General features: G+C 71.5%; 99 protein-coding genes, 3 tRNA genes, 4 pseudogenes and 1 riboswitch (2 of these 107 only partly in view). Of the genes and pseudogenes, 48 read left to right on the forward strand and 58 right to left on the reverse strand.

Annotated elements, in window-relative coordinates:
- From ABZ716_RS11205 to ABZ716_RS11215, 3 genes are all read left to right on the forward strand, one after another.
- On the forward strand, nt 1–456 hold the 3' portion of the coding sequence (locus ABZ716_RS11205) for an RNA polymerase sigma factor SigF (protein ID WP_358958209.1). 444 nt of this gene lie to the left of the window's left edge; 456 of the gene's 900 nt are visible here — the last part of the coding sequence; the start codon falls outside the window, past its left edge; its stop codon occupies nt 454–456.
- A 233-nt stretch (nt 457–689) separates the two neighbouring features.
- A complete protein-coding gene (locus ABZ716_RS11210; protein ID WP_351877458.1) occupies nt 690–1,529 on the forward strand; it encodes an RNA polymerase sigma factor SigF in 840 nt (279 codons plus the stop codon).
- A 66-nt stretch (nt 1,530–1,595) separates the two neighbouring features.
- On the forward strand, nt 1,596–2,429 hold the full coding sequence (locus ABZ716_RS11215; RefSeq protein WP_358958212.1) for a hypothetical protein: 834 nt from the start codon (nt 1,596–1,598) through the stop codon (nt 2,427–2,429).
- Between the two features lie 40 nt (nt 2,430–2,469).
- Here ABZ716_RS11215 and ABZ716_RS11220 read toward each other — a convergent pair whose 3' ends face one another.
- Nucleotides 2,470–2,703, reverse strand: coding sequence for a hypothetical protein (locus tag ABZ716_RS11220; protein ID WP_358958214.1), 234 nt, complete (start codon nt 2,701–2,703; stop codon nt 2,470–2,472).
- 80 nt (nt 2,704–2,783) lie between these two features.
- On the opposite strand from ABZ716_RS11220, the gene ABZ716_RS11225 reads away from it, so the two are divergent.
- Both ABZ716_RS11225 and ABZ716_RS11230 read left to right on the forward strand, forming a co-directional pair.
- A complete protein-coding gene (locus ABZ716_RS11225) occupies nt 2,784–3,251 on the forward strand; it encodes a MarR family winged helix-turn-helix transcriptional regulator (protein ID WP_358958217.1) in 468 nt (155 codons plus the stop codon).
- 13 nt (nt 3,252–3,264) lie between these two features.
- A complete protein-coding gene (locus ABZ716_RS11230) occupies nt 3,265–4,908 on the forward strand; it encodes an MDR family MFS transporter (RefSeq protein ID WP_351877466.1) in 1,644 nt (547 codons plus the stop codon).
- A gap of 109 nt (nt 4,909–5,017) precedes the next feature.
- On the opposite strand, the gene ABZ716_RS11235 is transcribed toward ABZ716_RS11230, so the two are convergent.
- From ABZ716_RS11235 to ABZ716_RS11290, 12 genes and pseudogenes are all read right to left on the reverse strand, one after another.
- The gene (locus ABZ716_RS11235; protein WP_358958219.1) at nt 5,018–5,665 is read right to left on the reverse strand and encodes a TetR family transcriptional regulator; all 648 of its coding nucleotides are present in this window, start codon (nt 5,663–5,665) and stop codon (nt 5,018–5,020) included.
- A gap of 90 nt (nt 5,666–5,755) precedes the next feature.
- Entirely contained in the window at nt 5,756–7,837 is a 2,082-nt protein-coding gene (locus ABZ716_RS11240) for a glycosyltransferase family 39 protein (protein ID WP_358958221.1), read from the reverse strand.
- Nucleotides 7,838–7,875: 38 nt separating this feature from the next.
- A pseudogene (locus ABZ716_RS11245) lies at nt 7,876–8,850 on the reverse strand (dolichyl-phosphate beta-glucosyltransferase); the annotation flags it as partial.
- 25 nt (nt 8,851–8,875) lie between these two features.
- A complete protein-coding gene (locus ABZ716_RS11250) occupies nt 8,876–10,420 on the reverse strand; it encodes a HAMP domain-containing sensor histidine kinase (protein WP_358958223.1) in 1,545 nt (514 codons plus the stop codon).
- Nucleotides 10,420–11,187: a response regulator transcription factor gene (locus tag ABZ716_RS11255; RefSeq protein ID WP_355971493.1), complete on the reverse strand. Its 768-nt coding sequence runs from the start codon at nt 11,185–11,187 to the stop codon at nt 10,420–10,422. Before ABZ716_RS11255 ends, ABZ716_RS11250 begins: the two co-directional genes overlap by 1 nt.
- An 86-nt stretch (nt 11,188–11,273) precedes the next feature.
- Nucleotides 11,274–12,161, reverse strand: a complete 888-nt coding sequence (locus ABZ716_RS11260; protein ID WP_358809788.1) for an amidohydrolase family protein — start codon at nt 12,159–12,161, stop codon at nt 11,274–11,276.
- A complete protein-coding gene (locus ABZ716_RS11265) occupies nt 12,139–12,477 on the reverse strand; it encodes an antibiotic biosynthesis monooxygenase (RefSeq protein ID WP_358809787.1) in 339 nt (112 codons plus the stop codon). Before ABZ716_RS11265 ends, ABZ716_RS11260 begins: the two co-directional genes overlap by 23 nt.
- Before the next feature lie 112 nt (nt 12,478–12,589).
- Nucleotides 12,590–13,495: a DUF2797 domain-containing protein gene (locus ABZ716_RS11270; RefSeq protein ID WP_358958226.1), complete on the reverse strand. Its 906-nt coding sequence runs from the start codon at nt 13,493–13,495 to the stop codon at nt 12,590–12,592.
- The gene (locus tag ABZ716_RS11275) at nt 13,492–13,926 is read right to left on the reverse strand and encodes an Lrp/AsnC family transcriptional regulator (protein WP_355971488.1); all 435 of its coding nucleotides are present in this window, start codon (nt 13,924–13,926) and stop codon (nt 13,492–13,494) included. The genes ABZ716_RS11270 and ABZ716_RS11275 overlap by 4 nt, the downstream gene beginning before the upstream one ends.
- Nucleotides 13,927–14,202: 276 nt before the next feature.
- Nucleotides 14,203–14,568: a PH domain-containing protein gene (locus ABZ716_RS11280; protein WP_351877483.1), complete on the reverse strand. Its 366-nt coding sequence runs from the start codon at nt 14,566–14,568 to the stop codon at nt 14,203–14,205.
- A 207-nt stretch (nt 14,569–14,775) separates the two neighbouring features.
- Nucleotides 14,776–14,848 (reverse strand) — tRNA-Arg (locus ABZ716_RS11285).
- A 259-nt stretch (nt 14,849–15,107) separates the two neighbouring features.
- A tRNA-Ser gene (locus ABZ716_RS11290) sits at nt 15,108–15,198 on the reverse strand.
- 182 nt (nt 15,199–15,380) lie between these two features.
- On the opposite strand from ABZ716_RS11290, the gene ABZ716_RS11295 reads away from it, so the two are divergent.
- From ABZ716_RS11295 to ABZ716_RS11305, 3 genes are all read left to right on the forward strand, one after another.
- Nucleotides 15,381–15,800: an SSI family serine proteinase inhibitor gene (locus tag ABZ716_RS11295; RefSeq protein WP_358809785.1), complete on the forward strand. Its 420-nt coding sequence runs from the start codon at nt 15,381–15,383 to the stop codon at nt 15,798–15,800.
- Between the two features lie 119 nt (nt 15,801–15,919).
- Nucleotides 15,920–19,198: a PAS domain-containing protein gene (locus ABZ716_RS11300; RefSeq protein ID WP_358958228.1), complete on the forward strand. Its 3,279-nt coding sequence runs from the start codon at nt 15,920–15,922 to the stop codon at nt 19,196–19,198.
- Nucleotides 19,199–19,211: 13 nt separating this feature from the next.
- Entirely contained in the window at nt 19,212–19,787 is a 576-nt protein-coding gene (locus ABZ716_RS11305) for an antibiotic biosynthesis monooxygenase (protein WP_358958231.1), read from the forward strand.
- Between the two features lie 18 nt (nt 19,788–19,805).
- On the opposite strand, the gene ABZ716_RS11310 is transcribed toward ABZ716_RS11305, so the two are convergent.
- The 14 genes from ABZ716_RS11310 to ABZ716_RS11375 form a co-directional block, all read right to left on the reverse strand.
- Nucleotides 19,806–21,455, reverse strand: a complete 1,650-nt coding sequence (locus ABZ716_RS11310; protein ID WP_358958233.1) for a long-chain fatty acid--CoA ligase — start codon at nt 21,453–21,455, stop codon at nt 19,806–19,808.
- A 185-nt stretch (nt 21,456–21,640) separates the two neighbouring features.
- Nucleotides 21,641–22,174 (reverse strand): SigE family RNA polymerase sigma factor, encoded by a 534-nt coding sequence (locus tag ABZ716_RS11315; protein WP_358958236.1) that lies wholly within the window; start codon nt 22,172–22,174, stop codon nt 21,641–21,643.
- Between the two features lie 135 nt (nt 22,175–22,309).
- Nucleotides 22,310–23,476 carry a lipid-transfer protein gene (locus tag ABZ716_RS11320; protein WP_358958239.1) on the reverse strand — a complete coding sequence of 389 codons (1,167 nt, stop codon included), beginning with the start codon at nt 23,474–23,476 and terminating at the stop codon, nt 22,310–22,312.
- Nucleotides 23,473–23,862, reverse strand: coding sequence for a MaoC family dehydratase (locus ABZ716_RS11325; protein WP_358958242.1), 390 nt, complete (start codon nt 23,860–23,862; stop codon nt 23,473–23,475). Before ABZ716_RS11325 ends, ABZ716_RS11320 begins: the two co-directional genes overlap by 4 nt.
- A complete protein-coding gene (locus ABZ716_RS11330) occupies nt 23,859–24,959 on the reverse strand; it encodes an acyl-CoA dehydrogenase family protein (RefSeq protein WP_358958245.1) in 1,101 nt (366 codons plus the stop codon). The genes ABZ716_RS11325 and ABZ716_RS11330 overlap by 4 nt, the downstream gene beginning before the upstream one ends.
- Nucleotide 24,960: 1 nt before the next feature.
- Nucleotides 24,961–25,917: an OB-fold domain-containing protein gene (locus ABZ716_RS11335; RefSeq protein WP_358958249.1), complete on the reverse strand. Its 957-nt coding sequence runs from the start codon at nt 25,915–25,917 to the stop codon at nt 24,961–24,963.
- Entirely contained in the window at nt 25,914–27,068 is a 1,155-nt protein-coding gene (locus tag ABZ716_RS11340) for an acyl-CoA dehydrogenase family protein (RefSeq protein WP_358958252.1), read from the reverse strand. Before ABZ716_RS11340 ends, ABZ716_RS11335 begins: the two co-directional genes overlap by 4 nt.
- Nucleotides 27,069–27,321: 253 nt before the next feature.
- Nucleotides 27,322–27,645 carry a DUF6344 domain-containing protein gene (locus ABZ716_RS11345; protein WP_358809776.1) on the reverse strand — a complete coding sequence of 108 codons (324 nt, stop codon included), beginning with the start codon at nt 27,643–27,645 and terminating at the stop codon, nt 27,322–27,324.
- 212 nt (nt 27,646–27,857) lie between these two features.
- Nucleotides 27,858–27,945, reverse strand: a tRNA-Ser gene (locus ABZ716_RS11350).
- 60 nt (nt 27,946–28,005) lie between these two features.
- The gene (locus ABZ716_RS11355) at nt 28,006–28,944 is read right to left on the reverse strand and encodes a peptidase (RefSeq protein WP_358958254.1); all 939 of its coding nucleotides are present in this window, start codon (nt 28,942–28,944) and stop codon (nt 28,006–28,008) included.
- 187 nt (nt 28,945–29,131) lie between these two features.
- Nucleotides 29,132–30,178 carry a putative sulfate exporter family transporter gene (locus ABZ716_RS11360; protein WP_358958257.1) on the reverse strand — a complete coding sequence of 349 codons (1,047 nt, stop codon included), beginning with the start codon at nt 30,176–30,178 and terminating at the stop codon, nt 29,132–29,134.
- The gene (locus tag ABZ716_RS11365; RefSeq protein ID WP_358809773.1) at nt 30,178–30,726 is read right to left on the reverse strand and encodes a cysteine dioxygenase family protein; all 549 of its coding nucleotides are present in this window, start codon (nt 30,724–30,726) and stop codon (nt 30,178–30,180) included. Before ABZ716_RS11365 ends, ABZ716_RS11360 begins: the two co-directional genes overlap by 1 nt.
- Before the next feature lie 102 nt (nt 30,727–30,828).
- Nucleotides 30,829–31,734 (reverse strand): LysR substrate-binding domain-containing protein, encoded by a 906-nt coding sequence (locus tag ABZ716_RS11370; RefSeq protein WP_358958260.1) that lies wholly within the window; start codon nt 31,732–31,734, stop codon nt 30,829–30,831.
- Between the two features lie 82 nt (nt 31,735–31,816).
- Nucleotides 31,817–33,334: a trypsin-like peptidase domain-containing protein gene (locus ABZ716_RS11375; RefSeq protein WP_358958262.1), complete on the reverse strand. Its 1,518-nt coding sequence runs from the start codon at nt 33,332–33,334 to the stop codon at nt 31,817–31,819.
- Nucleotides 33,335–33,646: 312 nt separating this feature from the next.
- Here ABZ716_RS11375 and ABZ716_RS11380 point away from each other — a divergent pair, with 312 nt between their 5' ends.
- From ABZ716_RS11380 to ABZ716_RS11390, 3 genes and pseudogenes are all read left to right on the forward strand, one after another.
- Nucleotides 33,647–34,447: a glycerophosphodiester phosphodiesterase gene (locus ABZ716_RS11380; RefSeq protein ID WP_351877514.1), complete on the forward strand. Its 801-nt coding sequence runs from the start codon at nt 33,647–33,649 to the stop codon at nt 34,445–34,447.
- 85 nt (nt 34,448–34,532) lie between these two features.
- Nucleotides 34,533–35,134, forward strand: a pseudogene (locus ABZ716_RS11385) (ATP-binding protein).
- Between the two features lie 106 nt (nt 35,135–35,240).
- Nucleotides 35,241–36,215 (forward strand): DUF5926 family protein, encoded by a 975-nt coding sequence (locus ABZ716_RS11390; RefSeq protein WP_358958264.1) that lies wholly within the window; start codon nt 35,241–35,243, stop codon nt 36,213–36,215.
- 249 nt (nt 36,216–36,464) lie between these two features.
- On the opposite strand, the gene ABZ716_RS11395 is transcribed toward ABZ716_RS11390, so the two are convergent.
- Both ABZ716_RS11395 and ABZ716_RS11400 read right to left on the reverse strand, forming a co-directional pair.
- Nucleotides 36,465–37,025, reverse strand: coding sequence for a hypothetical protein (locus ABZ716_RS11395; protein ID WP_358809770.1), 561 nt, complete (start codon nt 37,023–37,025; stop codon nt 36,465–36,467).
- Between the two features lie 133 nt (nt 37,026–37,158).
- Nucleotides 37,159–37,887, reverse strand: coding sequence for a bifunctional DNA primase/polymerase (locus tag ABZ716_RS11400; RefSeq protein ID WP_358958266.1), 729 nt, complete (start codon nt 37,885–37,887; stop codon nt 37,159–37,161).
- A gap of 419 nt (nt 37,888–38,306) precedes the next feature.
- Between ABZ716_RS11400 and ABZ716_RS11405 the strand changes: the two genes are divergently transcribed.
- Complete coding sequence (locus ABZ716_RS11405; protein WP_358809768.1) at nt 38,307–39,893, forward strand: PP2C family protein-serine/threonine phosphatase; 1,587 nt, start codon at nt 38,307–38,309, stop codon at nt 39,891–39,893.
- A 133-nt stretch (nt 39,894–40,026) separates the two neighbouring features.
- Nucleotides 40,027–41,493: an aminopeptidase P family protein gene (locus ABZ716_RS11410; protein WP_358958269.1), complete on the forward strand. Its 1,467-nt coding sequence runs from the start codon at nt 40,027–40,029 to the stop codon at nt 41,491–41,493.
- Nucleotides 41,494–41,553: 60 nt separating this feature from the next.
- Here ABZ716_RS11410 and ABZ716_RS11415 read toward each other — a convergent pair whose 3' ends face one another.
- Nucleotides 41,554–42,054: an ATP-binding protein gene (locus tag ABZ716_RS11415; RefSeq protein WP_358958272.1), complete on the reverse strand. Its 501-nt coding sequence runs from the start codon at nt 42,052–42,054 to the stop codon at nt 41,554–41,556.
- A gap of 314 nt (nt 42,055–42,368) precedes the next feature.
- On the opposite strand from ABZ716_RS11415, the gene ABZ716_RS11420 reads away from it, so the two are divergent.
- The 9 genes from ABZ716_RS11420 to ABZ716_RS11460 all read left to right on the forward strand — a co-directional run bounded on the left by ABZ716_RS11420 (nt 42,369) and on the right by ABZ716_RS11460 (nt 52,171).
- Nucleotides 42,369–43,184 (forward strand): hypothetical protein, encoded by an 816-nt coding sequence (locus ABZ716_RS11420; protein WP_358809765.1) that lies wholly within the window; start codon nt 42,369–42,371, stop codon nt 43,182–43,184.
- A gap of 113 nt (nt 43,185–43,297) precedes the next feature.
- On the forward strand, nt 43,298–44,020 hold the full coding sequence (locus ABZ716_RS11425; protein WP_358958275.1) for a YcnI family protein: 723 nt from the start codon (nt 43,298–43,300) through the stop codon (nt 44,018–44,020).
- A 47-nt stretch (nt 44,021–44,067) separates the two neighbouring features.
- The gene (locus ABZ716_RS11430) at nt 44,068–44,721 is read left to right on the forward strand and encodes an SCO family protein (RefSeq protein WP_351877530.1); all 654 of its coding nucleotides are present in this window, start codon (nt 44,068–44,070) and stop codon (nt 44,719–44,721) included.
- Complete coding sequence (locus tag ABZ716_RS11435) at nt 44,718–45,248, forward strand: copper chaperone PCu(A)C (RefSeq protein ID WP_358809763.1); 531 nt, start codon at nt 44,718–44,720, stop codon at nt 45,246–45,248. Before ABZ716_RS11430 ends, ABZ716_RS11435 begins: the two co-directional genes overlap by 4 nt.
- A gap of 22 nt (nt 45,249–45,270) precedes the next feature.
- On the forward strand, nt 45,271–47,280 hold the full coding sequence (locus tag ABZ716_RS11440) for a copper resistance protein CopC (RefSeq protein ID WP_358958278.1): 2,010 nt from the start codon (nt 45,271–45,273) through the stop codon (nt 47,278–47,280).
- Nucleotides 47,281–47,285: 5 nt separating this feature from the next.
- On the forward strand, nt 47,286–48,572 hold the full coding sequence (gene efeB, locus ABZ716_RS11445; protein ID WP_358809761.1) for an iron uptake transporter deferrochelatase/peroxidase subunit: 1,287 nt from the start codon (nt 47,286–47,288) through the stop codon (nt 48,570–48,572).
- Between the two features lie 42 nt (nt 48,573–48,614).
- Nucleotides 48,615–49,550 (forward strand): prephenate dehydratase, encoded by a 936-nt coding sequence (gene pheA, locus ABZ716_RS11450; RefSeq protein ID WP_351877538.1) that lies wholly within the window; start codon nt 48,615–48,617, stop codon nt 49,548–49,550.
- 534 nt (nt 49,551–50,084) lie between these two features.
- Complete coding sequence (gene serS / locus ABZ716_RS11455; RefSeq protein WP_355971460.1) at nt 50,085–51,362, forward strand: serine--tRNA ligase; 1,278 nt, start codon at nt 50,085–50,087, stop codon at nt 51,360–51,362.
- Entirely contained in the window at nt 51,359–52,171 is an 813-nt protein-coding gene (locus ABZ716_RS11460; protein WP_358809760.1) for an HAD family hydrolase, read from the forward strand. The genes serS and ABZ716_RS11460 overlap by 4 nt, the downstream gene beginning before the upstream one ends.
- Before the next feature lie 114 nt (nt 52,172–52,285).
- Here ABZ716_RS11460 and ABZ716_RS11465 read toward each other — a convergent pair whose 3' ends face one another.
- From ABZ716_RS11465 to ABZ716_RS11485, 5 genes are all read right to left on the reverse strand, one after another.
- On the reverse strand, nt 52,286–52,939 hold the full coding sequence (locus ABZ716_RS11465; protein ID WP_358809759.1) for a rhomboid-like protein: 654 nt from the start codon (nt 52,937–52,939) through the stop codon (nt 52,286–52,288).
- Between the two features lie 82 nt (nt 52,940–53,021).
- Nucleotides 53,022–53,741 (reverse strand): ABC transporter permease subunit, encoded by a 720-nt coding sequence (locus ABZ716_RS11470; protein ID WP_351877546.1) that lies wholly within the window; start codon nt 53,739–53,741, stop codon nt 53,022–53,024.
- Nucleotides 53,742–53,756: 15 nt separating this feature from the next.
- Nucleotides 53,757–54,668 carry an ABC transporter ATP-binding protein gene (locus tag ABZ716_RS11475; RefSeq protein ID WP_358809758.1) on the reverse strand — a complete coding sequence of 304 codons (912 nt, stop codon included), beginning with the start codon at nt 54,666–54,668 and terminating at the stop codon, nt 53,757–53,759.
- Nucleotides 54,665–55,552, reverse strand: a complete 888-nt coding sequence (locus tag ABZ716_RS11480) for an ABC transporter permease subunit (RefSeq protein WP_355971457.1) — start codon at nt 55,550–55,552, stop codon at nt 54,665–54,667. The genes ABZ716_RS11475 and ABZ716_RS11480 overlap by 4 nt, the downstream gene beginning before the upstream one ends.
- Nucleotides 55,542–56,537 carry an ABC transporter ATP-binding protein gene (locus tag ABZ716_RS11485; protein ID WP_358958282.1) on the reverse strand — a complete coding sequence of 332 codons (996 nt, stop codon included), beginning with the start codon at nt 56,535–56,537 and terminating at the stop codon, nt 55,542–55,544. The genes ABZ716_RS11480 and ABZ716_RS11485 overlap by 11 nt, the downstream gene beginning before the upstream one ends.
- Before the next feature lie 225 nt (nt 56,538–56,762).
- On the opposite strand from ABZ716_RS11485, the gene ABZ716_RS11490 reads away from it, so the two are divergent.
- The 4 genes and pseudogenes from ABZ716_RS11490 to ABZ716_RS11505 all read left to right on the forward strand — a co-directional run bounded on the left by ABZ716_RS11490 (nt 56,763) and on the right by ABZ716_RS11505 (nt 60,556).
- Nucleotides 56,763–57,638 carry a M24 family metallopeptidase gene (locus ABZ716_RS11490; protein ID WP_358809755.1) on the forward strand — a complete coding sequence of 292 codons (876 nt, stop codon included), beginning with the start codon at nt 56,763–56,765 and terminating at the stop codon, nt 57,636–57,638.
- A 5-nt stretch (nt 57,639–57,643) separates the two neighbouring features.
- Entirely contained in the window at nt 57,644–59,419 is a 1,776-nt protein-coding gene (locus ABZ716_RS11495) for an SDR family oxidoreductase (RefSeq protein WP_358958436.1), read from the forward strand.
- A gap of 80 nt (nt 59,420–59,499) precedes the next feature.
- Nucleotides 59,500–59,631: pseudogene (locus ABZ716_RS11500) on the forward strand (metal-dependent hydrolase); the annotation flags it as partial.
- A gap of 10 nt (nt 59,632–59,641) precedes the next feature.
- A complete protein-coding gene (locus ABZ716_RS11505) occupies nt 59,642–60,556 on the forward strand; it encodes a MerR family transcriptional regulator (RefSeq protein ID WP_358809754.1) in 915 nt (304 codons plus the stop codon).
- A gap of 115 nt (nt 60,557–60,671) precedes the next feature.
- Here ABZ716_RS11505 and ABZ716_RS11510 read toward each other — a convergent pair whose 3' ends face one another.
- Nucleotides 60,672–61,457: an MIP/aquaporin family protein gene (locus ABZ716_RS11510; RefSeq protein ID WP_358809753.1), complete on the reverse strand. Its 786-nt coding sequence runs from the start codon at nt 61,455–61,457 to the stop codon at nt 60,672–60,674.
- 128 nt (nt 61,458–61,585) lie between these two features.
- Between ABZ716_RS11510 and ABZ716_RS11515 the strand changes: the two genes are divergently transcribed.
- On the forward strand, nt 61,586–62,125 hold the full coding sequence (locus ABZ716_RS11515) for an RNA 2'-phosphotransferase (protein ID WP_358809752.1): 540 nt from the start codon (nt 61,586–61,588) through the stop codon (nt 62,123–62,125).
- 37 nt (nt 62,126–62,162) lie between these two features.
- Here the strand turns inward: ABZ716_RS11515 and ABZ716_RS11520 are convergent, their stop codons facing one another.
- Nucleotides 62,163–63,065, reverse strand: a complete 903-nt coding sequence (locus ABZ716_RS11520) for an LLM class flavin-dependent oxidoreductase (protein ID WP_358958285.1) — start codon at nt 63,063–63,065, stop codon at nt 62,163–62,165.
- Between the two features lie 93 nt (nt 63,066–63,158).
- On the opposite strand from ABZ716_RS11520, the gene ABZ716_RS11525 reads away from it, so the two are divergent.
- Nucleotides 63,159–64,040, forward strand: a complete 882-nt coding sequence (locus ABZ716_RS11525) for a Cof-type HAD-IIB family hydrolase (protein ID WP_358809750.1) — start codon at nt 63,159–63,161, stop codon at nt 64,038–64,040.
- A gap of 76 nt (nt 64,041–64,116) precedes the next feature.
- Here ABZ716_RS11525 and ABZ716_RS11530 read toward each other — a convergent pair whose 3' ends face one another.
- The 4 genes from ABZ716_RS11530 to ABZ716_RS11545 are packed head-to-tail and all read right to left on the reverse strand — an operon-like array spanning nt 64,117 to nt 72,002.
- On the reverse strand, nt 64,117–65,853 hold the full coding sequence (locus ABZ716_RS11530) for a GAF domain-containing protein (RefSeq protein ID WP_358958288.1): 1,737 nt from the start codon (nt 65,851–65,853) through the stop codon (nt 64,117–64,119).
- 37 nt (nt 65,854–65,890) lie between these two features.
- Nucleotides 65,891–69,430: a thiol reductant ABC exporter subunit CydD gene (cydD, locus tag ABZ716_RS11535; RefSeq protein ID WP_358958290.1), complete on the reverse strand. Its 3,540-nt coding sequence runs from the start codon at nt 69,428–69,430 to the stop codon at nt 65,891–65,893.
- Nucleotides 69,431–69,476: 46 nt separating this feature from the next.
- On the reverse strand, nt 69,477–70,478 hold the full coding sequence (gene cydB / locus ABZ716_RS11540; protein ID WP_358809747.1) for a cytochrome d ubiquinol oxidase subunit II: 1,002 nt from the start codon (nt 70,476–70,478) through the stop codon (nt 69,477–69,479).
- An 18-nt stretch (nt 70,479–70,496) separates the two neighbouring features.
- Nucleotides 70,497–72,002 carry a cytochrome ubiquinol oxidase subunit I gene (locus tag ABZ716_RS11545; RefSeq protein ID WP_358809746.1) on the reverse strand — a complete coding sequence of 502 codons (1,506 nt, stop codon included), beginning with the start codon at nt 72,000–72,002 and terminating at the stop codon, nt 70,497–70,499.
- A 189-nt stretch (nt 72,003–72,191) separates the two neighbouring features.
- Here ABZ716_RS11545 and ABZ716_RS11550 point away from each other — a divergent pair, with 189 nt between their 5' ends.
- The gene (locus ABZ716_RS11550; RefSeq protein WP_358809745.1) at nt 72,192–72,560 is read left to right on the forward strand and encodes a cyclophilin-like fold protein; all 369 of its coding nucleotides are present in this window, start codon (nt 72,192–72,194) and stop codon (nt 72,558–72,560) included.
- 22 nt (nt 72,561–72,582) lie between these two features.
- Here the strand turns inward: ABZ716_RS11550 and hisC are convergent, their stop codons facing one another.
- Nucleotides 72,583–73,662, reverse strand: coding sequence for a histidinol-phosphate transaminase (hisC, locus tag ABZ716_RS11555; protein WP_358809744.1), 1,080 nt, complete (start codon nt 73,660–73,662; stop codon nt 72,583–72,585).
- Nucleotides 73,663–74,024: 362 nt separating this feature from the next.
- Between hisC and ABZ716_RS11560 the strand changes: the two genes are divergently transcribed.
- From ABZ716_RS11560 to ABZ716_RS11570, 3 genes are all read left to right on the forward strand, one after another.
- Complete coding sequence (locus ABZ716_RS11560) at nt 74,025–75,140, forward strand: LacI family DNA-binding transcriptional regulator (RefSeq protein ID WP_351877576.1); 1,116 nt, start codon at nt 74,025–74,027, stop codon at nt 75,138–75,140.
- A 216-nt stretch (nt 75,141–75,356) separates the two neighbouring features.
- Nucleotides 75,357–76,535 (forward strand): metallophosphoesterase, encoded by a 1,179-nt coding sequence (locus tag ABZ716_RS11565; RefSeq protein WP_358958439.1) that lies wholly within the window; start codon nt 75,357–75,359, stop codon nt 76,533–76,535.
- A 149-nt stretch (nt 76,536–76,684) separates the two neighbouring features.
- Complete coding sequence (locus ABZ716_RS11570) at nt 76,685–77,515, forward strand: hypothetical protein (protein ID WP_358958293.1); 831 nt, start codon at nt 76,685–76,687, stop codon at nt 77,513–77,515.
- Between the two features lie 112 nt (nt 77,516–77,627).
- Here the strand turns inward: ABZ716_RS11570 and thiC are convergent, their stop codons facing one another.
- The gene (thiC, locus tag ABZ716_RS11575) at nt 77,628–79,415 is read right to left on the reverse strand and encodes a phosphomethylpyrimidine synthase ThiC (RefSeq protein WP_351877583.1); all 1,788 of its coding nucleotides are present in this window, start codon (nt 79,413–79,415) and stop codon (nt 77,628–77,630) included.
- A riboswitch (TPP riboswitch) is annotated at nt 79,410–79,554 on the reverse strand. Its footprint overlaps the gene before it by 6 nt.
- A gap of 81 nt (nt 79,555–79,635) precedes the next feature.
- Between thiC and ABZ716_RS11580 the strand changes: the two genes are divergently transcribed.
- Nucleotides 79,636–80,994 carry a YibE/F family protein gene (locus tag ABZ716_RS11580; RefSeq protein WP_358958441.1) on the forward strand — a complete coding sequence of 453 codons (1,359 nt, stop codon included), beginning with the start codon at nt 79,636–79,638 and terminating at the stop codon, nt 80,992–80,994.
- A 34-nt stretch (nt 80,995–81,028) separates the two neighbouring features.
- Here ABZ716_RS11580 and ABZ716_RS11585 read toward each other — a convergent pair whose 3' ends face one another.
- The 4 genes from ABZ716_RS11585 to ABZ716_RS11600 form a co-directional block, all read right to left on the reverse strand.
- Nucleotides 81,029–81,481, reverse strand: coding sequence for an SsgA family sporulation/cell division regulator (locus tag ABZ716_RS11585; RefSeq protein ID WP_358958295.1), 453 nt, complete (start codon nt 81,479–81,481; stop codon nt 81,029–81,031).
- Nucleotides 81,482–81,578: 97 nt separating this feature from the next.
- Nucleotides 81,579–82,325 carry a helix-turn-helix domain-containing protein gene (locus ABZ716_RS11590; protein WP_358809740.1) on the reverse strand — a complete coding sequence of 249 codons (747 nt, stop codon included), beginning with the start codon at nt 82,323–82,325 and terminating at the stop codon, nt 81,579–81,581.
- Nucleotides 82,326–82,507: 182 nt separating this feature from the next.
- A complete protein-coding gene (locus tag ABZ716_RS11595; RefSeq protein WP_355972887.1) occupies nt 82,508–82,735 on the reverse strand; it encodes a DUF5326 family protein in 228 nt (75 codons plus the stop codon).
- A 141-nt stretch (nt 82,736–82,876) separates the two neighbouring features.
- Nucleotides 82,877–83,194, reverse strand: a complete 318-nt coding sequence (locus ABZ716_RS11600; protein ID WP_351877591.1) for a cupin domain-containing protein — start codon at nt 83,192–83,194, stop codon at nt 82,877–82,879.
- Between the two features lie 92 nt (nt 83,195–83,286).
- On the opposite strand from ABZ716_RS11600, the gene ABZ716_RS11605 reads away from it, so the two are divergent.
- From ABZ716_RS11605 to ABZ716_RS11620, 4 genes are all read left to right on the forward strand, one after another.
- Nucleotides 83,287–83,667 (forward strand): phage holin family protein, encoded by a 381-nt coding sequence (locus ABZ716_RS11605; protein WP_358958297.1) that lies wholly within the window; start codon nt 83,287–83,289, stop codon nt 83,665–83,667.
- A gap of 32 nt (nt 83,668–83,699) precedes the next feature.
- A complete protein-coding gene (locus tag ABZ716_RS11610) occupies nt 83,700–84,857 on the forward strand; it encodes a cystathionine gamma-lyase (RefSeq protein WP_358809737.1) in 1,158 nt (385 codons plus the stop codon).
- 176 nt (nt 84,858–85,033) lie between these two features.
- A complete protein-coding gene (locus ABZ716_RS11615) occupies nt 85,034–85,933 on the forward strand; it encodes a LysR family transcriptional regulator (protein WP_358809736.1) in 900 nt (299 codons plus the stop codon).
- 61 nt (nt 85,934–85,994) lie between these two features.
- Nucleotides 85,995–86,474 (forward strand): NUDIX hydrolase, encoded by a 480-nt coding sequence (locus tag ABZ716_RS11620; protein ID WP_351877599.1) that lies wholly within the window; start codon nt 85,995–85,997, stop codon nt 86,472–86,474.
- A gap of 34 nt (nt 86,475–86,508) precedes the next feature.
- Here the strand turns inward: ABZ716_RS11620 and ABZ716_RS11625 are convergent, their stop codons facing one another.
- Both ABZ716_RS11625 and ABZ716_RS11630 read right to left on the reverse strand, forming a co-directional pair.
- Nucleotides 86,509–87,714 carry a globin domain-containing protein gene (locus ABZ716_RS11625; protein ID WP_358809735.1) on the reverse strand — a complete coding sequence of 402 codons (1,206 nt, stop codon included), beginning with the start codon at nt 87,712–87,714 and terminating at the stop codon, nt 86,509–86,511.
- A gap of 173 nt (nt 87,715–87,887) precedes the next feature.
- Nucleotides 87,888–88,514: a haloacid dehalogenase-like hydrolase gene (locus ABZ716_RS11630; RefSeq protein WP_358809734.1), complete on the reverse strand. Its 627-nt coding sequence runs from the start codon at nt 88,512–88,514 to the stop codon at nt 87,888–87,890.
- A gap of 194 nt (nt 88,515–88,708) precedes the next feature.
- On the opposite strand from ABZ716_RS11630, the gene ABZ716_RS11635 reads away from it, so the two are divergent.
- Nucleotides 88,709–89,596: a GNAT family N-acetyltransferase gene (locus ABZ716_RS11635; RefSeq protein ID WP_358958301.1), complete on the forward strand. Its 888-nt coding sequence runs from the start codon at nt 88,709–88,711 to the stop codon at nt 89,594–89,596.
- Nucleotides 89,597–89,636: 40 nt separating this feature from the next.
- Nucleotides 89,637–89,735 (forward strand): annotated as a pseudogene (locus ABZ716_RS11640) (GNAT family N-acetyltransferase); the annotation flags it as partial.
- 25 nt (nt 89,736–89,760) lie between these two features.
- On the opposite strand, the gene ABZ716_RS11645 reads toward ABZ716_RS11640, so the two are convergent.
- Together ABZ716_RS11645 and dnaB are read right to left on the reverse strand one after the other, a co-directional pair.
- Nucleotides 89,761–91,146: a serine hydrolase domain-containing protein gene (locus tag ABZ716_RS11645; RefSeq protein ID WP_358958305.1), complete on the reverse strand. Its 1,386-nt coding sequence runs from the start codon at nt 91,144–91,146 to the stop codon at nt 89,761–89,763.
- Between the two features lie 81 nt (nt 91,147–91,227).
- Nucleotides 91,228–92,694 (reverse strand): replicative DNA helicase, encoded by a 1,467-nt coding sequence (gene dnaB, locus ABZ716_RS11650; RefSeq protein WP_351877944.1) that lies wholly within the window; start codon nt 92,692–92,694, stop codon nt 91,228–91,230.
- 452 nt (nt 92,695–93,146) lie between these two features.
- On the opposite strand from dnaB, the gene ABZ716_RS11655 reads away from it, so the two are divergent.
- Nucleotides 93,147–94,484 (forward strand): MATE family efflux transporter, encoded by a 1,338-nt coding sequence (locus ABZ716_RS11655; protein WP_358958307.1) that lies wholly within the window; start codon nt 93,147–93,149, stop codon nt 94,482–94,484.
- Between the two features lie 139 nt (nt 94,485–94,623).
- Here ABZ716_RS11655 and rplI read toward each other — a convergent pair whose 3' ends face one another.
- The 4 genes from rplI to rpsF all read right to left on the reverse strand — a co-directional run bounded on the left by rplI (nt 94,624) and on the right by rpsF (nt 96,313).
- Nucleotides 94,624–95,070: a 50S ribosomal protein L9 gene (gene rplI, locus ABZ716_RS11660; protein WP_351877611.1), complete on the reverse strand. Its 447-nt coding sequence runs from the start codon at nt 95,068–95,070 to the stop codon at nt 94,624–94,626.
- 18 nt (nt 95,071–95,088) lie between these two features.
- Nucleotides 95,089–95,325 carry a 30S ribosomal protein S18 gene (gene rpsR, locus ABZ716_RS11665; RefSeq protein ID WP_005315025.1) on the reverse strand — a complete coding sequence of 79 codons (237 nt, stop codon included), beginning with the start codon at nt 95,323–95,325 and terminating at the stop codon, nt 95,089–95,091.
- Nucleotides 95,326–95,368: 43 nt separating this feature from the next.
- A complete protein-coding gene (locus ABZ716_RS11670) occupies nt 95,369–95,950 on the reverse strand; it encodes a single-stranded DNA-binding protein (RefSeq protein WP_351877613.1) in 582 nt (193 codons plus the stop codon).
- 72 nt (nt 95,951–96,022) lie between these two features.
- The gene (gene rpsF / locus ABZ716_RS11675; protein WP_004950685.1) at nt 96,023–96,313 is read right to left on the reverse strand and encodes a 30S ribosomal protein S6; all 291 of its coding nucleotides are present in this window, start codon (nt 96,311–96,313) and stop codon (nt 96,023–96,025) included.
- A 251-nt stretch (nt 96,314–96,564) separates the two neighbouring features.
- Here rpsF and ABZ716_RS11680 point away from each other — a divergent pair, with 251 nt between their 5' ends.
- The 3 genes from ABZ716_RS11680 to ABZ716_RS11690 all read left to right on the forward strand — a co-directional run bounded on the left by ABZ716_RS11680 (nt 96,565) and on the right by ABZ716_RS11690 (nt 99,225).
- Nucleotides 96,565–96,876 carry a hypothetical protein gene (locus ABZ716_RS11680; RefSeq protein ID WP_358958310.1) on the forward strand — a complete coding sequence of 104 codons (312 nt, stop codon included), beginning with the start codon at nt 96,565–96,567 and terminating at the stop codon, nt 96,874–96,876.
- A 131-nt stretch (nt 96,877–97,007) separates the two neighbouring features.
- Entirely contained in the window at nt 97,008–98,126 is a 1,119-nt protein-coding gene (locus tag ABZ716_RS11685; RefSeq protein ID WP_358809729.1) for a peptidoglycan bridge formation glycyltransferase FemA/FemB family protein, read from the forward strand.
- A 67-nt stretch (nt 98,127–98,193) separates the two neighbouring features.
- Nucleotides 98,194–99,225 carry an alanine racemase gene (locus ABZ716_RS11690; protein WP_358958312.1) on the forward strand — a complete coding sequence of 344 codons (1,032 nt, stop codon included), beginning with the start codon at nt 98,194–98,196 and terminating at the stop codon, nt 99,223–99,225.
- A gap of 28 nt (nt 99,226–99,253) precedes the next feature.
- On the opposite strand, the gene ABZ716_RS11695 is transcribed toward ABZ716_RS11690, so the two are convergent.
- Together ABZ716_RS11695 and ABZ716_RS11700 are read right to left on the reverse strand one after the other, a co-directional pair.
- Nucleotides 99,254–100,741: a glycosyltransferase 87 family protein gene (locus ABZ716_RS11695; RefSeq protein ID WP_358958315.1), complete on the reverse strand. Its 1,488-nt coding sequence runs from the start codon at nt 100,739–100,741 to the stop codon at nt 99,254–99,256.
- 85 nt (nt 100,742–100,826) lie between these two features.
- The gene (locus ABZ716_RS11700) at nt 100,827–103,400 is read right to left on the reverse strand and encodes a transglycosylase domain-containing protein (RefSeq protein ID WP_358958318.1); all 2,574 of its coding nucleotides are present in this window, start codon (nt 103,398–103,400) and stop codon (nt 100,827–100,829) included.
- A gap of 272 nt (nt 103,401–103,672) precedes the next feature.
- Here ABZ716_RS11700 and ABZ716_RS11705 point away from each other — a divergent pair, with 272 nt between their 5' ends.
- The 3 genes from ABZ716_RS11705 to ABZ716_RS11715 all read left to right on the forward strand — a co-directional run bounded on the left by ABZ716_RS11705 (nt 103,673) and on the right by ABZ716_RS11715 (nt 106,808).
- Nucleotides 103,673–104,275 carry a helix-turn-helix transcriptional regulator gene (locus ABZ716_RS11705; protein ID WP_351877624.1) on the forward strand — a complete coding sequence of 201 codons (603 nt, stop codon included), beginning with the start codon at nt 103,673–103,675 and terminating at the stop codon, nt 104,273–104,275.
- 50 nt (nt 104,276–104,325) lie between these two features.
- Entirely contained in the window at nt 104,326–105,408 is a 1,083-nt protein-coding gene (locus ABZ716_RS11710) for an inositol-3-phosphate synthase (RefSeq protein ID WP_351877626.1), read from the forward strand.
- Between the two features lie 116 nt (nt 105,409–105,524).
- Nucleotides 105,525–106,808: an MFS transporter gene (locus tag ABZ716_RS11715; RefSeq protein WP_358958320.1), complete on the forward strand. Its 1,284-nt coding sequence runs from the start codon at nt 105,525–105,527 to the stop codon at nt 106,806–106,808.
- A gap of 67 nt (nt 106,809–106,875) precedes the next feature.
- On the opposite strand, the gene ABZ716_RS11720 is transcribed toward ABZ716_RS11715, so the two are convergent.
- Nucleotides 106,876–108,327, reverse strand: a complete 1,452-nt coding sequence (locus ABZ716_RS11720) for a CCA tRNA nucleotidyltransferase (protein WP_358958323.1) — start codon at nt 108,325–108,327, stop codon at nt 106,876–106,878.
- 209 nt (nt 108,328–108,536) lie between these two features.
- On the opposite strand from ABZ716_RS11720, the gene ABZ716_RS11725 reads away from it, so the two are divergent.
- Both ABZ716_RS11725 and murJ read left to right on the forward strand, forming a co-directional pair.
- Nucleotides 108,537–110,846 carry a DUF6049 family protein gene (locus ABZ716_RS11725; RefSeq protein WP_358809724.1) on the forward strand — a complete coding sequence of 770 codons (2,310 nt, stop codon included), beginning with the start codon at nt 108,537–108,539 and terminating at the stop codon, nt 110,844–110,846.
- A protein-coding gene (gene murJ, locus ABZ716_RS11730; protein WP_358958325.1) for a murein biosynthesis integral membrane protein MurJ crosses the window boundary here: on the forward strand, nt 110,843–112,865 show its 5' portion. Its footprint extends 152 nt past the window's final position; 2,023 of the gene's 2,175 nt are visible here — the first part of the coding sequence; its start codon is at nt 110,843–110,845; the stop codon falls past the right edge of the window. Before ABZ716_RS11725 ends, murJ begins: the two co-directional genes overlap by 4 nt.

A 112,865-nucleotide genomic window follows, 5' to 3' on the forward strand; every position in this document is an offset into this window, starting at 1 on the left:
ACCGTCCACGTCCCGCGCCGCCTCCACGAGCTGTGGGTGCAGGTCAACGCCGCCACCGAGGACCTCACCACCCTCCACGGCCGCACCCCCACCACGCCCGAGATCGCCGAGCGGCTGCGGATCAGCGAGGACGAGGTGCTCTCCTGCATCGAGGCCGGGCGCAGCTACCACGCGACCTCCCTCGAAGCCGCCCAGGAGGGCGACGGGATGCCCGGGCTGCTGGACCGGCTCGGTTACGAGGACCCCGAGCTGGCCGGCGTCGAGCACCGTGACCTCGTACGCCATCTGCTCGTACAGCTGCCCGAGCGGGAGCAGCGGATCCTGCTGCTGCGGTACTACAACAACCTGACGCAGTCGCAGATCAGCGCGGAGCTCGGGGTCTCCCAGATGCACGTCTCGCGACTGCTCGCGCGCAGCTTCGCCCGTCTGAGATCCGCAAACAGGATCGAGGCGTAACCGGATCGGGTGGAGGGCCGCCCTCGATTCCCTACAGAACCGGCTCATTCCGCTCGGTCGGCTCTCTGTCGCTGGAGATACTTGTCGACATGGCGCTACAGCGTGTTGCCGACATGTGACATTCTGCTGGAACCGCGTTTGCCGCAGCCCCGCCTCCGGTATTCAGGTGGAGGCTGCGTTCCTCCGACGGGACGCGCCAGATACGCGACCGTCCGCGACCTCAAGGGGGTGGCATGTCCGTAGACCAGGGCAGCTCCAAGGTGCTCACGCTCGTCGAGCGTGAGCTGCCGGCAGTGGCCGAACGCTCGGAAGCCATCGACACCCGCACCCTCTCCCGCTCCCTCTTCCAGCGACTCGCCTCCCTGGACCCGGACAGCCCCGAACGGGCGTACGTACGCGACACCCTGATCGAACTGAACCTGCCGCTGGTGCGCTACGCGGCGGCCCGGTTCCGCAGCCGCAACGAGCCGATGGAGGACATCGTCCAGGTCGGCACGATCGGCCTGATCAAGGCGATCGACCGCTTCGACTGCGAGCGCGGCGTCGAGTTCCCGACGTTCGCGATGCCGACCGTCGTGGGCGAGATCAAACGATTCTTTAGGGACACCTCCTGGTCCGTCCGCGTCCCGCGCCGGCTCCAGGAGCTGCGTCTGGCGCTGACCAAGGCCAGCGACGAGCTCGCCCAGCGCCTGGACCGGTCCCCGACCGTGCCGGAGCTGGCGGCGGTGCTCGGCGTCAGCGAGGAGGAGGTCGTCGACGGCCTCGCCGTCGGCAACGCCTACACCGCCTCCTCCCTCGACTCCCCCTCCCCGGAGGACGAGGGCGGCGAGGGCTCGCTCGCGGACCGGCTCGGGTACGAGGACACCGCACTGGAAGGCGTCGAGTACCGCGAGTCGCTCAAGCCGCTGCTGGCCAAACTCCCGCCCAGGGAGCGGCAGATCATCATGCTGCGGTTCTTCGCGAACATGACCCAGTCGCAGATCGGCGAGGAGGTCGGCATCTCCCAGATGCACGTCTCCCGGCTCCTGACGCGGACGCTGGCCCAGCTGCGCACCGGTCTGATCGGCGAGTAGCCCTCCGGCTCATCGGCAGGCGGGCGCGGGGTTCACATTTGACATGGCGTCAGGAACACTGGCGCGATGCGAACGGGATCCCGCGCGGCGCGCACCCCCGCCCTGGCCCTGGCCCTGTGCTGCACCGTCGCCCTCACCGGATGCGGCGGCCCGGCCCGCGACGGCTACGCCGCCGTGGGCGCAGCGGCTCCCGGGCCCGAGCGGGGCGCGGGGGAGAACGTACCGCCGCGCGGCCAGGTGGAGTACCAGCCGGCCGGGCCCTCAGCGAGCCCATCTGCCTTGACGACGCCCGGCGCGCCGGAACCCCGGCCCGGCGGGAGCTCCGCCCGGGGCGGAGCGACACCCACCACCCGGCCCGGCTCCGACCCCGCCCCCGGCACCCCGCCGACCCCGGGCCCACCCCCACCCGCCGCCGGCGCCGGGGGTGCGGGCAACGGCGACGGCAACGGCAACGGCAACGGCCAGGGCACTCCGGCACCGGGCTCGGGCGGCACGGGGGCCACGGGAAGCTCAGGCGGCACTGGCGGCGCGGGAGGCTCGGGCGGCGCAGGGACCCCAGGCGGCGCAGGCGGCACCCCGCCCCCGCCCGTCACCCCGGCCGCCCTCACCCTGAGCGCCCCGGCGCGCGCGGCGGCGTCCGACCGCTGGTGCGAGCACGTCACCGTGACCTTCACCAACACCGGGACCACCGCGGCCCGTTCCGGGACGGTCGGCTTCGCCACGCACATCATCGGCGCCCTCGGCATCGACTGGGCCACGATCACCACCGCCCAGCCCCTGCCCGCCCCCGTGGCCGGCCGGAGCTCGCGGACCCAGACCTACACCGTGTGCGTGGACGCCTGGCGCGTGCCGCTCGGCATGCACGTGGAGACCCGCAAGGTCACCGCCACCTGGAACTGAAGCGGCAGGAGGCGCCCGCGGGTCCCGCCCGGCGCCGCTCTCAGCCGAGCACCGCCCACAGGGCCGCCCCGAGCACCAGCACCAGCGCGAGGACCAGCGCGGCCCGTACGGCCGTCTGCGAACCGGCCTCCTTCGGCTTGCGGCGCGACCCCGGCACGGTCGGCGTGCGCGCCACCTGCTCGTCGCCCTCCGCCACGAACGCGCGGAACATCTGGGTGCTGCCGGCGGGGTCGTAGGCGCCCTCGGCCTCGGGTGAGTTGTCGTGTGCGGACATGGCTGGACCCTAGCGGGTTTTCCGATTCCTTTACCGCTCCACCCCCCAGATTCATTTGCCTGTAGCAACCATGCTCTTCTATGGTTGCCCTAAGCAACAAGATAGGGGGCGGTCCGGTGGCCACACAGACGGCGCAGCACACCCGCTACGAGGAGCTGGCCCGCCAGCTCACCGGCATCGGGGCGGTCAAGCGCGACCTGGCCCGGGTCCTGCCCCCGCACTGCCCGCCCGGCGCCGCCGCCGTCCTCACCGTCCTCGACCGGCACGGCGAGATGCGGCTCAGCCGGCTCACCGAGTTCATGGCCGTCGACATCTCCGTCAGCAGCCGGCACGTCGCCCATGTGGCACAGCGCGGATGGATCGACCGCGAGACCGACCCCGGTGACGGCCGCTGCCGGATCCTGCGCCTGACCGACGAGGGGCGCGCCGTGCTCACCGAGCTCGGCGCCCGCTACACGGACGCGCTGGAGAAGGCCCTGGCCAACTGGCCGGCCGAGGACATCGACGTACTCAACACCCTGCTGGCCCGACTCCGATCGAGCTTCTAGGAAAAGGAATCACATGGCTACGACCACACCCTCCGGTGTGCGGGGAGGCGGCCAGTCGGAGACCACGTCCGACGGCGCGCCCATGACCCACTCCCAGATCATGAAGGCGCTGTCCGGGCTCATGCTCGGCATGTTCGTGGCGATCCTGTCCTCCACGATCGTCTCCAACGCACTGCCCCAGATCATCAGCGACCTCGGCGGCACCCAGTCCTCCTACACCTGGGTCGTCACCGCCGCCCTGCTGTCGATGACGGCCGCGACCCCGCTGTGGGGCAAGCTGTCGGACCTCTTCAGCAAGAAGCTGCTCGTCCAGATATCCCTGGTGATCTACGTCCTCGGCTCCGTGGTCGCGGGCCTGTCCCAGAACACCGGCATGCTCATCGCCTGCCGCGTCGTCCAGGGCATCGGCGTCGGCGGTCTCTCCGCCCTCGCCCAGATCGTGATGGCCGCGATGATCTCCCCGCGCGAGCGCGGGCGCTACAGCGGCTACCTCGGCGCGGTCTTCGCCGTCGCCACCGTCGGCGGCCCGCTGCTCGGCGGCGTCATCACCGACACCTCCTGGCTCGGCTGGCGCTGGTGCTTCTACGTCGGCGTGCCCTTCGCGGTCATCGCCCTGATCGTCCTCCAGCGCACCCTGCACCTGCCGGTGGTCCGCCGGGACGTGAAGGTGGACTGGCTGGGCGCCTTCCTGATCAGCGGCGCCGTCTCGCTGCTGCTGATCTGGGTCACCCAGGCCGGTGACTCGTACGACTGGATCTCCTGGACCACCCTGGCCATGACCGGCGGCGCCGTCGTGCTCGGCCTGCTGTTCCTCCTCGTGGAGTCCCGCGCCAGCGACCCGATCATCCCGCTGCGCCTGTTCCGCAACAAGACCATCAGCCTGGCCTCGGGCGCCTCGCTGTTCGTCGGCATCGCGATGTTCTCCGGCACGGTCTTCTTCAGCCAGTACTTCCAGCTGGCCCGGGGCGAGTCCCCCACCATGTCGGGCATCCTGACCATCCCGATGATCGGCGGCCTCTTCGTCTCCTCGACGGTCTCCGGCCAGATCATCACCAAGACCGGCAAGTGGAAGGCGTTCCTGGTCTCCGGCGGCGTGCTGCTGACCGCCGGACTCGGACTGCTGGGCACCCTGCGCTACGACACCCCGTACTGGCGGATCGCCCTGTTCATGGCGCTGACCGGCCTCGGCCTCGGCATGATGATGCAGAACCTGGTCCTGGCGACCCAGAACCAGGTCGCCCCGCAGGACCTCGGCGCGGCCAGCTCCGTCGTCACCTTCTTCCGCTCCCTCGGCGGCGCCATGGGCGTCTCGGCGCTGGGCGCGGTCATGGCCAACCGGGTCACCCACTACGTCAAGGACGGGCTGGCCGCGCTCGGCCCGAAGGCGGCGGCCCTGGGGCACGGCGGCACCGGCGGCGGCATCCCCGACCTCGACAAGCTGCCCGCGCCGCTGCGGCAGGTCATGGAGTCCGCGTACGGGCACGGCGTCGGCGACGTCTTCCTCTACGCCGCGCCGAGCGCGCTGCTCGGTCTGGTGCTGGTGGTGTTCATCAAGGAGGTCGCGCTGAAGTCGAAGCCGGCCGCCCACGCCCCGAGCGCCGAGGGCACCACCGGGACCCCGGCGCAGGCGTCGGACACGGTTTCCTCCGCGTCCTGAGCCGTCCGTCCACCCGCGTCCGCCCGCCGGACCCGGGTCGCCGTCCCCGTCGGGCCGGGCCGCGCCGTCAGGCTGCGACCCGGCCCGACGGTCAGCTGTGGCCCGGCGGTCAGCTGCGGGGCCGGCGGGCTGTGGCGGCCTCGGCCTCGATGCCCGCGATCAGGACGTCGAGGGCCAGGGCGAAGTCCGCCTCGGGCGCCCGCCGGGCCGGGCTCCCGTAGCCGTGCAGGGCGCAGCCGTTGAGGAACTGGGACACGGCCAGGTGGGCGCCGGTCCGCCCGGTGCCCGCCAGGCCGGCGGCCTCCAGGAGCCGGTGCAGGGCGGCGTCGAAGGCCCGTGCGTGCGGGCCGATGTTCGGGTAGAAAGCGCTGAGCGGAGCCACCCACGGGCGCTCCGCCAGCAGCCTGCGGTAGCCGCAGGCCAACTCCCTCAGCCCCTTCGGCCAGGGCTCCTCCCGGGGCGGGGCGGCCGGTAGCCGCTGCCGGCCCAGGGCGCTGTCCAGGGCCAGTTCGAGCAGGTCGTGCTTGGTGTCCACGTACCAGTACAGGGACATCGCCGTGACGCCCAGCTCGGCCGCCAGCCTCCGCATGGAGAAGCGGCCGAGCCCTTCGGCGTCCAGCAGCCGCACGGTGGCGGCGGTGATCCGGTCCCGGTCCAGCCCCGAAGGAGCCTCGGCGCGGCGTCTGCCGGGGGCGGCGGGCCGCGCGGCCAGCCACACACTGGTCCTGGCCCCGCCCGGATCAGCCTCGGTCACCATCGAGGTGCCCTCCTCATCACAAGGGGATCAGCCCGGAATGCCCGGTCCGCCCTCTTGATGCTAGGGGGTGCCACAGGGATCGGGTCCGGTTCAGGACGTGCCGGTCCGAGGGGCCGTCAGGTCGTAGAAGGTGGTCCCGCCGAAGGTGACCTGCTGGAACGTGGCCTTCACCCAGGTCTCGACGGCCGTACTGGCCGACCCGCCGGGGCCTCCCGGGCCGCCCGGCCGGGCCCCCGTCCTGGACTCCCCTGCGCCTGTCCGCCCGGCCTGGGCGATGAACCAGTGGATCCTGCCCTCCTTCACGTACGCCTGGAACCGTTCCAGGGTCGGAGACGGGTCGCTGCCGTTGAAACCGCCCACCGGCATCACGGGCCGGCCGGAGGCCAGCTGGTAACCGGCCGCGTTCTGGGAACCGATGGCCGCCGCGGCCCAGGTGAAGCGACTGGAGCCGGCCCGCAGCGCGGACTTGGCCTCGGCGGAGACCCGGGCCCCGTCGAGCAGCCCGCCGCCACCGCCGGGCACGCCCCGGCCGCTGCCCCGGGCCGCCTGGGGCCACCCCGCCGGACGTCCCGCACCGCCCGGCGGAGTCCCCTGCGGCGGCCCTTGCGGTACTCCGCCTCCCGGGCCCGCGCCCGGCAGCCCCGGAAGGCCGCCCCGGAACCGCTCCCCGCCCGGCCCGCCGAACCCGCCCCGCCCGCCGGCCACCGCGGGACCGGCCGTCACGATCGACCCGGTGTGCCCGGTGCCGAGGGTGGTCAGGCAGTACGCGAACGGGCCCGCCAGCGCCGCGCCCAGCCCGAGCCCCGCCGCCCCGAGCAGCATCCGACGGCCCAGCCGGGCGGCGAACGGCAGCACGGCGGCGGCCGACAGCCCCACCGCCAGCACCCCCCACCGCAGCCACGGCAGATAGCCGGGGGAGCGGCCGAGCAGCACGTACGACCAGACGGCGGTCAGGGCCAGGGTCCCGGACAGGGTGAGCGCGGCGGCCCGGCCACCCCGCTCCTCCCACAGCACGGCCACCCCCATGCCCACCAGCGCGGCCACGGACGGCGCCAGCGCGACCGTGTAGTACTCGTGGAAGATGCCCTGCATCCAGCTGAACACCACCGCGGTGATCAGCAGGCAGCCGCCCCAGGCCAGGAACGCCGCACGGGCCATGCTCTGGAGGGAGTCGGCCGCCCGGCCGGCCCGCCAGGTCACCGCCAGCCCGGCCACCAGCAGCACCAGCGCCGCGGGCAGCAGCCAGGAGATCTGGCCTCCGACGGCGGCGGAGAACAGCCGCCCCACACCGGTCTCCCCCCAGCCGCCGGCCCGGCCGCCGCCCACGCTGCCCGTCTCGTCGCCGCTGAGCCGGCCGAGCCCGTTGTAGCCGAAGGTCAGCTCCAGGAAGGAGTTGTGCTGCGAACCGCCGATGTACGGGCGTGAGGACGCGGGCCACAGCTCCACGACCGCCACCCACCAGCCGCCGGCCACCACCATCGCCGCCCCGGCCAGCAGCAGCTGGCCCAGCCTCCTGCGCAGCCGGGCCGGCGCGCAGACGGCGTACAGCAGGGCCAGCGGCGGCAGGACGACGAACGCCTGGAGGGTCTTGGTCAGGAACCCCGCGCCGATCGCCACCCCGGCCGCCACCAGCCAGCCGGTCCGCGCCCCGTCGAGGGCGCGCAGGAGGCAGTACACCGCGACGGTCAGCAGCAGCGTGAGCAGCGCGTCGGGGTTGTTGAAGCGGAACATCAGCGCGGCGACGGGCGTGAGCGCGAACACGGCTCCGCTGAGCAGCGCGGCCGCCGGCCCGAACTGGCGGCGCACGGCCGCGTAGAGGACGGCCGTGGTGGCGACACCCATCAGGGCCTGCGGGACGAGGATCTGCCAGGAACCGAGCCCGAACGTCCGCACCGAGAGCATCATCGGCCACAGCGCGGCCGGGGGCTTGTCGACGGTGATGGAGTTCCCGGCGTCCGAGGAGCCGAAGAAGAACGCCTTCCAGCTCTGGGAGCCGGCCTGCACGGCAGCGGAGTAGAAGGAGTTGGCATAGCCAGAGGCGCTCAGATTCCACAGCAGGAGCACGGCGGCGGCGCACAGCAGCCCCACGTACGCGGGCCGCTCCCAGCGGGGACGGCCGGCGGCGGCCCGCTGGGGGAACGGGGAGTCGAAAGGCGGAGGGGCCGTGGTCATCGCGGGTCGTCCTTCACTGGAACAGGGGAGGTGCGGCGCAGCGGTGCGGCGGCTTGGGCGGCCTGCGGTCCGGCGCCGAGCCGGAAGAGGGAGTACCCGACGAGGGAGCGGAGGGTGGACAGCACACCGACCGCCCAGAAGCCGGGCAGCCGGCGGGCCGCCACATACGGCACGCCGGGCAGGGCGGTACGGTCGCGCGGGTCGTCACCGAAGGGGCGGGCGAGCCGGTCCAGGGGGAGCGCCCCGCGGGCCAGGGCCCGGCCGACCCGCCAGACGCCCTTGAGGTCCTCGGCGGCGGTCCTGACGAGATGGACCGTGGAGTCGGGGTCGTCGACCCAGTCCACCGGCACCTCGTGGATCCGCAGGCCGGCCCTCTCGGCCAGGACCAGCATCTCGGTGTCGAAGAACCAGCCGGTGTCCTCGACGAGCGGCAGCAGACGTTCGGCCACTTCCCTCCGGATGGCCTTGAAGCCGCATTGCGCGTCGCTGAACCGGGCGGCCAGCGCGGAGCGCAGCAGCAGGTTGTAGGCGCGGGAGACGAACTCCCTCTTCGCTCCCCGCACCACCCGCGAGGAGCGGGCCAGCCGGGTGCCGATGGCCAGGTCGGAGTGGCCCGAGATCAGCGGGGCGACCAGCGGCAGCAGCGCGTTCAGGTCGGTGGAGAGGTCCACGTCCATGTAGGCGAGGACGGGTGCCTCCGAGTGGATCCAGACGGTGCGCAGGGCCCGGCCCCGGCCCTTCTCCTCCAGCCGGATACCGCGTACACCGGGGACGGTGGCGGCGAGCTCGGCCGCCAGCAGGGGGGTGCGGTCGGTGCTGGCGTTGTCGGCGATGGTGATGCGGAAGGCGTACGGGAAGGTCCGGGTGAGGTGTGCGTGCAGTCCGCGCACGCAGGGGCCGAGGTCCTTCTCCTCGTTGTGGACCGGGATCACCACGTCGAGTACAGGCTCACCGGGCGCGGGCGCCACGGGAGTCCGGGCCGGGAGGGCGCCGGAAGAGGTGTCGGTGGGCATGCTCCGACTCTCGCCGGGCGCCCTGTCACCTCGGTGTGCTGAGCCTGTGGCCGCTCTGTGAGTCCGCCGGTGCCGGGGAACGGGGGCCCTCGGCGAGGGGGAGATGTACCTCGAACCGGGTGCGGCCGGGCTCGCTGCGTACGTCGACACGGCCGTCGTGCGCCGTGACCACGGCCTGGACGATGGCCAGGCCCAGGCCGGTGGAACCCGCCGCGCGGGAGCGTGAGGCGTCACCCCGGGCGAAGCGCTCGAACACGTGCGGCATCAGCTCGGCCGGGATGCCGGGCCCGTCGTCCTCGATCCGCAGCCGGACGGCGGATGTTTCACGTGAAACAGAGGCCGTGACGGTGGTGCCGGGCGGGGTGTGGGTGCGGGCGTTGGCGAGGAGGTTCACGAGGACCTGCTGGATCCGGGCGGGGTCGGCCAGGACGGGGGCGGGTTCCTCGGGCAGGGCCAGGTGCCAGTGGTGTGCGGGGCCGGCGGCGCGGGCATCGCTGACGGCGTCGACGACGAGCGGTGCCAGGTCGGTGTCCTCACGGGACAGCGGGCGGCCGGCGTCCAGCCGGGCCAGCAGCAGCAGGTCCTCGACGAGTCCGGTCATACGGGTGGCTTCGGCCTCGATCCGGGCCAGTGCGTGGCGGGTGTCGGGGCCGGGCTCCTCACGCCCCCGGCGGGTGAGTTCGGCATACCCGCGGATGGAGGCGAGCGGAGTGCGCAGTTCGTGGGAGGCGTCCGCGACGAACTGACGTACCTGTGTCTCGCTCTGCTGACGGGCCGTGAGAGCCGAGGAGACGTGCCCCAGCATCCGGTTGAGGGCCGCGCCGACCTGGCCCACCTCGGTACGGGGGTCGGCCTCGGCCTCGGGCACCCGCTCGTGCAGTGCCGGTTCACCGCTGTGCAGGGGCAGTTCGGAGACCCGGGTGGCGGTGGCGGCGACCCGCCGCAAGGGGCGCAGGGCAACCGCGACCAGCGCCTGTCCGGCGAGGGAGGCTGCGCTCAGCCCGGCCAGGGTGACGCAGACCTCCACGGCGATCAGGGTGTTCACGGTGGAGTCCACCCCCTTGACCGGGAAGGCCAGCACCAGCGCCCCGTCGGAGGCGGCCACCGCCCGGTAGGCGCCGAGCCCCGGCAGCTCCACGTCCACCGCCCGCGACCGGCCTGGACCGGCCGTCCGCACCACCCGCTCCAGTACCGCCGTCTGCGCCGCGGTGAGGGCCTCGCGGTGGTCGAGGCCCGGGCCCTCCACGGGGACGATCCGGGCGCCCCCGATCACCTTCCGGTCTGCGTCGAGCCGGATCCCGGCGGCGCCCATGGGAGAGCCGGGGGCGAAGAGGAAACCGAGGCTGCCCTCGCGGGCGGCCTTGCCCGCGCCCGGCCCCCGCAGGCCCCGGTCGGCCATCTCCGCGGAGTTGCTCAGCTGGTTGTCCAGCTCGCCCATCAGCCGGGAGCGCATGGCGAGCGTGGTGACGGTCCCGATGGCCGCGCCGACCACGGCGATCAGTACCACGGCCGACACCACCAGCCGGGTCCGCAACGACCACGGACGCCGCCGGGGCAGGCCGAGTGCCACTACTCGGCCGGCTTGATCAGGTAGCCGGCGCCGCGCCGGGTGTGGATCATCGGAGGCAGTCCGGTGCCACCCTCCAGCTTCCGCCGCAGGTAGGAGATGTAGAGCTCGACCACGTTGGCCTGGCCGCCGAAGTCGTACGACCAGACCCGGTCCAGGATCTGCGCCTTGCTCAGCACCCGGCGGGGATTGCGCATCAGGTAGCGCAGGAGCTCGAACTCGGTCGCGGTCAGGTGGACCTCCTGGCCGCCCCGGACCACCTCGTGGCTGTCCTCGTCGAGGCTCAGGTCGCCGACGGTGAGGACCGAGCCGCCGCGCGCGGCCTGGGTCGCGCCGGAGCGGCGGACGAGGCCGCGCAGCCGGGCCACGACCTCCTCCAGGCTGAACGGCTTGGTGACGTAGTCGTCGCCGCCCGCCGTCAGGCCCGCGATGCGGTCCTCGACGGAGTCCTTGGCGGTCAGGAACAGCACCGGGACCTGCGGGATCTCCCGGCGCAGCAGGCCCAGCACGGCCAGCCCGTCCATGTCCGGGAGCATCACGTCGAGGACGACCACGTCCGGCCGGAACTCCCGCGCCGCCCGTACGGCGCCGGCTCCGTCACCGGCGCTGCGGACCTCGCAGCCCTCGTAGCGCAGGGCCATGGACAGCAGCTCGGAAAGCGAAGCCTCGTCGTCGACGACGAGGACCCGGCAGGGTCCGCCGTCGGGGCGCAGCAGCGCCGCCGGGCCGGCGGTGGACGTGGACGCGTGGGAGGTGGTCGTCGCTGTCATGCCCCCACGCTGGCCCGCGCCTCTGAGAGCGTTCTTGCCCCAACCTGTGAATCTCCTGAGAAAGGGATCCCGGCGGTTCGGCCCCCTCAGCCGGGCAGGGAGAAGAGCCGGGCGCCGTTGTCGTGGCAGACCGCGCGCAGCCAGTCGTCCCCCAGTCCGAGCCGTTCGAGGGCCTCCAGCTGGTGCTCGTAGGGGTAGGGGATGTTCGGGAAGTCGGTGCCCAGCAGGATGCGGTCCCCGAGGCCGGCGAGCCTTCCGAGGTCCGGGGGCGGAAAGCCGCTGAACTGCTCGGAGAAGTCCGTGAAGGCCATGGTCGTATCGAGCCGCACCTCGGGGTACCGGTCGGCCAGGTCCAGGAACTCGGCGTACTCGGGCATCCCCATGTGGGCGACGATCAGCGGCAGCCGGGGGTGGCGGGCCAGCAGCCGGGAGACCGGCCCGGGCCCGGTGTGCCGACCTGCCACGGGCCCGGAGCCGCAGTGGACCACGACGGGGATGCCCGCCTCGGCCAGCAGCCCCCACACCGGGTCGAGCAGGGTGTCGTTCGGGTCGTACGCGCCGACCTGGAGGTGCGCCTTGAACACCCGGGCCCCCCGCTCCACGGCCCGCGCCGTGTAGGCGGCCGCGTCCTCTTCGGGGAAGAAGGTGGCGGTGTGCAGGCAGTCGGGGGTGCGGGCGGCGAAGTCCTCGGCCCAGGCGTTGAGCCAGGCGGCCATCGCGGGCTTGTGCGGGTAGAGCATCGAGGTGAACGCCCGGACGCCGAACTCCCGCAGCAGCGCCACCCGCTGCTCCTCCTCGTGGCGGTAGGTGATGGGCCAGGTGACGCCGGTCAGCGGGCCGGCGGCGTCGAAGTAGTCCCACACCTTCCGCATCACCCGGTCCGGCATGAAGTGCGTGTGCACGTCCACCAGACCGGGCAGGCCCAGCCGCTCGCGGAAGGCGCGGACGGTCTCAGCCGTTGCGGACAAAGCCATGGCTCCGCTCGACCGTCGCCACGTGCAGGGTGTAGCTCTCGTACCAGTGCTCACGACCGTGCTTCATGGCGGCCTGGTGCTCCATCTGCGTGCGCCACGCGCCCAGGGACTCGTGGTCGCGGAAGTAGGCGACGGTGATGCCGAGACCTCCGGGGGTGCGCGCGGACTCGTAGCCGAGGAAGCCGGGGTTCTCCCGGACGAGCTCGTTCATCCGGGCGCTGGTCTCGGGATATCCGCTGTCGTCGGGGGTGCGGACATTGCTGAATACGGCCATGACATAAGGCGGTTCGAACGCCTGCACGGGCTGAAGGCTCATGCCCTCACCCTCCGCGGCAGCCCCGTGGCATGTCCACCGGATTCCGCCACGGAAGCCCAAAGGGATCCAAGTTTTGACCTTCACACGGAGCGCGACCCCGCCCCCCTCCCTCTCAGAAAAGCCCTTCCTGTCCCTCCGGCCCGGCCGCCCCCACGGGCGGGGTGACGGCCGCGAGCGGGGCGTCGGTCACCGCGCCCGCGGGAGCGGCGGCCAGCTCCCAGCCGGCCAGCAGGCGGGTGTCCACCACCATCCCGTCCGCGAGGTGCAGATCCGGCCCCGCGGCCCCCGCCAGCACCCCCGCGACGGCCGCGCCGGGCAGCAGCTCCGCGACCACCCGGCCCGGGACGGGCAGTCCGGCCAGCCCGAACGCCCCCGCGTGGTCGGTGACCGCGCACCCCAGCCGCTCCAGCGACTCCGGCCACCCCTCCAGCCCCGCCGCCCGGGTGTGCAGCTCCGCCACCTCCCGCGCCCGCTCCGCCTCCGACGGCAGCCCGGCGCGTACCGCGCGCTTGCGGGCGTAGGCGATCCGGTCGGGCACCCCGAGGGCGGCGCGCAGCAGTTCCTCGGTCCGCCGCGCCGCCATCAGCGGCCCGCGCCCCAGCCAGGCCCAGGTCACCGCCCCCTGCTCCAGCAGCCGGGCGGTGCCGCGCTCCTCCGCGGTGATGCCCACTTTGACCATCCCGGGCCCGAACCACGCGAGGTACACCCGGTACGGCCGCGGGTCGGCGGCATGGGTGTCGGCGGCCACCGAGAAGGACCGGTCCAACCGGGCGCACTCGGGGCACTGCGCACTCCCGGCCCTCCCCGGCACGGTCCGGGCCGCCGGACACGGGGTCCGCTTGCCGGCCCGCCACACCCCCAGGCAATGCCGCCGGCCCACGGCGACGAAGGCCAGCCGCTGCCCGTAGGAGAGCGAGCTGGAGCGCTCCCCGCCCCCGGGCCGGTACCACCCGATGGCGGGCCGCCCCGCGCTCCACCGGATCCCGGTGCACTGCCAGCCCCCGGCGGAAGCGGTCACAGGGGCAGCGGCCGCTCGAAGAAGGTCTCCAGGACCACGGTCGCCTGCGTCCCACTGACCCCGTCGATGGCATAGAGGCGACGCAGCACGTCCTGGAGCTGCCCGGTGGTGGCCGTACGCACCTTCACCAGGACGGAAGCGCTGCCGGCGATGATGTGCGCCTCCTGGATCTCCGGGATGGCCGCGAAGTCCCCGGCCGACTCACCCATCCAGGCGTTGGAGTCGACCATCACATAGGCCAGGACCCCGTTGCCCACGGCCACCGGATCCACCTCGACCGTGGTCCGCCGGATCACCCCGCGTTCCCGCAGTTTGCGCACCCGCTCATGGGTCGCCCCGGCGGAGAGCCCCACGGCCGTACCCAGGGCCGCGTAGGACTGCCCCGCATCCTCTTGCAGCCGCAGGAGCAGCGCCCGGTCGATGTCGTCCACGCGATCTTCCTTCCAGGGGCCCGTCACCCTGGCGAAGACGGTACTCGATCCTGCAATCTCACCCTCTCACCGAACACCATTCGGTCCACTGCCCCCAAGGGGAATCATGTTGGCCGCCTGGCGCCAGTTGGTGTGGAGCGGCATGCCGGACGTCCAGGTCTCTCCCCCGACGAGAGCGAGCCGCACGCGGCCGGCACCCGCGCGGGACACGTCCACGCCTTCGAGGTCGGCGACGACGGCACCCTGAGTGAGGATCCCGTCGGCGCGGGACTGCGGCTAGCGCGCGACGAACTGCGTCAGGACCGCCTGCATCTCGTAGATGTCCACACCCTTGGTGAAGGTCTTCTCGATGGGCGCCGCGCTGCCGGAGATCCATATCTTGAGCTCGGCGTCGAGGTCGAAATGGCCGGCGGTCTCCACCGAGAAGTGAGTGATGCTCCGGTAGGGGATGGAGTGGTACTCCACCTTCTTGCCCGTCAGCCCCTGCTTGTCGACGAACACCAGCCGCCGGTCGGTGAACAGGATCGTGTCGCGCACCAGCAGGTACGCGGCGTACACCTGCTCCCCCTGCCCCAGCAGCCGCGCGTAGTCGCGCTGCGCCGACATCGGATCAACGGTGTGCGCGTTGCCGAACAGTCCCATGAGAGTCCCCCCGATCAAGCTTCGAACGATCTCCGAAAACCGTAACGGCCGAACTCCCTGGTCCACGTCCCCCGCAGGAGCCATCCCGCCCCTGAGCCCTCCCGGGGGACCCCCTCCCCCTGAGGTACTGGACGCCCGCGCCCCCGGCCACCCACCAGGGCATACGCAAGAGGCCCTCAGGATCTCTCCTGAGGGCCTCTCCGGCTGTGCACTCGGCAGGATTCGAACCTGCAACCTTCTGATCCGTAGTCAGATGCTCTATCCGTTAAGCTACGAGTGCTTGGGCTTCCCGGGGTTTTTCGCCCCGTTGGCCTTGCGAGAACAACAATACATGGACCTCGCCGGGACGCGAAATCCATTAGCCACACAGGCCCTGACCTGCGGAAACGTCCCAGATGAAGATCATCTGGCCCGAGCGGAACGCCTTGGCGGAGCCCCGCTGGGTACCCAGGAGGGGCCGTCCCAAACCCGCAGACCCGCTTTCGGGAGCTGAACGCACCGAAGCCCCGGTCCAGACGGACCGGGGCTTCGGTGAGGTGCGGAGGCGGAGGGATTTGAACCCTCGATGGGGTGTAAGCCCCAAACCGCATTAGCAGTGCGGCGCCATAGACCGGACTAGGCGACGCCTCCAGCACACCCTCGCGAGAGGGTGCGTGCAGATGATGACACAGCCGCAGGGCCGGTCACCAATCCGCTCCCACGGTACAAGGAGGCGGGCCCGCAGGGCAAAGCCTTAAGCCCGCTGCGTCGCAACGTCCGGGCGGCCGGATCGTTGGTGAGGCGTACGACGTACGGACGACCTGGAGTGCCCCATGCTGCGTCTCGCCGCCTTCGCCGTCACCTCCGCGCTGGCCGCAGCGGCCGCCGGACCCCTGCCGCCCCTGCCCCTGGGCCGGCTGCTGGCTCCCCCCGACCGGCTCACGATCGACATCTCCAAGGCGGGCAGCCTCGACGGCCGCTACCGCCTCGACTGCCGCCCCGTCGGCGGCGACCACCCCAAGGCCGAGGAGGCGTGCGCCCGCCTCGACACGCTCGCGAAGCAGGGGAAGGACCCCTTCGCCCCCGTGCCGAAGACCGCCATGTGCACCTTCCAGAGCGGGGGACCGGCCACCGCCCACGTCACGGGAACGTGGCACGGACTGAAGGTGGACAGCTGGTTCGGACGCGCGAACGGATGCGACATCGCCCGCTGGAACAACCTGGAACCTGTGCTTCCGACTGCGGGTGCCTGACCAGGGAGGATGCGGCGGATGCGCGGTTTCCCCCGTTCATCCACCCCCTCGCCCCGGGACGGTGCCCTTAGACTCCTCCCGTGACATGCCGGTAGTCGTGGTCAGGGAGGACGCTCGTCGTGAGCAGCAGGCCATCCCGAGGCGCTGCTCGCCTCGCAGCAATACTCGACGCGCTTCCGGACGCGCTGTTGCTCGTCAATGCCAACGGCACGGTCGTCAACGCGAATTCGATCGCCCTTGAGGTCATGGAGAGCCCCGGCACCGGTCTGGTCGGCCGTGGCGTGCTCGACCTGTTCCCGGAGTTCGACTCCAAACTGATCCCCGGTTCGATGCGCCGCCCCGGTGACGAGCTGACCGGCCGCTCCAAACCCCAGCGGATGACCGCGCGCCGCACGGACGGCAGCGAGTTCCCCGTCGAGGTCACCAGCGCCCATCTCGACGGCCGTGACGCCTACCGCGAGCCCCAGCCGTACACCGGCGACGAACTGCTGATGCTGGTCGTGCGGGACCTCACCGAGGCCGTGGACACCGAGGCCGAGCTGGCCCGTTCCCAGCGGCAGACCGAGATGATCCTGCGCGCCGCCGCCGAGGGTGTCGTGGGCACGGACACCGAGGGCCGGGTGGTCCTGGTCAACCCGGCCGCCGCCCAGATCCTCGGCTACCGCGCCACCGACCTCGGCAACCGCGAGCTGCACGGGCTGATCCAGCACTCGCGCGCCGACGGCTCCCCCTTCCCCTTCGACGAGTCCCCGCTGGCCGACACCCTGCGCAGCGGGCGCAAGCACCGGGTCCGCGGCCAGGTGCTGTGGAACAAGGCCGGCCAGCCCGTCGCCGTCGACCTGACCACCTCGCCCGTCCGGGACGGGGACGTGCTGGTCGGCGCCGTCATGACCTTCACCGACCGGCGCCCCTACGACGCGCTCGCCGCCCGCCACGCCCAGCTCGTGGCGGTGCTCGGGGACTCGCTGCGCGGGCCGCTGGAGGAGCTGCGCGGGGAGCTGGCCACGCTGGCCGCCGACGACGGCGGACAGCTGTGGCCCGAGGCCAACCAGCTGCTGCACCATCTGGCCGCCGGATACGCGCGGATGACCACTCTGGTGGACAACGTGCTCGGCTACCAGCGCCTGGACGCGGGCAGCGAGAAGCTCAAGAAGCAGAACGTCCTGATCAACGAGGTCGTCAAGGCGGGTATCGACGGCGCGGTCGAGCTGATCGGCCCCGGCCGGGTGCAGTTCGCCGTCCACGCCCCGACCATCGAGGCCGAGGTGGACGCCGAGCGCGTCGCGACCGCGCTGGCGCACCTGGTCGCGGACGTCGCCGGCGTCGACGCCACCGGCAAGACCCGCCAGGGCAGCGGCTACAGCGACTCCACCATCGTGGTGGCCGCGGCGCAGCGCGGCGAGGTCGTACGGATCGAGGTGCGCGGCCCCTACGAGGGCGGCCACCCCGTGCACGAGCCGATCGTGCGGGGCGTCGTCACCGCGCACGGCGGGCTCCTGCAGACGGTGGAGGTACCCGGGGCTCCGGGCGGCGCGTACGTGCTGGAACTGCCGCTGGGCGCGGGGGCCGGGACGGTGGAGCTGCCCGAGTCCGCACCGCAGGCGGCGGCCGAACCCGAGGCCGCCCCGGCCACCGTCTCCGGCGGCCGGCGGGGCCGGCGCGGAGTTGACGCCTTCCTGGAGGACGGCACCCGCGAGGCGCAGCCCGTGGGGGCGCGCGAGGGCGCAGGCGCGCTGGCGCTGCCGTCCGGGCGGAGTCCGGGCGACGGTGAGTTCCCCGGCCAGGACGGCCGGGCTGCCGGTTCGGGCCCGGCGGAACTCGCGCAGTCCCCGGTGAACCCGGCAGGGCTCGGCACCGGGCGCCGACGGGGCCGTGACGGCGACGGCGGCGCGGACTCCGGTCCGCCCGGTGCCGGCCGGCCCGTACCCCCGCAGGGCACCGCCATGCCCGCGCTCCCGTCCGTACCGGCCGTTCCTCCCGTGCCGGTGACCGAGCATCCGGCCGGGCGCCGTCGTGCGCTGGGTGCGGCGGCGGCGCCCGCGCAGCCCGGCGGCCCGGTGCCCGCGACCGGTCTCACGGCCCCCGCCGCCCCCCGGATCGCGCCCGAAGGCGGCTTCGCGCTGCCCGCCGGACCGGCCGCGAGCGCCGCCCCCGCCCAGGCGGCCACGGCCGCTTCCGCCGAGGCCGATGCCGAGGGGCCGGGCGGACGCCGTGCCCGCCGGGTGCTCGGCGCACCCGGCGCTCCCGAACCGCAGGCGCCCGCCGCGCCCGGCGGCGGCGCGGAGCCCTCGCTTCCCACCGGGCGGCGCCGTGCGCTGCCCGCGACCCCCGCCTGGCCCGTTCCGGCGGCCCGTACCGCGCCCGAGGACGCCGAGACGGCGGCGGCTGCCGTGCCCGGCGCCCGGCAGCCCGGGGACGCCACGGCGGGCGGCCAGCCGATCAGCGTGCGCGCGCTCGGCACCCTGGGCCAGGGCATCTCCGTGGACGCGTCCGGTCCCGGCGGGTCGGGGTCCGGGCGGCGCCGCCGGCTCTCCGAACCGGCGCCCCAGGGGCGGGCCTTCGCCATAGGCGCCCCCGAGGCGGGCGCCGCCGAGGGCCCGGAGCCGCTCGACGGGCCCGGAGGCGCGGTCGAGGTGGTCAACCGTCCCGTGCCGCGTCCCGTGGACGACGAGCTTCCGCCCGAGCCGCTGGACAACCCGCGCCGGCTGCTGGTGTGGCCCGCGCCGGACCCGCAGACGCAGCAGGCGCTCAGCGAGCGTGGCTACCGTCCGGTGGTCGTGCACTCCCGTGAGGAGGTGGACGCGCAGATCGCGGCCTTCCCCGCCGCCCTGTTCGTCGACCCGCTGACGGGGCCGATCACCCGGACCGCCCTGCAGTCCCTGCGGCAGGCCGCGGTGGCCGCCGAGGTGCCCGTACTGGTTACGGCCGGGCTGGGGCACGCCACACGCGAGGCGGCGTACGGTGCCGATCCGGCCGTCCTCCTCAAGGCGCTCGCGCCGCGCGACAGCGAGCAGCACCCCTCCCGCGTGCTGCTGATCGAGGAGCACGACGAGGTCGCCACCGCGCTGACGGCCGCGCTGGAGCGGCGCGGTCTCCAGGTCGCGCGGGCGGGCGCGGACACCGACGCCGTGGAACTGGCGACGCGGATACGGCCCAACCTGGTGGTCATGGACCTCATGCAGGTACGGCGCCGGCGGGCCGGGATCGTGGACTGGCTGCGCGCCAACGGGCAGCTGAACCGCACCCCGCTGGTCGTCTACACGGCCACCGGGATCGAACCGGGCGACCGGCCGCGGCTGGCCTCCGGGGAGAGCGTGCTGTTCCTCGCCGAGCGGTCCAACACCGCGGACGTGCAGGGCCGCATCGTGGACCTCCTGGCCAAGATCGGCACCAACTAGCCATCCTGGTCCGATGGCCATCACCGACACGACCGAGCACACCGTTCCCGCCGACAACGGGGAGGTGAGCCTGCTCATCGCACGTCAGGTGGAGCCTGGCTACGAGGAGGCGTTCGAGAGCTGGGCGCGCGGCATCCTGGAGACCGCCGCACGCTTCCCGGACCACCTCGGCTACGGACTGTTCCGGCCCGCGGCCGAGGGCGCTCCGTGGTTCCTCGTCCACCGCTTCCGCGACCAGGCGGCGTTCCAGCGGTGGCAGGACTCGCCCGAGCGGGCCGAGTGGTTCGCCAACTGCGAGGGCCACCACCACACCGAGATAGCCCGGCGCGAGCTGCACGGCATGGAGACCTGGTTCGCCAAACCGGGTACGACCCGGCCCGCGCCGCCGCGCTGGAAGATGGCGATCAGCTCCGGGCTGGCCATCTTCCCGATCTCGCTGCTCGGCAACGCATTGCTCGGGCCGTACCTGGTGAACGTGCACGTCGTGCTGCGGACGGCCGCCTTCGCGGCCGTCTTCAGCACCCTGATGACGTATGTGGCCATGCCCGCCGTCAGCCGGCTGCTGCGGTCCTGGCTGACACGCCGCTGAGGCGCGGGCCCCGAGGGCCTAGGCGAGGGTGGTGACGTCCAGCTCGCCGTCGGCGTACTGCTTGCGGATCACCTTCTTGTCGAACTTGCCGACGCTGGTCTTCGGTACGGCTTCGACGAAGGTCCAGCGCTCCGGCAGCTGCCACTTGGCGATGGAGCGGGCGAGGAAGGCCCGCAGTCCCGCGTAGTCGGCCGTGGCGCCCTCCTTGAGGACGACCGTGGCCAGGGGGCGTTCGCCCCACCTCTCGTCGGGGACGGCGACGACGGCGGCCTCCGCGACCTCAGGGTGTGCCATCAGCGCGTTCTCCAGCTCCACGCTGGAGATCCACTCCCCGCCGGACTTGATGACGTCCTTGGCCCGGTCGGTGAGGGTGAGGAAGCCGTCGGCGCTGATCACGCCGACGTCCCCGGTCTTGAGCCAGCCGTCGGCGCTGAACTTGTCCCCGGGCCGCAGCGGTTCGCCGGACGCACCGCCGTAGTAGGCACCGGCGATCCAGTTGCCGCGGACCTCCAGCTCGCCCGCGGACTCCCCGTCCCAGGGCAGGACGTCGCCGGCGGGCCCGATGAGACGGGCCTCGACGCCGGCGGGGAAGCGGCCCTGGGTGACGCGGTAGGGCCACTCCTCCTCCGCCGTGAGCCCGGCCGGCGGGTGCGCCATGGTGCCCAGCGGGGAGGTCTCCGTCATGCCCCAGGCGTGGCAGAGGCGGACGCCGAGCTTGTCGTACGCCTCCATCAGGGAGGGCGGACAGGCCGCGCCGCCGATGGTGACCTGCTTCATCGAGGTCAGGTCACGCGGGTGGGCGGTGACCTCGGCGAGCAGTCCCTGCCAGATGGTGGGGACGGCCGCGGCGTGGGTGGGCTTCTCCCGCTCGATCATCTCGGCGAGGGGGGCGGGCTGGAGGAAGCGGTCCGGCATCAGCATGTTGATGCCGGTCATGAAGGTGGCGTGGGGCAGGCCCCAGGCGTTCACGTGGAACTGCGGCACCACGATCAGGCTGGTGTCCCGGTCGGTGAGGCCCATCGACTCGGTCATGTTGACCTGCATGGAGTGCAGGTAGACCGAGCGGTGGGAGTAGACGACGCCCTTGGGCTCCCCAGTGGTGCCGGAGGTGTAGCACATGGCCGCCGCCTGGCGCTCGTCCAGCTCGGGCCAGTCGTAGTGCCCGGGACGGCCGTCGAGGAGCTCCTCGTACTCGTGCACCCGTACACCGAGCCCGTCGAGGGCGGAGCGGTCCCCGATGCCCACGACCACGACGTGCTCGACCGTCGGCAGGTGCGGCAGCAGCGGCGCCAGCAGCGGCAGCAGGGTGCCGTTGACCAGGACCACACGGTCGGCCGCGTGGTTGACGATGAAGACCAGCTGCTCCGGGGGCAGCCGCAGGTTGAGCGTGTGCAGGACCGCGCCCATCGAGGGGATCGCGAAGTACGCCTCGACGTGCTCGGAGTTGTTCCACATGAGCGTCGCGACCCGTTCGTCCTGCTGGACTCCGAGTTCGTCACGCAGGGCGTGGGCAAGCCGCGCGGCGCGGACACCGATCTCGGCGAAGCTGCGCCGGTGCGGCTCGGCCTCCCCGGTCCAGGTCGTGACCTGGGACGTTCCGTGAATGGTCGACCCGTGGGCCAGGATCCGCGAGATCAGCAGCGGTACATCCTGCATGGTGCTCAGCAAAGCGTCCTCCCGGTGAGCGCTGCGGCGCTGCGGCGGCTGTCGGATGCTGCCGATTCTGCGCACGTACCGGTCGGCATGTCACTACCCGGGAGTACAAACAGGCTGGTCCGTCACTGTCAGGAGTCGCTCTCTGGCCGATGTTTCACGTGAAACAGCGGGAAACGTGTTTCACGTGAAACAGGGGCTCAGCGCACCGGAGTGAGCTCCGGGTCCTCGCGGAGCTTGACCAGGGCCCGGGAGACGGCGCTCTTGACCGTGCCCACCGAGACCCCGAGCAGTTCGGCGGTCTGCGCCTCACTCAGGTCCTCGTAATAGCGCAGGACGACCATCGCCCGCTGGCGGTCCGGCAGCCGGGTCACCGCCCGCCACATCGCGTCACGCAGCACCTGCGCCTCAGCGGGGTCGCTGAAGGACTGTTCCTCGTTCTCCGGAACTTCCTCGCAGACCAACTCGTCGACCTTGCGTTTGCGCCACTGCGAGGTGCGCGTGTTGACCAGGGCCCGCCGGACGTAACCGTCCAGAGCACGGTGGTCCTCGATGCGGTCCCATGCGACGTAGGTCTTCGCGAGGGCCGTCTGGAGCAGGTCCTCGGCGTCGCAGGGGTTGGCCGTCAGGGAGCGGGCGGTGCGCATCAGGGCCGTGCCACGGGTCCGGACGTACGCCGAGAACGACGGGTACGGCGTCGGGTTCGAGGCGAGCGTGCACACAGGCGTGGTCATGGCTCCACGCTAGGAGCGCGAGCACGCTCCTGGGATCGGCCGCAGGTGCCGAAGCGGGATCCCCCTCAGGTTGTACGGCCAGGCCGCGCCCCACCTCCTGTAGGTGGAGGAGAGCAGGCGCGGCCAGGACCGGAGTCAGAGGCCGGCACCCAGGACCAGCCCGGAGGTCGGTACACCGGTGCCGGCCGTGACGAGGACGTGCCCGGCGCCGGGGAGCTGGTTGACGGAGGTGCCGCGCAGCTGGCGGACGGCTTCGGCGATGCCGTTCATCCCGTGCAGGTACGCCTCTCCGAGCTGCCCGCCGTGGGTGTTGAGCGGGAGCGCGCCGGCGGCCGTGAAGTCCGCGGCCTCACCGGGCCCGCAGAAGCCGAACTCCTCCAGCTGCATCAGGACGAAGGGCGTGAAGTGGTCGTAGAGGATGGCCACGTCGATGTCGGAGGGCCGCAGCCCGCTGGTCCGCCACAGCTGGCGGGCGACCACGCCCATCTCGGGGAGTCCGGTCAGGTCGTCGCGGTAGAAGGAGGTCATCCCCTCCTGGCGCCGGCCCGCGCCCTGGGCGGCCGCGGTGATCACGGCGGGCTTCTGGCGCAGGTCGCGGGCCCGCTCGGCGGTGGTGACGACGAGGGCCTGCCCGCCGTCGGTCTCCTGGCAGCAGTCCAGCAGCCGCAGCGGTTCGACGATCCAGCGGGACGCGGCGTGGTCGGCGAGGGTGATGGGCTTGCCGTGGAAGTACGCGGCGGGGTTGTTGGCGGCGTACCTGCGGCCGGTGACGGCGACGTGCCCGAAGACCTCGGGGGTGAGCTGGTAGGTGTGGAGGTAGCGCTGGGCGGTCATGGCCACCCAGGACGCGGGAGTGAGCAGCCCCCAGGGCAGGGACCAGCCGAGGGCCGCGCCCTCCGCCGAGGGCTCGCGCTGCTGGACGCCGGAACCGAAGCGGCGACCGGAGCGCTCGTTGAAGGCCCGGTAGCAGACGACGACCTCGGCGACCCCGGTGGCGACGGCGAGGGCGGCCTGCTGCACGGTGGCGCAGGCCGCGCCGCCCCCGTAGTGGATGCGGGAGAAGAAGGAGAGCTCGCCGATGCCGGCGGCCTGGGCCACGGTGATCTCGGGGCTGGTGTCCATCGTGAAGGTGACCATGCCGTCGACGTCGGCGGGGGTGAGCCCGGCGTCGTCGAGGGCCGCGTGCACCGCCTCGACGGCGAGTTTGAGCTCGCTGCGGCCGGAGTCCTTGGAGAACTCCGTCGCACCGATGCCGGCGATGGCGGCGCGGCCGCCCAGGTCGTCGCGGAGACGGACGCTCATGCGCCGGCCCCCAGGGTGACGGTCACGGTACCCGTGACGTGGTGGCCGAGGCGGTTGGCGCCGACGACCCGGATCTCGGCGGTGTCCCCCTCCCGGGCGGTGACGGTGCCGGTGAGGGTCATGGTGTCGCCCGGGTAGTTCGGGGCGCCGAGGCGGATGGCCACCTTGCGCAGGACGGCGTCCGGTCCGAGGTGGTCGGTGATGTAGCGGCCGACGAGACCGTTGGTGGTCAGGATGTTCATGAAGATGTCCGGGGAGCCCTTCTCGCGGGCGAGTTCCACGTCGTGGTGCACGTCCTGGTAGTCGCGGGAGGCGATGGCGGCCGCCACGATCAGGGTGCGGGTGACCGGGATCTCCAGCGGCGGCAGTGCGTCACCGACGTTCATGCGGCCTCCCCTTCCTGCTCTGCCCCGGGCATGAGGTCCCCCTCGGGCATGGGCTTCTCCTCGGATGTGGGCTCGCCCTCGGATATGAGCGCTCCGAGCGCGGACAGCAGCTCGCTGCCGCAGCCCAGGTAGGCGTCCAGCTGGCGCCCCCACAGGAAGTGGCGGTGGACGGGGTGGTCCAGGTCGGCGCCCATGCCGCCGTGCAGGTGCTGGCCCGCGTGGACCACCCGCTTGCCCGCCTCCGAGGCCCACCAGGCCGCCGTGAGGGCGTGTTCGCGGGCCGGGAGCCCTTCGTCGATGCGCCAGGCGGCCTCGTACGCGGTCACCCGGATGGCCTCGGTGTCCATGTGGGCGTCGGCCGCGCGCAGCATGACCCCCTGGTTCGTGGAGAGCGGACGGCCGAACTGCTCGCGGGTGGAGGTGTGCTCGACGGCGCGGGCGAGCGAGCCGGCGCAGACCCCGGCCTGGAGCCCGGCGAAGGCGGTCCGGGCGGCGGCCAGGACGGCGTCGTAGGCGTCCGGGCCGCCGAGCCGTTCCGCCGGGGCGCCGGTCAGGGCGAGGCTCGCCGCCGACCAGGGGGCGGTCGTCTCCACCGGCCGGGTCGCCACGCCGGGCGCGTCCGTCCGTACGAGCCACAGCGTGTGGTCGCGGTCCGGGACCAGGACGTGCGTGGCGTCGCGCAGCCAGGGCACTGCGGGAGCGGTGCCGGTGAGGTGGCCGTCGGGTGTGGCGGTGACCGTCCGGCGGGCGGGGAAGGCCCCGGTGGCGACGGCCTCGCCGGATCCGAGGGCGGGCAGCAGGCGGGCACGCTGTTCGGGGCTGCCGTGCACCGCCACGGGCAGGACGCCGTAGGCGCAGGTGGCGGCGTACGGGACCTGGGCGGTGGTGCGGCCTTGCTCTTCCAGGAGGAGGACCAGGCCGAGAAGGCCGAGCTCTTCGACGGCGGTGGTCAGGCCGGCGGCCGTGAGGGCCTTCCACAGTGCGGCGTCGCTTCCGGTGCCGGCCGCGGCGAGGCGCTCGTGGGTGGCGAGGTCGCGGAAGATCCGGGCGGCCAGGGCGGTTGCCGCGGCCTGTTCCTCGGTGGGGCGGAAGTCCATGTCAGCCCGCCTCTGCACGGAAGACGGGCAGTTCGAGGGTGTCGTCGACGCGCAGGAACTCCAGCCGGACGGGCAGGCCGATGCGCACCTTGTCGTACGGCACCCCGGTGATGTTGCTGATCATTCGCACGCCCTCGGTGAGCTCGACGAGGGCCACCGCGTAGGGAGGGTCGAAGGCGGGGAAGGGCGGGTGGTGCATGACGACGTACGAGAAGACGGTGCCGGTGCCACTCGCCTCGACGGTGTCCCAGTCGGGGGAGGAGCAGGCGTTGCAGCCGGGCAGCCAGGGGAAGCGCAGGGTCGCGCAGGCGGTACAGCGCTGGATCAGCACCTTGTGGTCGCGGGCCCCGTCCCAGAAGCCCTGGTTGTCGCGGTTGATCACGGGGCGCGGGCGGCGCGGCGCGGGCGCCGCTCCTTCCAGTGCCGGGGGCCGGACGGCCGCCGGGGCGTACTTGAGGATGCGGAAGCGGTGCGTTCCGGCGAGTTCGCCGTTCGCGTGGACGTCCATCCGGGTGGTGACGAAGTGGCCGGTGCCCAGCTTGGTCGTCTTGCGCGGGGAGACCGACTCGATCACGGCGTCGAAGGCGACGGTGTCCCCGGGGCGCAGGGGGCGGAGGTACTCCTGCTCGCAGTCGGTGGCGACCACCGAGGTGCAGCCGGCGCCGTCGAGGAGCGCGAACAGCTCGTCGTAGGCAGTGGAGCGGCCGGTGTGGCCGGAGAGCCCGCCCATCGTCCATGCCTGGAGCATCGTGGGCGGGGCGATGGCGCCGGGCCCGGTGTAGGCGGGGTTGGTGTCGCCCATGGCCTCGCACCAGTGGCGGATCATCGGCTCGTTCACCGGGTCCTTGGCGCGGCCGCCGGTGGCGGCGGGGCGTCCCTCGTAGGTCCTGAGGCGCCGGAGCAGCTCCGCTTCCGCACCGGCGGTCGTCTCACCGGCGGCCGTCCGGTCGGCGGTCATCGCTTCCTCCCCTTCATTCCGAGCCGCATCATGGCGACGATCTCCCGCTGTACCTCGCTGACCCCGCCGCCGAAGGTGTTGATCTGGGCGGCTCGGTTCATCCGCTCCAGTTGGCCCCCGAGGAATGCGTCCGGACCGCGTACGAGGGCCTCCTCGCCGACCACCTCCTGGCAGATCCGGTACACCTCGACGGCGGACTCGGTGCCGAGGAACTTCACTCCGCTGGCGTCGCCGGGTGCCAGGGTGCCCGCTCCCACGTCCTGGACCAGGCGCCAGTTGAGGAGGCGTACGGCGGCCAGCCGGGCATGTGCCTCGGCGAGCCGGGCCCGGACCCAGGGCCGGTCCGCCGGGCGCTCGCCGGTGGCGGGGTCGGGGGTGACGGCGTGGGTGCGGGCGGCCTCGTAGAAGTCCTCCGCCTGCATGCCGATGGCGGCGAGGGCGACGCGCTCGTGGTTGAGCTGGTTGGTGATCAGGCCCCAGCCGCCGTGTTCGGGGCCGACGAGGTGGCCGGCGGGAACGCGGATGCCGTCGTAGTACGTCGCCGTGGTGGTGAGGCCGCCGACGGTGTGGATCGGGGTCCAGGAGAAGCCGGGGCTGTCGGTGGGCACCAGGATGATGGATATGCCCTGGTGTTTGGGGGCGTGCGGGTCGGTGCGGCAGGCGAGCCATATCCAGTCGGCGTTCTGGGCGTTGGAGGTGAAGACCTTCTGCCCGTCGATGACCCAGTCGCCGTTCCCGTCGCGGACGGCGCGGGTGCGCAGTGCGGCCAGGTCGGTGCCGGCCTCGGGCTCCGAGTAGCCGATGGCGAAGACGGTCTCGCCGCGGAGGATGCGAGGGAGGAAGTAGTCCTTCTGCTCCGGTGTCCCGTACTTCATCAGGGTGGGGCCCACGGTGTTGAGCGTGACCATGGAGACGGGGGCGCCGGCCCGGTACGCCTCGTCGAAGAACACGAACTGCTCGTCGGGGCCCCGGCCTCGGCCGCCGAACTCGACGGGCCAGCCCAGTCCGAGCAGCCCGTCGGCCCCGATGCGCCGTAGCAGGGCGCGCTGGTCGGCGGGGTCCTCGGGAACTCCGCCGGGCAGGAGGTCCCGGAAGTACGCGCGCAGTTCGGCGCGTAGCCGTGACTGCCCTTCTGACGGAGCGAGGTGCACGGCGCTGGCCTCCCGGCTTCACATCGGACGAGTGGAACTGACTGTCCGTCAGATTCAGCCGGGATGTCAAGGTCGGGGGCCGGGGCGGCGGCCGCACGGCAAGCCGGGCACGCGGAAGCCGGACATGCCGAAGAGGGCCGCTCCGTCCGGGAACCCCGCCGTCTCCCGGTCCTGCGGCCCTGCCATGGCAGCCTTCACGCCCCCTGTGCGCCCCCGGTGTCCACCCGGAGCGCCTCCTGTATCCCTGCCGGCGCTAGGCGGCGAGCGCGAGCCCTCCGGGTTCCACCGCCGCGCCGGTGGAGGAGGCGCTGCGGACGGACGGGCTCTTGCCGTGGGCCTCGGCATGGATCCGCTGCTTGATCGTCGGCGGGCGGGAACCGCCGCGCATCATCGCCCGCCACGTCCGCCGCGCAACCGCAGCCGTACGGTACGCGGCCGGGTCCGAAGGAGTGGCCGCCACGGCCGGCCCAGCAGCATCCGGGGCCGCCTTGCCCACCAGGCCGACGGCGGCCAGGAGCGCCACGAGGGCGGCGAGGAAGGAGGTCCAGATCGACGAGATGCTGCTGCGGTGGTTCATGACGAACGCCTCGATTCGCGATGTTCCGACGGGCGGATCTGCATACATTCGTCATGATGCGACCGCAACCGCACGCCCCTGGCCACGCGCGCCGATCTTCCGACAAACACCACCCGGAAAGCCCAAGGCCCCGCGCAGGGACCCGGAGCACATGCAGAAGGGGCACCCCTCGATGAGGAGCGCCCCTTCCCGTCGGCATCCGCGCCGACCTGTGGCGGTGGGTGTGGGATTTGAACCCACGGTGACTCGCGCCACGACGGTTTTCAAGACCGTTCCCTTAGGCCGCTCGGGCAACCCACCTGGCCGGTACAGAGTACCGGGATGTGGGGGCGGGTGGGGTGGGTGTTGCCGTGGCGGGGGTCAGGACGTCTGGGCCTTGTCGTAGGCCGCCTTGGCCTCGTTGCCGAAGTACGGGCCGAACATCGTGTTCGGCAGGAAGTTGTAGCCGAAGCTGTTGACCGACACCTGTGTGCCCAGGCCCGTGGACTCGTCGAAGCCCTGGAACCAGGGGCCGCCGCTGGAGCCGCCCGTCATGTTGCAGGCCATGCTGTGGTCCTTGGTGAGCAGGAAGTCCTTGCCCGTGGCTGCGGCGCAGTAGATGAGCTTGGTGCCGTCGTAGGGCGCGGCCGCCGGGAAGCCGAAGGAGTACATCTTCTTGTTGTAGCCGCCGTTGAACTCGATGCCCTGGGCCCCGACGGCCTGGCTGAGCGTCCGGCCGTTCTGCGGGGCGACGACGGCGAGGCCGACGTCCATGTTCATGTCCTCGCTGGCCGCCCACTGGTCGGTGGCGAGGGTCTTGGTGGCCGGCCACTGCCCGTACGGGGCGTTGCCGTTGTCATAGCCCGGAACGAAGATCCAGTTGGTGTGCCAGGCGCCCTGGTACTTGACGCAGTGCCCGGCCGTGATGACCGTGCTGCCGTTCTGGCTGGTGATGGAGTCGCCCGAGCAGGAGGCCGTGCGGCCCTGGAAAGTGAAGAACACCCGGCCCGAGGTCCTCACGACCGCTCCGCCGCCCGTCCATGCCCCGCCGGCCTGCGGGAACGCCGTGGGGGAGGTCGCGGGAACCCGGGTGGGCGGGGCCGTCGCCACGGGTGCCCTACGGGCCCCGCCCGGGGACGCCGTCACGTCGAGCGGGGTGGCCTGGCGCATCCGTTCTGCCGTCCAGAAGCCGGGGGTCTGCAGGGGCCGGAAGGCGGAGGGCGGCTCCGCGGCCGCCGACGGGGAGGCCGCCGTCAGGGCGCCGGTGAGCAGGGCGCCCGCGGCGAGGAGGACGGACAGCGCCGTGCGATGACGATTCACGCAGGACTCCTTCTGCCATGCCCGGACCGGACGGAGCCGGGCAGGGTGGGGTGAAGAGCTGTCGGTGCGGATCGGCTGTGCGGGTTGCGGGGGCAGAGTCGCACGAGGGCCCCGAGATGTCAGGAGGCGGTCCTGGCGTCCGGCCGGTTCCGGCCGGGAAATGACCGGCTGCCCCCGGGTCGAACGCTCATGTGGTGACCAGGACCCCGGCGTAGGAGACGCCCGCCACCACCACCCAGGCCCCCAGGCCGAGCAGTGCGGCACGTCCTCCGGTCCGGGCCAGGCTCGGCAGGTGGACGGCGCTGCCCAGCCCGAACAGGGCCGCGGCCAGAAGGACCTCCTGCGCCGTGTGCGCCCAGTCCAGCGCCACGTGGGGCAGCAGGCCGGTCGCACGCAGCGCGGCGGTCGCCAGGAACCCTGCGACGAACAGCGGCACCGGAGCCGGCCGCTTCCCCGAGGCAGTGCGTACGCCGCGCCGGCGGGCCCGCATGGAGAAGGCGACGGCCGCCACCAGCGGGGCCAGCAGGGCCACCCGCATCAGCTTGACCAGCACCGCCTCGCCGAGGGCGGCGGGTCCGGCGGTCTGGGCCGTGGCCACCACCTGGCCGACGTCATGGACGCTCGCGCCCACCCAGCGCCCGAAGGACAGGTCGGACAGGCCCAAGGGGCCCTGGAGCAGGGGCAGTACGGCGATGGCCAGGGTCCCGCACAGGGTCACCAGGGCGACGGAGGCGGCCACGTCCTCCTCGTCGCTCCCGGACACCTCGCTCACCGCGCCGATGGCCGAGGCACCGCAGATCGAGTAGCCGGTGGCGATCAGCAGCGGCTGGTCACCGGGGAGCCCGAGGCGGCGGCCCAGCCAGACCGTACCGAAGAAGGTGGCCGCGACCACGGCGCTCACCATGGCCACCGTCGACCAGCCGAGGCGGAGCACCTGGTCCAGGCCGAGCCCGAGGCCCAGCAGGACGATACCGATCCGCATCAGCCGTTTCCCGGCCAGGGACAGGCCCGGGCGGGCCGGTCCGCGGACGAAGCTCCGTACGCCCGGCGTGTGGGCCACCGCGATCCCGAGCACCACCGAGGCGGTCAGCATCGGCACCCCGGGGACGAGCCGGTGCACGCTCCAGGCCACCAGTACGCCTGCGGCGGCCAGGCCCAATCCGGGCCACGGGCCGGATGTTTCACGTGAAACAGGGAGGACCGCCTCGCTCCGCGGGCGGTGGAGGAGGGCCATCAGTCGACGGGAAGCGTGTAGACGCGGCGGATGCTGCTGCCCAGCCGGGAGACGTCGGCCCCGTAGATGTGGATGGATATCGCCTTGTCGCTACAGGAGTTGCGGACCTTGTGGATGTCGCCGGGCGGCGCGAAACCGCAGACCTCGCCCTGGGCGTTGACCACGTCCTCGGTGGCCACCAGGCGGGCGGCGTCTGCGCCGGGTGCGAGCCGGTAGCGGCGCTCGCTCTCCTCGCCCTGGTGCACACCGGCCACGCACCAGGACACGTGGTCGTGGATGCAGGTCTCCTGGCCGGGCATCCAGACCAGGGCCACCACCGAGAAGCTTCCGTCGGGCTCGGCATGCAGGATGTGCTGCCGGTAGCGCTCCGGGTCGCCTTCCTGCTGCTCCGCGGTCAGCAGATCGGACGTGCCCAGGTGCGGGGCGAGACGCTCACCTACGAGGTAGGCCGTCAGGTCGGGGGCCAGCCCCCGGTCGACGACCGTGCGGATCTCACTGACGAGGCCGGCCATCCTCGTGGTCGTGCGAGCCGGCGTGGTGGTGGTCATACGAGCAGCGTCCGTCGGCCGATCCATCACGTCCAACGACAGTTATGACCTGAAATCCCAACTACAGCTAATGGATTGGCAGCCCGTGAGCGCCCGGCCGGATCAGCAGCCGACGCGGTTCGACGCGACCCGCTTGAGCTCGTCGAGCACCACGGCCGTGGCCGGGATCCGCAGATGGTCGCGGTAGACGTACGCGGCGATGTGACGGCGGGCGGCGGGCTCCAGCACACGGCCGCAGACCCGGCTCAGTGAGAGCGAGGGCAGGACGAGGGCGGGCATCATCGCCACGCCCAGCCCCTGCGCGACCAGGCTCTGGACCACCAGGTTGTCGTCGGTGGCGAACCGGATGTCGGGGACGAAGCCCAGCTCGGCGCACTCGTGCAGCAGGTTCGCCCGGCAGCGGGGGCAGCCGGCGATCCACTGTTCCCCGGCGAGGTCGGCCAGGTGGACGGCCCGGCGGCGGGCCAGCGGGTGACCGGTCGGCAGGAGCACCGTCAGCTGGTCTTCCAGCAGCCTGACTTCGGCGACCTCCTCGGGAATCTCCTCGTGCAGGCCGGGATAGGTGAAGGCCAGGGTGATGTCGCACTCCCCGCGCTGGAGCCTGCGCAGGGACTCCGGCGGCTCCCCTTCCAGGAGCTCGACCTGGACCCCTGGGTGGTCCTTGGCGAGGCCGCTGAGGGCCTCCGGGACCAGGGTGACGTTGGCACTGGGAAACCCGCAGACCCGCACGCGGCCGGTGCGCAGTCTCGTGTACGCCTTCAGCTGCGCCTCGGCGACCGAGAGGCTGCCCAGGATGGACTCGGCGTGCCGGGCGAGGGACTCGCCGGCCTCGGTGAGCTTCATCTTCCGGCCCACCCGGGTGAACAGCGGGGTACCGGCGGCCCGTTCGAGCGCCTTCATCTGCTGGGTGATCGCTGGCTGGGTGTAGCCCAGGACGCGAGCGGCGGCCGAGTACGAGCCCGCGGCGACCACTTCGTGGAATGTCCGTATGTGCCGTGAATCGAACACCAGCGAAGCATAAGCAGATATTGGGAGGGGCCGTAGCCGGATTCCCGGCCACGGCCCCTCGCATCAAGCCACCGTCGAGCGGCTACTTGTCGCCCACGCGCGAGCCGAGCGTGATGTCGACCGTCGTCGGCTTGCCGGCGCGCAGGTAGGTCAGCTTCACGGTGTCGCCCGGCTTGTACGTCCAGATCAGGCTGATCAAGGTCGGGCCGCTGTCGACCTGCTTGCCGCCGAACGCCGTGATGATGTCGCCCGGCTTGAGGCCCGCCTTGCCGGCCGGGCCGTTCGGGTCGACCAGCTCGTTGGCCGGGGCGCCCTGCTCGGAGATCTTGGCGCCGTCCGTCTTGGCCTGGAGGTCCACGGAGACCGAGATCACCGGGTACACCGGCTTGCCGGTCTTGATCAGCGACTCGGCGACGTTCTTGGCCTGGTTGATCGGGATGGCGAAGCCGAGGCCGATCGAGCCTGCCTGGCCGCCGAAGCCACCGCTGCCGGCGGACTGGATCGCCGAGTTGATGCCGATGACCGCGCCGCGGCCGTCGATCAGCGGGCCGCCGGAATTGCCGGGGTTGATGGAGGCGTCCGTCTGCAGCGCGCTCATGTACGAGTTCTTGCTGCCGGAGCCGTCACCCGAGGCCACGGGGCGGTTCTTCGCGCTGATGATGCCGGTGGTGACGGTGTTGGACAGACCGAACGGGGCGCCGATGGCGAGGGTCGGGTCGCCGACCGCGACCTTGTCGGAGTCGCCGAGCGGCAGCGGCTTCAGACCCGAGGGCGGGTTCTTCAGCTTGATGACGGCCACGTCGTAGCCCTGGGCCCGGCCGAGGACCTCGGCTTCGTACTTCTTGCCGTCGGAGAAGGTGGCGGTGAGCTTGCCGCCGTTCGCGGCGGAGGCCACCACGTGGTTGTTGGTGAGGATGTGGCCCTGCTCGTCGTAGATGAAGCCGGTACCGGTGCCGCCCTCGCCGTCCCCGGCCGACGCCTCGATGGTGACCACGCTGGGCAGCGCGGCGGCGGCCAGGCCCGCGACGGAGCCGGCGTCCCGCTTGAGGTCCTTCGGGGTGCTGGGCGCGCTGATCGTGGTCGAGCCGATGCCGTCGTGGTCGCGCTGGGCCGCCCAGTAGCCGACGCCGCCTCCCACGCCGCCCGCGAGCAGGGCCGCCACCAGGACCGCCGCGACCAGGCCGCCCCGGCCCTTCGGCTTGGGCTGCGGGGCGCCGTCGGCGGTGAGCGGGACGCCCCACGCGCCGCCGCCCTGGCCCGCTCCCGCGCCGCCCGCGCCGTACGCGGGGGCCGCCGGCGGAGGCGGGGGCCACGCCTCGGCGCCGTACGCGGTCGCGGCGGGGGTGGTCGGGGGGGTGTGCGGGGCCTGCTCGTGTCCGTACGCCGGGGGCGCGGCGGGGGGCGCGGGCGGGGTGGGCGGGAGCTGCTGGGTGTGCTCGGCGCCGGGGGCGGCGGTGTCGGCCGGAGCCGGGGCGTCCGCCGGAGCGTGCTGGGGTGCCGGGGCGGCCGGGTCGGGTGTGGAGGCGGCCACCGGCACGGGGGGTGCGGACGGGGCCGCGGGGGGCGTCGGGGCCGCGGTGCCCTCGTTCTCGGTGCTCACAGCGCTCTCTCCTCGTCACACACGGCTTACACGGCTTATACGGCTTATGTGGCCCATACGGCTTGTACGGCCTCTACCCGGCCACACAGCTGCTGGAAATATCAGGCGAAATCGGTCCGACATCCTCCAGGCATCGGTCCGACTGAACGTTCGACGCGCCGCAGAAGTTCCAGGGCGAAGCCTTTCCTATGACCCGTCAGAGCACTGTAAGCCGGACCTGTGCGTCTACCGCTCTCCTTTATATCCGACATATCGGACGCACCTCCAGGAGTCACCCCGCCACGCGGGGCTCCTCGGTGGCACCATGACCGGGTGACCCACGCTACGCCGCGCCCCATCCAGGTCGTCGCCCACCGCGGTGCCTCGGAGGATGCCCCCGAGCACACCCTGGCCGCCTACCGCAAGGCCATCGAGTACGGAGCCGACGCCCTCGAATGCGACATCCGGCTGACCGCTGACGGCCACCTGGTGCTGGTCCACGACCGCCGCGTCAACCGCACCTCCAACGGCCGGGGCGCCGTCTCGGCCCTGGAGCTGGCGGAGCTGGCCACCCTCGACTTCGGCTCATGGAAGGACCGCGAGGAGTCCCCCGACTGGGACGCGGACCCGGAACGCACCTCCGTGCTCACCCTGGAGCGGCTGCTGGAGCTGGTGGCGGACGCCGGGCGCCCGGTGCAGCTGGCCATCGAGACGAAACACCCCACCCGCTGGGCCGGACAGGTGGAGGAGCGCCTCCTGTTCCTCCTCAAGCGCTTCGGCCTGGACGCCCCGCCCGCCGAGGGCCCACACCCCATCCGGGTCATGAGCTTCTCCGCCCGCTCCCTGCACCGGGTGCGCGCGGCCGCCCCGACGGTCCCGACCGTCTACCTGATGCAGTTCGTCTCCCCCCGGATGCGCGACGGCCGCCTGCCCGCCGGAGTGCGGATCGCCGGCCCGTCGCTGCGGATCGTCCGCAACCACCCCGGCTTCATCCGCAAGCTCCAGACCGCCGGGCACTCCGTCCACGTATGGACCGTGAACGATCCGGGAGATGTTCAGCTATGCGCTGATCTGGGTGTAGAAGCGATCATCACGAACCGGCCCCGGCAGGTTCTGTCACAGCTCGGTCGCTGACGTCCCGTTTTGCCCACCCGTCACAGGCACCCCGGCCGTGACAGGGCGTGCCCCGGCGCATCCGTTCCGTATCTGATGGTCATGAGTGCGTCAGAGGGCTGTCTGCCGTCGGTTTCCGGTCCAGGCCAGGGGGGCATCCAGACCTTGGCGTGGGGCTGAGGAGGTGCGGGGGTGGCGTTGGTGATGGCACAGGAAGTGCCCACGTCGTCGTGCATGGACATTCGCCATGGTCCTGCGGGCGTGGGCGAGGCGAGGCGCCGGATGCGCGAACAGCTGCGCGTCAGCGGAGTGTCCGAATCAGTCGTGGACGATGCCGTACTGATCCTTTCCGAACTCCTCAGCAACGCCTGCCGGCACGGCCGGCCGCTGGGTGCCCGGGACGTCGGTGACGGAGACGTACGCGCCGCGTGGGGCGTCGACAAGGCGGGGCGGCTGACGGTGGAGGTCACGGACGGCGGCGGCCCGACCCGCCCGGTCCCGTCCACGCCCTCGGTCACCGCGCACGGGGGCCGCGGGCTGAACATCATCAGTGCGCTGGCCCAGGACTGGGGGGTACGGGACGGAGCGGCGGGCGAGGTCACCGTGTGGGCCGTCGTGGCTCGGGGGACCCGGCACGAGGACTTCGCTACGCGCGTCGCACCTCCGGTGATCGACTTCACCGCCGCCTTCGACGATCTCGACATCTGACGGCCCCCCACGGCGCCGGCCTTCAGCCCACCGGCTCCGGCGGTACGAACGGCTAGGCTCGCGCCCAGAGAGACCGCCGTACCGCCGCAACCGGGAGACACCCACGATGGCCAAGAAGCGCCCCGCCGCGAAGACCGCGAAGCCGCAGCTCGACAACGGGGAGATCCCGGTGGTGGGAGCGCGCGAGCCCTGTCCCTGCGGTTCCGGGCGCCGTTACAAGGCGTGCCACGGCGCGGCCGCCGCGCACGCCGTCACCGAGCACGTGCGGCGCCCCTTCGAGGGGCTGCCGGGCGAGTGCGACTGGGTGGCCCTGCGCGAGCTCGTCCCCGCCGCCACCGTCCCGCTCACCCTCAAGGGCGGTCTGCCCGAGGGCGTCCCGTCCGTCACGCTGGTGACCGTCCTGCCCATGGCCTGGCCGGCCCTGCGGCGCGAGGACGGCTCCGTCCTGCTGGGCCTGCAGAACGAGTCGAGCTCCGGCGACCTCGCCCGCGACATGGCCGACACCCTGGAGCGCGCGCTCGCCACCGAGCCCGGCAACCCGGTCCCGGCCCGCCGCGTGCCCGCCGAGGGTCCCCGACTTCAGGATCTCCTCGACCTGGAGGGCGTTTTCGAGCCGGTTGTGCACACGGGCTTCGAATTCTGGATTCCGGACGCGGAGAGCGCCCAGAACGCCTCCCCGGAGATCGCCGCCTCGCTGGAACGCGCCAACGCCGCCGCCATCCCGACGGTCAAGCTGACGGGCGTGGACGCGGCCTACTGGTGCGAGACCCCGGACAAGAACCACCTGCGCTGGGTCATGCCGCACCTGGAGGAGAAGCTGCTCGACGCGCTCGCGCGGCTGCACGCCGCGGGCACCTCCTCCCTCGGCGAGGGCACCAAGCTCGTCGGCTCCTTCCGCGCCCACGGCCTGATGGTCCCCGTCTGGGACCTGCCCACCGGGGTCACCGCCGAGGACGTGGAGAAGCCGGCCGCCGAGTTCGCGGAGCGCCTGGCCACGGCCCTGTCCGCCGACTCCCCGCTGACCGCGGAGGAGCGCCGGGCCCGCGGCGGACTGACCAACCGCCAGGTGACGCTCAGCTGACGCCCGCCCGGCGTACGCACGGTCCGCGCGTGGCGTACGGCCGTGCGCGGGGACCGGTGACAGATGACCGGTGACAGATCACCGGTGACCGGTGACCGGTGTCACAACTCCCGCTAATCGTCTGCAAATCGATGTCTGAATATCAGAGATCGAATTTGCGAACAGGCGATCTCTTGTTACCGTTCTTGTAGCCCGGTCGCTGGTGCATCCCCCGTCGCCAGCGACCGGGCCTCTGTCTTTCCCCCGGCCTCAACGGCCCGACGGCGCCGCCGAGTTGCTCCCGGACCGCAGCAACAGCCGCCCTTCGTCATCCGGAACTGCAAACTCCGCTACAGCCGAGTAGGCGTCCGGCGCCCCCACCGACTCCTCCCGGGGTGTCTCGCACAGCCCCGGCTCGTCCCCGGCGGCCACCGCGCAGCTGATCTGCACCGTCCGCCCTGCGGGCCCCATCACCGTCAGCACGGCGTCCAGCGCGCGGCCACTGGTGTTGCGGTAGTAGCTGCGTCCCCAGGTCCGGCCCTCGCTCACGAGCACACACGTCTGCGCCTCCAACCCCTGGGGGGCGGTGAGTTGAGGACCGCAGTGGGAGTCGGTACGGGGCTGCTCGGGCGGGCCGGGCCGCGCGGGGCCGTCGGCGGCCCGCGCCCCGTCCGCCGTACGGGAGGAGTCGGAAAGGCCGAGCGAGGAGAGCAACCCCCCGCCTTTTCCGTCAGCCGGACCCGCGAAATCCGGCCCGGCGATCGCTCCGGCGAGGGGAAGCGACAAGATGATCAGCACACCGGCGCCGATACCGATCAGGCGGAGATTCATTCGCCGAAGATAGCGACGCGGGAAAGGGGCGCGGAGATCCCCGCGCCCAATTCCCCGGGAAACTCGCCACGGTGACACCCGTACGAGTGATGAGCCGGACGAGGAAGACGCCCCGGGCCGGCCCGTGAACCACTCAGTACGCGAGCCGGCTACCGCCGCCGGGAGCACCGCTGCTCGCCTCGACGAGCGCGTCCACGACCGCCTCCACCTCCGGCAGCCACAGCCCGGCCGCACCGGGGCGGCACGGCTCGGGCTCCCGCTCCCAGCGGACCTGTCCTCCGCCGGACGCCGGGGAGGGCGGCAGCAGCAGGTAGCCGCCCTCGCCGTGGAAGCGCAGCGAGGAGGGCACGTGGTCCTTGGCGTAGAGGAGTTCGCCGAGCCGCTCCAGCGAGTACGGCGCGACGAGCAGGGACCAGCGGGTCGGGGTGGCGACGACCGGACCGAGCCGCAGCCCCTGCGCGTCCAGCCGTACGGCGGCGCGCGCCGCCGCCTTCGCCGGCAGGCTCACCGCGCACGGCGCGGTCCCGCCGGTGGCCAGCAGCACCGGGGCCGCCGGCCGCCGCCCCCACCACCAGGCGACCATCCGGGCGTCGGTGGTGGCGGCGAGCAGCCCGGGATCGAAGGGGTGGGCGCCCGGCACCACGCAGTCGGGATCGGGGCAGGCACAGCGCCCGCCGTCGGCGCCGGCCCGGCCCACGCCCGGCAGTACGGGCCACTGCCGGACGGTGGCGCAGGTCAGCGCCGCGTCGAGGAGGGAGGGAGCCGCGTCGGTCCCGGCCACCGCAGCGGGACGGGAGGCGGCGCGCGGGAGCTTCAAGCGATCGCGGAGCCGCTGGAGACGCCTTCCGAGGATCTCGCGCATGTGCGCTCGTTCCTTTCCGTTGAACGTCGAGGGCCACATCACACCACGTGAGCGGTGTCTCACCACACGTACACGTTTCGCGTCACTAGTCCGCCAGAAGCAGGTTCACACGGTTCGTGCAGATTTCTCACGGGTCCGTCGGACGTCCGGCGGGGTCCCGGAACGAGCGGTCCGAGCGACCCGCACCGGTGTCGAGACCGGCTGCCGCCGCTAAGGACGTCGGCCCGGGCCGGGTGGTTCCCGGCGGTGCCGGGAGTGCCAACTGGCCCCGCCCACCACGGAGTACGTACCCGGACCCCTGGGAGCGCCTGTCCAGTCGATCGCAAAAACCGTCTCGTTCCTGCTTTTTCCAGCCAAGTTTTACCCTCGGCTCGACCGTGAGTTGCCGTCTCACGGACACCAGGATTCCCACCGGGACAATGCTGGACATCGATCCTCGGGTGCGTGTAGATGTGGAGCCCTTGATGGCGGCGCAGCACGATCTGGGGGTTTGCGATGCTATATGGCGAATCGCACCAGGTGGAAAGGCGGACGCCATGAGCGCCCCGCATCTGCCGAAAGTGGCTGGAATCGATCCAGCAGTTACAGCATCGGCGCAGACTGTCGCGCCCGCGCACGGCTCCCTGTCCGCCTCGGCGGCCGCCCCCGCCCGGACCGCCCCCGCCCAGGCCGCCCCGCCTGCCGCGAGCAGCGTCATCCAGGACCGGCTGGCGGGCATGGTCTCCGACCTCACCACCCTCCACGAACTGACCGAACGCCTCGCCCGGGCCGACGACCTCGACTCCTCGCTGCGCGAGTTCCTGCGCGCCGGAGCCGCACTCGTCGGCGCCCGCCGCGGGCTGATCGTCCTGGAACCCTCCGACGGACAGGGCCCCACCGTCACCATCGGCCTGGGCCTGGGCCGCGCCGACCTCGGCCACATCGAGACGGTGCCGCGCAGCGCCACCTCGTACGGCCGCATCCTCGACGGACTCCCCGACGCCCACGGCGGCTCCGAGGTGCTCCCCGAACCCGGCGCACCGGCCGTCCCCGGCTCCGGGGGCTACGAGCCCCCCGTCGATCCCCGCCACCGCGAGGTCGCCGCCCGCCTCGGCTACGCCGCCAGTTACGCGCTGCCCCTGGCCGCCGACGCCACCGGCCGGCTCGGCGCCGCCGTCTGGCTCTACGACGAACAGGCCGAACCGAGCGACCGCCAGCGCGACCTCGTCGGCCTCTACGTCCGGCACGCGGCCGAGCACCTGGCCCGCATGCTGGAGGTGGACCGCTCCCGCACCCGGCTGGCCACCGTCGCCGAGGAGCTGCTGCCCAGCCGGCTGCCCCGGATCCCCGGCGTCCAGCTCGCCGCCCGGCACCGCACGGGCCCGCTCGGCGGCGGCGACTGGTACGACGCGCTGCCGCTGCCCGAAGGAGCCCTGGGGCTCGCCGTCGGATCGGTCACCGGATCCGGCCCGAGCGCCATCGCGGCGATGGGCCGGCTGCGGGCCTCGCTGCGCGCGTACGCCGTCATGGAGGGGGAGGATCCCGTCGCGGTCCTGTCCGACCTGGAGCTGCTGCTGCGTCTGACCGAGCCCGCGCGTTCGGCCACCGCCCTCTTCGCCTACTGCGAGCCCGCCGCCCGCAAGATCATCCTGGCGGGGGCGGGGCACACCCCGCCGCTGCTCATCGGCGAGCGGCGCACCGAGTACGCCGAGACCTCCCTCTCGGCGCCGCTCGGGATGCTGGCCTGCTGGGAAGCGCCCAGCGTGGAGATCGAACCGGCACCCGGAGAAACGGTGCTGCTGTACACGGACGGGCTGCTGCGGCGTACCGGCGACCCCATGGACCGGGCCTACGCACGGCTGCACGCGGCGGCGGCCGGGGCGCCGCGCAGCGCCCGGGAGGACCCGGCGGCCCTCTGCGACCACATCCTGCGCACCGTTCTCCCCGAGGACGGGCCGGAAACGGCCGCCCGCGACCCGTACCAGGACACCGAGGACGTCGTCCTGCTCGCGGCCCGGTTCGACTGACCGGACCACACCCCGGGTGGCGCCCGTTTTTGACGTGTATGTCACAGGGCTGGCCGGGCGCCGCCCCCTCACACATACGATGAACGGGGTTCGCACCCGGACCCGTGCGTGTCGTAGCGGCTGAGGAGATGACGTGGCTGACGAGCTCACCCCGGAGACCCCGGAAGAAGAGCAGCCCCAGAAGAAGCACAAGCAGCGCAAGAACGGGCTGTACCCGGGCGTCAGCGAGGAACTCGCGGAGAACATGCGCACCGGCTGGGCCGACACCGAGCTCCACGGCCTCGAGCCCATCGCCCAGGCCGGCCACACCGCCGAGCGCCGCGCCGCACTGTCCGCGCGCTTCCCCGGTGAGCGCCTGGTGATCCCGGCGGGCCGGCTGAAGGTCCGCTCGAACGACACCGAGTACCCCTTCCGCGCCTCCACGGAGTACGCGTACCTCACCGGCGACCAGACCGAGAACGGCGTCCTGGTCCTGGAGCCCACCGGGGAGAGCGGCCACGAGGCCACCGTCTACCTGCTGCCCCGCTCGGACCGCGAGAACGGCGAGTTCTGGCTGTCGGGCCAGGGCGAGCTCTGGGTCGGCCGCCGCCACTCCCTCGCCGAGGCCGGCCAGCTCCTGGGCATCCCGGCCAAGGACGTCCGCACCCTGCCCGAGGCCCTGACCGAGGCCACCGGCCCGGTCCGCGCCGTGCGCGGCCACGACTCCGTCATCGAGGCGGCCCTCACCGACAAGGTGACCAAGGAGCGCGACGAGGAACTGCGCGTCTACCTCTCCGAGGCCCGCGCCGTGAAGGACGCCTTCGAGATCGGCGAGCTGCAGAAGGCCGTGGACTCCACCGTCCGCGGCTTCGAGGACGTCGTGAAGGTCCTCGACAAGGCCCAGGCCACCTCCGAGCGCTACATCGAGGGCACCTTCTTCCTGCGCGCCCGCGTCGAGGGCAACGACGTCGGCTACGGCACCATCGCCGCCGCCGGCGCCCACGCCTGCACCCTGCACTGGGTCCGCAACGACGGCGCCGTCCGCTCCGGCGACCTGCTGCTCCTCGACGCCGGTGTGGAGACCCACTCCCTCTACACCGCCGACGTCACGCGCACGCTGCCGGTCAGCGGCACGTACACCGACATCCAGCGCAAGATCTACGACGCGGTCTACGAGGCCCAGGAAGCCGGCATCGCCGCCGTCAAGCCGGGCGCGAAGTTCCGCGACTTCCACGACGCCGCCCAGCACGTGCTGGCCGAGAAGCTCGTCGAGTGGGGCCTGCTGGAGGGCCCGGTCGAGCGCGTCCTCGAGCTCGGGCTGCAGCGCCGCTGGACCCTGCACGGCACCGGCCACATGCTGGGCATGGACGTCCACGACTGCGCCGCCGCGCGCACCGAGGCGTACGTCGACGGCACACTGGAGCCGGGCATGTGCCTGACCGTCGAGCCGGGCCTGTACTTCCAGGCCGACGACCTGACCGTGCCGGAGGAGTACCGCGGCATCGGCGTCCGGATCGAGGACGACATCCTCGTCACCGAGGACGGCAACCGGAACCTCTCGGACGGGCTGCCGCGCACCTCGGTCGAGGTCGAGGCGTGGATGGCGCGGCTCAAGGGCTGACGCCGCCGTCGTACCGGGGGGCGGGGGTGCCGGATGCGGCGCCCCCGCCCCCCGGCGTTCCTACGACACCCTCAGCAGTGCGTCGTCACGCCACTTCAGCATCCGCTCGAAGGTCACCACCGCGCCCCGGCCCGGCCGGTTGCGCAGGCGGACGTGGTCGGCGAGCTCCGCGATCAGGTGCAAGCCCCGGCCGTGCTCGGCCAGGGTGGGCCTGCGGCGGGCCACCGTCGCGGGCGGGAAGCCCGGACCGGAGTCGGCGACCTCGATGCGGCAGCGGTCCCCGTCGAGATAGGCGGTGACGTGGTACCCCTCGGTGCCGTCCGGATACCCCTCGGTGCCGTCCAGGACCTGATCGACGGGGACGCCGGCGGTATCCCCCGCTCTGCCGGCGCGGCCACCGTGCTCGACGGCGTTCGCACACGCTTCGGTCAGCGCGACCGACAGGTCGTAGGAGATGTCCGGATCCACCCCCGCGGTCTCCATCGTCCCCAGCAGCAGTCGCCGGGCGAGCGGGACGCTCGCGGCTTCGCGCCGCAAGTGGAGAGACCACCAGATGCTCATAGGGTTACCTATTGCCTCCTGCGCTGGGCCGTAAGCCCCTGGCGGGCGGCACAGCCCTCATTCGGCCGATGCGGTACGTGCGTCCGGTGTGTATCGGGCGGGCCGCACCACGGACGGGCGGCGGCTGGGCGTGCCCCTTCAGCGGTGGCGTCGCAGGTCATAGGGGCGCGGTCGGCTGGCCGGCGCCCGGCCGGGCGCGTCGGCGGCGCGCTGACCCGTCGGCCGGCGGTGCACCGGCCGCACACCGGAACCATAGGGTCCCTCCAGCACCTGCCGTAGGCAGGGCCCGGGCCCAGTGCGATGATGTCCCGGCCATGTCTGCCACCCACACGACGCGCGCCGGAGCAGGGCTCCGGACCACCCGGGCCGCGGTGTTCACCGCGGTCTGCGTCGTGCTGTCCGCAGCCGGCCACGCCGTGGCCTCCTGCGCGACCGTCCCGTGGTGGGCGCTGGCCCTGGCCTTCGCCGCCGTCTTCGCGGTGGCCGCCCCCCTCGCGGGACGCCGCCGTCCGCTGCCCGGTATCGCCGCCGGACTGGCCGTGGGCCAGCTCGGGCTGCACACGCTGTTCGGCCTCGGCCAGCACGGCGCCACCGTCGCGCAGGCCCCGGCCGACGGCTCCGACACCTCGCTGGCGGCGCTCGCCGCCCAGCTGGTCTGCGGGGGCAACTCCGTACCGCTGAGCCCGGCCGACGCCCGGAGGATCCTGGAGGCCGCCGGGCTGGACCCGGCGGCGCTGGCCGCGCAGGCGGCCGCGTCGGGCCACATGAGCCATATGCACCTGGCCGCGGCCCCCGCCGGGGAGCCCGCGATCGGACTGTTCAGCCCGGCCATGCTGCTCGGGCACCTGCTGGCCGCACTCGCGGCCGGCTGGCTGCTGGGCCGGGGCGACGCCGCCCTGTTCCGGCTGATCGAGCTCTCCCGGCTCTCCACCGAAGCCGACCCGATACGTCCGCTGCGCGCCGCGCTGGCCTTCGTACGGGTCCTCACGGCCGGGCTCCTCGGCGTTCCCGAGCACGGCCCCCGGGCTCGCCGGACCGCTTCCGGGCCCGCCGCGACGACCGGCCGGGACGCACTTCTGCACACCGTGATCCGGCGTGGGCCGCCGGCTGCGCTCGTCCTCGCAGCCTGACGCGGCACCTCCACTCCCCGGGCCACCCGGCGGGAGCACCGGTGCCGTGACCTCCGCGCGCGCCCGTGCGCGCGGGCCCACCGTTCACCACTGCTCTGTGGAGTGTTTCTGCCATGAAGACCTCTCGCGTCTCCTTCGCCGCCGCCCTCGCCGCCGGCGCCGTCCTCGCCCTGTCCGGTACCGCCTTCGCGCACGTCAGCGTGCAGCCGGGCGAGGCCGTGAAGGGCGGCTACGCGACGATCAACTTCAAGGTCCCCAACGAGCGCGACAACGCCTCGACCACCCAGCTGGAGGTCAACTTCCCGGTCGACCAGCCGCTGACCTCGGTCATGCCGCAGGACATCCCCGGCTGGACGTCCACCGTCGAGAAGACCAAGCTCGACAAGCCGCTGAACGTGCACGGCAAGCAGGTCAACGAGGTCGTCACCAAGGTGACCTGGACCGGCGGCAAGATCGAGCCCGGCAAGTTCCAGCAGTTCCCGGTCTCCGTCGGCAAGCTTCCCGACAACGCCGACAAGATGGTCTTCAAGGCCATCCAGACGTACGACAACAACGAGGTCGTCCGCTGGATCGAGGAGACCAAGGAGGGCGCGGCCGAGCCGCAGAACCCGGCGCCCGTGCTGAAGCTGACCGCCGCCGCGGCCGGCTCCGACGACCACGACGCCAAGCCGGCCGACGCCAAGAACGCCTCCAAGGACGCCGGCAAGGACGAGCACGACGAGGCTGCGGCCAAGAGCGGCTCCGACACCACCGCGCGCGCCCTCGGTATCGCCGGCATCGTGATCGGCCTCGGCGGGGTGGCCTTCGGCGTCGCCTCGCGCCGCCGCTCCGCCTGATCCCCCTCCCAGAATCCCCACCTCCCCGATCCCAGGGACATTCCCCTATGCGCACCACACGTGTGACGGCCGCCGCCCTCGCGGTGGCGGCCGCCCTCGCCCTCACCGCCTGCGGCGGTGAGCCGGCCAAGAACAGCGGGTCGGTCACGCAGATCACCGGTGAGAAGAAGACCGGAGCCGCGACCGTCCTCGACCGCCCCTTCGACAAGCCGGAGCTCGTCCTGACGGACACCACCGGCAAGCAGTGGAACCTGCGCGAGCAGACCAAGGGCCGGCCGACGCTCATCTACTTCGGCTACACCAACTGCCCCGACGTCTGCCCGCTGACAATGAGCAACATCGCCGTCGCCAAGAAGGCGCTCCCGAAGGAGGACCAGGACAAGCTCCAGGTCGTCTTCGTCACCACGGACCCCGAGCGGGACACCCCGGAGTCCCTCGGCGCGTGGCTCCGGGCGCAGGACCCGGCCTTCACCGGCCTGACCGGCGACTTCGGCACCATCCAGGCCGCCGCCCGCTCCCTCGGTATCGGTATCGAGGCCCCCAAGAAGGAACCCGACGGCAGCATCGTCTCCATGCACGGGGCCCAGGTCATCGCGTTCTCGCCCAAGACCGACGAGGGCTATGTCCTCTACGGCGAGGGCACGACCGTCGAGGACTACACCAAGGACCTGCCGAAGCTCATCAAGGGACAGAACCCGTGAACACCCGCACCACCCGCACCCTCGCCGCCGCCCTCTCGCTGACGGCAGCGCTCGTCATATCCGGCTGCTCCTCCTCGCCGTCGTCCTCCGCCGGCGAGGACTCCACGTCGAAGGCGGGCGCCGGTGCACAGGCCGAGGAGTCGGCCAAGCCGAAGATGACCGTCACCGGGGCCTACATGCCCGAGCCGGTCAACGACAAGATGGCCGGCGCCTTCATGGTCATCAAGAATGACTCGAAGACCGCCGACAAACTGCTCGCGGTCACCAGCCCGCTCTCGGACGACCTCCAGGTCCACGAGACCAAGGACCAGAAGATGCAGCAGGTGCAGTCCATGGACGTGCCGGCGGGCGGCGCGCTGAACCTGGAGCGCGGCGGCAGCCACATCATGTTCATGGGCCTCAAGAACAAGCCGAATGTCGGCGACAAGGTCACCATCGAACTTCGTTTCGAGAAGGCCGATCCGGTCAAGGTCGAGCTGGACGTCAAGGAACGGACGTACAACCCCCAGAGCTCCACCGCCCACTGACGGACCGAGGAACTGACACGCCATGACGGCCACCGCCCCCGCTCCCTCTCCTTTCCGCGTCCGCGCCGCGGCATCGCTGCCGCGGCTGGCGCTGGTTCTCGCAGCCCTGCTGGCGGCCCTGTTCACCGCGGCCTCCCCGGCCACGGCGCACGCCGCACTCACCGCGAGCGACCCCAAGGACGGGGCGGTGGTCGCCACGGCGCCCGCCCAGGTGACCCTCTCCTTCTCGGAGGAGGTCGCCCTGGGGGACGACTCCATCCGCGTCATGGATCCGCAGGGCAAGCGCGTCGACACCGGCGAGCTGCGGAACATGTGCAGCGGATCGGTCATCCGCTACGGGACCGCCCTGCACTCGGGCCTGCCCGACGGCACCTACACCGTCGCCTGGCAGGCCGTCTCCGCCGACAGCCACCCGGTCTCCGGCGCCTTCACCTTCTCCGTGGGCGCCCCCTCGGCCACCTCCGTCGCCCTGCCTTCCCAGACGGCGGGCGGCGGTCCCGTCGGCATCGCGTACGGCATCGCCCGCTACGCCGCCTACGCCGGGTTCACCGTTCTCGTCGGCGGCTCCGCCTTCATCCTGCTCTGCTGGCGCAGGGGTTCCGCCGAGCGTCCGCTGCAGAAGCTGGTGGTGCGCGGCTGGGTCACCCTCACCGCCGCCACGCTGGCGATGCTGGTGCTCCGCACCCCGTACACCGGGTCCGGCAAGTTCGCCGACGCCTTCGACCTCGACGGGCTCAAGGCCGTCCTGGAGACCAAGACCGGCGCCTCCTTCATGTCGCGGCTGCTGCTGCTCGGTGCGGCCGCGCTGTTCATCGCCGTGCTCTTCGGTGCCTACGCCCGCCGCCAGAAGAACGCCGGCGCGCAGAGCGCCGAGGAGACGAAGGACACCAGCGACCTGGCCTTCGGCCTGGGCATCGGCGGCACCGTCGTGGCCGCCGGCATCGCCGCCACCTGGGCCCTCGCCGAGCACGCTTCCACCGGCATCCAGCCCGGCATCGCGATGCCGGTCGACATCCTGCACCTGCTGGCCGTGGCCGCCTGGCTCGGCGGTCTCGTCACCCTGCTCGTCGCCCTGCGTACGGCGGCGGACATCGAGCGAGCCGCGGTAAAGCGCTTCTCCCGGGTCGCCTTCATCAGTGTCGTGATCCTCGCCGTCACCGGCGTCTACCAGTCCTGGCGGCAGCTCGGCAGCTGGTCGGCGCTCACCGGCACCAGCTACGGCCGGCTCCTCCTGATCAAGGTCGGCCTGGTGGCCGTCCTCGTCGGGATCGCCTACCTCTCCCGTAAGTGGACCGCCCAGCTCGGTGACCTCGCGGTGGAGGACCGGGCCGCCGAGCCGGCCGCGGTGCTCGCGGGAAGCGATGTTTCACGTGAAACGGGAGACCTTGTTTCACGTGAAACAGACAGCGGTGTTTCACGTGAAACCTCGACTGAGGAGGCGCCCGCCGAACCCACCGACCCGAAGCGTGCCGCACAGCTCGCCCGGCAACGTGCGGCTCGTGAGAAGGCCCTGGAGAACCAGGTGCGCGACGCCGACCCGGGCCGCTCGGGCCTGCGCCGCTCGGTGTTCGCCGAGGCAGCGGTGGCCGTCGTCCTGCTGGCCGTCACCACCGTCCTGACGAGCACCGAGCCGGGCCGCGCCGTGGAGCAGGAGGCCGGCCGGGGTTCGGCCGCCACCGCCGTGCCCAACCGGCCGGTCAAGATCACCCTGCCGTACGACACCGGCGGCCAGAACGGGAAGGGCACCGTCCGACTGGAGCTCGACCCGGGCCGGGTGGGCGCCAACACCCTCCACCTGTGGGCGGACGGCGCCGACGGCAACCCCGTCGACCTGCCCGAGGTCAAGATCTCCTTCACCCTGGCGGCCAAGGAGATCGGCCCGCTGCCGGTGGCCCTGGACCGGGCCGCCCCCGGACACTGGTCGGCGTCCGGCGTTCAGCTCCCCCTCTCGGGCGAGTGGCGCATCGACGTGACCGTCCGCACCTCCGACATCGACCAGACGACCGTCCAGAAGAACGTCAAGATCGGCTGAACAGCGTGACCGACAGCACCACCGCGAGCCACCCCGACATCGAGATCTCCCGGCGCCGGCTGCTGGGCACGGTCGGCGCCGCAGGCGCCGTCGGGCTCGCACTCGGCGCCACCGGGGGCGCCCTCGTGCACTCGGCGGTCACCGACTCGCCGCCCGGCGCGCCCGGCGCCGCCGGGTCCCTCTCCTCCCTCGGTGCCACCGCCGTCGCCTTCGAAGGGGAGCGTCAGGCGGGCATCACCACCCCGCTCCAGGCCAAGGGCCACGTCCTCGCCTTCGACCTGGCCCCGGGCGCCGGGCGCACGGAGGCGGCCGCGCTGCTGCGCCGCTGGTCCGACACCGCACGGCGGCTCATGGCGGGGGAGACCGCCCCGACGGCGGACAGCGGCATCGCCCTCGACGCGGGGCCGTCCTCCCTCACCGTCACGTTCGGCTTCGGGCACTCCTTCTTCGAGCGCACCGGCCTCACCGCCCGCCGTCCCGCCGCCCTCGACCCGCTGCCCGACTTCTCCTCGGACCGGCTCGATCCCCAGCGCAGCAACGGTGACCTGTGGGTGCAGATCGGTGCGAACGACGGCCTCGTCGCCTTCCACGCCCTGCGCGCCCTCCAGAAGGACGCCGGGGAGGCCGCCCGGGTCCGCTGGCAGATGAACGGCTTCAACCGCTCCCCCGGGGCCACCGCCTCCCCGATGACCGCGCGCAACCTCATGGGCCAGATCGACGGCACCGGGAACCCCAAGACCTCGGACCCCGATTTCGACAAGCGGATCTTCGTCCCCGCCACCGGCCCCGGACCCGCGGACCACGCCTGGATGGGCGGAGGCTCGTACGCGGTGGTCCGCCGGATCCGAATGCTGCTGGACGACTGGGACAAGCAGTCCCTGGCCCAGCAGGAGCAGGTCATCGGCCGGACCAAGTCCAACGGTGCACCGCTGACCGGTGGCGTCGAGACCACCCCGCTCGCCCTGGACAAGCTCGGCCCTGACGGAAAGCCGGTGATCCCGTCCAACGCGCACGCGCGGATCTCGGCGCCCGCGCAGAACGGCGGCGCCGCCATGCTCCGGCGGCCGTTCTCCTTCCACGACGGAATCGCCCCCGACGGCGCCCCCGACGCGGGCCTGCTCTTCATCTGCTGGCAGGCCGATCCCCTGCGCGGGTTCGTCCCGGTCCAGCGCAAGCTCGACCGCGGTGACGCGCTTTCGGCGTTCATCCGGCACGAGTCGAGCGGCCTGTACGCCGTCCCGCCCGGCCCGCGTGCCGGGGAGTACGTCGGTCAGCGGCTGCTCGAAGGGTGAACAGCCCCACGGCGGCGGGCTGGGCGGCATTAGGCTGATCGCATGTCGGCCACGCGCTTCACCTATCTCGGTCCCGAGGGCACGTTCACCGAAGCCGCCCTGCGCACCCTGCCGGAAGCCGCCACCCGGGAGCTCGTCCCGATGGTGTCGGTCCCGGCCGCCCTGGACGCCGTGCGCAACGGAGAGGCCGCGGCCGCGCTGGTGCCGATCGAGAACTCGGTGGAGGGCGGGGTCACCGCCACCCTCGACGAGCTGGCCTCCGGCGAGCCCCTGATGATCTACCGCGAGGTGCTGCTGCCCATCGCGTTCGCGCTTCTGGTGCGGCCGGGGACCAAACTGTCGGACATCAAGACCGTCACGGGGCACCCGGTCGCCCAGCCACAGGTGCGCAACTGGCTCCGGACGCACCTGCCCGAAGCCGTGTGGGAGTCGGCCGCCTCCAACGCGGACGGGGCCCGGCTGGTCCAGGAGGGCCGGTTCGACGCCGCCTTCGCCGGTGAGTTCGCCGCCGCCACGTACGGGCTGGAGGCGCTGGTCACCGAGATCCACGACGCGCAGAACGCCGAGACACGGTTCGTACTGGTCGGCCGGCCCGCCCGGCCGGCCGCGCCCACCGGCGCCGACAAGACCTCGGTGGTGCTGTGGCTCGGTGACGACCACCCGGGCGCCCTGCTGGAGCTGCTCCAGGAGTTCGCCGTCCGGGGCGTGAACCTGATGCTGATCCAGTCCCGGCCGACCGGCGAGGGGATCGGCAACTACTGCTTCGCCGTGGACGCCGAGGGGCACATCTCCGACCGCCGGGTGAGCGAGGCCCTGATGGGGCTGCGCCGCACCTGCCCCCAGGTCCGGTTCCTCGGCTCGTACCCGCGCGCGGGTGTCGCTCTGAGTGAGGTGCGCCCGGCTCGGCCCGGCACCTCCGATGGCGATTTCACCGAGGCGTCCGACTGGCTCGCCCGCTGCCTCGACGGCCGGGCGTAGTCCGTCCCCGCCCCTCTGCTCGTCCACAGAGTTATCCACAGGCCGAAGAGGAGACCTGGGGACAAGTCGACAAGGCAGCACGACAAGGTCGACAAATCGGTCGGGCGACTCAGGTTTCACGCAGGGGAGCTGCAGGTGAACGACGTCACCCCCGTATCACCGATCAACTCTTTGGGGCGAGCCATTCCCACCCGAATGAGTGTGTGAGGGGGGTTTGAACCTCGAACCGCTTCCCTCTCTCCCGGTTCCCTATTGATCTCATTCGATGTCCACAGATCGGGCGCACAGCCTGTGGATAAGCGGGCTCGCAGTGGAATTCCTGTGGACAAGACGGGCCCCTCGGCGCCGCTCAGGCCCCGCCCGCTCCCTGCACTGTGTCCCTTATCAGGGAATCGGGCCGGTTTTATCGACCGACCGAGGAGACCTCTTTCAGCCACCGAGTCAAGGGATATGCATTCCCCTCAATCGGGACATACTGACACGCAGCGTGATATCGGTGTGATCCCAGGAAGCCCCGACCGGTAGCCTTGAGGGGTGATTGACCTTCGGCTGCTCCGTGAAGACCCTGACCGTGTCCGCGCCTCGCAGCGCGCCCGTGGAGAGGACGTCGCCCTCGTCGACGCACTGCTCTCCGCCGACGAGCGCCGCAGGTCCTCCGGCATGCGCTTCGACGAACTGCGCAATGAGCAGAAGTCCCTCGGCAAGCTCATCCCCAAGGCCACTCCCGAGGAGCGGGCCCAGCTGCTGGCCAAGGCCGAGCAGCTCAAGGCCGACGTCAAGGCGGCAGAGGCGGAGCAGAACGAGGCGGACGAGGCTGCCAAGCAGCTCCTGCTCAAGCTCGGCAACATCGTCCACGAGGACGTCCCCGTCGGCGGCGAGGAGGACTTCACCATCCTCGAGACGCACGGCACCATCCGCGACTTCGGTGCGGAGGGCTTCGAGCCCAAGGACCACCTGGAGCTCGGCGAGGCGCTGGGCGCCATCGACGTCGAGCGCGGCGCCAAGGTGTCCGGCTCGCGCTTCTACTACCTGACGGGCGTCGGCGCCCTGCTGGAGCTGGCCCTCGTCAACGCGGCGATCGCGCAGGCCACCGAGGCCGGCTTCATCCCGATGCTGACTCCTGCGCTGGTCCGCCCGCGCGCCATGGAGGGCACCGGCTTCCTCGGCCAGGCCGCGGAGAACGTGTACCACCTGGAGAAGGACGACTTCTATCTCGTCGGCACCTCCGAGGTACCGCTCGCCGCGTACCACATGGACGAGATCATCGACGCCGACAAGCTGCCCCTGCGGTACGCCGGCTTCTCGCCGTGCTTCCGCCGCGAGGCCGGTACGTACGGCAAGGACACCCGCGGCATCTTCCGCGTCCACCAGTTCGACAAGGTCGAGATGTTCTCGTACGTCGCGCCGGAGGAGGCCGAGGCCGAGCACAAGCGGCTCCTTGAGTGGGAGAAGCAGTGGCTGACCAGCCTGGAGCTGCCGTTCCAGGTCATCGACGTCGCCACCGGCGACCTGGGCGCCTCCGCCTCCCGCAAGTTCGACTGCGAGGCGTGGATCCCCACCCAGGGCAAGTACCGCGAGCTGACCTCCGCCTCCAACTGCGACGGCTTCCAGGCCCGCCGTCTGCAGATCCGCTACCGCGAGGACAAGAAGACCGCTCCGCTGTCCACGCTGAACGGCACCCTCTGCGCCGTCCCGCGCACCATCGTCGCCATCCTGGAGAACCACCAGCAGGCCGACGGCTCCGTGCGGGTCCCCCCGGTGCTCCGCCCGTACCTGGGCGGTCGCGAGGTGCTGGAGCCGATCGCCAAGTGAGCCCGGCTCCGTTCCCGTACAAGCTCGTCGCGACGGACCTCGACGGCACGCTCCTGCGTGACGACGACACCGTCTCGGAGCGCACGCGTGAGGCGCTCGCCGCGGTCACCGCGGCGGGCGCGGCGCACATCATCGTCACGGGCCGGGCCGTGCCCTGGACCCGTGGCGTGCTCGACGACCTCGGCTACCAGGGGATCGCCGTGTGCGGACAGGGCGCTCAGGTCTACGACGCGGGAACGCACCGGCTGCTGACCTCCGTGACGCTGGACCGGCAGCTGGCCGGTCTGGCGCTGTCGAAGCTGGAGGCCGAGGTGGGTCCGCTGGCGCTGGCCGCCAGCCGGGACGGGGTGGACGGAGAGGTCCTGTTCGGCCCCGGCTACCAGGTGCAGGAGGGCCTTCCGGCGCTCTACCTGGAGGACACCGCGGCCGTCTGGACGGCTCCGCTCAACAAGCTGTACATCCAGCACCCGGGAATGGGCGAGGACGAGCTGGTCCGGGTGGCCCGGGAGATCGTCGGCAGCCTGGTCGACATCGTCATGGCCGGTCCCGGGATAGTGGAGATCCTGCCGCTCGGGCTGAGCAAGGCCACGGGCCTCTCGCTGGCCGCCCGGCGGCTGAAGGTGAAGGCGGCCGAGACGATCGCCTTCGGCGACATGCCCAACGACATCCCCATGTTCGGCTGGGCCGCTCACGGTGTCGCGATGGCCAACGCCCACGCCGATCTGAAGGCCGTGGCCGACGAGGTGACCACCTCCAACCAGGAGGACGGTATCGCGGTGGTCCTGGAGCGCCTGCTGGGCGCCGCCTGAGGTCCGGAACAGCCCGCGCCGCGAGGCGCGCTCGAAGTGGCTGTTCCGGACCGTTGCGGTGCTCCCCGCATCTCCCACTGTGCCTACGGCGCCTGCCCCTTACCAGCGAATTTCTCATGTTTCACGTGAAACATGGGCTCCGTGCGGATCCGGGTGGAGGGTCAGCGGCCAGGCCAGCAGTCCGACGGCCAGGGAGATGGCGTGGCCGAGATCGGTGAAGCTGCCGCCGGTGAACAGGGGGATCCCGAAGAAGGCCACGGCTCCGGCCAGGTACAGCCATCTCCACGGGTGGGGAAGCCGGTAGGTCAGCACGCCGACCGATGCCGCGAGTCCGTAGCTGACGCCGATGTCCACGACGTGCGTCATGCTGTGCGGCGCGCGGTGGTCCTGGATGGCCATGAGGAGGACCTTCTGGCTGGCGAGGGTGGCGACGACATGGGCCGTCGCGACGATCACGAGCCAGCGCAGGGTGCCGAGCCAGCGTTCGACGGTGGCGTGGAAGAGCTCGAAGAGCAGGGTGTACAAGGCCAGCGAGGCCGGGTTCTCGATCCAGAAGGCGCTGCTCAGCAGGGCCCGGAGAGGGTATTTGACCAGCTGGTGGATGTTGCTGCTGTTGCGGTGGAGCAGAACATGGTCGAGCCGCTCCGGGGCGATCGCCACGATGACGCTGGTCACGGCCACGATCAGCAGCCATATGTGCGTGCCGGGCGAGGAGCGTATCCAGGCCCGCAGGGGCCTGGACGGCTCGGGTCCGGTGTGCTCGATCATGCCCCGATGATGCCCCGTACGGCCGTGCCCCGCCTGACCGGTGGGCCGGGCGGGGCACGGGTTCGCGGCCGGTGGCGGCGGGCTACTCCTCGCCGGCCAGGGTGAGCCGGCGCAGCTTCTGGCCGGCGTACACGGTGGCTCCGACGGTGACCGCGAGGAGCAGGAGCACGGCGGTGGGCAGACCGACGCTGGAGTCGACGTATCCCTGTCCGGCGACCTTCTCGGCCAGGGCCAGGGCCCACTGCTGGACGCTGAGGGTCTTGGCCCCGGAGACCAGGCTGCCGAAGAGGGACTCCCAGATCAGCGCGTAGACCAGGCCGAAGACCACCGCGTGCCGGCTGACGGTGCCCAGCAGCAGGAACAGCGCGCTGTAGGCGATGGAGGCGACGAGCGCGGCGACGGTGTAGGCGACGGCGATCTGCTGGCCGTTTCCGTTGAGGATGAAGCCCGCGATCAGGGTGGGGATGGCCGAGAAGGCCATCGTGACCGCGATCGCGACGATCAGCTTCGTCATGATGATCGTCGGACGCTTCACCGGCTTGGAGAGCAGGTAGACGATCGACCCGTCGTCGATCTCGGGCCCGATGGCGCCGGTGCCGGCGATGACGCCGATCAGCGGGACCATCGTGCCGAGGGCGAAGCCGCCGAGCAGGTCCGCGGCGACCTTGTCGTCCACCCCGGTGAACAGGCGGACGGCGACGGAGATGACGATCAGCAGGGCGGGCAGCACGAAGAGGATGGCCGCGCGGCGTCGGCCGAGGAGGGCCCGGTAGGTGAGCCGGGCGACGGTGGGGTTGTACATGGGTGCCAGCTCCTTTCAGGCCGTGACGAGGTAGGAGAAGACCGACTCGAGGGACTCGTCCGAGGGAGAGACCGTCAGCAGCCGGATGCCGTGCGCGCGGGCGACCCGCGGCAGCAGCTCGGTGAAGCGCCCGAAGTCGACGGCCTGGATGCGCAGGGCGCCTTCCTTGAGGTCGACCTCGATGCCGGCGGTGGAGGGGTCGGCGATCAGCGCCGCGGCGAGGGCGCGGTCGTCGGAGGAGCGGACCAGGTAGCGGTGCGGGCGGTCCGTCATCAGGCGGCGGATCTTGCGGAAGTCGCCGGACGCGGCGTGCCGGCCCGCGACGACCACCTCGATGTGGGAAGCCAGCTGCTCGACCTCCTCCAGGATGTGGGAGGAGAACAGGACGGTCCGGCCTTCGTCGCCCATCCGCCGCAGCAGGTCCATGAGCTGCATGCGCTGTCGCGGGTCCATGCCGTTGAAGGGCTCGTCGAGCAGCAGCACCGACGGATCGTGGACGAGTGCGGAGGCCATCTTGACGCGCTGGCGCATGCCCTTGGAGTAGGTGGAGATCTTGCGGTCCTGGGCGTACTCCATCTCGACGGTGCCCAGCGCCCGCTGCGCCGCCGCCTCGTCGAGCCCGTGCAGTTCGGCGTTGGCGACGACGAACTCCCGGCCGGTGAGGAAGTCGTACATGGCCTCCCGCTCGGGCACCACGCCGATCTGCCGGTAGACCGCCTCGTTGCGCCAGATCGGCGCTCCGTCGAGGGTGACGGTGCCGGTGGAGGGGGCGAGGAAGCCGCCCATCATGTTGATGAGGGTGGACTTGCCGGCGCCGTTGGGGCCGAGCAGGCCGGTGACACCGGGGCCGATGCGCATGGTCACGTCGTTGACGGCGACGACGTTCCCGAACCAGCGGGAGGTGTGGTCGATGTCGATGATGGTCACAGCCCGGCCTTCCGGTAGCGGGCCATCAGGGCGGCGTAGGAGCCGGCGATGAGGCCGAGGATGACGAGCAGGTAGACGAAGCCGGCACCGGCCGAGGGGCCCTCGCCGCCGGGGAAGGCGGAGGTCGCCCCGAGGAACGCGGTCTGCACGCCGTCGATCAGGGTGATCGGCGAGAAGAGGCCCAGCCACTCGATGACGTCGGTGTGGCCGGTCCCGTAGGCGACCGCCTGCACGGTGGAGACGGCCCCGTAGGGGATGAGCAGCATGGCGATGACCGCGGCCACGCCGAATCCGCGACGCGGGGTGAGCGCGGCCATGACCAGCCCGAGGCCCGCGAAGAGCAGCGACAGCAGAAGTACCGACACCAGTGCCTGCCCGAATCCCTTGGTCTGGTGACCGAAGTCGAACTTCGCCAGCAGCGAGCCGATCCACATGATCAGCAGCGGGGTGGCGGTGAGGATGAAGAGGGCCGAGGCCATCGCGGCGTACTTGGCCAGGACGTAGTCGACCCGCTCGATGGGCCGGGAGAAGTACAGCGGCACCGTCTTGAAGCGCAGGTCCCGCGAGACCGACTGGGGCGCCTGGGAGGCGAGGTAGAGGCCGATGATGACCTGGGTGGTCAGGGCGTACGTCGTGTACTTGATCGGCAGGTCGGTGGAGCCGGGCACCGCGATGGCCACCGCGACGATGATCAGCGCGGGAACGCACATCACCGCGAAGAGGATCATGGGCAGGACCTTGGACTTGGCGGAGCGGCCCAGCCCGTACGCGCCGCGCAGCGACTGCGAGAACAGCGAGGTGCGGGCGTAGGAGCGGCCGAGCCGGGGGCCGTCGTAGGACCGGTAGCCGATGTTGTGGATCTGGGTCGAGGTCTCAGGCGCCATCGGTACCGGCTCCCTTCTGCTGGATCTGGATCCGCTGCGCGGACTGGTCGCTCTGGCGGAAGACCTCGGCGATGTGGTGGCGGCGCTGTTCCATGCGGACCAGACCGATGCCGAGGTCGGCGACGGTGTCGCGGACGGTGTCGTACGTGCCCTCGCCCGTCGCCTCCACGAGGAGGATGTGGCCGGCTCCGGGCAGGCCCTGTTCCTCGGCCGCGTGGAGGGTGAGGCCGGTCGCGGTGAGCGCCGCGCGCAGGGCGGCCGTGCCGTCCGGGTGGGTGTCGGAGTCGGTGACCTCCACCGCCAGGGTGGTCGTCGTCTGGGTGAAGTCGCTGGTGGAGCTGGAGCGCAGCAGCTTGCCGCCGTCGATGACCACCACGTGGTCGCAGGTCCGCTCCAGTTCTCCGAGGAGGTGGGAGGTGACCAGGACGGAGATGCCGAAGTCGGTGTGGACACGGCGGATCAGGCCGAGCATCTCGTCGCGGCCGACCGGGTCGAGGCCGTTGGTGGGCTCGTCGAGGAGGACCAGCTGCGGGTCGTGGACGAGCGCCTGGGCCAGCTTGACGCGCTGCTTCATGCCGGTGGAGTAGCCGCCGATGGGGCGGTAGCGCTCCTCGTACAGCCCGACGTGGCGCAGCGTGTCGGCGGTCCGCTCGCGGGCGGCCGTCGGCGGGAGGCCGGACATGCGCGCCATGTGGACGACGAACTCGGTGGCCGAGACGTCAGGTGGCAGGGCGTCGTGTTCGGGCATGTAGCCGACGCGTTCACGGATGGCGCTGCCGTGCGTGGCGACGTCCAGTCCGAGGACGGCGGCGCGCCCCTCGGTGGCGGGGGACAGCCCGAGCAGGATCTTGATCAGCGTGGACTTGCCGGCTCCGTTGGCGCCCACGAGTCCGGTCACTCCGGGCCCGATGTCCAGGGAGAGCCGGTCGAGGGCGGTCACTCGGGGATACCGCTTGCTCAGGCTTTCGGTCGCGATGACAGTCACGGCTCCGACGTTAGTGCCGGGGCCCGGGCGGATCGTCAGACCTGGAGCGGGATCCCGTCTCCGCCTTGAGGACTACGGACCCTGACGGAAGTCTGACACCGGTCCGGGTGGGACGCGCGGTTGTCCACAGGCCCGTGCACGGCTCTTGACGCGATCTCCGGTCATTGTCACATTCATCAGTGGCAACTTGACGGCGCGCACGGCTGACAGGGACGGACGGCTGGCATGGCTGGGAACACGGACACCAGGGAACGCACCGCGCACGGCTCCGTGCGGCTCACCGCCGAGCTGCGCGGCTTCAGAGAGGTCCAGCGTCTCGCCTACGCGTGCGCGGAGACGGTCGCGGCGCAGCTGCGACCGGGGGTGACGGAGCGCGAGGCGGCGCGGATGCAGCGGGAGTGGCTGCGCGAGCGCGGGGTGCGGGACTGGTTCCACCTGCCCTTCGCCTGGTTCGGGGACCGTACCGCCTTCGCGGGCTTCAAGGTGCCTCTGCAGTTCTTTCCGACGGGCCGGAAGCTGGAGCCGGGGATGCCCTTCATCCTCGACATGGCCCCCGTCTACCGGGGTTACGCGGCCGACATCGGCTATTCCGGCAGCCTCGGCCTGAATCCGGTGCAGGACCGGCTGATGTCCGACCTGCGGCCGCACCGCGCGCTGATCCTCGAGCAGGTGCGTGAGCGCCGCCCGCTGCGTGAGATCTACGAGAACGTGGAGCGGCTGATGACCCGCCAGGGGTACGCCAACCGGCACCGCGCCTACCCCTTCGGGGTCATCGCGCACAAGATAGACCGGGTCGAGGAGCGCCGCTGGTCCCCTACCGTGTTCGGGTTCGGCGCCCAGTCCCTCAAGGGGCTGGCCTCCGACGCCCTGCACGGCCACCGCGAGGGGTGGTCCCCGCTGTGGAGCCCGTACCACTTCTCCGACCACCCGCCGCAGCCCGGTCTGTGGGCGGTGGAGCCGCATCTCGGCTTCCGGGGCACGGGGGCGAAGTTCGAGGAGATCCTGGTCGTCACGGACTCCCGGGACCCCGAGGAGAGCGCGTTCTGGCTGGACGACGACCTGCCGCACGTGCGGCGCTGGAACGAGGAGAAGGCGGCATGAGCGCGATGAGCGGTACGGCACTGGCGGGCGCGCGCGAGCGCCGGGTGAGCACGGGCGGGATCGAGCTGTGTGTCGTCGAGCTCGGTGAGCCGGACCGGCCCACCGTGCTGCTGGTACACGGCTACCCCGACAGCAAGGAGGTCTGGTCGGAGGTCGCCGTGCGGCTCGCGGCCCGGTTCCATGTGGTGCTGTACGACGTACGCGGCCACGGCCGGTCCTCGGCTCCGGTGCCGCTGCGCGGCGGCTTCACCCTGGAGAAGCTGACCGACGACTTCCTGGCCGTGGCGGATGCCGTCAGCCCGGACCGGCCCGTGCACCTGGTGGGCCACGACTGGGGTTCCGTCCAGGGCTGGGAGTTCGCGACGGTCGCCCGGACCGAGGGGCGTATCGCCTCCTTCACCTCCATGTCCGGCCCCTCGCTCGACCACTTCGGACACTGGATCAAGAAGCGGATGACGCGGCCCACCCCGCGCCGCGCCGCCCAGCTCCTGAACCAGGGCGCGAAGTCCTGGTACGTGGGCATGCTCCACACGCCGGTGCTGCCGGAGCTCGCCTGGCGCGGCCCGCTCGGCAAGCGCTGGCCGAAGATCCTCGCCCGGCTGGAGGGGGTCCCGGCCGGCGCCGGCTATCCGACGGCTTCGCTGGCCTCGGACGCGGCACACGGCGCCTGGCTCTACCGGGACAACGTCCGGCCGCGGCTGCGCCGCCCGCGCGCCGACGCGTACGCGCACGTACCGGTGCAGCTGATCACACCGACCGGGGACGCCTTCCTCTCCGAGCGGCTCTATGACGACCTGGAGCGGTGGGCTCCGGACCTGGTGCGGCGCACCCTGCCCGCGAAGCACTGGATCCCCAGGACCCGTCCCGACCAGGTGGCGGCCTGGATCAGCGAGTTCGTGACGTCCCGGGAGGAGCCCACGGCGAAGGCTCCGGAGCGCAAGGCGCCGGGGAAGCACGCCGACCGGTTCGCGGGGCAGCTGGTGCTCGTCACCGGCGCCGCCAGCGGCATCGGGCGGGCCACCGCATTCGCCTTCGCCGAGGCCGGGGCGCGGGTGGTGGCCGTGGACCGGGACGGCGAGGGGGCGGTCCGCACCGCCGAGATGGCCCGGCTCGTCGGCGCCGCCGACGCCTGGGGGGAGTGTGTCGACGTCAGCGACGAGCAGGCGATGGAGAAGCTCGCGGCGAAGGTCGCCGCCGAGTACGGGATCGTCGACGTCCTGGTCAACAACGCCGGAATCGGCCTGTCGGGGTCTTTCCTGGACACGGCCTCGGAGGACTGGAAGAAGGTCCTCGACGTGAACCTGTGGGGGGTCATCCACGGCTGCCGGATCTTCGGGAAGCAGATGGCCGAGCGCGGCCAGGGCGGACACATCGTCAACACCGCCTCCGCGGCCGCCTACCTCCCCTCGCGGACCCTGCCCGCCTACAGCACCTCCAAGGCGGCGGTGCTGATGCTGAGCGAGTGCCTCCGCGCGGAGCTCGCGTCGAAATCAATCGGGGTATCGGCGATATGCCCGGGCATCGTGAACACCAACATCACCGCCACCTCCCGGTTCGCGGGGGTGGACGCGGCCGAGGAGAAGCGCCGGCAGGCGCGGTCCTCGCGGCTGTACGGGCTGCGCAACTTCCCGCCGGAGAAGGTCGCCGACGCGATCCTGCTGGCGGTGGTGAAGAACCGGGCGGTGGTGCCGGTGACCCCCGAGTCCAAGGGCGCCCTGTGGATGTCCCGGTTCATGCCGCACACGCTGCGCCGGATCGCGAGGCTGGAGCCGCGGCTGTGACCCCGGCCGGTGCGGGCCGGACCGGCCCGCGTCCGGGCGGCAGGGTCGCGGCTTCGCCGCGCAGCGGGCCCGGCACGGACATACCCCGCTGCATCCGGCGGTCGTACCATCCCTCGCAGGAGGTCTCGCTGCTCACGGCGGTCGAGTACCTGGCGGCGCCTCCTGCCGCCCGGACCGCGGCGGGCGCGGTCGGCCGAGCCGCCATGTCGTAGGGAGCCGGGATTGTCCGATCAGGCGCAAGCCGAGTACCGGATCGAGGATCTGGCCCACCACAGCGGGGCGACCGTGCGCACGATCCGGGCGTACCAGGACCGCGGCCTGCTGCCGAAGCCGGAGCGGCGGGGCCGGTCCAACGTGTACCGGGACACGCATCTGGCGCGGCTGCGCCAGATCGCGGACCTGCTGGACCGCGGCTACACCCTGGCCTCCATCAAGGAGCTGCTGGAGGCGTGGGACGCGGGGCGGGGGCTGGGCGGGGTGCTCGGCCTGGTCGCGGAGGTGCACGGACCGTGGACCGACGAGGAGGCCGCCCGGATCAGCCGGGAGGACCTCGACGCGCGCTTCGGCGGCCTGCCCGACGACGGCGCGGTGGACGACGCCTGCGAGCTCGGGGTGCTCGAGCGCATCCCGGGCCGTCCGGACGAGTTCCTGGTGCCCTCCCCGCAGGAGCTGGCGGTCGCGGCCGAGTTGTACACGGCCGGGGTGCCCCTGGCGGCCATCACCGGTCATCTGCGGGAGCTGCGCGGGCAGGTGGAGCACATCGCCTCGCGCTTCCTGGAGTTCACCACCGAGCACGTCTTCGCCCGCTACCTCGGGCAGGTGCCGCCCACGGACTCGGACGCGGCGGAGGCGGCGACGATGGTGCGCCGGCTGCGGCCCCTGGCACAGCAGACCGTCGACGCCGAGCTGGCGCGCGCGATGCGGCTGTTCGCCACCCGGCATCTGCAGCGCCACCTGGGCTCCCCGGGTGCGGTCCAGCCGACGGGCCCCGCACCGGTGGCGCTGCCCGCGGAGACGGTACGGGCGGTGCAGGAGCTGGTGGGCGCCGAGCACGTGGCGGAGTTCGTCCGGGCCGCGACGGAACGCGAGCTTCAGGCCCGGACGATGAACGAGCTGGCCAGCAGGGGCGGCCGGTAATGCTCGCTCGGTAGTCCACAGGCGGTCCCCAGGGCGAAACGCTCAGACGGCGGCGAAACCTGCCGAACCGGCTGTGGACAACTCCGGGTTTTCTGTGGGCAACAGGGCCGACAGGTCAGACGGCCGCCTCGAACCCCGTGCCGGGGCGGGTCAAATCGGCCACCGGGCCCTGCGACTCGGCCGGGCCGGGCACCGGCTGCTCCGGCCTGACCCGGGTGCGCTCGCGCCCGTAGAGGAAGGTGGCCAGGACGAGGCCGACGACGCCGCCGGCCAGCTGAGCGGCCACGAACCCGGGGAGCGACTGCGGGGCGATCCCGGTGAAGGAGTCGCTGAAGGCCCGGCCGATCGTGCCGGCGGGGTTGGCGAAGGAGCCGGACGAGGTGAACCAGATCGCGGCGGCGATGTACGCGGCGACCGCGGCCGGGACGAGCCTTCCGCGGCCGATGCGGCCGAGGCCCTGGATGACCAGGACCAGGCCGGCGGTGGCGACGACCTCACCGATCAGGAGGTGGCCGTCGTCGCGGACCTGGGTGGAGAACGTTCCGGGGACACGGCCGAACATCGTCTCGGCCAGCACGGCGCCGCCGATGGCCCCGGCGGTCTGCGCGGCGGTGTAGGCGAGCGCTTCCCGAGCGTCGAGCCCCTCGCCGCCGGCGCGGCGGGACCACCAGGCGGTGAGGGTCACGACGGGGTTGAGGTGGGCGCCCGACAGCGGCCCGAAGAGAGTGATGATCAGTCCGAGGCCGATAGCGGACGCGAGTGAGTTGGCGACGAGGGCGACACCGGTGTCGCGGCTGAGGGTCGCGGCCTGGATGCCGGACCCGATCACCACCACGAGGAGACCCGCGGTGCCGATGAGCTCGGCAGCCGTGCGCCGCAGCAGCGAAGCCTTGACCGTCATGGTTTCTCCCTCTGAGTCGTCTTCTAACGGAAAATGTATTCCGTATCTTGGAATGACGACAGGGGACGTCTGCTGTCCGAGCGGGAAAACAGCTGTCGGAGTTCCGGCCCACGCGCCACGCTGGGCCTATGGACGACAAACGCAGCGTGAAGGTGTCCAAATACGTCTCGAAACACCTCCGGCACCGACCGGAGCGCATAGGACTGGTGCTCGACCCGCAGGGCTGGGTGGAGATCGACGACCTGCTCCGCGCCGCGGCGACGCACGCGTTCCCCTTCAGCCGGGCAGAACTGGACCACGTGGTCGCCACCAACGACAAGCAGCGGTTCACCGTCGAGGGAACCCGTATCAGGGCCAGCCAGGGCCACACCGTGGCGGTGGACCTGGGCCTGCCGGAAGCCGAGCCGCCCGCGTACCTCTACCACGGCACGGTCGCCGCGGCCCTCGGAGCCATCCGCGCCGAGGGCCTGCGCCCCATGGGCCGCCACCATGTGCACCTCTCGCCCGATCGCGAGACGGCGACCCGTGTAGGCGCCCGCCGTGGCCGCCCGGTGGTCCTCGCCGTGGACGCCGGGGCGATGCGCGCGGCCGGCCACGTCTTCCTGCTCAGCGCCAACGGGGTATGGCTGACGGACACCGTTCCGCCGGAGTTCTTGCGCTCGCGATAGCGGCCCGGGCAACCCGGCGGGGCGGCCGGGGCGGTGGTCAGGCGCCGAGCTGGGCGAGGGCCTCCGTGGCGATGCGCTCGAAGACGGCCTCGTCGGCCGCGAAGTCGGAGTCCGGGATCGGGGCGTGGATGACCAGCTCGGTGAAGCCCAGCTCGCGGTGGCGGCCGGCGAAGTCGACGAAGGCGTCCACGGACTCCAGCATGGTGCTGCGCTCCGGAGTGAACCCGGTCAGCAGGACCCGCTCGATGGAGCCGGAGTCCCGCCCGGCCTCGGCCAGGGCCTTCTCCAGCTTGCCGACCTGTCCGCGCAGAGCCTCCAGGGACTGCTCGGGCGTGCCCTCGAAGACCTTCGGGTCCCCGGCCGTCACCCATGCCTGGCCGTGCTTCGCCGCGAGCTTCACACCCCGCGGGCCGGTCGCGGCAACGGCGAACGGCAGGCGCGGACGCTGCACGCACCCGGGGATGTTCCGGGCCTCCACCGCAGAATAGAAGGTGCCTTGGTGGGTCACCGCGCTCTCGGTGAGCAGCCGGTCCAGCAGCGGGACGAACTCGGCGAAGCGGTCCGCGCGCTCCCGCGGACTCCACTCCTCCTGCCCCAGCGCGGTCGCGTCGAAGCCGTTGCCGCCCGCGCCGATCCCGAGGGTGATCCGCCCGCCGGAGATGTCGTCCAGGGACATCAGGTCCTTGGCGAGGGTCACCGGGTGCCGGAAGTTGGGGGAGGTGACCAGCGTGCCCAGGCGGAGCCGGCTGGTGACGGCCGCCGCGGCGGTCAGAGTGGGCACCGCGCCGAACCAGGGCCCGTCGCGGAAGGTCCGCCAGGTCAGGTGGTCATAGGTGTAGGCGGTGTGGAACCCGAGGCGCTCGGCCCGCTCCCACTGGTCGCGGCCGCCGTCGTGCCACGGACGGACCGGCAGGATCACGGTGCTCAAGCGAAGAGTCATGCGCCCGAGCGTACGGTGTGAGCCATGCAGACGCTGTGAGCCACGTTTCACGTGAAACATCTCCTTACGATCATGGTGAACGGGCGGGAACCCATGGGCGAAGATGGAGCGGTGACCTCGGCTCCCCAGCGCCCCGAAGGGCCCTTCCCCGTACCCCGGCTCATCGCCACCGATCTCGATGGCACCCTGCTGCGCGACGATAAATCCGTCTCGCTGCGCACGGTCGCCGCCCTCGCCGCCGCCGAGGAGGCCGGGATCGAGGTCTTCTTCGTCACCGGCCGCCCCGCCCGCTGGATGGACGTGGTCAGCGATCACGTCCACGGCCACGGCCTGGCGATCTGCGCAAACGGTGCCGCCGTCGTCGACCTGCATGCCGGACGCCAGTTCGTCCAGGTGAGGGCGCTGCCCCGGGCCACCGCGCTCACGGTCGTCGAAACCCTGCGCCAGGCCGTCCCCGGCACCTCCTTCGCGGTCGAGACCACCGACGGCATCAACTACGAACCGGCCTACCCGCCCTTCTTCCAGGACCCGGGGGCCACCGTCGCCACCGCCGAGAAGCTGCTGCGCGCGGAGACCGACGGCAGCCACGCGCCGGTGCTGAAGCTGCTCGCGCACCACGGCGAACTGGCCCCGGACGAGTTCCTCGCCCTGGCCCGGTCGGCCGCCGGGGGCTACGCCTCGATCACCCGCTCCAGCCCGACCGCCCTGCTGGAGATCAGCGAGCTCGGCGTGTCCAAGGCCAGCACGCTGGAGCTGTGCTGCGCCGAGCGCGGTATCTCCCCTGCCGAGGTCGTCGCCTTCGGCGACATGCCGAACGATGTCGAGATGCTCCGCTGGGCCGGGACCTCGTACGCCATGGGCAACGCCCACCCCGACGTGATCGCGGCCGCCTCCGGCCGTACCGTCGACAACAACGAGGACGGGGTCGCCGTCATCATCGAGCGCATCCTCACCGAGCGCGGCACGCCCGCCTGACCGCCGTCGCACCGAACGGGCGCCCCTGACGGGCGCCCCTGACGGGCGCCCGTGACGGCCCGCCCGAAGGGACCGTCTAGAGCGGGGCCTCCCACACCAGGGCGGTCCCGCCGCCGTCCTTCCCGATGCCGGGTCCGTACCAGCTGGAGCCGCCCAGGGACTCGGCCCGGCGCCGCAGGTTCCGCAGACCGCTGCGCCGACCGCCCTCCGGGATGCCCACGCCGTCGTCGGCGACCTCCAGCCGTACTCCTGGCCGTCCGTCGGCCAGGCTGACCGTGGAGTCGACCACCACCTCGATCCGGGACGCGTCCGCGTGCCGGAAGGCATTCGACAGGGCCTCCCGCAGGGCGGCGATCAGGTTCTTGCCGACCAGTTCGCCCACGGCCACGTCGACCGGCCCGACGAACCGGTGCGCGGGCTTGAAGCCCAGCGGTACGGCCGCCATGTTGATCTCCCGCAGGACCCGGGTCCGCAGCCCGGACGGGACCTCCGCCGGGCCCTGCTGGAGCGCGAAGATCGCGGTGCGGATCTCCTGGATCGTCACGTCCAGTTCGTCCACGGCCTTTCCCACCCCGTCGCGTACCTCCGGGACGATGGAACGGCGCTGCGCTCCCTCCAGCATCATCCCGGTGGCGAACAGCCGCTGGATGACCAGGTCATGCAGATCACGGGCGATCCGGTCGCGGTCCTCCAGCACCGCGAGCCGCTCCCGGTCGCGCTGGGCCTCGGCCATCATCAGCGCCAGGGCGGCCTGTGAGGCGAACTGCGTGGCCAGGGTCCGCTCGGCCTCGGTGAAGGGCCTCCCGCCTCGGGCCCGGGGGGTGACGAGCGCGCCCAGCACCCGTCCGCCACTGTGCAGCGGCAGCATCATGCAGGGCCCGTACTGGCTCGTGAGCCTGCTGATCGTACGGGGATCCGCCGAGACGTCCTCCACGAACACCGGCTCGCCCCGGAGGAGTCTGACCACCACCGGGCTCTCGGCGGGGACCACCACACCGAGCGAGGTGGCCGGATCGTCGGCGCAGACGGCGACGATCTCCATCCCGCCCTCCTGCGCCGGCAGCATCACGATCCCGGCCGCCGAGCCGGACAGGTGGCGGGCCTGCTCGGCCACCACGGCGAGGGCGTCGTCCGCGTCCCCGCCCGACAGCAGGGCCGTGGTGACGGCCACCGAACCGTCGATCCAGCGTTCCCGCTGGGTGGCGGCCTCGTACAGCCGGGCGTTGCCGATGGCGATACCCGCCTCCGTGGCCAGCACACGGACCATGTGGACGTCGTAGTCGCTGAACTCTCCGCCGCCGTTCTTCTCGGCCAGGTAGAGGTTGCCGAAGATCTCCCCCTGCACCCTGATGGGAACGCCGAGGAAGGTCTTCATGGGCGGATGGTGCGGCGGGAAGCCCGCCGAGCGCGGATCCTTCGTCAGATCGGCGAGCCGCACGGTGTCGGAGTGGGAGATCAGCGCGCCGAGCAGGCCCCGTCTGCCGTCCGGCCGGTGGCCGATCCGCTCCGCCTGTTCCGAGCCGAGCCCGTAGGTCACGAAGTCCGAGAGCCCGGGGCCGTCCGTGTCGACGACGCCGATCGCCGCGTAGCGGGCGTCCGCGAGCTCGGCGGCCGTCTCGCAGATGCGGTCGAGCGTGGAGTGCAGTTCGAGACCGGTCCCGACGGAACGCATGGCCTCCAGCAGTTGCGGCACCCGGGCGGTCAGCTCGGTGGAGAGCCCCTGCAGGCTGTGGGTGGCCCGGGGGGCGGCCTCCATCGGATCCTGTGCTTCCCGGGCGGGCTCCGGCGTTTCCTGGGACTCCTCCACTGACATGCTCTCGAGCCTAGTTAGTCCCGTTTAGGAGGGAAAGTCAGCTCGTGGAGCCGGCCAGAACCGCACCTGCCCGCTGTTCCCGCTCCAGCAGGCTCCGCAGCGGGCCGTCCACGCCCGCCAGTTCCGCGTACGCGCCCCGCTGCACGACCGTGCCCCGGTCCAGCACGAGGACCTCGTCGACCGCTTCCAGCCCGGCCAGCCGGTGGGTGATCAGCACGGTGGCCCGGCCTTCGGTCGCCGTCAGGAGGTCCGCCGTCAGGGCGTCGGCGGTCGCCAGGTCCAGGTGTTCGGCCGGCTCGTCCAGGACGAGGACGGGGAAGTCCGCGAGCAGAGCCCGGGCCAGGGCCAGCCGCTGCCGCTGGCCGCCCGAGATCCGCTGCCCGTGCTCACCGACGAGGGTGTCGAGCCCGTCCGGGAGCCCGTCGGCCCACTCCAGCAGCCGGGCCGCGGCGAGCGCCTCCCGCAACTGTTCCTCGTTCGCGTCCGGCCGGGCGAGCCGCAGGTTCTCGCGCACCGAGCTGTCGAAGATGTGGGCGTCCTGGGCGCACAGGCCCACCAAGCGGCGGACGCCGTCGCCGTCGAGCGTGCGCACGTCCTTCCCGCCCAGGGTGTAGCCGCCCTCCCGAGGGTCGAGGAACCGCAGCAGGACCTGCGCCAGGGTGGTCTTGCCGGAACCCGATGGCCCGACGACAGCGATGCGCCGGCCGGCCTCCAGGGTCAGGTCCAGTCCGTCGAGGGCATTCCGCTCCTGGCCGCCGTGGCGGGCCGCGAGGCCCGTGAGCCGCAGCGGGAACGGCGAAGCGGGCAGCTCCCGCGGCTCGGGCGGCTCGGCGACGGGCACGGGTGCGTCGATGACCTCGTACACCCGCTCGGCGCTGCGGCGCACCCGCTGTCGGTACTGGACCGCCAGCGGGAGCCCGGCGACCGCCTCGAACGCGGCGAGCGGGGTCAGTACCACCACCGCCATGGCCACTCCGGCCATCCGGCCGTCCGCGACGGCCCCCGCGCCGGCGAAGGCGGCGCCCACCACGGTGAGCCCGCACACCAGGGCGGACAGCCCTCCGCCCAGTCCGGCTGCCGCGGCCCCGCGCGCGGCGATCCGGGTGAGCACCCGGTCGGCTTCCCGCGCCCGGGCCTTGCGGTCGGCGAGGGCGCCCGTGACGGTGAGTTCCGCGGTACCCGTGAGCAGGTCGGCCACCCGGGTGGCGAGCTCGCCCCGGGCGGGCGCGAGCCGGCGCTCCGCGCTCCGCGCGCAGGCCCCGCTGACCAGGGGGACGCCGACACCCGCCGCGAGCAGTCCCACTGCGAGTGCAGCGCCCGCCCCGGGCAGCATCCAGGCCGTGAACACCACCGATCCGGTGCCGACGAGCACCGCGGTGCCCACCGGAAGCAGCCAGCGCAGCCAGTAGTCCTGGAGGGCGTCGGCGTCGGCCACCAGCCGGGACAGGAGGTCTCCACGCCGCTGGTCGCGCAGTCCGGCGGGCGCGATCCGTTCCAGCCGCCGGTACACGGCGACCCGCAGGCCGGCGAGCATGCGCAGTACGGCGTCATGCGACACCAGACGCTCGGCGTAGCGGAACACGGCCCGGCCGAGGCCGAAGGTGCGGGTCGCGGTGACCGCCACCATCAGGTACAGCACCGGTGGCTGCTGCGACGCCCGGGAGATCAGCCACCCGGACACGGCCATCAGCCCCACGCTGCACCCCACGGCCAGCGCCCCCAGCAGCAGACCCAGCCGGAACCGGCCCTGCCAGGGCGCGGCCACGGCCCGCACGCGGCGCAGCGGGTCGGCGCCGCCCGCATCCGCACCGTCGCCGCCGGTCCGCTGCCGGCCCGAGCCGAGGATCCACTCCCCGGGGTCGGACATCCCCGCACCGGTGCGCGACGCACCGCCGGCCGGGGGGACCGCGGCGGGGTTGCGCACCGCCGCGTCCTCCACGCCCTCGCCCACCGCAACCACCCGGTCGGCCACCGCCAGCAGCGCCGGCCGGTGCACCACGAGGAGCACCGTCCGCCCGGCCACGAGACGCCGCACCGCCTCCACGACCGCGGCCTCGGTCTCCCCGTCCAGGGCCGCCGTCGGCTCGTCCAGCAGCAGCACCGGCCGGTCCGCGAGGAACGCCCGGGCCAGGGCCAGCCGCTGGCGCTGCCCGGCGGACAGGCCGGTGCCGCCCTCGCCGAGCGGGGTCCGCACCCCGAGCGGCAGGGCGGAGACGAACTCCCAGGCGCCGGCGTCCCGCAGGGCCGTCTCCAGTGCGCCGTCATCCGCACCGGGCCGGGCCAGACGGACGTTCTCGGCGATGGTTCCGGCGAACAGGTGCGGCCGCTGCGGCACCCAGGCGATCTGCTCCCGCCACTGTTCGAGGGAGAGGCCGGCCAGGTCCCTGCCGCCGACCCGGACCCGCCCGGACGTCGGCGTGACGAACCCGAGCAGCACGTTCAGCAGGGTGGACTTGCCCGCCCCGCTGGGGCCGGTGAGGGCCACGCACTCGCCCGGCCCCACGACCAGGGAGACCGGCCCGGGGGAGGCGGCACCCCGCCCCTGGTGCCGGACCTCGACCGCGTCGAGCTCGATGACCGGTCCGCCGGCCGGCACGGGCGCCCCGGCCCCGGGTCCGGGGGCCGGGGTCTCCAGGACCGCGAAGATCTCCTCCGCGGCGGCCAGCCCCTCGGCGGCCGCGTGGTACTGGGCTCCGACCTGGCGCAGCGGGAGATATGCCTCGGGCGCCAGGATCAGGATGACCAGGCCGGTGTACAGGTCCAGCTCGCCGCGGACGAGCCGCATGCCGATGGTCACCGCGACGAGCGCCACCGACAGGGTGGCGAGCAGTTCGAGGGCGAAGGAGGACAGGAAGGCGATGCGCAGGGTGCGCAGGGTGGCCTGGCGGTAGTCGTCGGTGATCTTGCGGATGGACTCGGCCTGGGCCTTGGCGCGCCCGAAGACCTTCAGGGTCGGAAGCCCCGCCACCACGTCGAGGAAGTGCCCCGAGAGCCGGGACAGCAGCCGCCACTGGCGGTCCATCCGGCTCTGGGTGGCCATCCCGATGAGGATCATGAACAGCGGGATCAGCGGCAGGGTGACGACGATGATGGCCGCCGACACCCAGTCCTCGGTGACGATCCGGGCGAGGACCGCTCCCGGGACCACCACTGCGAGCCCCAGCTGGGGCAGGTAACGGGAGAAGTAGTCGTCGAGCGCGTCCACGCCCCGGGTGGCCAGCGACACCAGCGAGCCGGTCCGCTGACCGCCGAGCCAGCCGGGCCCCAGGTCGGCGGCCTGGTCCAGCAGCCGGCCGCGCAGCTCCGACTTGACCGCCGCGCCGGCCCGGTGTGCGGCCAGCTCGGTCAGCCAGGCGACCAGCCCGCGTCCGAGCGCCACTGCCGCGAGCAGCAGCAGCGGCGTCCGGAGCGCCCCCGCGTCAAGGCCGCGCTCGAACGCTCCGACCACGATCCCGGCGATGATCATCGCCTGCCCGACGACCAGTCCCGCACCGGCGAGCCCGAGGGCCACCGCCGCCCCCAGGAAGAGGCGCGTGGAACGGGCGTACCGGAGCAGGCGCGGGTCGATCGGTTTCACGTGAAACATCCCCTCGGCAGGGTCGGGCGGGGGCGAGGCGCGCGGATCATTGCGCGTCGGCAATGTGCTGGGTGCCGATCCGCTTGCGGAACACCCAGTAGGTCCAGCCCTGGTAGAGCATGACCAGCGGAGTGGCCACACCGGCGCACCAGGTCATGATCTTCAGGGTGTACGGGGTGGACGAGGCGTTGGTGACCGTGAGGTTCCACGCCTCGTTCAGCGAGGACGGCATGACGTTCGGGAAGAGCGTCAGGAACAGCATCGCGACGGCCGCCGCGATGGTGATCCCGGACAGGGCGAACGACCAGCCCTCCCGTCCCGCCAGGTTGAACCCGATGGCGGCGAGCAGCGCGGCCACGGCGACGGCCATGGCGATCAGGCTGCGGCCGTCACCGCGCGTGGCCTGGGTCCAGACGAGGAAGGCCAGGGCCAGCACGGCCGTCACCACTCCCAGGCGGGTCGCCAGCGCCCGCGCACGGTCGCGGATGTCGCCGACGGTCTTGAGCGAGGCGAACACCGCGCCGTGGAAGGTGAACAGCGTGAGGGTGACCAGTCCGCCGAGGATCGCGTACACGTTGAGCAGGTCGAAGAGGCTTCCGACGTACTCCATGTGCTGGTCGATCTTCACTCCGCGCACGATGTTGGCGAAGGCCACGCCCCACAGGAAGGCGGGGATCAGTGAAGTCCAGAAGATGGCGTGTTCCCAGTTGGACTGCCACCGGTCCTCGGAACGCTTGTGCCGGTACTCGAAGGCGACACCCCGGACGATCAGGCAGACCAGGATGAGCAGCAGCGGCAGGTAGAAGCCGGAGAACAGGGTGGCGTACCACTCCGGGAAGGCCGCGAAGGTGGCGCCGCCCGCGGTGAGCAGCCAGACCTCGTTGCCGTCCCAGACGGGACCGATGGTGTTGATCAGGACCCGCTTCTCGGCGCGGTCGCGCGCCAGGAGCTTGGTGAGTACGCCGATGCCGAAGTCGAAGCCCTCCAGGAAGAAGTAGCCGGTCCACAGAACGGCGATGAGTACGAACCAGACGTCGTGAAGCTGCATGGTGTGCTCCTTCCTGCCTCAGTACGAGAAGGCCATCGGCCGGTCGGTGTGCTGGTCGTCCCCGCCGACCTTGACCGGCGGGTTCAGGTCGGCGTCCGTCAGCTCGGGCGGACCGGCCTTGACGTACTTCACGAGCAGCCTGACCTCGATCACGGCGAGGACCGCGTACAGGAGCGTGAAGCCGATCATCGAAGTGAGCACCTCACCCTGCGAGACGTTCGGCGAGACCGCGTCCCGGGTGCGCAGCACTCCGTAGACCACCCAGGGCTGGCGGCCCATCTCGGTGAAGATCCAGCCCCAGGAGTTGGCCAGCAGCGGGAAGCACATGGTCCAGAGCGCGACGAGCCAGTACAGCTGAGCGAACTTGGGGCTGAGCGGCTTCTTGAAGAGGACGAGATGGGGGACCTCGTCCTCTCCGGTGCGCAGCCCCGGCGGCAGCAGGAAGCGCTTGCGGGTCAGCCACAGCCCGAGCACACCGATGCCGAGGGAGGCCATGCCGAAGCCGATCATCCAGCGGAAGCCCCAGTAGGCCACGGGGATGTTCGGCCGGTAGTCACCGGGACCGAACTTCTCCTGCTCGGCCTTGTTGACGTCGTTGATGCCGGGCACGAAGGAGTCGAAGTCGTTGTTGGCGAGGAACGACAGCAGGCCCGGAACCTCTATGGCCACCTTGTTGTGGCCCTTGTCCACGTCGCCGTAGGCGAAGACGGAGAAGGGCGCGGGCGCCTCGCCGTCCCAGAGGGCCTCGGCTGCGGCCATCTTCATGGGCTGCTGCTTGAACATGACCTTGCCGAGCATGTCCCCGCTGATGGCGGTGCCCATACCGGCGATGATCATGACGACCAGCCCCACCCGCAGCGAGCTGCGCATCACGGGGATGTGCTTCTTGCGCGCGAGGTGGAAGGCGGAGATGCCGACCATGAAAGCCCCGCCGACCAGGAAGGCGGCCGTGATCGTGTGGAAGAACTGGGTGAGCGCGGTGTCCTGGGTGAGGACGCGCCAGAAGTCGGTGAGCTCGGCCCGGCCCCGCTCCTCGTTCATCCGGTAGCCGACCGGATGCTGCATCCAGGAGTTGGCCGCGAGGATGAAGTACGCGGACAGGACGGTACCGAGCGAGACCATCCAGATGCAGGCCAGGTGGATCTTCTTCGGCAGCTTGTCCCAGCCGAAGATCCACAGGCCGATGAAGGTGGACTCGAAGAAGAAGGCGATCAGCGCCTCGAAGGCCAGCGGGGCCCCGAAGACGTCGCCCACGAAGCGCGAGTAGTCGGACCAGTTCATGCCGAACTGGAACTCCTGGACGATGCCGGTGACGACACCCATCGCGATATTGATCAAGAAAAGCTTGCCCCAGAACTTCGTGGCCCTGAGGTATTTCTCCTTCTCGGTGCGCACCCACGCGGTCTGCAGGCCGGCGGTCAGCGCGGCGAGCGAGATCGTGAGCGGAACGAAGAGGAAGTGGTAGACGGTGGTGATGCCGAACTGCCAGCGCGCCAATGTCTCAGGCGCCAAAGCTAGGTCCACGTCGTCTGCTCCTTGTCGTCGCCGTGGTCACAGCGGGCAGTCTGCCTGGCGGGTTCCTCCCCATAGCGGGAGGAAGCAGGACACGCTTGTGAACGCGTTCACATTCACAAGCATTATGGCCTACCCGTTTCGGCCGGATCCAGCGGGGGGTACCTAGCCAGGAAATTCAACAGATTGTTGAATGTGGCCATGCAGATTCGAATCTCATGGCCTGCGGGCCTGCTCACCGCGACCCTCGACGAGACCCCGACCAGCAAGGCGCTGGCCGCGGCCCTGCCCATCTCCGCCTCCGCGCACACCTGGGGCGAGGAGGTCTACTTCGACACGGGCGTCTCCGTGGCCCTGGAATCGGACGCCCGGCAGGTCGTGGAGCCCGGCACGGTCGCCTTCTGGACGGAAGGCGACGCCCTCGCGCTGCCCTACGGCCCCACGCCCATCTCGCGCGGAAGCGAGAGCCGCCTGGCGAGCCCCTGCAACGTGCTCGGCTCGTTCGACGGCGACCCCCGCCTCCTGGCCACCGTCCGCGACGGCGACCCCATCCGCGTGGAACTGGTCTGAGGACCACAGCTCCGTTACGGATCTACATCTCCTTGAAGAACGCCTCCGCCGTGTGCAGGAAGAGGTCGTTCGCCTCGGTCTCACCGATCGTGACCCGCAGGCCCTCGCCCGCGAAGGGCCGGACCACCACACCGGCCTTCTCGCAGGCCGCCGCGAACTCGGCGGTCCGCTCCCCCAGCCGCATCCACACGAAGTTGGCCTGGGTGTCCGGGACCGTCCAGCCCTGGGCGAGCAGCGTCTCGTGCACCCGGTTGCGCTCACACACGAGCGCCCCGACCCGGCCCATCAGCTCGTCCTCCGCACGCAGCGAGGCGACCGCCGCGTCCTGCGCCAGCTGGCTGACGCCGAAGGGCACCGCCGTCTTGCGCAGCGCCGCCGCGACGGGCTCGTGGGCCACGGCGAAACCGACGCGCAGGCCGGCCAGGCCGTACGCCTTGGAGAAGGTGCGCAGCACGGCGACGTTGGGGCGGTCACGGTAGAGCTCGATGCCGTCCGGCACGTCGGTGTCGCGGACGAACTCGCGGTACGCCTCGTCCAGCACGACCAGGATGTCCGAGGGCACCCGGTCCAGGAACCGCTCCAGCTCGGCACGGCGCACCGCGGTGCCGGTGGGGTTGTTGGGGTTGCAGACGAAGATCAGCCGCGTCCGGTCGGTGATCGCGGCGGCCATCGCGTCCAGGTCGTGGACGTCCCCGTCGGTCAGCGGCACCCGCACCGACGTCGCACCCGAGATCTGCGTGATGATCGGGTACGCCTCGAAGGACCGCCACGCGTAGATGACCTCGTCACCCGGGCCGGCCGTCGACTGGATCAGCGACTGGGCCACGCCCACCGAACCGGTGCCGGTGGCGATGTGCTCGGCCGGGACGCCGAAGCGTTCCGCCAGCTCGTTGACCAGGCCGGTGCAGGCCATGTCCGGGTATCGGTTGAAACGGCCCGCGGCCGCGACCGCCGTCTCCAGGACCCCCGGCAGCGGCGGGTAGGGGTTCTCGTTCGAGGACAGCTTGAAAGCGACGGCCCCGCCCTCCGCGGCGGGCTTGCCGGGCTTGTAGGTGGGGATGCCGTCCAGCTCGGCGCGCAGCTTCGGGCTCTTCTCGCTCACCGCAGGTCCTCCTCGACCGTCCCGTCGGCGTCTCCTCCGACTCAATACTGCTCACCTTATGAGGATTCCGCCGATCCGAGAATGGCGGGCGCCAGGAACACAGGGGGAGCGCGCGCATATATGCGCGCGCCGGTGGCCTGCGCCGTGGCGCGCGTCCCTCGTGCAGGTGAGTTGCGACCGGCCCAGGGCCGGGGCGTTTTGGCATGCTCGTACCCGCCGACAGGCCGCACCCGTGGCTCAGGCCCTCAAATTCCTTCAATTCCAAGGTCATTGGGGGTGGCGAACCAAGCAGAATCGTGCCTGTCAACCCGTGCATATGCACCTGAAGCACCCACCCCTCCGAGCCCTACTATCGGCTCGCCATGACAGCAGCAGGGAAGCATCACGTGAACCGGGCCGAGACCACCCGGCGGGTCGGCGGCCGACAGGGGCGCGCCGGCATCAGGGACGTGGCCGCCGCCGCGGGCGTCTCCATCACCACCGTCTCCGACGCGCTCAATGGCAAAGGGCGGCTGCCGGACGCCACCCGCCGCCACGTCCGCGAGGTGGCCGACCGGCTGGGGTACCGCCCCTCCGCCGCCGCCCGCACCCTCCGTACGGGGAAGTCGGGCCTCATCGGCCTGACCGTGACGACGTACGGGGATGAACCTTTCACCTTCACCGAGTTCGCCTACTTCGCCGAGATGGCACGGGCCGCCACCTCCGCCGCGCTCGCCCGCGGCTACGCCCTCGTCATCCTCCCGGCCACCTCGCGGCACGACGTCTGGTCCAACGTTGCTCTCGACGGGACCGTCGTCATCGACCCCTCCGACCACGACCCCGTCGTCAGCGAGCTCGTCCGCCAGGGCCTGCCCGTGGTGTCCGACGGCCGGCCCGCAGGCACCCTCCCCGTCACCGCCTGGGTCGACAACGACCACGAAGCCGCCGTACTGGGCCTGCTCGACCACCTCGCCGCCGCCGGCGCCCGCCGTATCGGGCTGCTGACCGGCACCACCACCGACACCTACACCCGGCTCTCCACCACCGCCTACCTCAGCTGGTGCGAACGCGTCGGCCAGGACCCCGTCTACGAGTCCTACCCCGCCCACGACCCCTGCGCCGGCGCGGTCGCCGCCGACCGGCTCCTCGCCCGGCCCGACCGCCCCGACGCCGTCTACGGGCTCTTCGACCCGAACGGCACCGACCTCCTCGCCGCCGCCCGCCGCTACGGGCTGCGGGTCCCCGAGGACCTGCTCCTCGTGTGCTGCAGCGAGTCCACCGTCTACGCGAACACCGAGCCGCCGATCACCACGCTCTCCCTCAAGCCGCGCCGCATCGGAACCGCCGTGGTGCAGCTGCTGATCGACGCGATCGAGGGGGTGGACACGGGCCGCACGGTCGAACAGGTCGTCCCGACCGAGCTGATCATCCGTACGTCCTCACAGCGCAGAACCCCCCGGACCACCGTCAGCCCGCCCCGCTCACCCTCCCAGGACTGACCGCCGGAACGCCGTACCGGCGGGGCCGAGAGCCCCGTCGGGGATTTCAACAATGCCCATATCGGGCCGAAACGGCAGGAAGGTTTGGTTCCGCCCAGGATTCACCACCCCTGGTGCGTCACAGAGCGCGAGCCGCATTCCTATGATGGGCGCACGACATCACGGACCCTCCACCTCGGAGGTGAGCAGGGTCCGCAGGTGTACGGCAGCGCGACGGTGGTGGAGGGGTCGATGACTCAGGGGGCCGGTCAGGGACCCGCGATGCGGACGGACACGCTGCGGGACTTCCGGGTGCCGGTCGGCGAACCCGCCCCGCACGACGCGTCCGCCGGCCTGTCCGGCGAGACGCCCGTGTACGGCGAGTACCCCGCGTACTACGCGCCGGAGGCCGTCCCGCAGCAGCGCGCGGCCGCCGAGACCGCCGAGTTCCCCGCCGCCGGCTCCGAGGACGACCTGGACGGCTACACGCCGACCCAGCGTGACCTGCCGGTCATCGGGCGCGCCGCCACGGGCGGCCCCGGGGACACCGTCCAGGTCCAGTACGTCCCGCAGGAGGCCCCGGCCGCCGGTCCCGGCCCCCTCTACGTGGTGGGCGACGTACACGGCTACCTCGACGAGCTCATCCACGAACTCCAGGCCCAGAACCTCATCGACGCCGACTGCCACTGGTCCGCCGGCAACGCCCGGATCTGGTTCCTCGGCGACTTCACCGACCGCGGGCCCGACGGCATCGGCGTCATCGACCTCGTCATGCGGCTGTCCGCCGAGGCGGCCGCCGCCGGGGGCTACTGCAAGGCCCTCATGGGCAACCACGAGCTGCTCCTCCTCGGCGCCAAGCGGTTCGGGGACACCCCCGTGAACTCCGGCGCCGGCACCGCCACCTTCCAGGCCGCCTGGCTGCTCAACGGCGGCCAGCGCGCCGACATGGAGCGCCTGGAGGACGTCCACCTGCAGTGGATGTCCCGGCTGGACGCGGCCACCCTGGCGGACGGGCACCTGCTGCTGCACTCCGACACCACCGCGTACCTGGACTACGGCGACTCCATCGAGGACGTCAACGACACCATCCACGAACTCATCAACCGCAACGACGCCGACACCACCTGGGACCTGTTCCGCAAGTTCACCAAGCGCTTCGCCTTCCGCGACGAGGAGACGGGCCCGCAGGCCGTCCGCCAACTGCTGACCACCTACGGCGGCAACCGCATCGTCCACGGCCACAGCCCCATCCCGTACCTGCTCGGCGAGGTGGGCACCGAGGACGGCGACGAGGCGCACGGACCGGAGGCCGTCGACGGACCGCACGTATATGCGGACGGGCTGGCCATCGCGATGGACGGCGGCGTGACGATGGCGGGCAAACTGCTGGTCCAACAACTGCCGCTGCGCGACTGAGCGTTCACTGAGCGGGGTATTTCCCGAAAGTCCCTGTCACCCCATGGCCGGGGCGCTCTACCATCGCCCTGTCCGTAGCAGGCTCTCCTCCGTTTTCAGCCGGCGCCCGGTTCTCCGCAGGCGTACCGGCTCGTACGGAGCATCGGGGGATGCACATGACCAGCGGTCCGCACCTGCTCACCGAAGACCGGCCCGAGTTCGACCGCCTCCTGGACGAGGCATTGCGCGCAGCGGACGAACGGCCCGAGCTCGCCTCACTCGGCGAACGGCTCAACGCCGAACAACTGCGCACCATGGCGCTGAGCGCCATCGCACTGCTGACGGCCGCGGCGGCCGCCGAGTACGCCCACTACGTGAAGGTCCGGGAGGAACTGCGCGACGAGGCCCTGGCAGGCCGGGGGAACACCGATGAAAGCCCCGTCGAGGACGGTGACGGCCAAGGCGAGGGCGGCGGCGCGGGCGTGAGCGCCGTGGTGGCCGTTCTCGCACCGGTCCTGGCGGGCACCGCCATGCTGATCTTCCTGCTGGTGGGTTACAGCCTGAAGGCGATCGATCCCGAACCGGCTTTCGCCCGGACGATGTTGACGGCGGGCTGGCTCTTCGGCGGGCTCACCGTGGTCGCGCTGCTCTTCGCGGTGATTTCGCTGCTGGTGGCCGCCCTGCGCAACAGCTCCACGGAGGTGGCCGCGCAGGAGAGCGTCCCGATACCCGACGAACTCGCGCGGGCCCGGGAGGCATGGCGCAACGCGTTGCTGGAGCGGGGCATCATGCCGTTCCTGCGTGACGCGCTGGCCGATCCGGCCGCCGGGACGGGCTATCCGGTGCCCCACACGCCGGGGGCCGGGCGCATCCCCCATCTGGGATACACCCGGCCCGACTTCACCAGCCCGTCCGAGGGTACGCACTGCCCGCGGCCCGGCTACTCCAGCCCGGACTTCACAAGCCCGGACTTCGGCGGCCCGGAGCACCGGCCCGAGTGATCTCCTTCTTCACGCGAGACCACGTTTCACGTGAAACATCGGCCGCCTCGGCTCAGCGGACGGCGTCCCGCGACTCCCCCCATGAGGTCGCGGGACGGTCCGTCCGGCTGGTTCAGTCCGCCAGCGGCAGGTAGACGCGGTTGCCCGAGGCGGCGAACTCGGCGGACTTCTCCGCCATGCCCGCCTCGATCTCGTCGGCCTTCAGATCTCCGCCGTGCTCACGGCGGATGTCCTGGGAGATCTTCATCGAGCAGAACTTCGGGCCGCACATGGAGCAGAAGTGCGCGGTCTTGGCCGGCTCGGCCGGCAGCGTCTCGTCGTGGAACTCGCGCGCCGTGTCCGGGTCGAGGGCCAGGTTGAACTGGTCCTCCCAGCGGAACTCGAACCGTGCGTCCGACAGGGCGTCGTCCCACTCCTGGGCACCGGGGTGGCCCTTGGCCAGGTCCGCCGCGTGGGCCGCGATCTTGTACGTGATGACACCGGTCTTGACGTCGTCGCGGTTGGGCAGGCCCAGGTGCTCCTTGGGCGTCACGTAGCAGAGCATGGCGGTGCCCCACCAGGCGATCATCGCGGCGCCGATGCCGGAGGTGATGTGGTCGTACGCGGGCGCGACGTCCGTCGTGAGCGGGCCGAGCGTGTAGAACGGCGCCTCCTCGCAGATCTCCTGCTGGAGGTCGATGTTCTCCTTGATCTTGTGCATCGGGACATGGCCCGGGCCCTCGATCATCGTCTGCACGTTGTGCCGCTTGGCGATCGTGTTGAGCTCGCCCAGCGTCTTGAGCTCCGCGAACTGCGCCGCGTCATTGGCGTCCGCGATGGAGCCGGGGCGCAGGCCGTCACCGAGCGAGTAGGTGACGTCGTACGCCGCGAGGATCTCGCAGAGCTCCTCGAAGTTCGTGTAGAGGAAGTTCTCCTTGTGGTGCGCCAGGCACCAGGCCGCCATGATCGAACCGCCGCGCGAGACGATGCCGGTCTTGCGGCGGGCCGTCAGCGGCACGTACGGCAGCAGCACGCCGGCGTGGACCGTCATGTAGTCGACGCCCTGCTCGGCCTGCTCGATGACGGTGTCCTTGTAGATCTCCCAGGTCAGCTCCTCGGCGCGGCCGTCGACCTTCTCCAGAGCCTGGTAGAGCGGCACGGTGCCGATCGGGACGGGGGAGTTGCGCAGGACCCACTCGCGGGTGGTGTGGATGTTGCGGCCGGTCGAGAGGTCCATGACCGTGTCCGCGCCCCACTTGGTGGCCCAGGTCATCTTGTCGACCTCCTCCTCGATGGAGGAAGTGACGGCGGAGTTGCCGATGTTGGCGTTGACCTTCACCAGGAACCGCTTGCCGATGATCATCGGCTCGATCTCCGGGTGGTTCACGTTGGCCGGGAGCACCGCGCGGCCCGCGGCGATCTCCTCGCGGACGACCTCGGGGGAGACGTTCTCGCGGAGGGCGACGTACTCCATCTCCGGGGTGATCTCGCCCCGGCGGGCGTACGCGAGCTGCGTGACGGCCTGCCCGCCACGGCCCCGGCGCGGCAGGCGCGGGCGGCCGGGGAAGACGGCGTCGAGGTTCTTGAGGCCGCCACGGGGCGAGGTGTGCTTGATGCCGTCGTCCTCGGGGCGCACGGGGCGGCCCGCGTACTCCTCGGTGTCGCCCCGGCCGATGATCCAGTTCTCGCGCAGCGGCGGCAGGCCGCGGCGGACGTCGGTCTCGATCTGCGGGTCGGTGTACGGACCGGACGTGTCGTAGAGCGTGACGTCCTTGCCGTTGGTGAGGTGGACCTGGCGGACCGGCACCCGGATGTCCGGGCGGGAACCCGCCAGGTATCCCTTGTGCCAGCCGGGCTGGCGCTCGGTCTGGCCGTCGGCGTCCTGGCCGTCGGCAGGCGTGCGTGCATCCTGAATGGTCATGAGACCTGATCTCCCTACGCCGGCATTACCCGGTAACAGGTTCGGCGGTCGACGCAGCCTCCTCCCGTACGCAATCTCCTGCGCGTACGGTGATCAGCGCCCTCTCAGCCCGGTGCTCCGAGCTCCCGCGTTGTGCAAAGTAGCCCCCACGCTAGCGTCATCTGTGGCGTGCTGAACAGTGGGCCCCCTCATCTGTTGCGATGATCTGCCAGTGACGACCTTGCCGCAGCCCCCCGACGAACTTGCTGAGAGCCCCGGACATGGGCACGGACATGGCCACGGGCACGGACACGGACATGGACATGGCCACGGGCCGGCCGCCCCGGTGTCCAAGCACCTGCGCAAGGTGATCGCCGCCGTGCTGATCCCCTTCGCCGCCGCCGTCTTCGTCGGCATGGTGGTGCTGTGGCCCGGAGGCGCCCCCGCCCACGAGCGCACCGGAGTGGGCTTCGACCGCCAGACCCAGCAGGGCAAGGTGGTCGCCGTCGCCGACGTCGACTGCAAGTCGGTGAACGCCTCGCAGGTACCGCCCGCCGGGGCCGCCCCGGAGGGGCGTGAGGCACCGTCCCCGAAGGCCGGTGCGTGCAAGCGGGCCACCGTCGAGGTGGGCACCGGTCCGGAGAAGGGCCGGGTCTTCTTCGAGATCGTCCAGCCCGGTGCGCCACGGCAGTTGGCGAAGGGGCAGGAGGTGGTGGTCGCCTTCGCGCCGGACGCGCCGCGCGACCTCCAGTACTCCGTGATCGACCTGAACCGGAAGTTCCCGATGGCCCTGCTCGCAGGCATCTTCGCCGTCGCGGTGGTCGTCGTCGGCCGGATGCGGGGACTGTTCGCGCTCGTCGCGCTCGTGGTCAGTTTCGGGGTGCTGACCCTCTTCATCCTCCCGGCCATCCTGCAGGGGTCCAACCCCCTGGTCGTGGCGGTGGTCGGAGCCAGCGCGATCATGCTGATCGCCCTCTACATGTGCCACGGGCTCACCGCCCGCACGTCGGTCGCGGTCCTCGGCACCCTGGTCTCACTGCTGCTGATCGGGCTGCTGGGCTCGCTGTTCATCGACTGGGCGTTCCTGAGCGGGAACACCGACGACAACACCGGGCTGATCCACGGGCTCTACCCGGACATCGACATGAGCGGACTGCTGCTCGCGGGCGTGATCATCGGTTCGCTGGGTGTCCTCGACGACGTGACCGTCACCCAGACCTCCGCCGTCTGGGAACTCCACCAGGCAGACCCGCGGATGGGCTCGCGTGCCCTCTACCGGGCGGCCATCAGGATCGGTCGCGACCACATCGCCTCCGTGGTCAACACCCTCGTGCTGGCCTATGCGGGTGCGGCGCTGCCGCTGCTGCTGCTGTTCTCCATCGCCAACAGCAGCATGGGCACCGTGGCCAACAGCGAGCTGGTGGCGGAGGAAATCGTCCGGACGCTCGTGGGCTCGATCGGACTCGTCGCCTCGGTCCCCGTGACCACGGCGCTGGCCGCCCTGGTCGTGTCCGCGGACCGCCCCGGCCCCGCCCTCGGCGACCCCGCCCAGAGCACGGCGCCGGCCCGCGGCGGCCGGGGCCGGCGACGCAAGCGCTGAAGGATGCGGGACCGGCCGCAGGGAGCGGCGGCCGTCAGCCCGCGCTCTGCTCGTTCTGCTGCTGGGCCTCGGCGAGGATCCTGGCGAGTTCCTCGTCGAGGGTCTCCTCGAAGTCGCCGAGACTGCGCTCCTGACCGAGGGGCACGATCCGGTCGGTGCGGTCGAGGAACGCGACGAGCGGAGCCGCGCCGGCCCGGAACAGGGCCCGGTCGCCGCCGACCTGAAGGCGGATGTGGACGTCGGAGAGTTCCCCCGGTTCGGTGGGGGCGATGTGCACATCGCCGTCGCCGCACGCCCCGTTGATGCCGTCGAGCAGCAGCTCCCGGCCGAACGCCCAGGTCACGGGGGCGTCTCCGGGGAGGTGGAAGGTCAGGCGCACGGCGTAGGGGTCCCGGGCTTCGTACCCGAGCTCCACGGGGATCCGGAACGCGAGCTCCTCGGAAACGAGGAAACTCATCATGACCTCTGCCTGTACCGACTCGCGCATTGCCTACTCCGCTGTAGTGGAAGTGGCCAGGAATGATCCCCCAAGGCCCTCTTGACAAGGGTGGTGGAAGCGCCAGCAGATCACAAGGAGTGAGTTTTCAGATACTGATAGAGAACGAGAGGGTGCTCAACAGCGCGCCTACTTCACTCCGTAGCCGATCGACTACACAGAGCAAACGCGACTCCTGCTGGACAGGGAGAGAAATGGCCATGGTCGCCGCGGTGTCGCCGGCGGTGATCGGGATGGCCGCGCACACCGTACCCAGGGCGTACTCCTGACGCTCGGTCACCGGCTGCATCCGCCCCAGGGAGCCGATCCGCTCCTCCAGCGTGCGCATGTCCCGCACGGTGTACGGCGTGATGCCCTCGACGGGGTGACGGTCGTAGTAGTCCCTGCGCGTCTTCTCGTCCAGCTGTCCGAGCAGACACTGGCCGATGGCGTGCGCGTGCGCCGTGGCGCGGAAATCGGCCCACTCCTCGCACGCCGGGTTCGCCGGGGTGTCCGAGACACCCACGACCTCGATCTCACCCTCGCGGTAGACCGCGAAATAGACAGGGGCCCCGACCACGTCCCGGAAGTGGGCGAGCGAGTCGAGGATCATGCTGCGACGTTTCTGCTGAAGTCCCCCGTGCCCCAGCCGCGCGGCCGCTTCGCCGAGTACGAACACCCCTTCTTCCCGCCGCAGATAGCCCTCGTGGGTCAGCGTGCGCAGCAGGTGGTACGCGGTGGGGAGCGGGAGCCCGGCCTCGCGCGCCAGCTGTTTCGCCGGGGCTCCCCCGCTATGGGCCGCCGCCGCTTCCAGCAGCCGCAGCGCCCTCTGCACCGAACCGATCAGCGTCGGCACACCGGCATTGTGAACCGGAGACAAAGCTCACCCCCTGGCGTGGCGGCGGGCCCGGGGGCCCCGCCGGCGCCCAGGGAACGGCACGGAATGCCAGCCTATCCACCGATTGCCACAGGATGAGGCGTTTGGCGGGTCAGGTTCGCCCACCTGGCCCAATGGCCGTGCCCGCGGGGCTCGGCGGCCTACCAGCCGTCGGAGGAGCTCTTGGCCCCGCTGCCCGTGAACTTCTTGACGACGAAGACGAGTCCGCCGACCAGGGCCGCAAACAGCAGCAGCTTGAAGGCCAGTCCGATCAGCGTGCCGATGACCGAGATGATGAGGCCGCCGAAGACGAAGACGGCCAGCAGCGGAACGGCGACCCACTTGACCCACCACGGCGTGCCCGCGAACATCGCTCGGATCCCGTCCATGTCCTTACCTCTTCCTCATCCTGCCGGTGTCCCTGGCCTGCTTTCCTGGTGTCGAGCTTAGGAGCCGCGAGCACCAGCCGGGGGCCCGTGAGCCCCCGGAACCCCCTGACCCGACCCCTAGGGGGATCAGGGGGACGACCCTCAGGCTTCCGGCGGGGAGAAGACCACCATCACCTTCAACGGCTCGGTGATGTGGTGGAACTTGTGCGGCACGCCCGCCGGGACGTAGACCACGCTGCCGTTGGCGACGGCCGTCGTCTCCTCGCCGACGGTGATCGAGGCGCGGCCGCTCACCACGAAATACACCTCGTCCTGCCGGTGCGGCTGTTGCGGGTCGCTCTGCCCGGCGTCGAGCGAGTAGAGCCCGACCGACATGTTCCGCTCACGCAGGAACTGCAGGTAGGCGCCGTCGTTGGCGGCGCGCTCCGCTTCGAGCTCGTCCAGCCGGAAAGCTTTCATGTGCGTTGTGCCCCTTGCCCTAGCGCAGTGGTGCCGGGGATCCGCTGATCTACCGATGCCCGGCCCGGATGTTCTCTGCCACGATCAGACACATGACGAATTTCGTAGTCAAGACGCTCGCCAACGCGGGGGCCCTGGCCGTCGCCATCTGGCTGCTCGAGGGCATCACCCTCGACGACGGCAGCACCCTGGGCCGCCGCACCCTGACGCTGATTCTGGTCGCGCTCGTCTTCGGCCTGGTGAACCTGATCGTCAAGCCGGTGGTGCAGCTGCTGTCGTTCCCGCTCTTCATCCTCACCCTGGGCCTGTTCACCCTCGTCGTGAACGCCCTGATGCTCCTGCTGACCTCCTGGCTGGCCAGGCAGGTCGACCTCAGCTTCCATGTCGACGGCTTCTGGACCGCCGTCCTCGGTGGCCTGATCATCTCCGTCGTCTCCTGGGCCCTGAACCTGGCCCTGCCGGACAAGGACTGAGCGAGCCGCGCCGCCCCGAAGGAGCACACGCCATGACCGAAGACCGCGTGACCGGAAGATCCCCGTACGGCGAGGGGACCCGGGCCGTACGCGCCGGACTGCCCGAACCCGTCAAGAACGAGCCCCCGCTGCCCGGGCCCGTCTTCGCCGCCCACTTCCACCTCCCGGGCGATGTGGCCGGACCGTACACCTACGGCCGGGACACCAACCCCACCTGGACCCTGCTGGAACGGGCGATCGGCGAACTGGAGGCCCCGGGCCGGACGGACGTGGACACGGTCGTCTTCGCGTCCGGCATGGCCGCGGTCTGCGCCGTCCTCCTCTCCCAGGCCCGGGCGGGGGACACCGTCGTCCTGCCCGACGACGGCTACCAGGCGCTGCCCCTGGTCCGGGAGCAGCTGGAGGCGTACGGGGTCCACGTGCGCACCGCGCCGACCGGCGGGGACGCACAGCTGACGGCCCTCGACGGGGCGCGGCTGCTGTGGATCGAGACCCCCTCCAACCCCGGTCTCGACGTGTGCGACGTACGCCGCCTCGTGGCCGCCGCGCGGACGGCCGGCACGCTGGTCGCCGTGGACAACACCCTGGCCACCCCGCTCGGGCAGCGCCCGCTGGAACTGGGTGCGGACTTCTCCGTGGCCAGCGGCACCAAGGGGCTCACCGGCCACGGAGACCTGCTGCTCGGGTACGTCGTCTGCCGCGACCCGGAGCTCGCCGCGGGCATCCGCCGCTGGCGCAAGATCGTCGGCGCCGTTCCGGGGCCCATGGAGGCATGGCTGGCCCATCGCTCCCTGGCCACCATCCAGCTGCGGGCCGAACGCCAGTGGGCGAACGCCCTGGCCGTCGCCGAGGCGCTGGCCGAGCGCACCGAGGTGAGCGGGCTGCGCTACCCGGGCCTCCCCTCGGACCCCTCCCACAAGACGGCGGTCCGGCAGATGAGCGGCTTCGGATCGGTGGTCTCCTTCACCCTGCCGGACCGGGCACACGCGGAACGCTTCATGTCCGCCCTGCACCTGGTGGAGGACGCCACGAGCTTCGGCGGAGTGCGCTCCACCGCGGAACGGCGCGGACGCTGGGGCGGCGACGCCGTGCCGGAGGGCTTCATCCGCTTCTCCGCCGGCGTGGAGGACCCCGGAGACCTGGTGGCGGATGTGCTGCGGGCCTTGGACCAAGCGGGGTCCGGGGCCTGAACGCCTGGGAAAAAGCGGTCCGAGCCTCCCCCCTGGTGGCTCGGACCGCCTGGGTTCCCTGCCCGCAAGAACCACATCGACAAGGCTAGTTGACTCTGCGTCAGAGTCCAATCACGGTAACGACAGGAACCTATCGGCATATTTATAGTTGAAGGCCCCCACCGAGAGGGGCCGCCATGGACCTGGCCCTGCTGCGCACCTTCGTCGCCGTGCACCGGGCCGGCTCGTTCACCCGGGCCGCCACGCTCCTCGGGCTGTCCCAGCCCGCGGTCACCTCCCAGATCCGCACCCTGGAGCGCCAGCTCGGCCGTCCCCTGTTCCACCGTCGTGCCCGTGGTGTCACGCCCACCGCCGTGGGTGACGAACTGGCGCACAAGGCGGCCCCGCACCTGGACGCCCTGCTGCGGATCGCCGAGACCGAGCGGCAGACCGCCGGAGCCCTGCGCACCCTGCACCTCGCGGGACCTCCCGAGTTCCTGACCCTGCGGGTGCTGCCCGCCCTGGCACCCCTGGTCGGCCACGGCCAGACGCTGCGCACGGTCCTGGCAGCCGACTCGGAGGAGAACCTCGCCGGGCTCGCCGCCGGCCAGCACGACCTGGTCGTCACCACCGCCCGGCCGCGCGGCGGCCCCTTCACGGCCGGGGCCCTCTGCGACGAGGAGCAGGTGCTGGTCGCCGCGCCCTACTGGGCCGCTCTCGTCGATCCGGAGGAGCTGCTGGCCAAGGGGGCCGAGGCCCTCGACGGGATCCCGGTGGTCGAGGTCCACGAGAGCCTGCCGCTGGTCACCCGTTACTGGGCGGCCGTGTTCGACTCCCTGCCCGGCTCCGCTTCCGCCACGGTCGTCGCCCCTGACCTGCGGGCCGTGCTGGAGTGCGTCCGGGCCGGCGCCGGACTCGCCGTCCTGCCCCGCTACCTGTGCCAGGACGCCCTCGACCACGGCTGGGTCGTGGCCCTGCTGGAGCCCGACGTACCGCCGCTGCGCACCTGGTTCCTCGTGGTACGGACCGGCAGTCTGGCCCTCGCCCACCTGGCCCGCGCCCACGACCGCCTGCTGCGCGCGGCCGCGCACTGGTGAGCGGCTCGGGTTTCGGACGACGGCGCGTTTCAGAGGGGCGGGCGTGGGCCACTCTTCTCCCATGACCGAACGTCCCGTGGTCAAACGCACCGCCCGCGCGATCCTGCTCGACGGTGACGACCTGATCCTCATCAAACGCACCAAGCCAGGCGTCGATCCGTACTGGCTCACCCCGGGCGGCGGCGTGGAACCCTCCGACGCCACCGTCGTGGACGCCCTCCACAGAGAACTCGACGAGGAGCTGGGCGCGAAGATCACCGACGTGGTGCCCTGTTTCGTCGACACCGTCGAGCACATCGGCGCCGGCGGAGTGACCGGGGTGAAGGTGCAGCACTTCTTCGTCTGCCACCTCGCATCCATGGACCCCGACCGGCGGCACGGCCCCGAGGTCGACGACCCCCAGGGCGAGTACGAGATCGTCCGCGTGCCCTTCAGCCGCGTCGGCATCGCCGCCGTCCATCTCGTCCCGCTCTCGCTGCGCCACTACCTGGACGGCAACATCGAGGGGGTGCGCGCCATGCACGCCCCCGACCTGGGCTGAGCACGCCGGCCGGCTGGCGGGCCCGCGCCGGTCTTCAGCCGGCCACGCCCGCCAGCTCCTCCAGCGCGTCGTAGCGGATGCGCTCGCCGGGGATCCCGATGCGCTTCAGCGCGTCCACACCGCTGCGGATCATCGCGGGCGGCCCGGAGATGAAGGCGTCGTACGAGCTCCAGGGCCCGTGCTCCCCGACCGCGTGCGGCAGCTGGCCCGCCATTCCCTCTCCGACCACCGGGCGGACCGACAGCCACGGGTGGGAGCGCTGCAAGCCCAGCAGGGTGTCCTTGTCGTAGAGGTCGTCGTCCCTGCGCGCCCCGAAGAAGACCTCCACTCGACGGCGAGCCCCGTGCTCGGCCACGTCCTCGATCAGTGCCTTGATCGGGGCGATACCGGTCCCGCCTCCCAGGCACAGCATCCCGTTGTCGGTGCTGTGGTCCACCACCATCGACCCGGCCGGGGGGCCCAGCCGCAGGACATCGCCCGGGCGGGCCTTCCGCACCAGGGCGTTGGAGACCCAGCCGGCCGGTACGGCCTTCACGTGGAAGGACAGCAGGCCGTCGGCGCGCGGCGCCGAGGCGAAGGAGTAGTGCCGCCACACCCGTGGCCACCACGGGGTCTCCAGGGTCGTGTACTGGCCCGCGAGGAACGGGTACGGCTGGTCGGTGCGCACGGTCAGGACCGCGATGTCCGAGGTGCGCAGCTCGTGCGCGACGACCTCCGCCTGCCACCACGCGGGGGCCTTCAGCTCGTCCTCCGCCGCCGCGTCGATCATGGTCTGTGAGATCACGGTGTAGGCGCGTACCCAGGCGGCCTCCGCCTCCGGTCCCCAGGTGGACTCCGCGTACCGGGCCAGAGCTCCGAGCAGCGCCTCCCCGACCGCGGGGTAGTGCGTGGGCATGGTGCCGTATTTGCGGTGCCCCGTGCCGAGCCGGCGCAGATAGGGGGTGAGGACCGCCGGGTCGTCGATGTGCTCGGCCGCCGTGAGCAGGGCCTTCAGCAGCCGGTCCCGCTGGACGTCCATGGCCGCGGGGAACAGCTCCCGCACTTCGGGGTGCCCGGTGAAGAACAGCGCGTAGAAGTAGGAGGTCACCTTGTCGGCGACGGGCTCGACCTCGGCCAGGGTCCGGCGGATGAGGACGGCGTCGGGGGAGGGTCCGGCCCCACCGCCCCCGGAAGGTATCCAGCCCGTCGGTCTCGCCGATCTGGTGGGCGGAAGGTCCATGCGGTGCCTCGCTTCGAACATCTCGGTCGGGTCTCACACGCCACGGCCTTTATCCGTGGTTCCGGGTTCCACAGCGTGCCAGTCGAACGAGCGCGCTGTGGGGGAATGGGGAAAAGCCGGGCATCGAACCCACGATCCCCCTAAGATGCTCCGACTCCCGGGCGCACCTCCCCACGTGCTGGTATGCCCCAAGGTCACGGACCCAAAAGCTGGTACGCCTCCCGAAGATCACGGCCCTCGTAGACATGAGTGGCCCGCTCCACGAGGTACGGCCGTGCGTTCACCGCCACCGACCGGGGGAGGGCACCGAAAAGGACCGCGTCGGTCATCGAGTCCCCGTACGCCACACAGTCGGCCCGGGTCACCCCGAACCGCTCGCAGAGGCGGTCCGCGACCGTCAGCTTGCCCTCCGGGGTCAGGATCCCCGCCACGTCGACGGGCCGGGTGAAGGGCACCTCGGGGAAGACCGAGCCGTGCGCCGCATGGGCGCCCCACTCCAGCAGGAGCTCGACGAAGAAGGACGGGGACAGAGAAATCACCGCGCAGTAGTCCCCGCGCTCGCTGATCTCCTGCCAGACGTCGCGGATGCCAGCCAGCCAGGGGGCTCCGTCGAAGGCCGCCCGTACGTGCAGGGGTGTCAGGTCGGCCCACATCTCGCGCACCGCCTGCGAGAAGTCCTGAGGGCCGATCTCCTTGGCGCCGAAAGCCCGTTCCAGCTCCGCGATCTCGGCCTCCAGTCCGAGCTGCCGGGAGATTTCGACCGGAGCGGCGGAGCCGTACATCAGGGTGCCATCGAGATCGAACAGGTGCAGCAGCGTCATAGCGGTGGAGGCTAGCCGCTGCGCTCGGCGCGGGGGGCCGTGTTTCACGTGAAACACGGCGTGAAGTGCCGGTGTTTCACGTGAAACGTCGCCAGGTTTCACGTGAAACACCGGCGGGGTCCCTCCGGAAGGTCGACCGGCCGGATATCGGAATCCCCTGGACGCCCGGCGAGCCGATGATCCACTCTGGGCCGGTGACACCACCACTGCTCACCGATCTGCCGATCCGCGCCCTCACCCCGGGCGACCTCCGCCACTGCGCCGATCTGTCCCAGGACCGCGGCTGGCCGCGGGAGGACCACAAGTGGGGGCTACTCCTCACCGCGGGAACCGGGTACGGCATCGACGCGCCCGACGGACGGGGCCTCGCCGCGGCCTGCGTCGTGACCACCTATGGGGACAGCCGGGCCACACCGGATCTCGCCGCCATCGGGATGGTCCTCGTCGCCGAGCGGTTCGCCCGCCAGGGCCTGGGCCGCCGCCTCATGAGGTACATCTGCGACGAGGTCCTGGCCGGTGTACCGCTCACCCTGCACGCCACTCCGTACGGGCGCCCGCTCTACGAAGAGCTCGGCTTCGCCACCACGGGCCGGGCGGAGATGCTCCGCGGCGCCTTCCGCCCTGATCCCGACCTGACGGGATCCAACGCCATCCCGGTCCGGCCGGCCACCGCCGAGGACCTCCCCGCGATCATCCGGCTGGACACCGAGGTGTTCGGCACCGACCGGACCCACATGATCACGCGCCTGCCGGCCTTCACGGACCGCCTCCTCGTCGCCGAGGACGGCTCCGGCGCGCTCATCGGCTACGCCGCCGTCTGGCCCAACATGGACACCCATGTCGTCGGCCCCCTGATCGCCCGGGACACCGCAACCGCGCAGGCGCTGGTGTCGGTCCTGGCCTCGACCACCGAGCGGCCCCTGCGCACGGACGTCGACGTACGCCACGAGGAACTCATCTCCTGGCTCAAGGATCGCGGCCTGGAATCCCTGGCCTTCAACGCGGTCATGACCCGGGACATCCCCGGCCTGCCCGGTGACTGGACCCGCCGCTGGGCCCCGCTCACCGTCGCCGCCGGCTGACGGGAGGAGATCCGACCCTGACCGAGATCCCCGGGCAGGGGTGCAGCTCACCTCGGACGTGACCCGCACCGATGCCCACCGCTGCCACGAGCGCCCCGGTTTCGCCCCTTCCCGTGTCGGGTTCAAGCTCCAGCTCTGACCGGGCCGGAGGCCGACGGGGAAGGTCAGCCGATGCCGCGCCAGCCCTGCGGGTCCACCCCTCCGGGCACCGGGGCCTGCGGGTCGTAGGGCTCGCGCGTGAAGACGAACGAGGCCAGGTCGAGGTGGCTGAGAGAGCCGTCCTCCCGCCGTACGGCCCTCAGGGTCTCGCCGGCGTAGTAGCCCGTCAGGCCCGTCCACGTGCCGTCGGGCGCCGCGCGGAACCGGGCCGACCGTCCCGTCACGCCCACCGGGCCCAGTTCCAGCACACCGTCGGACTTCAACCGCAGGGAGTGCGCGGCGGTGCCCCAGTACCAGACGCCGCAGAGCTCCAGCGGAACCTGGTCGGCCTCCGCGAACGGCCGCCACGGCGCGGGGAACCGGGGCTCCGCCTCCGCCACGATGGCGAGCAGGTCGGTGGCCACCGTCGAGGCCGCCACGCCCGAGGTGCAGTTCGCCAATACCACGGCCGCCACATCGTCGGCCTCGCTCAGCCAGAGCCCGGCGACGAAGCCGGGGAGCGAACCGCCGTGCCCGACGAGCCGCCGCCCGCGCTGGTCCGCCAGCTGGAGCCCCAGCCCGTAGCCCAGGTCGGCGAGCCCGGGCTCCGGGGGCGCCGCCGAGGTCCGCATCTCCCGTACGCTCTCCGCGCTCAGCACCCGCTCGTCGCCGTGCGTCAGCAGCACCGCGAACCGGGCCAGATCACGGGTCGTCGACCACAGCTGGCCGGCCGCGGCCATCAGTCCGAGGTCCTCCGCCGGCTCGGGCATCATCACGTCCGCCCAGGGGTGCACCGCCCAGCCGCCCGCGTGCGGGGCCTGCGGGTGCGCGCTCGTACGGTGCAGGCCCAGCGGCTCCAGGACCTCGGTCCGCAGCGCCTCCTCCCAGGGCTTTCCGCGCAGCGCCTCGACCAGCGAGCCCAGCAGGGTGTAACCGGGGTTGGAGTAGTGGTGCCGGCTGCCGGGGGTGTGCTTGAACGGCTTCTCGCCCAGCACCTCGGCGAGTCCGGGCCGCTGGGCGGCCGGGGTACGCTCCCACCATTCTCCGGGCGTCTCGGCCGCCAGTCCCGCGCTGTGGGACAGCAGCTGGGCGATGGTCACCTCATCGGCACCGCTTCCGGGCAGGTGCTTGCCCAGCGGGTCCGAGAGCGCCAGCAGCCCCTCGTCCCGCAGGCGCATCACGAGGACCGCCGTGAAGGTCTTGGTGATCGATCCGACGCGGTACTGCACGTCCCCGTCGGGGCCGTGGCCCTCGACGGAGGTCCGCGAGCCCTCCCAGACCACCTGCCCGCCGCGTACGACGGCCGCCACCACGGACGGGGCCCGGCCCTCGCTCTGCGCGACGGCGATCCGGTGGCTCAGCGCACGCCGGGTGGAAGGCAGCAGTTCCAGGTCTTCAGAGAGCGCGTCCATGATCGCTTGAACCCCGTTTCCTTGATCGTCGCCGTGACTCTACCCACCGGCCGGGGCAGGCCGGCAACGCCCACGGGTCCGCTACGTGTTGGCCATGTCCACGAAGCGGGAGTAGTGGCCCTGGAAGGCCACCGTGATGGTGGCCGTCGGGCCGTTTCGGTGCTTGGCGACGATCAGGTCCGCCTCGCCCGCGCGGGGGGACTCCTTCTCGTACGCGTCCTCGCGGTGCAGCAGGATCACCATGTCGGCGTCCTGCTCGATGGAGCCGGACTCACGCAGGTCGGAGACCATCGGCTTCTTGTCGGTGCGCTGTTCGGGACCACGGTTCAGCTGGGAGAGAGCGATCACCGGCACCTCCAGCTCCTTGGCCAGCAGCTTGAGGTTTCGGGACATGTCCGAGACCTCCTGCTGGCGGCTCTCGGGCCGGCGCGAGCCGCCCGACTGCATCAGCTGGAGGTAGTCGATCACCACGAGCGAGAGGTCGTTGCGCTGCTTGAGCCGGCGGCACTTGGCCCGGATCTCCATCATCGACAGGTTCGGGGAGTCGTCGATGTACAGCGGCGCGGCCGAGACGTCGGGCATCCGGCGGGCGAGCCGGGTCCAGTCGTCGTCGGTCATGGTGCCGGAGCGCATGTGGTGCAGCGCCACCCGGGCTTCCGCGGAGAGCAGGCGCATGGCGATCTCGTTGCGGCCCATTTCGAGGGAGAAGATGACGCTCGGCAGGTTGCTCTTGATGGAGCAGGCCCGGGCGAAGTCCAGGGCGAGCGTCGACTTGCCCATGGCGGGGCGGGCGGCGATGACGATCATCTGGCCCGGGTGCAGGCCGTTGGTGAGGGAGTCCAGGTCGGTGAATCCGGTCGGCACGCCCGACATCTGGCCGGAGCGCGACCCGATGGCCTCGATCTCGTCGAGCGCGCCCTCCATGATGTCGCCGAGGGGCAGGTAGTCCTCGGAGGTCCGCTGCTCGGTGACGGCGTAGATCTCGGCCTGGGCGCTGTTGACGATCTCGTCGACGTCGCCGTCCGCCGCGTATCCCATCTGCGTGATCTTCGTACCGGCCGCGACGAGGCGGCGCAGGACGGCCCGCTCGTGGACGATCTCCGCGTAGTACTCGGCGTTGGCCGCGGTCGGGACGGACTGGACCAGGGTGTGCAGGTACGAGGCCCCGCCGACCTTGCTGATCTCTCCGCGCCGGGTGAGCTCGGCGCCGACGGTGATGGGGTCGGCCGGCTCGCCCTTGGCGTACAGGTCGAGGATGGCCTGGTAGATGGTCTCGTGCGACGGGCGGTAGAAGTCGTGGCCCTTGAGGACCTCGACCACATCGGCGATGGCGTCCTTGGACAGCAGCATGCCGCCCAGCACGGACTGCTCGGCGTCGAGGTCCTGGGGCGGGACGCGCTCGAAGCCGCCGCCCCCGCCGTCCCAGGCGCCGCCCTCGCGGCCCCGGTCGCGGTCCTCGTCCCCGCCCCGGCCACGGCCCTCGCCGCTCCGGCGCGAACGGGCCGGGAGACGGTCGCTGGGGCCGCTGTCCGCCCAGGGGTCGTCCATGGGCTCGGGCATGCTCACCGGGGCGCCTCCTCCCGTCCGCAACGCGGACCTCGCCGTGTCACTCTTTCTACGACACGGCTCTGACATTTGGGACGCCCGGATCGGCGCTCGGCGCGTCGGGCAACGCCCAACGGTAGGGCCGTGGGCGGCGTCAGCCAATCCGGTTATCCACAGGCTGTGTGGATGACATGTGGACGACGGACCCAATGCTGTGGGTAAGTCGCCCGAAGCTGTGCACACAGCGGGGGACGACGCTGTGGACAAAATCACTGGCATCGCCTCCACACCCAGGCTGACCTGCGGTTTCCCCGTCCACGGCCGGTCGCGCGGAAAAATCTTCACCCGCGTTTCAAGATCGCCCCCAACGGGGCGGCACGAACGCCCAAGTCAGCGCCTCGGTAAGGATCTCAGATGGCTTGCGTCCATTACCTGTGGAAGATTAGATTGAACACATGAGACTGGCCCCCACGGCTGAGACGGCCGCCCCGAGACGGCACGACCGCGAGATACTCTCCCTCGCCCTCCCGGCCTTCGGCGCCCTCGTCGCCGAGCCCCTGTTCGTGATGGCCGACAGTGCCATCGTGGGGCACCTCGGCACCCCCCAGCTGGCCGGCCTCGGCGTCGCCGCCGCGCTGCTCACCACCGCCGTGAGCGTCTTCGTCTTCCTCGCCTACGCCACCACCGCGGCCGTCGCCCGCCGGGTGGGCGCCGGCGATCTCCGGGCCGCCATCCGGCAGGGCATGGACGGCATCTGGCTGGCCCTGCTGCTCGGCGCGGCGGTCGTCGCGGTCGTTCTGCCCGCTGCGCCCTCTCTGATCGGCCTCTTCGGCGCCTCGGACACCGTCGCCCCGTACGCCGTCACCTACCTGCGCATCTCGGCGCTCGGCATCCCCGCCATGCTCATGGTGCTGGCGGCCACCGGGGTCATCCGCGGCCTCCAGGACACGCGTACCCCGCTCTACGTGGCCATCGGCGGCTTCGCCCTGAACGGAGCCCTGAACCTGGCGCTGGTCTACGGGGCCGGGCTGGGCATCGCGGGATCGGCCTGGGGCACGGTCACCGCCCAGTGCGGCATGGCCGCCGCCTACCTCTGCGTGGTGGTCCGGGGCGCCCGCCGGCACGGCGCCTCCTTGCGGCCCGACGCGGCCGGCATCCGCGCGTGCGCCCAGGCCGGGCTGCCGCTCCTGGTCCGCACCCTGTCCCTGCGGGCCATCCTGATGATCGCCACCGCGGTCGCGGCCCGCCTCGGCGACGCCGACATCGCCGCCCACCAGATCGCGCTCTCCCTGTGGAGCCTGCTGGCCTTCGCCCTCGACGCCATCGCCATCGCCGGGCAGGCCATCATCGGCCGCTACCTGGGCGCCGGTGACACCGAGGGCGCCCGGGCCGTCTGCCGCCGCATGGTGCGGTGGGGCATGGGCTCGGGAGTCGTCCTGGGGCTGCTGGTCGTCCTGGGCCGCCCGGTGTTCGTCCCGCTGTTCACCGGCGACCCGGTGGTCGTGGACGCGCTGCTTCCCGCACTGCTGGTCGTGGCCCTGGCACAGCCGGTCTGCGGGGTGGTGTTCGTCCTCGACGGAGTGCTGATGGGAGCCGGCGACGGTCCCTACCTCGCCCGGGCCATGCTCCTGACCCTCGCCGTCTTCGCCCCGGCCGCGCTGCTCGTCCCCGTCCTGGGCGGTGGCCTGACGGCGCTCTGGTGGGCGATGACGCTGATGATGGTGGTCCGCATGGCCACCCTCCAGCTGCGCGCCCGCTCGGGCCGCTGGCTGGTGGCGGGCGCCACCCGCTAGTGCCGGGCCCGCGGGCGGCATCGGCTCGTGTTTCACGTGAAACACGAGCGGCCGCGGCGACGTTTCACGTGAAACACAGCGTCTGCGGACACGACGAAGGGCCGCACCCCACAGGGGTGCGGCCCTTCATGCGCTGCCCTTAGGCGGCGACGACCTCGATGCCCACGTTCGCGGCGACCTCGGCGTGCAGACGCACGGAGACCTGGTACGAACCGAGGGTCTTGATCGGGGAGCCCAGCTCCACGCGGCGCTTGTCGACCTTCGGGCCACCGGAAGCCTCGATCGCCGTGGCGATGTCGGCCGGGGTGACGGAACCGAAGAGACGACCGGCGTCACCCGCGCGGGTGGCCAGACGGACCTTCACGCCTTCGAGCTTGGCCTTGACCTCGTTGGCCTGCTCGATGGTCGCGATCTCGTGGATCTTGCGGGCGCGGCGGATCTGCGCCACGTCCTTCTCGCCACCCTTGGTCCAGCGGATCGCGAAACCACGCGGGACCAGGTAGTTGCGAGCGTAACCGTCCTTGACGTCGACGACATCGCCGGCGGTACCGAGGCCAGAGACCTCGTGGGTCAGGATGATCTTCATTAGTCGGTCACCCTTTCCTTATCGCGCGGTGGACGTGTAGGGCAGCAGCGCCATCTCACGGCTGTTCTTCACGGCCGTGGCGACGTCACGCTGGTGCTGCGTGCAGTTGCCGGTAACGCGGCGGGCACGGATCTTGCCGCGGTCGGAAATGAACTTCCGCAGCATGTTCGTGTCCTTGTAGTCCACGTACGCGGTCTTGTCCTTGCAGAACGCGCAGACCTTCTTCTTAGGCTTGCGCACAGGCGGCTTCGCCATGGTGTCTCTCCTGTGTGATCAAGAAGTGGGGTTACGAGCTGCCCTAGAAGGGAGGCTCGTCCGAGTAGCCGCCGCCGGAGCCGCCGGAGCTTCCGCCCCAGCTGCCCCCGCCCTGCTGCTGCTGGCCGCCGGCCGGCGCGCTGGACGCCCACGGGTCGTCGGAGGGAGCTCCGCCGCCCTGGGGACCGCCGCTGGGGGCTCCCCAGCCGCCGCCGCCCTGCTGCTGACCGCCGCCGCCATACCCACCCTGGCCACCGCGACCGGTGGTCTTGGCGACCTTGGCCGTGGCGTTCTTCAGGCTGGGGCCGACTTCCTCGACGTCCAGCTCGTAGACCGTGCGCTTGACACCCTCACGGTCCTCGTACGACCGCTGCCTCAGCCGGCCCTGCACGATGACGCGCATGCCCCGCTGAAGGGACTCGGCGACGTTCTCCGCCGCCTGACGCCAGACCGAGCAGGTCAGGAACAGGCTCTCGCCGTCCTTCCACTCATTGGTCTGCTTGTCGAAGGTGCGGGGGGTGGACGCGACACGGAACTTCGCGACCGCCGCACCCGAGGGGGTGAAGCGCAGCTCGGGGTCGTCGACGAGATTGCCGACGACCGTGATGACGGTCTCGCCTGCCATGGATGAACCTCTCGGCGGGGATTGCTGCTGGGCTGCTGTGCTACTCGATCCCGATTACCGCTGAACCGGAGTTCAGTGGGTCTCGGGGCGAAGGACCTTGGTCCGGAGAACCGACTCGTTCAGGTTCATCTGGCGGTCGAGCTCCTTGACGACCGCAGGCTCGGCCTGCAGGTCGATGACCGAGTAGATGCCCTCGGGCTTCTTCTTGATCTCGTAAGCGAGACGACGACGGCCCCAGGTGTCGACCTTCTCGACCTTTCCGTTGCCCTCACGGACGACGGAGAGGAAGTTCTCGATCAGCGGGGAGACAGCGCGCTCCTCGAGATCGGGGTCGAGGATGACCATCACTTCGTAGTGACGCATGTGGAACCCACCTCCTTTGGACTCAGCGGCCACGGTCGATCCGTGGCAGGAGGGTCGTGATGCGTGCCGCACGGTGCCTGAGAGCAGACACCGCGCAGACCGTACAGACTACCTGCTCGAATCCTTCCGGTTGAAATCCGGCGGGAGGGGGCCACAATCTGTAGGCATCGGGTGTGCTCGGTGCTATGCCCTCGGCCCCGGCCGGCGGCGGTGCCGCAGCGCCGCTCTCCTTCAGCCAGGAGGTGCCTTCCATGGCACAGGCAATGGATCGTCCGCCCATCTCCCTGCTCGCGACCGACGGCAAGCCCCACCCCCTCCAGGACACCCTGGTGGCGGTCACCCTGATCCTCGGCGCCGTGGCGTTCGTCACTGCGTTCTTCCACAATCTGCACCTGCTCAGCTCCTGGACGGGGCTGATCGGGATCGCCACCGGCGCGTACGGGCAGTTCATCTCCGCCACAACACGCGAGCGCTTCGCACTGATCATCGGCCTAGGCGCGGCTGGCGTCGGCTTCTTCCTCGGAATGGCGCACGGCGGCCTCTTCGGCGGCTTGATGGGCTGAGCGGGTGATCTCCTCGGCGAGGCGCCGGCCGGACACCGGCCCGGGCTACGGCCCGTCCCCCAGAAGGGTGGCGCCCCCGTCGCAGTAGGCTTCGCGCCATAGCAGCGAAGCCGCCCGAGGAGACACCCCGCATGAGCCTGTCCCTGAGCACCATCAGCCGCGAGCAGCATCTGGCGTACCTCCAGAGCCTGCCCTCGGCTAGCCACTGCCAGGTCCCGGCATGGGCCGACGTCAAGAACGAGTGGCGCTCGGAGAACCTCGGATGGTTCGACAAGTCCGGTCAGCTCGTCGGCGCCGCGCTCGTCCTGTACCGCCAGCTGCCCAAGGTGAAGCGCTACCTCGCGTACCTTCCCGAGGGCCCGGTCATCAACTGGTACGCCCCCAACCTGGAGGAGTGGCTCCAGCCGATGCTGGCGCACCTCAAGCAGCAGGGCGCCTTCACGGTGAAGATGGGCCCGCCCGTCGTCATCCGCCGCTGGAACTCCGCCGCCATCAAGGCCGGTATCCAGGACCCCGAGGTCAAGCGCCTGCGTGACGTGGAGGCTTCGTACATCGAGCCCCGCGCCTTCGAGGTGTCCGACAAGCTGCGCCGCATGGGCTGGCAGCAGGGCGAGGACGGCGGCGCCGGCTTCGGCGACGTCCAGCCCCGCTACGTCTTCCAGGTGCCGCTGGCGAACCGTTCGCTGGACGACGTCCTCAAGGGCTTCAACCAGCTGTGGCGCCGCAACATCAAGAAGGCCGAGAAGGCCGGCGTCGAGGTCGTCCAGGGCGGCTACGAGGACCTGCCCACCTGGCAGTACCTCTACGAGATCACCGCCGAGCGCGACAAGTTCCGCCCGCGTCCGCTCAGCTACTTCCAGCGCCAGTGGACGGCCCTCAACGCCGAGGACCCCAACCGGATGCGGCTGTACATCGCCAAGCACGAGGGTGAACCCCTCGCTGCCGCGACCATGCTGACGGTCGGCCAGCACGTCTGGTACTCGTACGGCGCCTCCGCCAACCACAAGCGCGAGGTCCGGCCTTCCAACGCCATGCAGTGGCGCATGCTGCGTGACTCGTACGCGCTGGGTGCCAGCGTCTACGACCTGCGCGGCATCAGTGACACCCTGGACGAGAACGACCACCTGTTCGGCCTGATCCAGTTCAAGGTCGGTACGGGCGGCGAGGCCGTCGAGTACGTCGGCGAGTGGGACTTCCCGCTCAACAAGGTGCTGCACAAGGCGCTCGACATGTACATGTCGCGTCGCTGACGCCGCCCCTTCCCCACACACCGCACCGCTGCACCACGCAGCTATCCGAGAGAGGTTCCGGACGGGCATGGCGCTCACGCTCTACGTCGACACCGCGCGCTGGCGTGCGCACCAGAAGACGGTCATCGACCAGTTCCCCGGTCTGATCCCCGTCTGCAAGGGCAACGGCTACGGCTTCGGCCACGAGCGGCTGTGCGAGGAGGCGACCCGGATGGGCGCCGACATCCTCGCCGTCGGGACGACGTACGAGGCCGCGAGCATCAAGGACCGCTTCGGCGGCGACCTGCTCGTCCTCACCCCCTTCCGGCGTGGTGAGGAGCCGGTGCCGCTGCCGGACCGGGTGATCCGTTCGGTGTCCTCCGTGGACGGGGTCCGCGGACTGGTCGGCGCCCGCGTGGTCATCGAGTGCATGAGCTCGATGCGCCGCCACGGCATCTCCGAGCAGGGCCTGGGGCTGCTCCACTCGGCGATCGAGGACGTCCGGCTGGAGGGCTTCGCCCTCCACCTGCCGCTGGACCGCCCCGACGGCTCGGACGCCGTCGAGGAGGTCATCGGCTGGATGGACCGGCTGCGCGCGGCCCGGCTGCCGCTGCACACCATGTTCGTCAGCCACCTGCGGGCCGAGGAGCTAGCCCGGCTCCAGCAGCAGTTCCCGCAGACCCGCTTCCGGGCCCGTATCGGTACGCGCCTGTGGCTGGGCGACCACGACGCGACCCAGTACCGGGGCGCGGTCCTGGACGTCACCCGCGTCGCCAAGGGCGACCGGTTCGGCTACCGCCAGCAGAAGGCCGCCTCCGACGGCTGGCTGGTCGTCGTCGCCGGCGGCACCTCGCACGGGGTGGGCCTGGAGGCCCCCAAGGCCCTCCACGGGGTCATGCCGCGCGCCAAGGGCGTCGCCCGGGCGGGTCTGGCCACCGTCAACCGCAACCTCTCGCCCTTCGTCTGGGCGGGCAAGCAGCGCTGGTTCGCCGAGCCGCCGCACATGCAGGTGTCGATCCTGTTCGTGCCCTCGGACGCGACCGAGCCCCAGGTGGGCGACGAGCTGGTGGCCCACCTGCGGCACACCACGACCCAGTTCGACCGGGTGCTCGACGCCTGAGCCGCACCCCGGCCGGTTCCGGCCCGGGTCAGTCGCGGGGGTCCACGCCCCAGGCGACCCGCTGTCCCTCCGAAGGCGCCGCGTACCGCGGCGCCTTCGCCCTCTCCCCGAGCACGAAGACGTCCCGGGCCCCGTCCAGCACACCGCCGGAGGGGTCGTCCGAGCCGTCGCGCCGTACGACGTCGCGCTCGGGGAGCAGGATGTCCCGCACGACGACCGCGCACAGGTAGAGCGTGGCCAGCAGGTGGATGACGATGGCCAGCTGGTAGCCCTCCAGCGGCAGGCCCTGGTGCTTGTCCCCGCTGGTCGTGTAGGCGAGGTAGAACCAGATGCCCAGGAAGTACAGGACCTCGCCGGCCTGCCAGATCAGGAAGTCGCGCCAGCGCGGCCGGGCCAGCGCGGCAAGGGGGACGAGCCACAGCACGTACTGCGGCGAGTAGACCTTGTTGGCCAGGATGAAGGCGGCCACGACCAGGAAGGCCAGCTGGGCGAAACGGGGCCGCCGGGGGGCCGTCAGCGCGAGCAGGCCGATGCCCAGGCACAGCAGTAGCGTCAGCCCGGTCGCGTAGGTGTTCGCCCCCTCCAGCGGGTTGCCGGTGCGCTGGGAGATCAGCAGCCACACAGAGCCGAAGTCGATCGGACGGTCGTGGCTGAACGCGTAGAACCGCTTCCAGCCGTCCCAGGCGTAGAGCATGACCGGCAGGTCGACCACCAGCCACGAGACGACCGCGCCCGCGGCGGCGGCCCCGAACGCGCGCCACTTCCCGGCCCGCCAGCACAGGACGAACAGCACGCCGAGGAGCAGCGCGGGGTACAGCTTGGCCGCGGTGGCCAGGCCGATGAGGACGCCGCTGAGAAGCGGGCGGCCGCGCGACCACATCAGCATCGCGGCGGCGGCGAGGGCGACGGCCGGCAGGTCCCAGTTGATGGTCGCGTTGAGCGCGAAGGCGGGGGCCAGGGCCAGGAGCAGGGCGTCCCAGGGGCGGCGGCGGTGGGTGCGGGTGACGCAGACGGCGATGACCGCGGCGCAGGCCATGAGCATGCCCGCGTTGACCATCCAGTACATCTGCTCGCGGTGCTGCAGGGCCCCGGACGAGGGGGTCAGCCAGGCCGCCACCTGCATGAAGGCCCCGGTGAGGACCGGGTACTCCAGGTACTGCATGCCGCCGTACTTGGGATCGACCGCCAGGTCGGGGAACCGGTCGCGGTAGGGCACGAGGCCGTCGGCGAAGCCGCGGGCGGAGTACAGGTGCGGGATGTCGGAGTAGCAGGCGTGGGTGTACTGCGAGCCCGCCCCCTGGAACCAGGCCCAGTCGTAGCAGGGCAGCTTCTGCACCATGCCGAGCGCGAACATCCCGAGGGCCACCAGGACCACGACGCGCACCGCGGTCAGCCAGTGGCCTCCGGGCCGGATGTGGCGGCCGACCGGCCCGCCGATGAGTTCGCTGCCGGCGGCGGCGACCTCGTCCTCCCGCGTGGGCGATACGGGCGGCCGGTCCTCGTGCACCTGGGTCATGGGGCTCATCCTGCCGTACCGGCCCGGGGACGGGGGAGGGCCGCCGCACGGTGTGCGACGGCCCTCGGCAAAGCGGGTGGGCGGATCAGCCCTGGGTGCCCATGATGCTGCCCCAGCTGGTGGTGCCGCCCTGGCGGCCCGGGCGGCCCGGCGGGGGTGTGGTCGGCACGTCGGTGCTCCCGCCGGTGGTGTCGCCGCCCGCACCGGTGCTCGTACCGGCCGCGGTCTGCGGGTCGCAGTTCAGGTTCCACGGCCTGGGCTTGCACGGCTTGCCGCCCTGCGAGGGGGAGGGCGACACGGACGTGGACGGCGAGGGCGAGGGGGAGGACGACGGCGAGGTGGAGGGCGACACGGCCGCCGAGGGGCTCGGCGAGGGGGCGCCGGCGGCGTCGGCGACGACGCCGATGTCCTCGGCCTCCGGGAAGTCCTTGACCGGGGTTCCCTTGAGGGCCTCGCGCATGTACTCCGTCCAGATCACCGCGGGGATGTCACCACCGTGGATGGAGTCGACACCGCCCACGTGGTTCATGGACATGAGCTTCTTGTCCTTGGAGGTCGGGTCGCTGCGGAAGAGGGTGACCGAGGTGGACAGCTCCGGGGTGTAGCCCACGAACCAGGCCGACTTGTTCTGGTCCGTGGTACCGGTCTTGCCCGCCGCCGGCCGGCCCAGCTTCTTGGCCTTGGTGCCGGTGCCGTTCTCCACGACGTTGCGCAGCACCTTGGTGATGTTGTCCGCGACGGAGTTGTCCATGGCCCGGGACTCCTTGGGAGTCTCGAATCCGGGAACCTTCACACCGTCCTTCGTGACCGCCAGCACGGAGAAGGGCTCGTGGTGCGTCCCGGACGCCGCGAAGGTGGCGTAGGAGTCGGCCATACGGATGGCGCTGGGAGTCGAGGTGCCGAGGGCGAAGGAGGCGTTGTTGTTCTCGTCCATCGACTCGTCCAGGATGCCGGTGGCCTTCGCGACCTGGCGGACCTTGCTGTGGCCGACGTCGAAGACGAGCTGCGCGAACGGGACGTTGATGGACTTCTCCATCGCCTCGTTCAGCGTCACGTAGCCGTAGGGGTACTCGCTCTCGTTCTTCTGCTTGAACGGCTGGCCGTCGGGGCCGAGCAGCGGCTTGCCGGAACGGTCGTTGATCACCGTGTTGTCGTTGGCGTTGTACTTGCTGCTCGGCGAGATGCCCGCGCCCTTGGAGTTCTGCGTGCCGTACTCCATGGCCGCGGCCAGTACGTACGGCTTCCAGGTCGAGCCGACGGGGACGCCGGAGGTGTTGGCGTTGTTGGTGAAGTGCTTGTGGTCCCAGCCGGGCCCGCCGTACAGGGCCACGATCGCCCCGGTCTTCACGTCGACGGAGGCGGCACCGAACTGCACGAAGGTGTCGTACTCGGGCCGCTTCTTCTCGTCGAGGAAGTCGTTGCGGGTGTCCTCGACCGCCTTGGTCAGCGCGTCCACCTTGGGCTTCTGGAAGGTGGTGCGGATGGTGTAGCCGCCGAGGGCCATCTTCTCGGCGCTGATGTCGGCCGTCTTCATGACGTACGCCTTGGCCACCTCGACCAGGTAGCCGGTCTGGCCCGTCATACCGCTGGCCTGGGCGAGGTCCACCCGGGCGGGGAAGTCCTTGTACTGGGCGCGCTCGGACGGCTCCATGCGGTGCACGGCGACCTCGCGGTCGAGCACCCACGCCCAGCGGGCCCGGGCGCGCTTCTCGTTGGCCTCGGGGGTGGCAGCGGAGCCGATGCCGCCGTCCGGGTTGTAGAGGTTGGGGCCCTTGAGCAGGGCGGCGAGGAAGGCGCTCTCGGAGGGGTTGAGGTCCTTGGCGTCCTTGCCGAAGTAGGCGCGGGCGGCGGCCTGGATGCCGTAGGCGTCGCGGCCGAAGTAGGCCGTGTTCAGGTAGCCGGCGAGGACGGTGTCCTTCTCCTCGGTGGTACCCAGCTTGATCGCGATGAAGAGCTCGGTGACCTTGCGCTTCAGCGTCTGCTCGGAGTCGAGGTACATGTTCTTGACGTACTGCTGAGTGATGGTGGATCCACCCTGGGTGGAACCGCCCGTCGCCATGTTCACCACGGCGCGGGCGATACCCATCGGGTCGACACCTTTGTCCGTTTCGAAGGACTCGTTCTCCGCCGCGATCACCGCGTTCCGCATCGACATCGGAATCTGGTCGATCGTGACGATCTGGCGGTTCGTGGACCCGCCGGTGGCGACCATCTGCGTGCCGTCGGCCCACTGGAAGACGTTGTTCTGCGCCTTGGCCGCCTTGTTCACGTCGGGGGTGCCGACCATGGCGATGCCGACGCCGGCCCCGGCGATGATGACGGCGAAGAACCCCAGGAGGCTTCCGCCGACCAGCTTCCAGGAGGGTACGAACCGCTTCCAGCCGCTCTTGCCGGCGCGGGGGTAGTCGATGAACCTCTTACGGCCGCCGCCCCCGCTCCCACCTGGGCGCCCGCGGCCGGTGGCGGGCCGCTGGGCGGACCGGCGGGCGTCGGCGCGGTTGCCGTGGACGCTGGGGTCCCCGTAGGCCCCGCCGGGCGGCGCGCCGGGGGCCTCCCGTCCGGGACCGGTGCCCCGTCCGGGGTGCTGCTGGGCAGCCCTGTGGGACGCGGCGCGGCCGCCGCCCTGGGGCTGCGGCGGTTTGCGGCGGTGCTCGCTCATCGAACGACTACTCCTCGGGCAGGCGAGTGGCCTGGAAGCGGCAGGTGATTCCGGTTCCCCCCGGTGGTCCTGCCGCACAGCCTACGCACGGTCAAAACCCAATCAGTGCCGAAGTTCACCCCAAATCAGGCAACTTGCGGCGTACGAATTGGTGATGTGACGCCGGTCACCATGTTGTGGCTTGTCGCGGGAAGCCCCCCGATCTATGGTCTGGATGTATCGAGCCGATACATCAGCTCGGCATAAACTCAGAGGCAGAGAGGGGCAGGCGGATGAGCAGGCGCTCAGGCATCCTCGAGTTCGCCGTCCTCGGCCTGCTTCGCGAATCCCCCATGCACGGTTACGAGCTGCGCAAGCGGCTCAACACCTCGCTGGGGGTGTTCAGGGCGTTCAGCTACGGGACTCTCTATCCCTGCCTCAAGACGCTGGTCGCCAACGGCTGGTTGATCGAAGAACCGGGAAACGCCCCGGAGGACGCTCTCGCCGCTTCACTCTCAGGGCGCCGCGCCAAGATCGTCTACCGGTTGACGGCAGCAGGTAAGGAGCACTTCGAAGAGCTCCTCTCCCACACCGGCCCCGATACCTGGGAGGACGAGTCCTTCGCCGCCCGCTTCGCCTTCTTCGGCCAGACCGAACGAGAAGTGCGGATGCGCGTGCTGGAGGGCCGCCGCAGCCGGCTGGAGGAGCGCCTGGAGAAGATGCGCGCCTCGCTCGCCCGCACACGGGAGCGCCTGGACGACTACACGCTCGAACTGCAGCGGCACGGAATGGAATCCGTCGAGCGTGAAGTGCGCTGGCTGAACGAGCTCATCGAGAGCGAGAGGGCGGGACGGGACCAAAGACGCCCCGGTCCGCCCGACGAAACAGCAAAGTGAGACCTGCATCTCGCAGGTCTCGTTCCGAGAACAAACAGGGAGCAACCGGAATGGGTTCGGTTCGCGTAGCCATCGTCGGCGTGGGCAACTGCGCCGCCTCGCTGGTGCAGGGCGTCGAGTACTACAAGGACGCCGACCCGGCCGCCAAGGTCCCGGGTCTGATGCACGTCCAGTTCGGCGACTACCACGTCCGTGACATCGAGTTCGTCGCCGCGTTCGACGTCGACGCGAAGAAGGTCGGCCTGGACCTCGCGGACGCCATCGGCGCCAGCGAGAACAACACCATCAAGATCTGCGACGTCCCGAACAAGGGCGTGACGGTCCAGCGCGGCCACACCCTCGACGGTCTCGGCAAGTACTACCGCATGACGATCGAGGAGTCCTCCGAGGCTCCGGTCGACGTGGTCCAGATCCTCAAGGACCGCCAGGTCGACGTCCTGATCTGCTACCTCCCGGTCGGTTCCGAGGAAGCGGCGAAGTTCTACGCCCAGTGCGCCATCGACGCCAAGGTCGCCTTCGTCAACGCCCTCCCGGTGTTCATCGCCGGCACCAAGGAGTGGGCGGACAAGTTCACCGAGGCCGGTGTCCCGATCGTCGGCGACGACATCAAGTCCCAGGTCGGCGCGACCATCACGCACCGCGTGATGGCCAAGCTCTTCGAAGACCGCGGCGTCCGCCTCGAGCGCACCATGCAGCTCAACGTGGGCGGCAACATGGACTTCAAGAACATGCTGGAGCGCGACCGCCTGGAGTCGAAGAAGATCTCCAAGACGCAGGCCGTCACCTCGCAGATCCCCGACCGCGAGCTCGGCGAGAAGAACGTCCACATCGGCCCGTCCGACTACGTGGCGTGGCTCGACGACCGCAAGTGGGCCTACGTCCGCCTCGAAGGCCGCGCCTTCGGCGACGTCCCGCTGAACCTGGAGTACAAGCTCGAGGTGTGGGACTCCCCGAACTCCGCCGGTGTCATCATCGACGCCCTGCGCGCCGCGAAGATCGCCAAGGACCGCGGCATCGGTGGCCCGATCCTGTCGGCCTCCAGCTACTTCATGAAGTCCCCGCCGGTCCAGTACTTCGACGACGAGGCCCTGGCCAACGTCGAGAAGTTCATCAAGGGCGAGGTCGAGCGCTAGTCAGCGCGCCGCGTCGGATCCAGGGCCCCCGGGTCACCTGCTCTTCGACGGTTCTTCCACCGAGGGTCTCCGGACTATGTGTCCGGAGACCCTCGGTGTATGTGACCCTTGCCCTCATGCCTGTCGTACGTGATCTGCGCGTACTCCTGCGCCGGAGGGACTTCCGCAACCTGCTCGCCGTGCGGCTGCTGTGCCAGGCGGCCGACGGGGCGTACCAGGTCGCGCTCGCCACCTATGTGGTCTTCTCCCCGGAGAAGCAGACCTCCCCGGCGGCCATCGCCTCGGCGATGGCCGTGCTGCTGCTGCCCTATTCGGCCATCGGCCCCTTCGCCGGAGTGCTGCTCGACCGCTGGCGCCGCCGCCAGGTCTTCCTCTACGGAAACCTGCTCCGGGCCCTCCTGGCCTGCGTCACGGCCGGACTGATCCTGGTACACGTCCCCGACTGGCTCTTCTACGCCTCAGCCCTGTCCGTGACGGCCGTCAACCGCTTCGTCCTCGCCGGACTCGCCGCCTCCCTGCCCCATGTCGTCGAGGCCGACCAGCTGGTGACCGCGAACGCCCTCTCGCCCACCGCCGGGACGCTCTCCGCCGTCGCCGGCGGTGGTCTGGCGTTCCTCGTCCGGCTGCTCGGCTCGGGGTCCAACGTCCTCGTCGTCCTCGTCGGGGCCGGCCTGTACCTGTGCTCGGGGCTGGTGGCGCTGCGGCTCGCCGTCGGCCTCCTCGGGCCGGACCACCCGCCGGGCCGGACCCGCCCCTCGGTCACCGAGGGGATCGCCCTCACCGCGCGGGGCATGGCCCAGGGGCTCCGGCATCTCGCCGGCCGGCGGGAGGCCGCACGGGCCCTGACCGCGATGACGCTGATGCGCTTCGCGTACGGGGCGCTGACCGTGATGCTGCTCATGCTCTGCCGCTACGCGTGGTCGGACAACGAGTCCGACGGCCTGGCCCTGCTCGGGATCGCCGTCGGGGTCTCCGGGGCGGGGTTCTTCGCGGCCGCCGTCGTGACCCCCTGGTTCGTGGGCCGGCTCGGTCCGCTGGGCTGGATCACCGTCTGCGCGGCCGGTTCGGCGCTCCTGGTGCCGGCCCTCGGCCTCTTCTTCGCCCCCGGGCCGATGCTCGTCGCCGCCTTCGCCCTGGGCGTCTCCACCCAGGGGACGAAGATCTCCACCGACACGGTGGTGCAGTTCCGGGTGGACGACGACTACCGGGGCCGTGTGTTCTCCGTCTACGACGTGTTGTTCAACGTGGCCTTCGTCGGGGCGGCCGCGGTGTCCTCGCTGGTGCTCCCCGCCGACGGGCGGTCCGTGGCCCTGCTGCTGGCCGCGTCCCTGATCTACGCCGCGACGGCGGTGTTCCTGCGGCGGGGACGCACGCGGATCGATGTTTCACGTGAAACGTAGGGGCCGTTTCACGTGAAACATCGGGCGTCTCGGGCGTCACCGGCTCCTCGGGCCGCCGCGGTGGCCGTCAGACCTGCGGAGCCTGTTCGGTCCACCACTGCTTGAGGGCCGCCACCGCTCCGTCGTGCCCCAGCGGGCCGTGCTCCAGCCTCTGCTCCAGCAGGAAGGCGTACGCCTTGCCCACCGCCGGCCCGGGACCGATCCCCAGGATCTGCTGGATCTCGTTGCCGTTGAGGTCGGGACGGATCGCGTCCAGCTCCTCCTGCTCCTTGAGCTGGGCGATCCGCTCCTCCAGGCCGTCATAGGTGCGGGAGAGCGCGTTGGCCTTGCGCTTGTTGCGGGTGGTGCAGTCGGACCGGGTCAGCTTGTGCAGCCGGTCCAGGAGCGGGCCGGCGTCCCGGACGTAACGGCGCACCGCCGAGTCGGTCCACTCGCCGTCCCCGTAGCCGTGGAAGCGCAGGTGCAGCTCCACCAGCCGGGAGACGTCCTTGACCATGTCGTTCGAGTACTTCAGCGCCGTCATGCGCTTCTTGGTCATCTTCGCGCCCACCACCTCGTGGTGGTGGAAGGAGACCCGGCCGTCGCTCTCGAAGCGGCGTGTGCGGGGCTTGCCGATGTCGTGGAGCAGGGCTGCGAGCCGCAGCACCAGGTCCGGGCCGTCCTCCTCCAGCGCGATCGCCTGCTCCAGGACGATCAGCGAGTGGTCGTAGACGTCCTTGTGCCGGTGGTGCTCGTCACGCTCCAGCCGCAGCGCGGGCAGCTCCGGCAGGAACCGGTCGGCGAGACCGGTGTCCACCAGGAGCGCCAGGCCCTTGCGCGGGTGGGCGGAGAGCAGCAGCTTGTTCAGCTCGGCCTGAACCCGCTCCGCCGAGACGATCTCGATCCGGTCGGCCATCGCCTTCATGGCCGCCACGACCTCGGGGGCCACCTCGAAGTCCAGCTGGGCGGCGAACCGGGCCGCCCGGAGCATGCGCAGCGGATCGTCGGAGAAGGAGTCCTCCGGGGTGCCGGGCGTCCGCAGCACGCCTGCGGCCAGGTCCTCCAGGCCGCCGTACGGGTCGACGAACTCCTGCTCGGGCAGGGCCAGGGCCATGGCGTTGACGGTGAAGTCGCGGCGGACCAGATCCTCCTCGATGGAGTCCCCGTAGGAGACCTCCGGCTTGCGGGAGGTGCGGTCGTACGCCTCGGAACGGTACGTGGTCACCTCGATCTGGAAGCCCGCGCGCTGGGCGCCGACGGTGCCGAAGGCGATGCCGACGTCCCAGACCGAGTCGGCCCACGGCCGCATGATCTTCAGTATGTCCAGGGGCCGCGCGTCGGTGGTGAAGTCGAGGTCGTTGCCGAGACGCCCCAGCAGCGCGTCGCGTACGGACCCGCCGACCAGGGCGAGGCGGAAGCCCGCCTCCTGGAAGCGGCGGCCGAGCTCGTCGGCGACGGGTGCGACCCGCAGCAGTTCACTGACCGCGCGGCGCTGCACCTGACTCAGGGCACTGGGGTTGTCTTCATTGGCGTTCGGCACAACTGAAAAGGGTACGTGGCCCGCCCGGCGGGGGCCGCCCGGTTTCTTCCGGCGGAGCGCCGCCGGGCTCCGGCCCGGGTTCCGGGAACCGGAACCCGTCCGGAACCGATCTTGTGGAGCAAGGCGCGGCACTCGCGCACAGCGCTCCTCGTTACCATGCGTAGACGCAGAACCGACGACCACTGACACTTCGAGGGACTGGTGAGCGCGTGGCCGAGGCGGCAGAAATCCAGGGGGCGGCCTCCGCCCCTGCCCGGCGCCGATGGCTGCGGCGGGCGGTCGTCCTGCTGAGCGGGACGCCGGTACTGGCCGCCCTGATCTACGCTCCCGCCCCCGTGGCCCAGGCCGCCGAGTCCTCGGTCGACGTCCAGCTGACCGAGGTGTCGCCCAGCGCTCCCGTCAAGAGCGACACGCTGACCATCCAGGGGACGGTGGTCAACAACGGGCGCGAAACGATCAAGGGAGCCCACGTCGGACTGCGGGTCGGCCCCATGGTGGGCGACCGGTCGGCCATCGACGAGGTGGCCGACCGCAAGGGCTTCCGGCCCGGGGTGGACCCGGGGGAGATCGACTCCGCCTTCGCCGTGAAGATCGACTCCCTCCCCTCGAAGGTCGGCCAGCCCTTCACCCTCAAGGTGCCGCTCAACCGGCTCGACCTGGGCGCCGACGGCGTCTACCAGCTGGGCGTCTCCGTGTCCGGGACGACCGACAGCCGTCCGTCCGAGCAGGTGCTCGGCATCCAGCGGACCTTCCTGCCCTGGCAGCCGGACCCGGCCGCCAAGCGGTCCGCCTTCACCTATGTGTGGCCGTTGGTCTCCACGACCCGCGTCACCGCCGAGACCGGTTCCGACGAGGTCCAGACCCCGGTCTTCATGGACGACTCCCTGGCCGAGGAGCTGCGCCCGGGCGGGCGCCTGGAGCGGATGGTCTCGCTGGGCAAGGACCTGCCCGTCACCTGGGTCATCGACCCCGACCTGCTCGCCACCGTCGACGCCATGACCAAGGGCTACCGGGTGCGCAGCGCCGATCCGGACGGCAAGCCCGTCCAGGGCCGGAGCAGGGCCGTGGCCGAGCAGTGGCTGAGCGCCCTGGAGAGCGCCGTCCAGGGCAAGAAGGTCGTCGCCCTGCCGTTCGCCGATCCCGACATCGCCTCCCTGGCCCACCGCGGCAAGGACGTCTCCGGCACCCTGGGCCAGCTGCGGCCGGCCACCGACAAGGCGAAGCAGGCCGTCGAGACCGTGCTGCACGTCACCCCCTCCACCGACTTCTCCTGGCCCGTGGACGGCGCCATCGACCCGTCGATCGTGAACGTCGCCACCTCGGCCGGCGCGCACAACGTCCTCACCCGCAGTGACAGCCTCCAGGAGACCGGCGCCCTCGGCTACACCCCGAGCGCCGCCCGTCCCATCGGGGCGGGCGCCACCGCCGTGGTCGCCGACGCGGACCTGTCCACCGCCTTCGAGGGCGACATGGCCAGCGCCGGGAACTCCACGCTGGCCGTGCAGCGGTTCCTCGCCCACAGCCTGGCGCTCAACCTGCAGAGCGGTGACGAGCCGCGCAGCTACGTGGTCGCCCCCCAGCGGCGGCCCTCGGCCAGCCAGGCCGATTCGATGGCGCTCGCCCTGCGGGGACTCCAGGCCGCACGCTGGACCCAGCCCTCCGACCTGGAGGCCGCGGCAGCCGCCAAGCCCGACCCCGGCGCCGCGACCCAGGTCCCCGGCGCGGGCCAGTACCCGGAGGCCCTGAGCAAGCAGGAGCTCCCGGTGTCGGCGTTCGAGAAGATCCGCACCACCCAGAGCACCCTCGACCACTTCAAGGTCATCCTCACGGCGCCGGACCGGGTCGAGATCCCCTTCGGCAACACCACCAACCGCGAGATGTCCACCTCCTGGCGCGGCCGGCCCGAGGAGGCCGACCGCTACCGCGACGACGTCCAGGCGTACCTGACCGGGCTCACCGACAAGGTCAAGCTCATCCCCAAGTCGGACGCCACCTTGTCCGGACATAGCGCGACCATCCCGGTCAGCGTCCAGAACAGCCTCGTCCAGGACGTGCACAACCTGGTCCTGAGGGTGAAGTCCGCCAACCCGACCCGTCTGATGTTCAGCGAAGCGGAACAGGAAGTCACCGTTCAGGGCGGCCACAGCCAGACGGTAAAGTTCACCGCCAACGCCACCGCGAGTGGTCCGGTCGAGGTCACCGCGCGCCTGTTCACCAAGGACGGGGTGCCGTACGGCAAGGAACGCAAGTTCACCGTCGAGGCCACCGAGATCACCCCCACCGTCATGCTCGTCATCGCCGGCGGCGTGCTCCTCCTCGTCCTGGCCGGCATCAAGATGTATGCCAGCCGCAAGCGCGTCGCCGCCCGGGCGGCCGCCGAGGAGAGCACGCAGCCGAGTGACGAGTCCACGGACACCGGACCGCAAAGCACTGAGGGGTCCGGAACGGGTGAGACAGTGACCGTTGAGCGATGCCGTGGCCGGTCGGGGCCTGGGGACGATGAGGTGGGGTTGCGATGAACGCGCCGTACGACGGTGACCGCGCGCAGGGCACTGGTGGGCCTGGGCCCGCCCAGGGCACTGCTCCCGGCACTCCGGTGCCCGGGCAGGTTCCGCCGCCCGCGCCCGCACCGGACCAGGACCCGTACGTCCAGGACGCCTACGACTACGACCCCTACCGGTCGCAGGACCTGTCGGCCCAGGACCCCGTGGCCGAGGCCCTCTACGACCGGGCCTCCCACCCCCCGCCGCCGCCGGGCACCTACCAGGAGCCCGGGCCGCTCTACGCCGCGCCCCAGGCGCCCGGCCCCGGCCCGGACCCGCGCGTCTGGGCCCAGACGCCGCCGCCCGAGCCGGACGGGCCGTCCCGCCACCTGCCGTACGGCGACCACGCCGCGACCACGCAGTTCGTCGGCGTGGACTCGCTCGTGACCAGCGCCTCGGACGAGCAGCCGGAGCCCGACGCCTTCACGCACCTCTACCGGGACCAGCAGGCGGCGCCCGGCGCGCCCGCCGAAGAGGCTCCCGTCGCGACCCCGGCGCCGAGCAAGCCCGCAGGCAAGGCCGCGAGCCTGCTCAAGTCCAGCGCCGTGATGGCGGCCGGCACCATCGTCTCCCGCATCACGGGCTTCGCCCGCACCCTGGTGATCGCCGGCGCGATCGGCGTCGCCACCCTCAACGACTCCTACCAGGTCGCCAACACCCTGCCGACGATGATCTACGTCCTCGTCGGCGGCGGCGCCCTCAACGCGGTCTTCATCCCGCAGCTCGTCCGCGCCATGAAGAACGACGAGGACGGCGGGGAGTCCTACGCCAACCGCCTGCTCACCCTCGTCGTCACCCTGCTCGGCGCGGTCACCACCATCTGCGTCCTCGCGGCGCCGCTCTTCATCCGCATGATGTCCCCGACCATCGCCGGCGATCCCAAGCGCCTCGACGTCGCGGTGGCCTTCGCGCACTACTGCCTGCCCACGATGTTCTTCATGGGCGTCCACGTGGTGCTCGGTCAGATCCTCAACGCACGGGGCCGCTTCGGCGCGATGATGTGGACCCCGGTCCTCAACAACATCGTCGTCATCGCCACCTTCGGCGCGTTCATCTGGGCCTTCGGCGGGTTCACCACCTCCGGGGTCTCGGAGGCGACCATCACGCCCGAGGGCGTCCGCCTCCTCGGCATCGGCACCCTGCTCGGCCTCGCCGTCCAGTCCCTGGCGATGCTCCCCTACCTGCGCGACGCCGGCTTCAAGCCGCGCCTGCGCTTCGACTGGAAGGGCCACGGCCTCGGGAAGGCGGCCGGCCTGGCCAAGTGGACGTTCTTCTTCGTCCTCGCCAACCAGATCGGCCTCGTCGTCGTCACCCAGCTCGCCACCGCGGCCGGGACCGCCGCCGAGAAGCAGGGCCACGGCGGTACCGGTATCACGGCCTACAACTACGCGCTGCTCCTGTGGCAGATGCCGCAGGCCATCATCACCGTTTCCGTCATGACGGCCGTCCTGCCGCGCATCTCCCGCTCCGCCCACGACGGCGACGCCGCGGCGGTCCGCGACGACATCTCCTACGGCCTGCGCACCTCGGCCGTCGCCATCGTTCCCTGTGCCTTCGCGTTCCTCGCGCTGGGCGTCCCGATGGCCACCCTGCTCTACGCCAGCGCCGGCAAGGACGCCGTCAACATCGGCTACGTCCTGATGGCCTTCGGCCTCGGCCTGATCCCGTACTCCGTCCAGTACGTGGTCCTGCGCGGGTTCTACGCCTACGAGGACACCCGGACCCCCTTCTACAACACCGTCATCGTGGCCGCGGTCAACGCCGGCGTCTCCGCGCTCGCCTACTTCGTGCTGCCCGCGCGCTGGGCGGTCGTGGGCATGGCCGCCGCGTACGGCCTCGGTTACGTGGTCGGCGTCGGCGTGGCCTGGCGCCGCCTCAAGTCCCGCCTCGGCGGGGACCTCGACGGCGCCCACGTCATGCGCACCTACACCCGTCTGATCGGCGCGTGCGTCCCGGCGGCCGTCGCGGCGGGCGCCGCCGCCTACGGGGTCACGC

The sequence above is a fragment of the Streptomyces sp. NPDC006687 genome (assembly GCF_040636215.1).
GTDB lineage: Bacteria > Actinomycetota > Actinomycetes > Streptomycetales > Streptomycetaceae > Streptomyces.

Excerpts from the sequence above, each read along its gene's own strand:
- ABZ716_RS11210 (WP_351877458.1), top strand. The coding sequence starts at position 690 with ATGTCCGTAGACCAGGGCAGCTCCAAGGTGCTCACGCTCGTCGAGCGT.
- ABZ716_RS11215 (WP_358958212.1), top strand. The coding sequence starts at position 1,596 with ATGCGAACGGGATCCCGCGCGGCGCGCACCCCCGCCCTGGCCCTGGCC.
- ABZ716_RS11220 (WP_358958214.1), bottom strand. The coding sequence starts at position 2,703 with ATGTCCGCACACGACAACTCACCCGAGGCCGAGGGCGCCTACGACCCC.
- ABZ716_RS11225 (WP_358958217.1), top strand. The coding sequence starts at position 2,784 with ATGGTTGCCCTAAGCAACAAGATAGGGGGCGGTCCGGTGGCCACACAG.
- ABZ716_RS11230 (WP_351877466.1), top strand. The coding sequence starts at position 3,265 with ATGGCTACGACCACACCCTCCGGTGTGCGGGGAGGCGGCCAGTCGGAG.
- ABZ716_RS11235 (WP_358958219.1), bottom strand. The coding sequence starts at position 5,665 with ATGGTGACCGAGGCTGATCCGGGCGGGGCCAGGACCAGTGTGTGGCTG.
- ABZ716_RS11240 (WP_358958221.1), bottom strand. The coding sequence starts at position 7,837 with ATGACCACGGCCCCTCCGCCTTTCGACTCCCCGTTCCCCCAGCGGGCC.
- ABZ716_RS11255 (WP_355971493.1), bottom strand. The coding sequence starts at position 11,187 with ATGACAGCGACGACCACCTCCCACGCGTCCACGTCCACCGCCGGCCCG.
- ABZ716_RS11260 (WP_358809788.1), bottom strand. The coding sequence starts at position 12,161 with ATGGCTTTGTCCGCAACGGCTGAGACCGTCCGCGCCTTCCGCGAGCGG.
- ABZ716_RS11265 (WP_358809787.1), bottom strand. The coding sequence starts at position 12,477 with ATGAGCCTTCAGCCCGTGCAGGCGTTCGAACCGCCTTATGTCATGGCC.
- ABZ716_RS11280 (WP_351877483.1), bottom strand. The coding sequence starts at position 14,568 with ATGGGACTGTTCGGCAACGCGCACACCGTTGATCCGATGTCGGCGCAG.
- ABZ716_RS11295 (WP_358809785.1), top strand. The coding sequence starts at position 15,381 with ATGCTGCGTCTCGCCGCCTTCGCCGTCACCTCCGCGCTGGCCGCAGCG.
- ABZ716_RS11305 (WP_358958231.1), top strand. The coding sequence starts at position 19,212 with ATGGCCATCACCGACACGACCGAGCACACCGTTCCCGCCGACAACGGG.
- ABZ716_RS11315 (WP_358958236.1), bottom strand. The coding sequence starts at position 22,174 with ATGACCACGCCTGTGTGCACGCTCGCCTCGAACCCGACGCCGTACCCG.
- ABZ716_RS11320 (WP_358958239.1), bottom strand. The coding sequence starts at position 23,476 with ATGAGCGTCCGTCTCCGCGACGACCTGGGCGGCCGCGCCGCCATCGCC.
- ABZ716_RS11325 (WP_358958242.1), bottom strand. The coding sequence starts at position 23,862 with ATGAACGTCGGTGACGCACTGCCGCCGCTGGAGATCCCGGTCACCCGC.
- ABZ716_RS11330 (WP_358958245.1), bottom strand. The coding sequence starts at position 24,959 with ATGGACTTCCGCCCCACCGAGGAACAGGCCGCGGCAACCGCCCTGGCC.
- ABZ716_RS11335 (WP_358958249.1), bottom strand. The coding sequence starts at position 25,917 with ATGACCGCCGACCGGACGGCCGCCGGTGAGACGACCGCCGGTGCGGAA.
- ABZ716_RS11345 (WP_358809776.1), bottom strand. The coding sequence starts at position 27,645 with ATGAACCACCGCAGCAGCATCTCGTCGATCTGGACCTCCTTCCTCGCC.
- ABZ716_RS11360 (WP_358958257.1), bottom strand. The coding sequence starts at position 30,178 with ATGGCCCTCCTCCACCGCCCGCGGAGCGAGGCGGTCCTCCCTGTTTCA.
- ABZ716_RS11365 (WP_358809773.1), bottom strand. The coding sequence starts at position 30,726 with ATGACCACCACCACGCCGGCTCGCACGACCACGAGGATGGCCGGCCTC.
- ABZ716_RS11390 (WP_358958264.1), top strand. The coding sequence starts at position 35,241 with ATGGCCAAGAAGCGCCCCGCCGCGAAGACCGCGAAGCCGCAGCTCGAC.
- ABZ716_RS11395 (WP_358809770.1), bottom strand. The coding sequence starts at position 37,025 with ATGAATCTCCGCCTGATCGGTATCGGCGCCGGTGTGCTGATCATCTTG.
- ABZ716_RS11400 (WP_358958266.1), bottom strand. The coding sequence starts at position 37,887 with ATGCGCGAGATCCTCGGAAGGCGTCTCCAGCGGCTCCGCGATCGCTTG.
- ABZ716_RS11405 (WP_358809768.1), top strand. The coding sequence starts at position 38,307 with ATGCTGGACATCGATCCTCGGGTGCGTGTAGATGTGGAGCCCTTGATG.
- ABZ716_RS11415 (WP_358958272.1), bottom strand. The coding sequence starts at position 42,054 with ATGAGCATCTGGTGGTCTCTCCACTTGCGGCGCGAAGCCGCGAGCGTC.
- ABZ716_RS11420 (WP_358809765.1), top strand. The coding sequence starts at position 42,369 with ATGTCTGCCACCCACACGACGCGCGCCGGAGCAGGGCTCCGGACCACC.
- ABZ716_RS11425 (WP_358958275.1), top strand. The coding sequence starts at position 43,298 with ATGAAGACCTCTCGCGTCTCCTTCGCCGCCGCCCTCGCCGCCGGCGCC.
- ABZ716_RS11430 (WP_351877530.1), top strand. The coding sequence starts at position 44,068 with ATGCGCACCACACGTGTGACGGCCGCCGCCCTCGCGGTGGCGGCCGCC.
- ABZ716_RS11440 (WP_358958278.1), top strand. The coding sequence starts at position 45,271 with ATGACGGCCACCGCCCCCGCTCCCTCTCCTTTCCGCGTCCGCGCCGCG.
- pheA (WP_351877538.1), top strand. The coding sequence starts at position 48,615 with ATGTCGGCCACGCGCTTCACCTATCTCGGTCCCGAGGGCACGTTCACC.
- ABZ716_RS11465 (WP_358809759.1), bottom strand. The coding sequence starts at position 52,939 with ATGATCGAGCACACCGGACCCGAGCCGTCCAGGCCCCTGCGGGCCTGG.
- ABZ716_RS11470 (WP_351877546.1), bottom strand. The coding sequence starts at position 53,741 with ATGTACAACCCCACCGTCGCCCGGCTCACCTACCGGGCCCTCCTCGGC.
- ABZ716_RS11480 (WP_355971457.1), bottom strand. The coding sequence starts at position 55,552 with ATGGCGCCTGAGACCTCGACCCAGATCCACAACATCGGCTACCGGTCC.
- ABZ716_RS11490 (WP_358809755.1), top strand. The coding sequence starts at position 56,763 with ATGGCTGGGAACACGGACACCAGGGAACGCACCGCGCACGGCTCCGTG.
- ABZ716_RS11495 (WP_358958436.1), top strand. The coding sequence starts at position 57,644 with ATGAGCGGTACGGCACTGGCGGGCGCGCGCGAGCGCCGGGTGAGCACG.
- ABZ716_RS11510 (WP_358809753.1), bottom strand. The coding sequence starts at position 61,457 with ATGACGGTCAAGGCTTCGCTGCTGCGGCGCACGGCTGCCGAGCTCATC.
- ABZ716_RS11515 (WP_358809752.1), top strand. The coding sequence starts at position 61,586 with ATGGACGACAAACGCAGCGTGAAGGTGTCCAAATACGTCTCGAAACAC.
- ABZ716_RS11520 (WP_358958285.1), bottom strand. The coding sequence starts at position 63,065 with ATGACTCTTCGCTTGAGCACCGTGATCCTGCCGGTCCGTCCGTGGCAC.
- ABZ716_RS11525 (WP_358809750.1), top strand. The coding sequence starts at position 63,159 with ATGGGCGAAGATGGAGCGGTGACCTCGGCTCCCCAGCGCCCCGAAGGG.
- ABZ716_RS11530 (WP_358958288.1), bottom strand. The coding sequence starts at position 65,853 with ATGTCAGTGGAGGAGTCCCAGGAAACGCCGGAGCCCGCCCGGGAAGCA.
- cydB (WP_358809747.1), bottom strand. The coding sequence starts at position 70,478 with ATGCAGCTTCACGACGTCTGGTTCGTACTCATCGCCGTTCTGTGGACC.
- ABZ716_RS11550 (WP_358809745.1), top strand. The coding sequence starts at position 72,192 with ATGCAGATTCGAATCTCATGGCCTGCGGGCCTGCTCACCGCGACCCTC.
- ABZ716_RS11560 (WP_351877576.1), top strand. The coding sequence starts at position 74,025 with ATGACAGCAGCAGGGAAGCATCACGTGAACCGGGCCGAGACCACCCGG.
- ABZ716_RS11570 (WP_358958293.1), top strand. The coding sequence starts at position 76,685 with ATGCACATGACCAGCGGTCCGCACCTGCTCACCGAAGACCGGCCCGAG.
- thiC (WP_351877583.1), bottom strand. The coding sequence starts at position 79,415 with ATGACCATTCAGGATGCACGCACGCCTGCCGACGGCCAGGACGCCGAC.
- ABZ716_RS11585 (WP_358958295.1), bottom strand. The coding sequence starts at position 81,481 with ATGCGCGAGTCGGTACAGGCAGAGGTCATGATGAGTTTCCTCGTTTCC.
- ABZ716_RS11595 (WP_355972887.1), bottom strand. The coding sequence starts at position 82,735 with ATGGACGGGATCCGAGCGATGTTCGCGGGCACGCCGTGGTGGGTCAAG.
- ABZ716_RS11600 (WP_351877591.1), bottom strand. The coding sequence starts at position 83,194 with ATGAAAGCTTTCCGGCTGGACGAGCTCGAAGCGGAGCGCGCCGCCAAC.
- ABZ716_RS11605 (WP_358958297.1), top strand. The coding sequence starts at position 83,287 with ATGACGAATTTCGTAGTCAAGACGCTCGCCAACGCGGGGGCCCTGGCC.
- ABZ716_RS11610 (WP_358809737.1), top strand. The coding sequence starts at position 83,700 with ATGACCGAAGACCGCGTGACCGGAAGATCCCCGTACGGCGAGGGGACC.
- ABZ716_RS11615 (WP_358809736.1), top strand. The coding sequence starts at position 85,034 with ATGGACCTGGCCCTGCTGCGCACCTTCGTCGCCGTGCACCGGGCCGGC.
- ABZ716_RS11620 (WP_351877599.1), top strand. The coding sequence starts at position 85,995 with ATGACCGAACGTCCCGTGGTCAAACGCACCGCCCGCGCGATCCTGCTC.
- ABZ716_RS11625 (WP_358809735.1), bottom strand. The coding sequence starts at position 87,714 with ATGTTCGAAGCGAGGCACCGCATGGACCTTCCGCCCACCAGATCGGCG.
- ABZ716_RS11630 (WP_358809734.1), bottom strand. The coding sequence starts at position 88,514 with ATGACGCTGCTGCACCTGTTCGATCTCGATGGCACCCTGATGTACGGC.
- ABZ716_RS11645 (WP_358958305.1), bottom strand. The coding sequence starts at position 91,146 with ATGGACGCGCTCTCTGAAGACCTGGAACTGCTGCCTTCCACCCGGCGT.
- dnaB (WP_351877944.1), bottom strand. The coding sequence starts at position 92,694 with ATGGACGACCCCTGGGCGGACAGCGGCCCCAGCGACCGTCTCCCGGCC.
- ABZ716_RS11655 (WP_358958307.1), top strand. The coding sequence starts at position 93,147 with ATGAGACTGGCCCCCACGGCTGAGACGGCCGCCCCGAGACGGCACGAC.
- rplI (WP_351877611.1), bottom strand. The coding sequence starts at position 95,070 with ATGAAGATCATCCTGACCCACGAGGTCTCTGGCCTCGGTACCGCCGGC.
- rpsR (WP_005315025.1), bottom strand. The coding sequence starts at position 95,325 with ATGGCGAAGCCGCCTGTGCGCAAGCCTAAGAAGAAGGTCTGCGCGTTC.
- ABZ716_RS11670 (WP_351877613.1), bottom strand. The coding sequence starts at position 95,950 with ATGGCAGGCGAGACCGTCATCACGGTCGTCGGCAATCTCGTCGACGAC.
- rpsF (WP_004950685.1), bottom strand. The coding sequence starts at position 96,313 with ATGCGTCACTACGAAGTGATGGTCATCCTCGACCCCGATCTCGAGGAG.
- ABZ716_RS11680 (WP_358958310.1), top strand. The coding sequence starts at position 96,565 with ATGGCACAGGCAATGGATCGTCCGCCCATCTCCCTGCTCGCGACCGAC.
- ABZ716_RS11685 (WP_358809729.1), top strand. The coding sequence starts at position 97,008 with ATGAGCCTGTCCCTGAGCACCATCAGCCGCGAGCAGCATCTGGCGTAC.
- ABZ716_RS11690 (WP_358958312.1), top strand. The coding sequence starts at position 98,194 with ATGGCGCTCACGCTCTACGTCGACACCGCGCGCTGGCGTGCGCACCAG.
- ABZ716_RS11695 (WP_358958315.1), bottom strand. The coding sequence starts at position 100,741 with ATGACCCAGGTGCACGAGGACCGGCCGCCCGTATCGCCCACGCGGGAG.
- ABZ716_RS11700 (WP_358958318.1), bottom strand. The coding sequence starts at position 103,400 with ATGAGCGAGCACCGCCGCAAACCGCCGCAGCCCCAGGGCGGCGGCCGC.
- ABZ716_RS11705 (WP_351877624.1), top strand. The coding sequence starts at position 103,673 with ATGAGCAGGCGCTCAGGCATCCTCGAGTTCGCCGTCCTCGGCCTGCTT.
- ABZ716_RS11710 (WP_351877626.1), top strand. The coding sequence starts at position 104,326 with ATGGGTTCGGTTCGCGTAGCCATCGTCGGCGTGGGCAACTGCGCCGCC.
- ABZ716_RS11715 (WP_358958320.1), top strand. The coding sequence starts at position 105,525 with ATGCCTGTCGTACGTGATCTGCGCGTACTCCTGCGCCGGAGGGACTTC.